The sequence below is a fragment of the Ktedonospora formicarum genome (assembly GCF_016587355.1).
In the GTDB taxonomy this organism is placed as follows: domain Bacteria; phylum Chloroflexota; class Ktedonobacteria; order Ktedonobacterales; family Ktedonobacteraceae; genus Ktedonobacter; species Ktedonobacter formicarum.
The window spans coordinates 2,240,172-2,355,514 of sequence record NZ_BNJF01000001.1 but is presented as its reverse complement, the minus strand read 5'-3'; the positions used below and the strand labels follow the sequence as shown (position 1 = coordinate 2,355,514).

Below are 115,343 nucleotides of genomic sequence, written 5' to 3'. Positions count from 1 at the left end.
GATTGGCTCCAGGTTGCGAAAACGCTGGTGGTCACGGCGAAGGATTGGAAGCGAGTACGCAAGGGAACCCCGGAATGGGTGAGCTGGCTCATCATTGTGGGGACGATACCAGCTGGTGTGCTGGGAATCTTGCTTGAGCATGTGCTAAAGCACGCTTTTGCTTCACCATTGATTGCTTCAACCTTTCTTGTTGTGAATGGTTCAGCTCTCTTCTTTGGTGAGGCTATGCGCCGCCGCTCTGAGGCTAAGCTGAAGGCATTGCCACCGCGCGAGCGCGAAGCCCACTTTCGCCGCCTGGACTCATTGACCTTCAAAGAGGCATTGCTGGTGGGAACTTCGCAAGCGCTGTCCTTGATTCCTGGCTTCTCGCGCTCAGGGATGACGATTGTTGGCGGGCTAATCGCGCGCCTGACACATGAGGATGCCGCGCGTTACTCCTTCCTGCTGGGCACGCCAATCATCCTGGCTGCTGCGGCCTTGGAGGTACCGCAGTTGCTCCACCTGCCGGGTTCAACGCTGTTGCTTGTGCTCTTTGGTGCCGTTCTCTCGGGGATAGCCGCCTTCTTGAGTACGAAGTTCCTGTTAAAATACTTTGAGACAGGTCGCCTGGATCCCTTTGCTTACTACTGTTGGGGAGCTGGTCTGATCTCGATAATTCTCTTTTTCACCGTCTTCTCTGGACGTGCGTAGAGAGAATTGAAGAGCGGTCGGAACCTCATCGCTTCCATGATAAGACTCCGACCGCTTTTTGTAAGGAAGAGCATTTTAGCTGCCAAAGACCGCGCCAGCGACTTTGCCGTAGCCACGTAAGAATTCGTCAGCCTGCATAGCTTTCTTTCCCTCAAGCTGGAGGCGCGCTATCTGGAGCAATCCAGAGCCAGTCACGACAACCATGATCTTTTGCCCATCATGGTCGCGTGTGAGCACGGTGCCAGGGGGGACCGGTCTTGAGGGTTGGGAATCAAGAGGATGAGCTGCCAGGATCTTAAGCAGTTTGCCCTGCCAGTGCGTGTAGGCGCTGGGCCAGGGCTGGTATGCACGTACCTGACGAGCTATGGCTCCAGATGAGCGCTCCCATTGGATGCCCCCGTCCTCTTTGGTGAGCATATGTGTATGAGTCGCATGCTCCTCATCCTGAATTTCGGGCGTGATCTGGCCCGCGATCCAGGGAGGAAGCACTTCGAGAAGGGCCTGCGCTCCAAGCTCTGATAGCCGGGTTGTCAGGGTGCCTGTGGTCTCGGCTTCTGTCAGGGTCAGTATACGCCGAAGCAAAACGGGGCCAGTGTCGATTCCGGCATCAAGTTGCATGATGGAGACGCCGCTCTCATGATCGCCCTGGAGGATGGCTTCAGCGATGGGATCTGGTCCACGATATTTGGGTAACAGTGATGCATGAATGTTCAAGGTCCCAAAGCGTGGCTGATCGAGTACGCTTTGTGGTAGAATCTGCCCAAAAGCGGCTACAATATAAAGGTCAGCCTGGTATGCAGCAAGAGCCTCGCTGTTTACAGCCTTTTTGAAGGACCCGGGCTGCCACACAGGCAGATTGTGTGCCAAAGCGCACTGTTTTACTGGAGAGTAGATGATGCCTCGTCCACGCCCGGCTGGTTTATCGGGACGTGTGATGACAGCCGCAATCTCGTAGCCTTCGCTCAGGAGGGCTCCCGGTGTGGAATGTTGGACGAGGGCCTCTAGTGCGGGGACCGCGAATTGTGGTGTCCCCATATAGATGATACGTAACAAGTCTCACCCCTCTACTACGACTTTGCCTGGTCGAGACCAGAATTGTGTGTATGTGTGTTTTATATGCTTGTTCAATGCAGCCTGGGCTAGATTATGTTGTATGCCTGGCTCCTTACTGCATGATGTGCTCAGGAAGACTCGCGTCTTATGGTAGCACATTCAGGCTATTTTAGCACTCTTTTATATTCCTGAGGTTATGCTATACTTGCATTTGACTCTTCATCTAACTTTGTCGTTTCGAGCGTGGGAGGAAAACGCCACCAATTTTTATGGAGCGACCAGTGAACAACGAGTATTCTCTCAATCTTACAGCTAGCCAAGCTGCGCAACCACATATGTCGCAAATGCCGCAGGCGCCAGCACAACAGCGGCAGCAACTAAGACTCTCTCGATTGCCTTTTGGTATCAATGCGACGATGCCACCTCCCACTGATCCCCAACGTTTTATGCAGCGTGTAGATGAAGTGACGACGCTTCAACGTATGCTTATGGATGCCCAGACCAGCACCGTAATCGTAACTGGCAATCCAGGTGCAGGCAAATCGACGTTGGCTGCCTTGCTTTTTCAGCGTTTGAGGCAGGCGCTAGAGGCAGGTCAGAAAGTGCCTTCTCGATTGATCTGGCTAGAGATTGGTCCCTATACAACTGTGCCCGATATGATCGCCGCTATATTGAATGGTATTGATGCTGGTGATCCAGGCTTCTTCCTGCTTAGACCGGAGCAGCAAATGCAACGTCTCTTTGAAGCCTTGCGAGACCCTGAGCGAGACTCCTTAATTGTGCTGGACCAATTTGAGGCCCTACTCTATCCTGATGATATTCAGCCTGGGGTGGCAGCTCGGGGCGCTCTTCCCCTTTTCTTGCAACTATTACAGCACGACCTTGGAGCCAGTCGCTTCCTGCTGACAAGTTATAGTTCGCCCTTTGATGAGTATGCCGAGAATACCCGTGTGCGTTCCTGTCTGGTTTCGCGGATCAGTATTCCCGAGGGTATCGCTCTGCTACAGAGACGCGGGGTAAATGGCTCACCAGAAGAACTTTCGCTAGTCTGGCAGCGCTGTAGCGGGCACGTCTTCGCCCTGGCGCTCTTCAGCGCGCTGCTGCAACTAAGCGGTGTTTCCTTAAGCTATTTTCTCAACTCCGACGATTATCAGCCGATGTGGGCTGGGGATGTAACCTCGCACCTTTGTGCTGCCGTCTATCACTTCCTCAATCCTATTCAATTGCAATTGATGCGTGCCCTTTGCCTCTATCATCAACCTGTGCCCTTGCCCGGCATTATGATGACGATTACTGGCGATGCAAATTTTGGGGGGCAGACCTTTACCGTCTTTGAGCATGAGCTAAGTGTGCTGGTGCAGTGCTCGCTCGTACACATGACGTATAATCATGAAGGTATGCGCCTTTTTATGTTGCATCCGCTGCTACGTCAGTATGGTCTAGAACATTATCTGGACACGCAGGAAAACTCTCCATCGAGTAGCACCAGCTCCACTGGTCTGCGGCTCGTACCGCGCTTTGATAGCCCCGCCGCGAACGCGGATGCCTTGCAGGCAGCCCTCTCACAGGCGCACATTCGCGCAGCTACCTATTATCAGCACCTGGCAAAAGAGACTATCCATTCCCGTGAGACGCTGAGCGATATTGAGCCATTTATTGCTGCTGCACGCCACTATTGCCTGGCTTTACGCTGGCAGCGCTCTTGTGATCTCATCTTTGCCGAGCATCTGCATGAGATGATGGTGCAACTTGGGGCCTGGAATACCTTGATTGGTTTGTATACAACCCTTCTCCCACCACTGGGTGTTATCTCGCGGAGCGATCAGGGATTGGTCGCGAGCTATATAGGTATGCTCTATGGTCGCCTTGGCGATTTCCAGCAGAGCCAGGGGGCTTTTGCTCAGGCACTAGAGATCCAGCAACAGGTTGGTGATCAGCAGGGCGCAATAGCGACTCTGGTTAACCAGGGGGAGATGTGGCGCTTACATGGGGAGTTGGAGCAGGCATACGCTTCATTTGAGCAGGCCCACGAGCTTAACGCCCAGGTGCAGGATCAGCAATTACAGTGCGCTATCTATCATAACCTTGGTCTACTCTATCACTCTGCCAAAGATTTCGAGCAGGCATGCAATTACTATGTCGATGCTTTGAAGTATGCTACTGATGATGCATCTCAGAGCAACAAAGGGATGATCTTGACGAATCTGGGGATGCTTCTCTATCAGCAGAAGCAGGTTCGCGAGGGGATTGCTATCCTGTTAGCGGCGCTTAGCCTGCGCCAGCGCTTGCATGATCCATCTGTGGTGGCGCTAGAGAAGTTCCTGGCAGCCATAGAGCGGAAATTGGGACCTGCGGACTACCAACGCTTGTGCCAGGAGGCGCTGGAACTGCAACAAGAAGTCTTCTCTCGTTTTACCTTACTCAATATCTGAGAGGTATATTCTTATACGAAAACCCACGCCGCTGTCGCGGCTAGCACTGGTGTGCTCAGGTTTTCAAATAAAGAGGTAACTGAGAAAATTTGACAAGGGTCATTTTGCTCGCTAAAGTAGGGGTAACCTTGCATTCAAGTTTAAGGTTATTGCGGATACCTGATCCATTCCTGCTTACTACACGAAAACCCACTCCACTGTTGTGGCTAGCGCGACCTTATACAAAAGCCTGAGTGCGCTGTGGTCCCGCATGAGGGTCAGCGCCAGTCGCCGTTGAAGCGACGTTGGTTTTTTGTAGTAATCTGAGCGCGCTCAGGTTTTCGAGAGGCACCTAGAGAAAGAGAGTATGTCGCGCTATGTCGTCTACTGCTGAGTCCGAGCCTCGCGCTAAGGCTGAGGTGGAAAAAGCTGTTCCCCTCAGTAGCAGCCAGAGAGTTCAGGATTGGTTTCTAATCGTGCTGGTATTTGTCTCCGGCGCCGTTTCCCTGGCGGTTGAGATCGCAGCCTCGCGTTTGCTGGCACCGTATTTTGGCACCTCGCTCTTCGTCTGGGCGAATGTCATTGGTTTGATTCTGCTTTACCTGACCGTTGGCTACTATGTGGGCGGTCGTTTCGCTGATCGTTTTCCGCGCCCCGCTGTTCTTTATAGCATGACTGCTATCGCAGCGCTATGTATTGGGGCTATTCCGCTCCTATCGCGTCCGATCCTGCAATGGGCTCTGACCTCTTTTTCCAGCTATTCTATCGGCGTCTTTTATGGCTCTCTGTTATCGGTCATCTTTCTCTTTGCCATCCCAACTATTCTTCTGGGTTGTGTCTCGCCTTTTGCTATTCGCTTACGCATTGAGCAGGTGGGAACTTCCGGGCGAATCGCTGGTGTGCTGTATGCTATCTCTACAGCAGGTAGCATCGTTGGCACTTTCTTGCCAACACTGGTCTTGATTCCAACGTATGGTACATACGCGACCTTCTTGATCTTCGCGGGTGCGTTATTGGTAGTCTCGTTGATAGGGCTACTTTTTTTCGTAGGAGGCAGGCTTGACCTGCCGAACCACCCTCGTACCCGCGCCTCGAAGAAGCGTTTCTTCTCGCTCCTGTTGATTCTGGTCTGGTTGTTGACAGCTCTGTTAGGTGTACATGGCCCTATCAAGCCACCAAGTGGCACCGGAGACGGTGGCAGGCTTCTTGAGGAACATGAATCGGCGTACAACTATATTCAGGTTGTGCAATCGGAAGGTGAGACACAGCTTGTGCTCAATGAGGGCCTGGGTATTCACTCAATCTATAACCCCAAAACCGTCCTAACCCAGGGCCCGTGGGACTATTTCATGGTCGCGCCGTACTTCAATAACCCTCCCTTTTCCTCATCTCAGGTGAAGCGGGTAGGGATTCTAGGTTTAGGAGCAGGTACTGTGGCGCGTGAGTTTACCGCCGCGTATGGGCCGATCCCTATTGATGGTGTGGAGATCGATCAGAAGATCGTTGATATGGGGCGTAAGTACTTCCATATGGACGAACCAAATTTGAATGTCGTGGTTCAGGATGGACGCTATTTCTTGCGTACGACGGAACAGAAATACGATCTTGTGGGGATCGATGCGTACCAGCAGCCATATATCCCCTTCCAGCTTGTCACGACCGAGTTCTTTCAGGAAGTACGCTCACACCTGACCTCGACGGGTGTTGCTGTGATTAATGTTGGGCGTACCAGCGACGACTATCGCATGGTCGACGCGATGGCGCAGAATATGAAGACGGTCTTTCCCAATGTCTATGTTGTTGACACACAGCGCTTCTCGAATAGCCTGATTATCGCAACCAATGAGAAGACGACGCTGGGAAACTTTATTACCAACACCAATTTACTGACGAACCCCCTCTTGCAGCAAGCGGCGCGTACGGCTCTGCTGTATGGAGATATGCGGGAGCAGCAGCAAGCTCACGTTTTCTTTACTGATGATCACTCGCCAGTCGAGCAGTTGATTGACCAGGTTATCTTTGGTGAGGTGAACCGCATCAAGAAGTAGAGACATAGATATTAGGAATGCGGAAGGGCCAACCCTTCCGCATTCCTTGTTTTTTTGGGTTAGCTCTTCGCGCGTCTCGCAGCCAGAAAGATCAGGGTGCTGCCTACAATGATGCACAGGCCATAGCCTGCGCCCATCGCGAAGGGCGGGAGACGGAAGCTGATGTGGTAGAGAGGTGTAAAGCCACTGCTCCCAACGAAGGCTCCAATAAAGCCAGTTGTTGTGTAGAGTCCTTGTACACGCGCGCGGAGTTTGCCGGGCGAGCTGGAAGCAATAAAAGAATCCATTGCGGGAATCATGAAGGCATATAGAATGCCGTGCAGGGCGAAGAGGGTGAGTACCTGATTGACGTTGTTCGCCAGCCCATATCCTATGTAGAGGGGAATTTGCCCCAGACCAAAAAGCAGAATCAGCCATTTCCGCGAGACTCTATCGGCGACTCTTCCGCCAATAGGCCCCAGCAGCGTATTGGGAATGGACCAGACTACATAGATCAAGCCAATGATTGCCATCGAGGCTCCCAGGTCGTTGTGCAGCCAGATGGGCATCAATGTTTGATCGAAGCCAAGATAGAGGTAGTCGCCAAAAGCGATGATGTAGGCACCAAGCAGTGGTAGCGCGAGCAAGTCCTTGAACGAGGTGCGTTCTCTCGATGTTGTAGGAAGTGAGGGACCTCCAGACTGTAATGCATTTGTGTTCTTCTTGAGGCTGGCACCAAGCCATATTAAGATAATCATGATCGCGAGCACGCGCGTAATGACCGCGCCACCAAAAGCCCAGGTTTCGCCTAATAGTCCGCCTAATCCAGGTCCTAACAGGAAGCCCGCATTAAAAAAGGCCGCGAAGATGCCGAAGGCTTGCCCCTGCTGATTCTCTGGAATGGCGTCAATGATCAATGCGCGAGTTGCAGGCATGAGCGCGGCACCAAACATTCCCTCTAGAAAGCGGAGCCCAATAAAGACATAGGGATCAGTCACCGGAATGTAGATGGCGGAGAGAATGCCCTGGGCTAGCAGGCTCAAGAGCATAATGCGTTTATGACCCCAGCGGTCAGCGAGCCAACCAGCAGGAAACTGAAAGATGAAGTTTGAGACGAGATAGGCTGTCGCCATCGCGTCGACTACCGCGAGGGAGGCACCATGCTCAGTCGCATATAGGATGCGCACAGGTGCGACCATACCGGTACCAGCGAAGTCAATGAATATCGCGAAAGAGACGGCTAGTAAAACGCGATTGCGCCAAATGGGTTTTGTCGATATGGGAGAGGTCAGACCGATGGCTTTCCCTGGTGTAGATCTTTCTTCAGCGCTGCTCTGCTCTTTGGTGTGCTCAATCCCCATAAAACCTGCTTTCAGATGTATCTATTAAGGTCTTAGACGAAAACTAACGTGCTGCTGTACCCCGCATGAGGGTTGTGGCTAGTGTTGGCACATTTAGGTTTTCGAGTAGGCGTAATACATTTTGTTGAGTATAAGGTATGGGTGCCTGCCTGGGCTATGGTCAAAAGGGCAGGTCTTAGCAGCCTTAAGCGGCTATAAGGCGGATGCATAGATGGATGATTATAGATTGCTTGCTTTTATTATAGCTGATGGGTTTGCGTAAGTGCGGGTGGTGTAGAGTGGGGATCGTCTTGTGTGTGTGGCTTGCCATGCATCGGCGTAAGCAAGCCTTCTGGGATGGCTTTTCTTGTGGAGCTACGGCTCGTTTGTAGAGGGAGACAGTCGCGTTATTTGTTCGGTATTGTGATATACTAGGTCTTATGCGAAAACCCATGCCACGCTTGTGGCTAGCGCTGTCACGCTCGGGTTTTTTCCATTGCCAGCGTCGCTATTCCTTGCCCAGAAAGGATTGATATATGAGTAGTGAACAGCTACCCCCAAATTACTATTTCCATAAGCTGCCCAATGGCATCGAACTAATCGGGCAATATATGCCCAGTCTGAGTTCGACGTCGCTCGGTTTTCAGCTTGACGCGGCTGTTGTCCATGAGCCGCAAGATAAACCTGGCCTGGCACACCTTTTTGAGTATATGCTTTTCCAGGGGACAAAGCAACATGACGCGCGCTCACTAAATGAGGCCTTTGAGTCACTTGGTGCGCGTAAGGGAGCCAGTACGGGCCTGGAAACGAGTCAGGTATGGGCACAGATTGTGCATACCAAGCTCGATGCTACGTTGGATCTGTTGCGTGAGGTGCTCTTACAGCCGACCTTCCCCCGCGCGGAACTCGATCAGATGCGCAATATTGTTCTGCAAGAGATTCGTCGCCGCGACGATGAGCCGATGAGCCGCATCTTTGAGCTGGTGCGGTCCAATTTCTACCAGGGTTCTCCTCTTGGTCGTCCTATGCTAGGTAGCGACGATAGCGTTCGAGCATTGCAGCGCCAGGACCTGCTCGACTTCTGGCAGGCCCGCTATCAGCCCAACAATGTGCTTTTTGCCATTGCTGGTAAGTTCGACTGGGATCATGTGGTGGAGAAGATCGAGGCGCTCTTTGGTTCCTGGCAGGGGAATGCGCAAGCGCTGGTGGTACCGAAGCCTCAGCCAACGAATATTGTGGCTCTGGAGCATCAGGAGGGCAAGCAAGAGCATATTGGGATGATGGTGCCCTTCCCTAACTATACAGATGCCGATTACTATGCGGGGCAGGTCATTGCTGAGGTTCTGGGTGGTGGCATGGCTTCTCGCCTCTTCGTGGAAGTACGTGAAAAACGCGGTCTGGTCTATGGTGTCTCGGCTGGCTTGGCAGGGAATAAGCAGATTGGTGTCTTGCGCGTGTATGCAGGTACGACGCCTGAGCAGGGACGCGAGTGCTTGCAGGTCATCGTTGATGAGTTGCGCAAATTAGAGCAGGATGGTATCACGGAAGATGAGCTTGATCGCGCTAAGGTGCAGTTGAAGAGCGAATTGGTCATGCGCGGCGAGGGGTCTGGTTCGCGTATGGGCGCGATTAGTCGCTCCTGGTGGTACGAGCGCAAGTTCAAGACTATCCAGGATGTGAAGGAAGCTATCGACAGCGTGTCTCAGGAGCAGGTGCTCAAGGTATTACGTGACTACTCCCCACTTCAGCCATTGACTGTGGCTGCTATAGGTCCGCTACAGCGCGAAGAACTAGTGGGCGATACGCTCGCTTTTTAAGATTTCTGAGTTGAGTATATGCGTCCTGGTCAGTCAGGGCGCATATACTTGCCATCCAACGTACTGATTGTCTGTGAGCAGAGAGAAAATGAGTTTTCCCCATGCCAAGATTACAGCGTCTTTTGTTGCTTGGTTCCAGTGGCTATCTTGGACGAACACTCGCTCCACTTTTATCAGAGCAATCATTTATACTTCTACCTTCACATCGTTCTAGGGCTCTCTATCCTGATTCGATCAAGTTCGATTTTTGGCGCGACGATATCATGCCTTTGTTGAGAGAGCATGAAGTCGATGTCGTTGTGGTGGCAGCGAATATGGCCTATGAAGCCGCTGATCCTGCCGTTGATAAACATGAATATCACTACCGAGTAAAGCAGTTTGTGCAGGCATGTCGCTCTTGTCGGGTGGCGTATATCTCAAGCGATGGTATTTTTGATGGGGATAAGGGATTGTATACTGAGAAAGACCAGTGTCATCCTGTGACGCCTTATGGTTATAATCTCCAGTTCTTTGAGGAGCGAGTGCGTGAGCTCTGCGCTGACTACTGTATTATTCGACCCAGTTATCTTTATGGTTATGCGGGTGGTGAATTGGATCATCGCCTGACACGCGTTCGTGCCGGTTTGCTGAGTGGCGAGAGCTTTGAATTCTTCGATGACATGTTTAAGAGTCCCCTGAATGTCAATCAGGCTGCGGAGATAATCTCGCTAATCACATGCTCAGAATTTCAAGATACAATGAATGTCGCTGGTAAGCGGATGAGCATTTGCCAATTTTATCGTGAAGCGATGCGGGTATTGGGTGTTCCCTGTGAGCGTCTGCATCCTACTCACAAGCCTGCCAATTCGCGCTTGCCACGTGATACCTCGCTTGACACACACATGATGGAGGGGTTGGGTATGCTACCACTGACAATCAATGAATCGCTGGCGCGGTATGCGCCCAGGAGTGTAGAGGAGGCATAGGAGCCTCCTCATCTTTAAGTCTAGCCTGTGTATGTGACACGGTAGATGATGCCTGACTGGTCGTCGCTGATATAGAGGGCGTTATCTGATCCTACGGCTACACCTGCCGGGCGACCGGAGGCGCTATTTCCTTTGAGCCAGCCTGTCGCGAAGTCCTGAACCGGGCCTGCGATCTCTCCTTTATCGTTGATAGGGACGAAGACGACCTTATAGCCGGTAGGAACGCTCCGGTTCCAGGAGCCATGAAAGGCGATATAGAGACCCTGGTAGCTCTGGGGGAAGTGTCCACTTCCCTGGCGAGTTCCTCGGTTGTAGAATGCCAATCCTAAGGGCGCTGAGTGGGCCTGCATCTTCACTAGGGGTTTGACGATACCATTGCATGAATTGGCATTCCCAAGATCGGGATCAATAATATCTCCGGCGTGACAATAGGGCCACCCATAGTTCTGATTATCCTCGATGTGATAGACCGTCTCGGGAGGTATATCATCTCCAAGCATGTCGCGTCCATTGTTTGTGGCCCAGATTTGCTGGTTCCAGGGATTGATTGCCAGCCCGACTGCGTTGCGTAGCCCCTTGGCGTAGAGTCGTCCACCACTACCATCCATATTGTAGCGCCAGATTGTGGCGCGCATCTGATCATCTTCAACACAGTTATTGCAGGTAGAGCCTATCGATACATAGAGGGCGTTGTCTGGTCCTACCAGGACTGTTCGTGTGATGTGGTTGCCGCCTGTTGGTAGGTTGGGGATGATGACCTTGCGTTCGGTGACCTTATAGTTCTTATCCAGGGTCAGGCGCGTGATGCGTGAGCCTTCGCCAATGTACAACTGGTTGCCCTGGAAATCGAGGCTGGTAGGATCATCCAGGCCACTCGCGATAACAATGCGTTGGCTAGCCTGCCCGTTGTGCTCGCGTTTGGGAAGGGCTATGATGCTCTTTGCCCCCGTTCGGCTACGAAGAGGGTGCCATCAGGGCTGAATGTTAGCATGCGCGGGATGGAGAGCCCTGTGTAGAACGGTTCAGCATGAAAGCCTGGCGGTAGTGTTAGAGACTCTGTCGCGGCGTTGACGCTAACATAGCGTGAGCCAGTCAGCAGCGAACTGACTGTGCGCCATTTGCTAGCCAATACTCCTCCCGCAACTAGCAGGAGAATCAAGATGACTATGAGTGCGATACGCCAGGGCGTCAGGGCTCGGCGCTTGTGGCCTGATTGCGAACGTTCTTCCGTGTTATCCATACAAATTCGCTCTATGCTCCTTCGCTCTTTTCTGTTTCACTATGCTCTGTGATGTTTCGTATTATATGTGGCTGAAGCTGTATCTGCAAGCTAATCTACATTTTCTATCTCTAGTGGCGTAACTGTTTGAAACTCATCAATATACCATACTGGTTTTGAGGCTTTATAGATGTTTACGTTCTCTATATAGAGAAGCGTTATCTCGCGTATAAGCATGAGGATAGAAGCAGAAGCCTGGCGGTGTTTCCTGCTTGACATGGGTGGAAAGGCATGCAACAATGTGGTTTCGACTTGCGGTTAATGGCTAAAGAACAGTAGGGATGAGCGCGTGATAGAGCCTGGCTTCTAAAGCATGTTTCAAAGAGAAGAGCAAGGCAAATAACATGATGAGTGACTATGACTACTATGATCCTACCAGAACGCTGATTTCATCCTGCCCAAACTGTGGGGCGCGTCCTCAAGCCCGTATCTGGTCGAATATTGCGATGCAGCCAGTAAGTGTGTATGCTACTAGCGCATCGATCATGGGTTGGGGTAAAGTGGCTTCTATGATTCATCCCCTGGTGTGTAGTCGCTGTGGGCTGGTACAGTTCTTTACAGATCCACGCAATTTCCAGGCGGATACAGATGGTGTAGTGAAGGAGGCTGAGGGGTAGCGAACTCGATAAGAGGTATGGCTCCTCAGTGGTGCATCATTACTATTAGCCCGGTCAATGTAGACTGAAAAGAGAGACCTGCAAAGAGGAGCAGTGAGAGATATGGCAGACGAACAGAGTCACGCAAAACAGACAGATGTGTACAAGCATTACGACCGCCGTTATTACGATCAGGTGATGGCGCGTATTGAGCATGAGCGTGTGCGCTTTATCAATCTTGAATTTATTGATGTCGTGGGCATGGCAAAATGCGTGACGATCCCGGTTGAGCAGTTTACTAACTGTCTCACGCATGGGAAATGGTTTGATGGCTCCTCGATAGAAGGCTTCGCGCGGGTAGCAGAGAGCGATATGTATCTCTTTCCAGATCTTTCGACGTTTGCGATTCTGCCTGATAAAATACGCTCATCTGCTTCTTCTGATCCGCATCGAGTGGAAGAGAGTGTTGGTGGCGATATTGTGGCACGCGTGATCTGCGATGTGCGCACGCCTGATGGAGAGAGCTTTGATGGTGATCCACGCGCGATCCTGCGCCAGACATTGGAACTGGCTCGCGAGATGGGGTATAACTACCGGGTCGCGCCTGAGTTAGAGTTCTTTTTGTTGCGTTTCGAGGAAGATGGCCCCAAGCCGCTTCCACATGATCGGCGTGGCTATTTCGACCTTTCGACCGACCTGGCTTCGATTGTACGTAGCCAGATGGTGTATGCGCTCCACAAAATGGATATCAATATTGAAGCCAGCCACCACGAAGTCGCTGATGGTCAGCACGAACTGGACTTTGAAATTGCCGATGCTCTGCAAATTGCGGATAGCCTGATGACCGCCAAGTATGTACTCAAAACTGTGGCGGCACAGCATAATCTCTATGCGACTTTCCTGCCCAAGCCCTTTTATGGTGTCAATGGCTCAGGCCTGCATATTCATCAACAGCTTATTAAGATTTCTACCGGGGCCAATGCCTTCCTCAATTCTCAGGCTGACTATGCGCTCTCTGAAGAGGGGCGCTGGTTCATCGCAGGCCAATTAGCGCATGCCTCCTCGATCTGTGCCATACTTGCGCCGCTGGTCAATTCTTATAAGCGCCTTGTGGGTGGTTATGAAGCGCCAGTTGTCATCAATTGGGGGAGGATTAATCGTCAGGCCTTGATTCGTGTGCCACGTTTGAGCAGTGATCCTAACAATTCGATGCGCATTGAATTGCGGTGCAGTGATCCAAGCTGTAATCCTTATCTCGCTCTGGCTGTCATGTTGCGCGCTGGTCTGGATGGGATTCAGCGCAAGCTCTCACTTCCGGCTGCAATGGACGAGAATCTCTTCCTACACGACGAGGGAGATCGTCTGCGCCCACGCGCACCGATGCTCCCGGCGACGCTCGGAGAGGCCCTGGCGGCCCTACGCGAAGACCCCCTGGTTCGTGATACGCTGGGTGATACCATTTATGAGGGCTTTCTGGATGCCAAGGGCATCGAATGGACTGAGTATCGTGAGCAGGTTCACCCCTGGGAGGTTCAGCGTTATCTCTCAGTATATTAATGCCTTCCAGGCACTCTGCTGATGTACTCAGGATCTTTAGAGAGCGATTCGAGAACCGTGGCATCTCTAGGTCGCTCTCTCTATCTTCATTCTGTTCTCATGTTGGCAAAGTGGAATTGCTGAATACCTGAAGAATGTTTTCGCGATAACAAGTGGGTAAAGACGGACTTTAACCTACGCTTTTATCGCATTAATTAGGACTTATGTGCTTCATTATCGCAGAGGAGTAGGCCTGTTCGTGACGATCTAGCATAGCGTCGAAAGAGAAACTTTGCTCAACATGCTGGCGGCAACGTGTGCGCTGAATGGTTGGCAGGTCGCGCACTCGTTGTACCGCTTGCTCAAGCGCGTTAGGGGAGATGAGATAGCCAGTCTCGCCATGCCGTATGACTTCGGCTGCTGCTCCACGCTCAAAAGCCAGTACGGGCGTACCCGTCGCCATAGCCTCTACCATTGTCAGTCCAAATGGCTCATCCCAGGTACTCGTGAAGAGCAGTCCACGTGTTTGACCCATGAGTTGCCAGAGTTTGTCCTGTGCGAGTGCCCCCAGATAGCGAGCGCGCTCGCCCATTTCTTGAAGCCTTGGGGCGATACGTTGCTCATAGTAGGCATTGTCATAGATACCACCAGCCAGGAGCAGAGGAATACCGGTGCGCTCGGCGATGTCGAGTGCGGCTTCGACGCCTTTCTCAGGTGTAATGCGTCCAGCGAAGAGAAGCGGCGCATCGGAATCAACCTCGGGAGCGAAAGGGATAGAGGCGATATCCAGGCCGTTATAGATAATATGGTCAAAAGGTGTGTGCGTCTCGTAGGTGCGCGCGCAAGCTTGTGAGACGGTAATGAGACGCAGAGGATGGCCTTGTTGGTGGAGTAGGCGCAGGCTCTCATTAATCTCAGGTGAGACGGCTGGTAGATGGATTGTATGCAGAATGGGAATTCGCGTCAAAATTGTACTCAGAGTAAAAGCAGGCCAATCGAAGGCATGAGCATGTAGCAGGTCGAACTCTTCTTGACGTTGACGTAGGCGTAGAAAGATCTCTAGGAAGACATTGGCCTGCGAGAAGAATCCATCATCGGCGGGGCGTTCACGCATAGGCCCGGCAAAGGTGGCCGGAATCACGCTCTCAGGCACCTCAAAGGTTTCTATCTCTACTCCTGGTACAGATGAGCCCTGGCGAGCGAACAGTGTGACCTTATGACCACGCTGGTTTAATCCTCGAGCCAGGTTTGCGACCAGGGCTTGAGCGCCGCCCAAGAAAGGCTCGGCGATGGGAGTGACAAGAGGGGCTAAGAGTGCTATGCGCATGTGGAACCTCGGTAGGATGCCTGATTATTCTCTGTTTCATGTAATGTTACGTCGTATAGGAGTCCCGCAAAGGCGGGTTCCAGGCGCTCCCAGAACTTGATGACCAGCATTTCGGTGGTGGGGATGACTTCTTCTAACCAGGGGACGTCATAGTTAAGGTGTTTATGGTCGACCAAGTCGATGACCTGCTCATTGACGATGCGCTTCATGTCCGTTAGATTGAGGACCATGCCTGTCTTCCGGTCAGGCTCCCCTCGCACGGTAACTTCAAGTATATAGTTGTGCCCATGCCCGTTGGGGTTGGCACATTTATCGTAAACGATATAGTTTTCTTCTTCGGAGAGATGGTTGCTCCACAGGCGATGGGATGCACTGAAGGTCACACGCCTTGTAAGATATACCATATACCTGTTTCCCCCCTTTGTTATCTGGCTCGCTGTCATTAGTAGATTTTACCTCTTTATGAGGAACGGTGGTGGGTTTGCGTTCTCTTCCAGGCGCTTCTAGCCATTTGTGAAGAGTTCGATGTTACTCCCGCTAAACATTCTCCCGCTCTCATCATCCGCCAGAAAGAGCAGGATCTTCGCTAATTCATCGGGAGTCATCCCGGCTCGCAGATGAGGAGCTGCCTGGTGTAACATCTCAGTGTCGATAGCTCCAGGGCTAACGGCGCAGACACGGATGTTATATGGTTTCCCTTCGACGGCGAGAATTTCCGTGAGTCCAGTAATTCCTGACTTAGAGACGTTGTACGCGCTCATTCCAGGGAACTTTTCGACGCCTTTGACGCCCGATAGGGAAGAGATGTTCACAATGACGCCATGTTGCTGTATCGCCATCATACGGAAAGCTTCACGACAGCAGAGGAAGGTTCCACGCAGATTGACCGCTAGAACGCGATCCCATGTCGAGCTATCCATCTCAATGAAGGGCTGTACTGCGACCATACCAGCGCAGTTCACCAGCACATCGACGCGTCCGAAGCGTTCGCTCGCCGCCTCAAAGAGATGTAAGACATCCTCTTCTAAGGCCACATCTCCAGTGATTGCGAGGGCCTCCCCCCCTGCTCTTGAATTTCACGTGCGCAGGATTCCACTGTCTCGCGTGTGCGACTGAAGAGAACAACACTGGCACCTTCGTGTGCGAATAATTGGGCGGTGGCACGTCCAACGCCACGTCCCGCGCCTGTAATAATGGCAACTGTATTTTGCATGCTCATAATAAAAATTATAACATTGTTAGTCGCTTGATTGATATGCTTATCCTCTGTCATTTCTTTTAGAGGTGCCAGAGGGCTCTTTATTCTTTTAGTACTACCCCAGTATCTGCTTGCTGGGCTGCTACGTATACAACATTGAAAAATGCGTATTTCTGATGTAGGCTACTCAAGAGTATGAAGCTAGATAGCATGGTATCCTTATTATATGGTCACATGTCTGATTGGGTGGATGAGGACGCTTATAAAAGCAGGCATACTTGTTAGAACATGTTGGTCTTGCTATAATGGCACAGATGAAACAAGGTTTTGGAACGTGAGCGCTGTTGACTGGTATCTATTTGATCATGTAAGATCGGGTCTCCTCTTGAGAGCGATGATATGTAGTTGATTTGCGGAACGACCTGCGCATGGGGGATTTATGAGCACAGGCACTGTATTGTCGGGTTCATTGAAAGATTTTGGGTTGGTGGAGGTCCTACAGGTTGTGGAGTTGGGCGCAATGACTGGCGCTATCCATCTCAAGCACAACCAAGGGCGTATGGGCATTCTTTATTTCAATGAGGGGAAGCTAGCCAACTGTAGTGAGTTTGATCCTAGCGCCCTCACACTCGGTGATGTGCTGCAACAGTTGGACATGACGACGTACCATCAAATAGAACAAGCCTTCGCGCAACAGTTGCAAGATCCCATTGGGAAGCGCATTGGTGAGCGCCTGTTACTCATGAATGCGATCACGGAGAAGCAACTGAAAGAAGCTCTTCGTACCAAAGTCATCTGGACCGCGCGCGAGTTGGGACTCTGGAACGATGGATCTTATGAGTTTATCGCGAGCCCAAATATTCAGAAGCTCTTACCACATGGCGAATCATCGTTGGAAATAGATGTGGTTCGTGCCACCATGGAGATGGTTCGTTATGGGGACGAATGGCAGGAGCTACGCAACTTCTTGCCACTGGGCATGCGTACCATTCTCCAGCTCTCGCCTGCCATCCCCTATACTATACGTTTTGATCTCCGCAGTCTGGAACTCTTTACCCATGTCAACCTCTATCGCCGCATCCGGCGGATAGCGACCGCGATCCGTCGCCCCGAGATGGATATCGCACGCGAACTAGGGCAGCTTGTACAGCAGAAATTCTTGCAGGCGGGTTATCAGCAGGATGCGACCCCTCGCGCCGTTGGTAGTAAGGTACGTTTGCCTGATCCCGCCGAAAAGCTGCGCTTAGAGAACTTTGCCTTATTAGATCTTATCAGCCGCATGGAGCAGGAGTGGGAGAAGCGTAAAACTCCGATGGAGCAGCTTGCCGCCCTGGTCGAGTTTGTCAACTGGACGATGGATGCTCTCGCTGAGACCTGTCGCGCGAATGGTATCGCGCTCGATGCGAATGCTCTCTTTCAGCTTATGCGCAATGAACAGGCAGATCATTTGGGCTCCTACCAGTTTCGCGTCGAGCAAAATCATATCGATGTCGAGGACTTTACGCGTCTCTGTTATGAGGTGATGAGCGGTAAGATGCAGCAGGCTGAAAGCTTCTATAATCAGGCCTCAATGCTCCTGCATCACTTGCTCTGTAGCATTTTCGAGATGATTAACGCGCGTGTTGCCAATCCGCGCGAGCGTATGGAGAACCAGGAAGTATGGGAGGCTATGTTTGAGCAATTCTCCCTCGTCGAGAGCGCCTAAAAGCCAAATAAAATTGTAATCTAGAGAAGTAAATAGGCTTTTTGCCTGCAATTGCAGGCAAAAAGCCTATTTACTTCTCTGTTGTTATCTGTTGGGTGGGTATGAGACGAAGACGCTCTTCACCTCACTAAATTCCTCTACTGCTGCGGTTCCAAGCTCACGGTGACCATTGCCGCTGCTCTTCATGCCACCAAACGGCAGGTGAATCTCAGAGCCAGTGGTACCTGCGTTGATATAGACCAGACCCGCTTCAATATCGCGGATGGCGCGGAAGGAGAGGCGTGAGCTCTCGGTAAAGATTGCTGTTGACAGTCCATATTCGGTGCCATTGGCAACGTCAATAGCCTCTTCATAACTTCCGACTGGCATAATGGCGACGAAGGGGCCAAAGACCTCCTCGCGCGCGATACGCATTTCTGGCTGCACCTCATTGAAGATGGTTGGCTGATAGAATGCTCCCTCACTATAGGCCCCATCCTTGAGTGCCTCGCCACCATAGATCAGCTTCGCACCCTCTTGTTGTCCGATTTCGGTATAGGTGTGAACGGCTGGCACGCGACCGGCATTGACCAGGGGACCCATCGCGATTTCCGGATCGAGACCATCACCGATGCGTAGGCGTTCTGCCGCCGCGACTAGTCGCTCGGTAAAAGCCTGCTGAACTGAGCGCTGAATGATGACACGACTGGTCGCGGTACAGCGCTGACCTGTGGTGCCGAAGGCTCCCAATGCTACGCTCTCTGCTGCCAGATCAAGGTCTGCGTCCTCAAGGACGATCACAGCGTTCTTACCGCCTAGCTCAAGCGCGCAACGGCGCAGATCGCGTCCGCATATCTCTGAGACCTGTTTCCCAACCTCAGTTGAACCTGTCAGTGAGATCATATTGATGCGCTTGTGGCTAGCAAGTGCAGAACCGAGAGTTCCACCAGAGCCAGTCACGACATTGAACACACCATCGGGGAGTCCTGCCTGTTGGAGCAGTTCGGCCAGTTTAAGCGTGAGCGCGGGTGTGTCGCTGGCGGGTTTGAGTACGACTGTATTACCTGCCAGCAGTGCGGGCAACGTTTTCCAGACAGGGATGGAGAGTGGGAAGTTCCAGGGGGTGATAATGCCTACAATACCCAGTGGATGACGTACCGTCATGCAAAATTTGTTAGGGAAGGCTGAAGGAATCGTTTCGCCTTCGGCACGGCGTCCCTCTCCGGCGACGAATTTGGCTACATCTATAGATACCTGAACTTCGCCCCTGGTCTCCTTGATGATCTTGCCCATCTCGCGTGTCATCAGAGTTGCCAGTTCTTCACGCTGCTGCTCGAAAAGGTGTGCCAGGCGTAGCAAGACTTCTCCACGCTCCGGTGCTGGCGTATTCGCCCAGCCTTTTCTGGCCTTTTCGGCGGCCTCAATGGCGTCTTCCAGATCCTCAATGGTGGATTTCTGGTAGCTGCCAATGATATCGCTGTTGCGCGCAGGATTAGTGCTGGTGAAGGTTTCTCCCCCTCGCGAGGCGCGCCACTGGCCCCCGATAAAGTTCTTGAAATCCTGTCCCTGCGTTGAAGATGTAGAAATAGAGGATGATAGTGACATTGATAGACACCCCTTGACGAAGTACCTGGTCGCCTTTGACCAGGACTAGCCTCACTCGCGATAGGCTCGCGTATGAAGCGCCTACTTTCCATTTGCCTGAGTGTAGTTAGCCGTCCCGTACAGGCTGCATTGGCAAATGCTCTTTTACATACGTTAGCGGAAGCACGCGTATGTGTGCTTGCCTGTCGTCATTATAGCAGCCTGTCGAGAGCAGCGTCGAGAGGTGAAGTTTCTTAACAAGGTAATGTAAGCAGAGGGTGAAGAGCTATAAGCTGTTCGTCGAGTTTTTTGACAACAGGCATGCTGCGCCAAGGTTCCAGCTTTTTATTAAGATCAATGAGTCTTTGGAGCACGCGAGCGGACTTGACCTGCTTAAGCATGTTGATGGCTTGCTCAATATGGCTGAGCGCCGCCTCAACCTCGCCCATTTGTAGGTAAGCCTCCGCTATATCAGTAAGCACGATAGTGCGATGCCGTGTCCTTGTGCCCTCCATTTGTTTAAATGCGCGTTCGAGTGCTTCCAGGGCAACTTTAGGCCGTTGTAATTTGAGATTGCACACTCCCTGATAGCCAAGGAGGATGCTATAGCTGAAACGTGTATGCGCGTTCTCGCTATTGTACGTGGAGTTACTATGGTCAAGGTAATATTCCGCCATATCCAGGGCTTGTAGGCTTCCCTGAGATTGATGCAGGTTTGCATATGCCTCTGCTTCGATGGATGAGAGCCAGGCCCTAGTAATAGGTGGGACATCACGCTTAGAGATGGCCTGAGCCTGTTGGAGCCAGGTAAGGGCATGCTCAGGGCGCTTTTCGTATATGGGGATGAAACAACGCCTTCCCAGGATGGCAGTCTGCATTACAGGATCTCCTGCGAATTGGGCCGCCTCAAGCCCTACCTGGTAATAGTGATTCGCCTGCTCATTCTCCTTCATATCGAAGAGGAGTTCGCCTGCGATTTGTGTGAAGTCAGCAGCAATTATCGCGAGACGAGCCCGTTTAGTGCTTGGAAGTGGAGATGAGAGCAATTGTGTGACTGCTTCCAGGCGTTGCAGAACGTATTGCAATAAGCTTTGCGAGAAGGTACCTGTCATACTTTGCAATACGCGCCAGCTGTCACGCGTTATAGCTTCAAGGTGGAATATCATATCTTCATCGATGCTGGATGGCTGGGTAAGTGCATGTGAGAGTCGCTCCCAGAGGGGGGGATAGAGAAAATTCGCAGGTGAGGTAGCAAGCGAGGTACCTGTCATTCCAAGGACTTGCAGGAAGTTACGCCGTGAGTGCTCCATATCACTGCTTTCCAGATTATGGGCTGCTAGCTCCTGCCCACGAACAAGTGTATGCGCTCGCACCTTGGCCAAATGGACTTCTGGTTCCTCTTTCCTTCGATATCGCTCTCGTGTATCGTTACATAGCCCGAGGATCTCCGAATTAACGCCAAAGTACAGACAAAGGAGGCGGCGTGATTCAGCATTGATGGGTTTGTTCTGCTCGGCGCGCATGATAGTTTGGGGGGCGATACCTGTCTCGATGGCGAGCCGCTTTTGCGTGAGATTGAGGCGCTGGCGCATAGCGCGCAAAGGATGGGTATATCGATCACTCATAATAAAATTCCCTCTCCACATGTCCAAATCAAACAATTGAATAACAAATTGATTACATTGTACAGATGTTGTATAGTGCATTTTAACATAAAAATATAGAAAGAGATGAAAATAGGAGAAAAGTATATATGAGGAAGATATATGCGTGCGGATGAAGAAGAGAGTATAGCAGGGCGTTTTATGAAACCTTGCTATACTCTCTTCTAGTGGATCTATACAGGTTTTCTGTAGTGATCTGTTCTTCTAAACTTGCGTTACTCTCAGGAGGAGCACATCTAGCGCCCTAATTTTCGAGATATCTATGCGGTCTCGATGGTTGGTCCGCCGGATGGTGTTTCGCTGGATGGCTGCTCACTGGTGGTATTAGTTGCTGTTGGCTCGTTATAGTCACCCTCTTGCGCGGGACGCTTGAATAGGTAATATGCCGAGTTCGAGGTCAGAGGTTGAAGGCTGACGAGTTCCCAGCTTTCCTTCCCTAACTCGTTCAGGTAGCGTCGCGCGAAGGCGCTGCGGCGCTCTTGAGGACCGATCAATGTCTCCTGCCCTTCGCACGAGATACGTCCTCGATAGTCGATATAAACAACTTTATATGCCCACTGGCTCATACCTGTCTCCTTTCGCTATCGGTCCCCACCAGACCGCACCTTACACAGATACATCCGATACCTGCGTGTATTTTGAACGGCGAATACAATACTGGGTTCCACAATGCAGTATTGTATGCCGTCGGTGCGGTTTCTGGTAGGCTTCCTCGCACAAGGAGAGTATAGCTTGAGATTGATTAAGACACACCGCTAATTTGACGGGTTTTTGAGCTCGTACAATTTACAGGCAGGCAACCTGTAGAAATGAACAGGGGAACATCGTCCTTTAAGTCTCCTGCTTCCTGACATCCCTTTATTATTGCAAGGGGCCAGACTGTAAGTGGTATGTGAATATCTTTAGTGGTGTTGGAGATCTCTCTTCTGTCCTGAGAAACAATAGCAAGGAAAAATGAGATGATCTCCACGAAGTGAGAGAGCTAACGAGAGTATTATTGCAGAGGAAGCTGGAAGGAGAAGGTCGCACCTGCTTGTTCGCTTGTGTCCTGATCCTCAAGCCAGAGTTTTCCACCGTGTGCCTCAATGATTGACTTGGTGATATAAAGCCCCAGCCCTGAGCCTTGACGAATGCCGCGTGTGGCCTCAAGCCGGCCAAAGGGACGGAAGAGCTGATGTATATCTTCCTGGGCGATACCTACTCCCTGGTTGTGAACGCTGGCTTTGACTGTTAGCGCTTGTTGTGGGGTCGCTTCCTGAGAATGTATGCGAAGTGTGATCTTGCTGCCTTCGTCGGAGTATTTGATGGCATTGTCAAGTAAATTTCCCAGGGCTTGTTGCAGGCGTCCCTCGTCCCAAACGCCACGTATCGGCTGCTCAGGCATGTCGAGTTCGAAGGTATGATATGGAGCTACAGGGCGCAATTGTTCCACTACTTCCTGTGCCAGGGCAACCATATCGCAGGGTTTGCAAATAAGGGTGAATTGATCAGAGGCCAGGCGTGAAGCGTCCAACTGGTCGTTGACGAGGCGAGCCAATCTCTGAGCCTGGCTAATAATAATGCTGGTATTGCGTTGCAGCGTTTTCTTGACTGAATCCGCAACTTTGTTCCTGGGCATAGAAATGCTACGATTAAGCATCTGTGCGTAATTAATGATGGGAGCAAGCGGACCACGCAGCTCATGTGCGATCATGGCTGTATACTGTTCCTTGCGCGCCAGTTGTTCTTTGAGCAGGAGATTATCTGTTGTAAGCTGGTCTACCTGCCTCTGTAATTCTTTTATTAACTCATCTTGTGTTTTCTCGTGCTGCACCTGCATACCCGGCTCTCCTCAGATTATGGCGTTCCCATCTCCTGGTATAGATTGTGTAATTTTAGTATACACCGAATAACCGTTGGACTCGCGCCAATGAGGCAAATTCGTAGGAATATTGGGTAGTGTTCTGGTACCTGTCGAAAAGTGCCTATGCCTCCTCGTCTCTCGGTGGTAGAATGCGTAATTCTACTAGCTCTTCCCAAGCCATCTCACTGAATTTACTGACATCGAGTGTAGGATCGGCGTGCGCGATCAAGTGATGAATGCGCTCAGCAATGCTGGCGCGCATATAGTGATCGCTGCTGAGTAGGAGATCGCCTACAGCGATCTCAATTTGTTGTCTTTGTATGGCGGCGAGTACCGATTCTTCCATAAATGGCCTCCTTCTTTATAGACGCTGCTCATGGTAATTTTTATAACGTTATTCTACAACAATCGGTTCTGCTGCCCTGATTCTGGTTGAAGATCCATTTCTATATGCATAAGGGAGGTCAAGGCGTAAAAAAAGCACCTTGCGGTGCTTATTGATGATGACTTTGTGTTTGATAATTCGTATTAAGATGCGGAGGGCCTGGCGGCTGTGCTCTCACTGGCGGCTGGTTTGGGGCTTTCAGCAGTACCTGTGCTCTTGCTCTCTGTTGCGCTCTCGCTGTTGTCCTTGCTCGTAGTAGATGCAGGTGCACTATCGCTCTTAGAATGATGGTCTGTCTTGTAGAAGCCAGAACCTTTAAAGATGACGCCCGCTGGATAGAGCACACGATGAATAGCTCCACCACACTCGGGACAAACTGTCAGGGGCTCATCAACCATTCGCTGCCATGTCTCAAAGCGATGGTGGCATGTCTGGCAGAGATACTCGTATGTCGGCATATACCAATTACCTCTCGTATTCCTTGGTCTTTTGTGGGTGCGAGGCATGCTCACAGGATTAATCTATGCATGTTCTCTGTGGCGGCACTGCTCTGCTAAAATATAGTAGCGCGATTCAGTGCCCTTGTCAATCGTTCTTCATGAGTGCTAGCACTCGCTAATGAGAACGACTGATGTATTTCTTTTATTCCACTCCTCTTCTCCAGACCTCTATCGGCTTATGAGGTCCGCACATAAGCCCAGCTGCTGAAGAAGAACTTATTTTTCGCTATTCTGGTTAGCGGAATTGCCAATGAACTCCTTGACCTTCTCGGCGCTATCCTTCGTCATGCCATCAATGGCGGCTAACTCCTCGACGCTGGCGGCACTAATCGCGCGGATCGAGCCAAAGTGTTTCATAAGTGCTTGCTTGCGCTTGGGACCAATGCCTGGAATCTCGTCGAGAAGCGACTTAAAGGTGCGATTGGAGCGAAGCTTGCGGTGATAGGTGATACCGAAACGATGCGCCTCATCACGAATGCGTTGCAAGAGATAGAGACCTTGTGAATTGCGTGGCAGAATGATTGGTTCTGCCGCGCCAGGGACATGGATCTCTTCAGCAGTTGCCAGCTTGGTATGAGAGCCCTCTTCTTTGGCGACACCGATGACTGGTAGTTCCAGATCCAGTTCGCGCATGACTTGCAGAGCGGCGTTGAGCTGACCCTTTCCGCCATCGATGATGACGAGGTCCGGCATTGCCCAGTCATGGTGTTGCCCTTCTTCCTTCTCTTCCTCGGTGCTCTCGCCACCCTCGCGCTGACTAACTTTGTCCACCACAGCGCTACTCTCCCTGTCAAGCGCGGCCTCTTGAAGTGTAGCCGCCTTACGGAAGCGTCGGCGTAGCACCTCCTGATGGCTAGCGACATCATTGGCTCCTTCGACGCTTTTAATCTTGAAGCGGCGATACTCGCTGTTCTTCGGCTTGCCATGCTCAAAGACCACCATCGCGCCTACTGAGTTCGATCCTTGTGTATTGGAAATGTCGTAGCATTCGATCCGTTGCGGTGGCGCGACGAGATTGAGGACTTCCTGTAATTCGTCCAGGGCCATCTGTGTTTTCTGGTTGTCTGTAAGCCATTTGATGCGTTGCTGCTCCAACACTTCTTTGGCGTTGTTGCGTACCATTTCGATGAGCCGAAGCTTCTCGCCGCGTTTCGGGGAGTTGATATTAACGGCTGTACCTCGCCCTGCTGCGGCGCTGGTATTGCGCCTCTTCTCTTTAAGCCAGTTCTGTAGCACCTCCTGATCATCTGGCTCAACTTCGACCAGAATCTCTGCTGGAATATGAGGCGAACTCTCGTAGAACTGTTGGAGGAATGAGCTCATGATTTCACCAGGGCTGCTATCGCGGGTTCCCTGAAGGATGAAATATTCTCGTCCAATGAGCTTGCCATTGCGGAAGAAGAAGACCTGGGCGCAGGTTTCGTCGTCGCCGCTGGCGAGCGCGATCACATCCTGATCATCCTGACCCTCGGTGTTAATAATACGTTGTTTCTCCAGCACGCGTTCGACCGCCTTAATGCGGTCACGGATGCGCGCGGCCTCTTCGAAGTTCAGCCCTTCCGCTGCCTCTTCCATGCGCCGTTGTAGATCCTTGAGTACCTCGTCATGCTTACCTTCAAGGAAGAGGATGACCTGCTGGATGATTTTGTCATACTCTTCACGATTGGCATAGCCAACACAAGGCGCGATACAGCGATGGATATAGTATTGTGTGCAGGGGCGGCTGAGGAGCTTCTGTTTCCAGCTAGCGGACGGCTCACCGTTGCGCGGTGGTGCCCAGGCACTGGCATCATAGCGACAGGTACGGAAGGCAAAGAGCTTATTTAAGAGATCCAGGGTCGCGTCAACCGCACCCGAGTTTGTATAGGGGCCGAAATAGCGGTTACCATCACGCTGAAAGCTGCGCACACGATAGACGCGGGGGAAATCTTCTGTAATGGCGACTTTGATATATGGATAGCTCTTGTCGTCGCGTAGCAAGACATTATACTTGGGGCGATACTGCTTGATATAGTTACTTTCAAGGACCAGTGCCTCTACCTCGTTGCGCACGACCAGGAACTCAATGTCTTCTATTTTCGCGACCATACTGCGATTCTTCGGGCTATGATCGGTTGATTCCTGGAAGTAGGAGCGCACGCGGTTAAAGAGCGAGATGGCTTTTCCTACATAGATAATGGTGCCCTCGCCGTCCTTCATCAAGTAGATACCCGGCTTATGTGGAAGTGAGTTCAGTACCGACTGGATTTTCTCGTTCATGAGCCACGCTGCTTTCGCCATGCTTTAAAATTATCTTCTATTGCGCCTCTCATTATACTCTGTAGGCTGGCTGCTGTCGACGTATATCCTTTCCTCTTGCGACAGATTTGCGACATTTATGTGATGACCCTAAGACAATCTTGAGCTATGCTTACTAGCGTCATCAAACACTCTCTTATTGAGAAGCACTGTAGAGACAGTTAAGCATATCAGCCTCCCAGCCTGACGCAATATATTATCTGCTAGGCGTGGTTGAGCATCGTAAAGCGAAAGGAAGACAAGACGTCTATGTCGCAAGTTGATATCGCGAGTATATCGCGACAGCCTCAAGTTGACACGTCACCCGTGAGCGAAATTGTTCTCCGTACACGCAATCTGACCAAGCAATATAAGCAACGTACCGTGGTAAATGACCTGAATCTGGATATTCGGCGTGGTGAGATTTATGGCTTCCTTGGTCCCAATGGCGCAGGAAAAACAACAACTATTCGTATGATCCTGGGGCTGATCACGCCTACATCAGGAAGTGTTGAGATCCTGGGTTCTGATATCCTCGCGCATAGAAGCGAGGTGCTGCCACGTGTAGGAGCATTGATTGAGACGCCCGCACTCTATCGCTATATGTCCGGGCGCGATAACTTGCTTGCCTTCAGTAAAGCTCTAGGTGGTGTTTCCTCTAAACGCATCGACGAGGTACTGGCTATTGTGAGTCTGACTGAGCGCCAGAGAGATAAAGTGCGCACCTACTCGCTTGGTATGCGTCAGAGGCTCGGTATTGCAGTCGCACTTCTGCAAGATCCAGATGTATTGATCCTGGATGAGCCTGCCAATGGACTCGACCCTGCCGGTATCGTCGAGATGCGTGACTTCTTGCATCGCCTGGCGGCTGAGGGCAAGACAATTTTGATGTCAAGTCACCTCCTCTCCGAAGTACAGCAGATTTGTAGCCGGGTCGCGATCATCAACTTCGGCAAATTGATAACTGAGACAACAGTGAAGGATCTGACTACGGGCAAGGGCGAGTTTACAGTGAAGGTTGAGCGAGCCGCCGAGGCTCTGGCGCTTCTCAAACGTCAGCCCTGGGGTCAGTCGGCGCGTCTGAATGAAGAGGGCGATATCGTGACTTCATCCCCGAATGGAAAGGGGCGTGAACTGAATGCCTTCCTGGCTCAAGCGGGCTATGTCGCCGACGAATTGTCATCGACCAGATACGACCTTGAAGAGACCTTCCTACGCCTGACAGAAGGCCATTCCGGTAACTAAGGTCTTACGCGAAGCTCCAGGCTCGATGATGGTAGTATGGGTTTCGCGGCAAGAGTAAGAGGAAAGAGAGATACATTACTGTGAGTACACTGATTGGCAATACGCAGGCATCTGGCGTAGTTTCCGCCAGGAGACCAAGTTTCTTTGGCCTGGTGCAAGGCGAATTAATTAAATTGTCGCGGCAATGGATGACCTGGATAATGGTACTCTGTCTTGTAGCCGGTACCGCTCTCCTACAAGTTATCATCGCGCGCTTTGGCTCAACACAGCATGATATACAAATACAATCACCGAACTTCTTTTACAGCGAAATGGATATGACCCTGCTCATTATGCGTGCCTTTGGCGGTATCTTTCTGATGATTCTGACCGCTTACCTCATCGGCATGGAATACCAGAATGGTACGGTGCGTATTATCCTGGCACGAGGTGTGGGGCGTGTCCAACTCTTGCTTGCCAAGTTCACTGCTTTGCTGGTAATTGCCATCGAGTTGTGTGTGCTAGGGGTTCTGTATAATGCCCTTCTAACGCTCATCACACTCTTCGCTTTGGGGGGGAACCTTGATATCATCTCCAAGATGTCATCCTCTGTATGGTCCAACATTGGTCTCTACCTTATATCGATGTTGATTAGTTTTGTAGTCACTATCCTGATGGCTATGACTGTGACTGCTCTGGGGCGCTCGCTGGCCTTTGGTATGAGCATTGCTCTGGCCTGGTTTGCCGTGGACAATATCGGCACTCTTTTCTTGCGTTTGGGATATATGTTTACAAAGCAGCAGTTCTTCCTGGATATCACAGCCTATTTGCTTGGGCCTGTGCTAAATGTACTACCCGCCAAGATGTTACCTCAGGATGTACGCGTCTCGCAGACCTTCTCGCCCTGGATCGATATTAGCGAAAGCAGGGCTTTGGTGACGATCCTGGTTTATGCTCTTGTTTTCGCGGTTGTCTCAATAGTCATTACCTGGAAACGTGACGTACACGAATAGGTCTTCTCATACCCCCTCTTCTGGTCCTGTTCCTTCGTGTACCTGGCGAGACCTCTCAAGGCGAGGTCTCGCCTTTTGTGTTTTCACTTATCCCCTAAACGCGCTATAATATCTGCTAATGAATAGCACAGTTCTTCTTTAGATTAAGGAAAGGGGCAGAGCGTGTCTCTGCCTATCTGGCTGCTAGCTCAATGAGTTGTATTGGAACTGCCGGACATGTCGATCACGGAAAATCGGCCCTGGTCCAGGCTTTGACGGGAATTGATCCCGACCGCCTCGCCGAAGAGAAGGCGCGAGGCATGACCATTGATCTGGGCTTTGCATGGCTGACACTGCCCCATGGGCGCGAAGTCAGTATCATTGATGTACCCGGCCACGAGGACTTCATTAAGAATATGCTCGCTGGCGTGGGGGGGATCGATGCAGCCTTGCTGGTTGTGGCTGCCGACGAAGGTATTATGCCTCAGACGCGCGAGCATCTGGCGATTCTGGATCTGTTGCGCGTGAGTCAAGGAGTCGTTGCTCTCACAAAGGCCGATCTCGTTGACGATGAATGGTTGGAACTGGTACGGGAAGAGATCGCGGAATTAATTCGTCCCACGACGCTTGCTCAAGCATCTATTCTGCCAGTTTCTGCGTATACAGGTAAAGGGCTACCGCAATTGCTTGCTGAGCTTGAACGCTTACTGGATTCTTCGGAGGAGCGCCAGGATATCGCGCGCCCACGCCTGCCAATTGATCGTGTATTTACACTGACAGGTTTCGGCACCGTTGTAACAGGGACGTTGCTGGATGGCAGCTTCCGTCTGGGGCAAGAGATTGAGATTCTACCGGGGAGGCAGAGGACGCGCATCCGTGGCTTACAAATGCATAAGCAGAGTATAGAGTCTACGGGACCGGGCCATCGGGTCGCCATAAATTTGCCTAACATTTCGCGCTCGGATCTGAAGCGTGGCGATGTTGTCACGTTGCCAGGACAGCTACGTTCGACGGTTCTGCTGGATGCGCGTATCTCGCTTCTGGCTGATGCTGAGCGCTCGCTGACCCATAATACTCAGGTTGAGTTCTATTGTGGCTCGCAGGAAATACCTGCTCGCGTGCGCTTGCTGGATACTGAAGAGTTGATGCCAGGAGAGAGCGCCTGGGTACAATTACGCTTTAGCCGACCTGCTGTAGCGGCACGTCGCGACGCCTTTGTGCTGCGTATTCCTTCCCCTAGCTTCACTATTGGCGGAGGAGAGGTGATCGACGTGCGTCCACGTTATCACCGTCGCTTCCAGAGGCCCATACTGGAAGCTCTTGAGCGCCTGCGTCATGGCCTTCCTGAGGAACTTGTGCTGGTGGCCCTGGACCGGCGTACGCATGCTTCCAATTCAGGCAATACCGGCGGCACTTCTCCAAAGGTTCGCCCAACTATCGAGGGCTATGATTTGGCAGAGGTAGCGAGGTTGGCGAATCTTGCCGAAGATGTGACAGGGCAGGTGCTCAAGTCGTTGTTATTAGAAGGAAGGGTACGTCACATCCGTGCGAAGGGGGCACCTGTCAGCGGAACTGATGATATCGGTGAAGAGAAGGCTGGCCTCTGGTTCGCGCGCTCGGCCTGGGATGCCTTTGTGGAGGAAAGTGTGCGCCTGGTCGCAAGCTATCACCGTCAGTATCCTTTGCGAGAGGGATTCTCAAAAGAAGAGTGGCGTTCGCGGTTGCATCTCACGCCTCGGCAGGCCACCGAATTGTTTGCCGTTCTAGTGGACGATGGCGTCATGGAGGCGGTCGCGCTATCAGAGGAGGCACTTCTTATAGAAGCGACGCGTCGCTCTACAGGTTTGATTCGCCTGCCTGGTTTTCAACCCACGTTTACGCCTGAGCAGCGTCGTCAGGTTGATGCACTTGAGCAAGCTTTTCGGCGCCAGCCTTATGGACCACCTGTTCGCGCAGAAGCAGAGAAGATTGCCGAACCTGAAGTCATCGCGGCTCTGATTGGGCAAGGGACTTTGGTCAAACTGGGGGAAGATGTGCTCTTTCTCCGTACGACCTACGATGAGGCTGTTAGCAGGCTGACTGCCTATTTACGTGCGCATGGCACAATGACCGCTGCCGAGGCGCGCGATGCGTTAGGCACAAGCCGAAAATACGTTCTGCCTCTGCTGGAGCACCTGGATCTGATGCGTGTCACGAAGCGCGTTGGCGATGTACGTCAACTCGCTTCCGAGCCGAAGCAGAGCATCTCATAGTGAGGAACTTGTTTATCTCCTGAAGCGGCTTGTAGAGCCGATTGAATTGGTGGAGAAGGGGCGTTTATCAAACGATATATCCTAGTTTTGGCAAGAGTGTTCCATTCTGTCGCAGAATAGGTTACAATAAGTTGCACGATTTACTTGTGTGTGACCTGTCCCGCTAGACGGGTGACACGACTATTGCCTGTACAGTGCGGAGAACTATGCAAATCGAAGTTTTGGGTGAGCGCTACCAACTACAAGAGTCTATAGGGCGTGGCGGCATGGCTACGATCTACCGCGGACGCGATTTGCACATGGAACGCGATGTCGCAATTAAAGTGCTACGAGAGGTGTATAGCACCGATCCCAAGTTCGTGACGCGGTTCCAGCGCGAGGCTAAGGCAGCTTCATCCCTACAGCATCCTAATATCGTACAGGTCTACGATTATGGTCAGAGTGATGGCAACTATTTTATCGTAATGGAGCTGATCGAGGGGACTGATCTGCGTCGCTACTTGCGTTCGCGAGGGGTGTTGGCTGTAGATCGTGCGATCATAATTGCCCATGACGTTGCTCTTGGCCTGGGTGCCGCTCATCGCCGTCAAATCGTCCATCGTGACGTAAAACCTCAGAATGTGCTGGTTGGACGTGATGGCTCAATCAAGCTCACCGATTTTGGTATTGCCAGCGTCTACAAAGACATTAATGCCGAACGTCTGACTACTACTGGCATGACGTTGGGCACGGTGCAATACTATGCGCCGGAGCAAGCTCAGGGCGAGATTGTCAGTCCCGCCGCCGATGTCTATGCTCTGGGCATCGTTATGTATGAAATGCTGACTGGTCGCACGCCTTTTGATGGCGATACACCCGTGGCGGTTGCGATGCAGCATATTCAGGATGTACCAACTCCTCCAAGCCATTTCAATCCGAACATTCCTCCAGCCCTGGAGGATGTAATTTTGCGTTGCCTGGAGAAGATTCCCGAGATGCGCTTCCGCGATGGAAGTTCGCTCGCGCGTGCCCTTGAAATGCTGGGTCAAGAGGAGATTGGCTTGCCGCGAGGTGTGACACCTGGTGGCGTAATCACGCCTCCTTCCGGTTCTAGTGGTTACAATCCCGCGATTTCCTCTCCTCAGATGGGCGTTTCGGCTCCCTATGGTCAGATAAGTTCGCCTAATCAGCAGATGACCCCACCTGTCCATAGTGATCAGATGTATGTACCAGGTCCTGCCGCCGATCCAAGGATGGTTGCGGAGCAGGGAACTGTTCCTTATACCGCGACGACGAGTAGTGGTTCTACACGGCCTTTCCAGCGCGATGAGCTATCGCGCACAGGTGTTCATCCCAACGCGCAGAATGATTCCCGAGCAGCCGGTGTCGTTACTGTTCTTATTGTCCTGGCCGCCTTGCTATTATTAGGTTTTAGTCTCTTTCTTGCCGCCGAACTCGGAGTTATTCATGTCCCGGGCATTACGCCTACCGCTACATCGACGCCATCTTCCGCTATGGTGACCGTTCCCGACTTCTCAAATATGACGTTTGAGGAGGCCAAGGCCCTTGCCGAGCGGAATCATCTGGAAGTCAAGATTCTCAAAGGTCCAGAAGATGGTATCGTCTCGCACCAGTCGCCGGATGCTAATACCAAGGTTGCGGCGAATACGACAATTGGGTTGGAAATGAAGACCAAGCCGCGTAACCATAAGATCCCCACTGATCTTATCAATAAGCCATTGGCAACGGTGCAGAAGCGTTTGAAAGATGCTGGGTTCTCCATTTCGCAGCTCAATATTATTGACGCAGGTATCAATAGTGCGTATGGTCCCAATACCGTCATCCGCCTGGATCCCGGTGAAGGACAGGTGGTTGAGGATGGGGGCACGATCACTCTCTATGTGCAGAACTACAACGTGAATCCAACACCAACGCCGACGACACCGCCAGCGAAACCATCACCGTCGCCATCGCCATCGCCGACACCGTCACCGACGCCATCGCCGACACCGTCACCGACACCGTCACCGACGCCATCGCCGACCGCTCCTTCTCAGACCAATGGTCCGGGGACAACTGGTAGCAATGATAGCAACAACAGCATAGATCAACAAATCAACCCACAATCGTTGTTACCATAGATAGACTTCTTAAGCACTTCGGATGCTTAAGGAGTCTAGAAGAGTATGATGCGAGAAGCAAACGTTACTCTCGCATCATACCTTTCTTTATTTTGTATTTGTTTCGCGTTCTCTCCTGTCTCCTGCTTGTTTCGCTCTTCATGTCTCATAACATGCCATGTCCTATATGATATACTGGTAGTAGAGTTGTTTGAGACTGAACACGAAACAAGACTTTATTCTCAACAATTTTAAGTTGCATCTTGTTGAGACTATAGTTCGCTTTTGCTGCTATAGTCGGTAGCCGGTTTGTGTTGGTTTGTGTGTCGGTTTGTGTATTTATTATGCGACCAGGCACAACAGGGATGCGGGTCTGTGCTGTAGATCCCGACTCGGTGAGCCTCCGTTGCGCTGCGCTGCTCGTGAGTCTAACAGATAGTCTCTCTGTTCTGCGGCCTTGTTCGATGTCGAACACCAACCACTTCCCTCTCGCTTGTTATTCTGAATTCAGAGGATTTTCTGCTTATGATGAAACTTGACGGCGCCATATCGCCAGAGAATACGCTATTTGTATTGCTTTGTTTCGAGGGGCCCGATGTCTACTCTACAGCTGGTGGCTTAGGGACACGGATCTCTGAGCTTGGCGATGCTCTGGCAACTCAAGGGTATACCACGCACCTCATTTATATTGGCGATCCACAGAAGCCCGCTATTGAGTATCGTAATGATGGGCGCCTGGTGCTCAAGCGCTGGTCCCAGTGGGTGAGTCAGTATTATCCTAATGGTGTCTATGATGGTGAGGAGCAGAAGCTTTACGATTATAACGAAAGTGTTCCCTATCATATTTACAATGACATCGTGCGTCCGGCGGATGCTGAGGGCAAGACTGTGGTGATTATGGGTGAGGACTGGCATACTGCTGAGGCAATGAGTCGCACATCCGATCTACTGCACTGGTTCGGCCTGCGCCAGAAAACATTAATGCTCTGGAACCTCAATAGTTTAATGTCGTTGCACCGCATCGATTGGCCGCGCCTGAACTTCGTGACGACGCTCTGTACCGTCAGTAAGTATATGAAGCATAAGATGTGGCAGTACAACGTCAATCCCCTGGTTATCCCCAACGGCATTCCCGCTCGCTACTTGCAACCCGTAGATCAGGATGCCGTGACGCGCCTACGTGCGGTGGCACGCCAGAACGACCCGCGTCGCTTCTTCCTCTTTAAGATTGGACGCTTCGATCCTGATAAGCGTTGGATGATGGCGATTGAGGCTGCCGCGCGCCTGAAAGCAAGTGGTCACCCTGTGACGCTTTTTGTGCGTGGTGGTATTGAGCCACATGGAGCGGATGTTTTGCGCCACGCTTATCATCGCGGCCTGGTCATTCGCGACGTAGAGGCCAAACGCCCCAATCTGCAACAGTGTATTGACCTGATCGAGCAGGCTGGACCCGCTGATATCTATAACTTGCGCTTCTTCCTGCCCGAGGAGTTTGTACGTGTGGCCTATGCTGCCGCTGATGCGACGCTTGCCAATAGCGGGCATGAGCCTTTTGGACTTGTCGCGCTTGAAGTCATGGCTGCTCAGGGCATTGCTGTGACTGGCTCTACAGGTGAGGATTATGCAATCTCCTTTGAGAATGCGATTGTAACTGAGACGGAGGATCCCGATGAGATCGTTGGCTACCTCCTGTACATGCAGCGCCATCCAGAGGAGCAAGAGCGTATACGCCAGGGTGGATATCGCACTTCAGCCCAGTTTGTGTGGGATCGCGTGATCGCGAATCTGATTAGCAAATTGGAGTTCCTGGCTCGCAAGCAGAATATTCCTCTTGCGCCAACACAGGCTCACTCTAATTCATATGCGGAATATTCCGCTCCAACCGCCGTCGAAGTACCGGTCTCACAGCCGGAAGAGAAAGTCGCTGAGAAACCTGGCGTCTAGTTTGGGAGGACCGGTCTTATGGTCGCAGATGTAGCGCTCTATACCATAGTCCATCAGCCTCGCCGCTTGAAACTTCCTGCGCAACCAATTCCGCGTGGGGCGTCTCTCGATGATATCGCTCATTGCCTCTTCGATGAGGCCCTTAATGAGCGCTATTTCCGGCAGGTTGCTCAGAGCTGTTATTATCCAGCTACGAAGATGTTTCTGGACCTGGCAAGGCGTGGCTTGCGGCTCTCTATTGGCTTCTCGTTCTCCCTGCTTCAGCAGGTGCAGACCTGGGAACCCGAATTGTTAGACCTCTTTCGTGAACTGGTTGCGGAGGAGCGTGTGGAACTGTTGGGGGTGGAGCCATACCAGAGCTTGCTTTTCCTGTTTGATCTTCCGGCCTTTGAGGCCAATATGCGCAAGATGGCCGACGATATGGCAGAACTCTTCGGCAAGCGCCCGCGTATCGTGGGTACGACCGAACTAGGGATGTCAGCGCCGCTCTATAACGCGCTGGATGCTGCAGGTTTCCAGGGCGTGTTAATGGATAGTCAGCCACACTTGCTTGGGTGGCGTGAGAGTACATACCTGTATCACTATGGTGATGATGGTCCCTATGTGCGCCCGCTGGCTACCAGGCGCCAGCGTTCGAAGGAGGAACGCTCACTAACGGCTCCTCTGATCTATACTCGTCATCGCCGTTTAAGTGATGATATTAGCTCACGCTTTACCGATTTACACTGGTCCGATTTTCCGCTCTACGCGACAACCTATGCTTCCTGGATTGCTAATACGCCAGGCGATCAGGTTGTGCTAGGCTGGGATTTTGAGACCTTTGGTGAGCGGCATAGCGCAGGTAGCGGTATCTTCGATTTTATGCGTGCGCTTCCTGGTGAGCTAGAGAATCTGGGCGTTCGCACGCATACCTTAAGTGAACTGGGGACGCGACCAGAGGTATCGTCGTATTACTTGCCTCTACCGATTACACCCGCGCTGCAAGGTGGAACGTTTGATCCTGATGCTTCGTCGGATTATCTGGCTACTGCTTCTCAGCGGCATCTGTTGCGCTCTATGAATGATGTCTATAATACTGCTAGGTTGACCGAGCAACCCGTCTTTATCGAGATGGCGCGCTGGTTAACGCAGGTTGATCACTTGCGCTATGCGTATCCGCATGTAGCTAGCTCACCATTTATACCTCGCGAATGGTGGCGATTAGGGCCATCTGGTGTAGTCTATGAGCAGCAGCAGGCATATGATAATGTTCTGCGAGCCATGGAGCCATACTTGCCTGCTCGCGCGCTTCGGCGCTTGAAGCCGCGTGTATCCCGGCGCTCGACAGACGTGAGTGCTGATGAGCCTATCACCGAGCCTCAGGCTGTTTCCTTCTCAACACGTCGTCGGAAGAAGGTGTCTGCCTCTTCCTGACGCATCTAGACCGAAAAGTGGACTCTACTCATTGGGTTCACTTTTCAGTTGTACATGGCCTGCCACCCGCGTTGGTTCGTCTGGATTGAATACTCAGAGTCCATGCCTCTTATTCCTCGAAGTGCTTGAGTATCACAGGATATGCCTGAGTAATTATGTTGATAATATATATCATGCATGCCTGCTTTTGCATCTTTATATGGATAGTGAGTGGTTAAAATTGTCGCGCTTAACCACATTACTTTTCACCCATTCCCCCCGGAAGATTGACGAGCGCATCGTCATCGTATAGACTCATTGCCAGTGGGTAGTTTTTTGTAGTTTGGTAATGAGGTAGGTTATGTCGCAGTTTCGTTCGCTCCCGTCATTTCGCACTGAACCTGAGGCCTCTGTTGGTTCACAGTCCAGTGTTCTGGCGAGTGAGAGATCTGTTCAGACCAGTTCGCTTCTTCCTCCCACTACAGCATCCATAGCCGAGGACAGTGACGCCAACGCGCAGGCAGTCTCAACATTAAACATTACCACCTCTCCTCAACCTTCAGGCCCTTTATCTGCCGATTCTACGTCCTCTACCACTGGCTCTTTAAGGCGTATGCCTAACCAGCCTCTTTATGACATAGAGACGACTCAATCGTTGGTCCTTGCTCTCCAGGCTTCACTTGACCAGCAGACAGCAAGCAATAGACGTATTGTTATCCCCGGAAGTCGTAAGAAGAAGGCTGCTTCCCGTACAACCACTCAGCTAGCAGCCGAGCGTGACACTGATTCGCTTGAACGTGTGCGCACGATTAATCCACGAGTCCGCTATGCTGTTGTCTTTGGCATTATGTTTGCGATGATGTTGACCTCATTGCTGACATTAACTCCTCTAGGTCATGGGCAAACGGATAGCTCCTTTAGCGGTGTTATTGGAAGCATGATAGAGGCGCAGAACTTTGGTTGGAGTATTGTTGGACATAAGGACACCACGCCGAAATCCACAAAGACCGCTGTGCCCTCAGGGGTCCCAGAGTTCCTCTCAACGAGTGAGTATGTGCAGATCGCGCGTGACGCTGCCATAAAGTATGGGATTAATCCCGATTACTTTGTGCGTCAAATTTATTCGGAGAGTAGCTTCAATCCTAATGCAGTCTCGCCTTCAGGTGCGGTTGGTATTGCTCAATTTATGCCGAGTACTGCCGCAGGTCTGGGGATTAATCCCTGGGATCCGGTGCAGGCGCTCTATGGGTCGGCTAAGTATATGTCTAGCTTGCAAGCGCAGTGGGGCGGAGACTATGCCAAGGCTCTGGCTTCCTACAATGCTGGTTCGGGTGTTGTGCAGAACGCTATCAATCAGGGTGGAGCGAACTGGATGAATTTCTTGCCCGCCGAGACGCGTAATTATTTGACGAAGATCATGGGTATTTAAACCAATCCAGATTTGCTATAAATAAAATAAGGTGGTACGTAACATACGCACAAGGATTCTTGCGCGTGCTACGTACCACCTTTTAGCTTGAAAAAGTTAGAAGCATCTCTTCTCCGCCAAATTGGCATCATAAAGTCTTGCATATAACGTAACGTCACCCCATATACTCCTGATTGAAAGGAGGAAGCACTTGGATCAACGTTTCTATCATACGGGCGAATTTGCTCGTATGGCCTCTGTCTCGTTGCGTACGTTGCGCTTTTACGATCAGGTTGGGCTGCTTACGCCCACCGCACATACTGAGGCTGGTCATCGCCTTTATACCGATGACGACCTCTTACGTTTGCAACGGATTCTAGCACTCAAGTTTCTAGGTTTCTCGCTAGAGGAAATCAAGTATTGTCTGCATGTTGGCCCATACGACCTGCGTGAGTCGCTGGCCCAACAGCATAGCATGCTGCTGGATAAGCAATATCAGTTAGAGATGGTTATTCGGACCCTCGAAGAAACTCGGAAATTGCTTGTTGCCAATGAACAAGATTGGCCTGCTATTCTTCACGTGATCCAGGTGATGCAAATGCAACAGAACAATGATTGGCGGAAGAAGCATTTTACTGATGAACAATTACGCCAGATGGAGGCGCTTTCCAAGGCATCTTATACTGAGGAACAGCGGCAGAAGCTGGCTGAAAGTGCGCGCCACTTTACCGAGGATGACCAGATACGTGCTTCCCAACGTTGGAGTGAGCTTGGCGCTGAACTCAAGCGCTTGATCGCCAATGGAGCTGATCCAGCAGGTACTGAAGCTCAGGCGTTGGCTGGGCAATGGCAAGCTATGCTTGATTCCTTTACTGGAGGTAACCCTGATATTACGCAAGGGTTGAAGAACTATTATCGTAACCTAGGCCAGATGCCAGAGTCGGCACGCCCGATGCCTATGCCCTATTCCAGCGAGGAGTGGGCTTTTATCAGCCAGATGCTTACTACCTATCAGCAACGGTATACATCCTGATGCTACCTTCTGGTAGGCAGTGTTCCCTTGGATAAAAGTGAAGGATGTTCGGAAATAGAACATCCTTCACTTTTATCCATATCAGGGCTCATGACTTGTAGTGACAGTTGGTATATGATTTTGGCATGCTGGGTTGAGAAGCTCCAATAGATCCATAGAAGATGCTATAATGAACTACCATGTCTATGTTAAGTAGCGCCCTTTATGTGGGTGCATGGAGCGACAGGAAGGCCGTATGTCAAACGTTCGTACTCGTGTGCGGAACAATATCCTCTGGATCATCCTCGATAGCCCCCCTCATAATGCTTTGAATGTTTTGTTGCTAAACCAGCTCGCCGCGAGCTTACAGAAGGCCGTATTGCAAGCCCCAAAATTGGTTGTGCTTAGTAGTACGGGTGAGGATGCGTTCTGTTCCGGTTTCGAGCTTCCTCCAGATGGCCCAGCTTTACAGGAGTTGCATGAGGCCGCACATACCGTCGATGTCGTCTTTACGAAACTTCATCAGCATGGTATTCCTTCGGTGGCTTTGATCAAAGGATGTACATATGGCCCTGGCTGCGAACTGGCTTCGCTCTGTGATACATTGATCGCACGCAATGACGCTTCGTTCCGTATGCCTGCTGAGAATGCCCGCCTTTTTCCTTCTGCTAGCACACAACGTCTGCCAGCCCTCCTGGGTCCACAAGGCTTCGAAGATCTTATGAGGCATGGTGATACCATTGATGCCACGACTGCTCTTGACCGGGGACTTGTCCATCAGGTCCTCCCATTCGCCCACTTTCTTCAGGAGTCTGAGGAACTTCTTGTGATGCTCTCAATCGTGGGCCTGACCTCTTAAGGTCAGAGGTCCACACATATATCGGCTATTGTCTATGCGAATGAGAGTGGTGTATAGAGCCAGGAGCATGCCGTAGCCTTTGATTATCCATGTGGCGCTGAGGCATGACCTCTTCTGAACCATCCAATTGGAAAGATATCATATTTACGCGCACTTCCTGAGAAAGCGCGTGAAGTTTGCGAGACATGGAGAGCACATCGCTTACGAAGAGATGCCCTGCGTGTAGCAATTCCTCTTGTTCCTCTGCCGAGAGCGAATGCAACGCGCCCTGCGCCTTGTCTAGTGCCTGCACAGCTTTCAGCGCCTGGTTAAGTTCCTTCTCCATCTCAAGGAATCGCTGGCTGCGCTCCCATTGAGTATGCTGGAGATCTTTATACATGTTTTGTGTCTGGAGTTCTAGCATACGTAAATCATGCGTGAGCATCGCGGCTCGGCTATTGCTGATAGGCGAAGGAGCTGAAGTGTTACGATTGCCACCATCGTGTGCTAGAACCTGTTGTAAGCGGTCTATAACCTGAATGATTTGCTCGTTTGAGGTCTGGATCGCCTGAAGGCGCTTTTGATGATTCTCATCTGATAAATTATGTACATGTTCATAGAGACGCTTTATTTTGTTTACTGCCTCGCTAGCTTGTGGCGAGAGTGGCTTCTCTTCCCCTTTGCGTGTGGGGATCTGTTGAGCGGGATCAAAGGAGTTCAATATAGTCACAAAATGTTCTGCGCGCTCAACCTCGTAGCGTGAGGCCGCGTCAAGTTGTTCTGTCATGGTTTGGACGCGCAGAACAAAGCGTCTGAAGCGACCAACTGTGAAGTTGAAGGCGCTTGCCAGTAGGCCGATAGGATCGTTGTTGACTGAGGCATTGATACGTAAGTCGCCAGCATTCACGACGCGCATATTGGTGAATAGATGCTCAGCGGCATTGGTTAACGCGTCACGCTGGAGACGTGTCTCAGTGAACAGGTCGGAGATTGCGTTCAACATGGCGTTGGTTGATGCAGAGACACTTCCAATCTCGTCGCGACCTACGACTTCCACGCGAGCTAGCATATCTCCACGTTCGACTGCCTGTGTCACATGTAGTAAGCGCTTTAGCCGTCGTACAATGGTTCCTGAAATGAACCAGCCTACCAAAGAGATCGCGATAAAGGCCAGTAACGAGCCTACAATCGTTGTGATCAGTTGTTGCTGCTCCTCGACAGCTGAGGCGATGTTGATAGAGTCTGAGAGCTTCTGATTAAGGTGAATGAGGGCGCGTAGGGCGCTGATGGCATCTCCATTTGTTGGTTCTGCTTGCACACGCGAGAATGTCTGGGCTTCTGCTATATTTCCCGCTTTGACACTCGTAATGATTTGCTCAAGGGATATGCGATAGACTTGCCATGTGCGCTGAGCACTGGCGGCCATAGTCTCCTGCTGTTGAACCTGCTCTCCTTTGTTGGCTTCTTCTAGTAATGCCACCTGCGAGGAATGATTACTGACCAGATCCTGACTTACATACGTTTTTAGAGTTGTTTCATAGCGATCTATCAGACCCAGGAGGGCGGTTTCATCTTGTTTGATTGTCTCTTCCGAAGGCTGGGGGGCGTTGGCGTCTTCTATAAGCGCTCCTGCCTCAGTGTTCATCAATTGCAGGAAATTTGCCCCTGTCGTCAGCGAGGTATTTGTGCGTAAGAGGTCCTGATAGAACTCAGATTGGCGGCTCAATGACTGCGAACGCTGTACACCAATCAGACTGGCGACCAGAGTAGCGATCAGGGCCGCCAGGAGGAAGCCTATTGTGAGGCGTTGCCCAATTGGCATATCCAGGATCAGTGTTCGTCCACCACGGAAGGTTGGGCGAATACGTAGAGATGTTTGCCCTCCTTGTGGGGCATTCCCGGTTGATAATTGACCGGATGAGTTACTTGACCTTGGAGTTTGCGTATGGGCCTGTGTGCGAGTGAGGCTCATAGCCCACCTTTCCTTCCATCATAAGCGCCTAAGAAAAATTAAGTAACCATATTTTAGATATGGCACTGACGAGTAGCTTACACCTTACTCGTTAACATTGCGTTATGAGAAGTTTAAGAAAGTCGCAATTACCAATATATGTGATCAGGATGAGGCTATGTTTTCACGCCATCGTCGGGTAGGTTTGAAGCGCCATTGTGCAAGTAGAATGCCGGCAAGAATAAGCAGCACTCCAAGCCATTGCAACAATTCGATATCCTCGCGTAGAACAAAGGTAGACATAAGGATGACAACTGGCAACTCGATTGAGCCAAGGATGGTCGTGAGACCCGCTCCAATGATTGGCACTCCCCTGGCAAAGAGGAAGGGAGGGATGATGACGCCAAAACAACCTAGGAGCAGCGCCCAGAACCAGAGTCCTCGCGTTAGTGAACCGTTAACCAGGAAGTGAGGTGGAAAGATGAATAGCGTGACGATGAGAGCCCCTGTCATGATTAGTGTGCTACGTAATGTTGGTTGTACCTGTGGCTCGACACGCTCATTTATTACAATATTGCCTGTATAGCTGGCTGCCGCTAGTAGACCCAGACAAATCCCCTTGAGGTCTAACGATGATGAGAGAAGCGTCTGATAGTTTGCTGCGAGCAATGTTCCCACCAGGACGCTCACCAGGGCGAGCCAGCGATTCGGTGTCGGTGCCTGGCGGTGGATCAGCCAGTCGACAAGCATCCCCATCCAGACAAATTGAAAGAGGAGCACTACTCCCAGCGAGGCAGAAACTGTCTGTAGAGCAAGGTAATAAAAGATCCCTGTCAGTCCTGAAAAGCTTCCACTCGCGATGAGTTTGCCTATGGTTTTCCATGTGAGCTTGCGTAGATGGCCTAGCGAGGGGATGCTCAGCAGCCAGAGACCCACGCAGCCTAATAAAACTTGTGAGCCGGTGATTTCTCCGGCGGAGAAGCCAGCCTCGTAGCCCAGCTTGACAAAGGTGGAGAGAACGCCAAAGGATGCCGCACCAAGCAGCACTAGAAGAGATGCGATCAGTTTGTTCAAAAGAAATAAACCTCCTGCGATACGTCTACCTCACCAATCAGACGGCAATCCTGGCACGGTTCGCGCATATGCGCGTCGTGAGCACTGGAATGTGTCTCTCAATCATAGAGGCATACTTATGCCTGCTAGCTGGATTGAGCCGATACCGCCGGTAGTTGTCTACCCGTATTAGTTGGTGAAGTCCGTAGCAGAAGGTGTACTCCGTAGCAGAAGGTGTACTTTGAAAATCTACGACTTGCATTGCTCAATGGGGAGCACCGAAGAGCTGTCGCGCGAGCTTCGCGACTCTTCTCCCATTCGCTAGTCTCGAATAGCTATGTGCCTTGCTCACTGGCGAAGGTTGCGGCATATCGCACGCTTTGCATATCGAAATCATCGAATCAGATACATATTGTAGTCTGTGGATATAGAACTGTCAATAAGCTTGTGTTATAGGTTCCGCACTTCCAGTTCTGTGTATGAGGGAAGAGGCCTGCGAAGTGTATCTCGAGATAAAAGTGTAGGGTGAAATGCTGTGCGCAACATTTCACCCTACACTTTTATCCTTGTTGTTATAGGTGCGAGACATTACTCGTTTTGCATACTGTTGATGGGGACATAGCCTAAATTCTGAGCCTTCTGTTGCACCTGATCTGTCAACATGAATTGCAAGAAGGCTTCGAGGGTGGCATCATCTCCACCGAGCGTATACATATGTTCGTAGCTCCAGAAATTATAGCTACCCGAGGCGATATTTTGCTCTGTGGCTTTTTGCCCATTGAGCGCGAGCGTGTGAACATCCTGTGTGACATAGGAGGCTGCAAGGTATCCAATCGCGCCTGGCGTGTGCGCTACCATATCACGTACTTCGGTTGAAGAGTCTGTTTTGAGTAGCGTACCCTTCTCGTCACGTCCCCCGAGGATATATTTGCGGAATGTGGCGCGTGTACCCGAATTGCTTGGCCTGACGATTGGTGTGATCTTCAGATCTGGCCCTCCAACCTGACTCCAGTTGTTAATCTTGCCTGTTGAGAAGATATCAATGATCTGTTGGAGCGTAAGTGAGGAGATTGTTACCCCATTATTGGCGACCATAACAAAGGGAGTAACACAAACGATATGATCCGTCAGATTGGGGTCGGGATAGATCGCGGGGTTGGCGTAAATATCGGAGTTGCCTATCTCGGCTTTTTGTGTTGTTACAGCATCGAGTCCGTGTCCGCTTCCACCTCCGCTCACCTCTATCTTCGTCCCTGGATGTTGTTGCTCGAAGAGTTTACCCGCCTCCTGGGCAAGAGGCAGAAGAGCTGTTGATCCGGTGACGCGTACTGTGCCCTTAAGGGGCTGCTCATTGATCTGGGGTCCGCTACAACCGGCAAGCATGAGGATGCATAGCAGCATGAGACAAGTTAGGGTTCCATACTGACTTACTGGCTGTCGACGATCTATCGTATCTTCTCTCTGTTTCATGGTTAGCATCTCACTCGTGAATCTGTGCTGGGATAGTATGTGGTTTCTATTATCTTCCTGTTTCTTTAAGCAAGCGTTAATGCAATGTAATGCTTTGATATTAGGAACTTTTGGTCTCCTTCTGGCGTTCTCTCTGTGAAATATCGTGGATGTGGGGAAGGGGAGGTTTAGATCCTCCATAGCCTGACAGAGAGAAGGTTTGTAAATTATTCGGAACACCTCGCCGACGCTGAGATGTATCCGAAAAGGAGTGTGCATAACTATGTCCACGCATCCAAAAGGAAAGCGGCATTACGCTGTAGTCGCTAAGAGCAGCGAGCAACAGCCTCACATCAGGGATCGTAAGCCATTTTTTATGACTATCCTGCTCATGTTTGCGTTGCTACTCTTCCTGTCTGCCTGTGGTGCTGGTGGCACTAGCAGCGACGGTACGGGAAGTAGTGGAGCTGGCGATGGAGTAACAAAGACTGTCAAGGGCTTTGGTGCGGAGCATGGTTGTCCAACTGATACTGTTCTTGAGAAGCGCTCTACTAACCCTGCGGTAACGATCAAGCAGGCACAACAGCATAGCACAGTGAGCGCCAAGAAGGGCGATGTCATTGAGATCCAGCTTCCCTTTGGGAGTCGTTGGACAGGGCCTACAAAGTCGCAGGGGCCTTTGCAACTCGATCTAACGCCTGGCATAGCGGACCAGTCAGCCAATGTCTGTGTGTGGCGCTTTACCGCACAAGGAACAGGTACAACTAATCTGGAATTTGCCAAACGGGCGTTGTGCAATACAAAAGGGCAGTCATGTGCCATGTATGTGATGCGCTATGATTTCACAATAAATATAAAGTAGAGATACCTTCTTACTCCATATTGTGATTGGGGCGACCCTTATATGGGTCGCTCTCTTTTTGTTCTCGCATTGGTTGAGATGCGTCAGGATATTCTCTCCTGGGTTCTGAAGACTAATGAGACTCATATTATGGGCTCTCTGACATTATGATATTGATGCTTTGTCCCTTGACAAGAAGCAGGTCCCGGTATATCGTAGCAGCATTCCAGCGTGCATCCGTGATGCCACTGTACTTGCTAGCATTTGACGCCCGTGTCGCATTTGTGCGAACAGGCTGTTGCGTGATTTAAGCGTCAATTGGGTTTGGAAAAGGAGTGTTTTATGGATAGTTCGCTTCATCTCACGGTAGCTTCTCGCACCGATACCGGACGTAAACGCTCGCTCAACGAAGATAATTTGCTCGCTATTGTGCCTGAAGATCCTACTGCCTTATGTGAGCGGGGTGCTCTCTTGATTGTTGCCGATGGTCTGGGAGGACACGCGCGCGGCGAGGTTGCAAGCGATATGGTTATCAATGCAGTCAACAAATTCTACTATGCGGATCAAGATCATGAAGAAGATATTGCTCAGTCGCTAAAGCTGGCGATATCGCAAGCTAACATTGAGCTCTTCAAGCGTGCTGTACAGGAGGGCAACGATATGGGTACAACCTGTGTCGCTTGTGTTGTCCAGGGCGAGCAGGCGTACTTTGCGAATGTTGGCGATAGTCGCGCATATATTGTGCGTGATGGCTCTGCGCGCCAGGTAACACAAGATCATTCCTGGGTTGCTGAGCAGGTTCGAGTTGGATTGATTACAGAGGCTCAGGCACGTGTGCATCCACAGCGCAACGTGATCTTACGCAGCCTGGGAATTGACCCCGGTGTTGGGATTGATTTGTTCACTGAGCAATTGCAGGATGGCGATACACTTTTACTTTGCTCAGATGGCCTCTCTGGTATGGTGGAAGATGCTAAAATAGCTGAGATTATCGCGGCGTATGAGCCCGCCGAAAGTGTCGATAAACTGATAGAGCAGGCAAACGCCGAAGGTGGGTTGGATAACATAACGGCCATTGTGGCACGTGTTTCACGTGGCGATGCTAACCAGGAGATGAGCGACACTCGTGTTTAAATGGCAGTATGGTGCTGCTATCTCTTCCCTTATTTAGATGCCACCTGGATCGCTCATAATATGAGTGATCCAGGTGGCATCTTATATTTCTGGCTCAAATATATACCTTCTACTATTCGCGAGATTGCGGGAAGCGAGTGCGCGTGAGTTGTGGTATGCTGATGCTAGTATGAATGGAATGGATAAGGATTATAGAATGTCTCAGGCTATCTATTTTGACTGTTTCTCTGGTATCAGTGGCGATATGACTCTTGGCGCACTTCTGGATTTGGGGCTATCGCTCGACAGCCTGCACGCCGAGTTGCGGAAATTAAATGTCTCGGGATGGAATATTACCTCCCAGCGCGAGGTGCGGGGTTATATCTCGGGTACACGCGCGCTGGTTGATGCGCCGGAACAGGAGCAGCATCGCCATCTATCAGATGTGCGTGCTATCATCAATGGAAGTGGCCTGTCGGAGCGCGTGAAGCGCCAGAGCCTTCAAGTTTTCACTCTCCTGGCGGAAGCTGAGGGACAGGTACATGGCTACTCGCCTGAGGAAGTCCATTTTCATGAGGTGGGAGCGCTTGACGCTATTGTGGATATTGTGGGTGTTGTAGTGGGTCTTGAACTGCTTGGCGTGGAGCAGGTCTTCTCAGGGCCACTTCCCCTTGGGACTGGTTGGACACGTGCTGCACATGGCTGGCTTCCGTTGCCCGCGCCCGCTGTGCTCAATCTTTTGGCCTCCGCAGGTGCTCCCACGACAACCGATATGACGCCTGCCGAACTGGTGACTCCAACTGGCGCTGCTCTTCTGGCGACCCTGGCCGAGTTCCGCCGTCCTCCCTTACGCCTGGCACGTGTCGGCTATGGTCTGGGCAAGCGCGAACTCGAACGTCCCAATGTCCTGCGCTGCTGGCTCGGCACTCCACTCGAAGACTTGCACTCAGATGGGAATCATAAGCATACACACGAGCATTGAGCGAGTGTTATTGAATATTCTGTTATAATAGCAACGGCAATGCTCCCTGTATTTGAAGTAGTACAGTATCTATGTGCTAGAGTTTGATAGATCTATCGTTGGAGTTTCCATGCCAGCCAGAAATGAAGTCAACCGGAGCAAGAAAGCGAAAGCAAGCATGCCACAGCTGCATGTGGGATTGATTGGCAATCCTGTGGCACACTCATTTTCGCCGCGTTTTCAGCAGCCAGCGCTAGATGCTCTTGGTATTCCAGCGCGTTATGAACTGTGGCGCACTCCTCCTGAGCAGCTTCTTGTGCGCATTCGCTCGCTCTGTCAGCCGAATTGCCTGGGGGCTAACGTTACTATTCCCTATAAAGAGGAGGTTCTTCCCCTACTGGATAAGGTTGATCCCCTGGCGGCACAGATTGGGGCGGTTAACACCATCGTTAATAAGGACGACTACCTGCATGGCTACAATACTGATGCGCCTGGTTTGTTGCGAGCGTTGCATGAGCATGGTCTAGGCAGTAGACAGTCAGATGAAAGCATCTCGCTAAAAGGGCATACGGCGGTCCTGCTGGGCGCGGGAGGAGCCGCGCGTGGCGCGGCCTTTGCGCTGGCAAGCTCAGGAGTAGAACGCCTGGTCATTTTAAATCGGCATCTGGAGCGCGCGCAGTTGCTAGCAGCTGAGATTCAGAAGAGCTACGATTGTCCAGTATTTAGCCTGAGTGACCCTAACTTTCTGATCCCGCATTCCTCGTCTATCATTATTAACGCAACCTCCGTTGGGCTACATGAGGATGTTAGTCCTTTGCCCGTCGATGTACTGGCTCGCTTTGATAGTGATACGTTTGTCTATGACATGATCTACAACCCAATTCAAACGCACCTCTTGCTCCAGGCGCGCACTATGGATCTGCGCGCGGCTAATGGCCTCTCTATGCTATTACATCAGGGAGCGCTCTCCTTTGAGCTCTGGCTAAATCGTCCTGCACCGCTGGAAATCATGCGCGCGGCCTTGATTCCCTGACAGTTCTATGCCTTCCTTTCGAAACTATGTTGTACAATGAGGGACAGTTGAAAGGAGGATGCCTCTAGTGAAACTTGTCAGCTTTGCAACCAGTCAGATACCAGAACCGCACCTGGGCATCGTGCGTGACAATGAAGTCCTTGATGTCGATCTGGCGGGACGCGCCTTGCAGCTTGATGTTCCAGATCAGATGCTCGATCTTATCGAGAGCTATGAGCGCTATCAGCCTGCGCTTCAGGTAATACTTAGTCGGGCAGGAAGCCGCCGTTTTAGCGAGGTTCAGGCTTTCAGCGAGGTTGGTGCGGCACACGCCTTGAGCGAGGTCCGGTTAGCTGCTCCCATTCCCAGGCCGCGCAAGAATATCTTCTGCCTTGCTGTCAACTATAGCGAGCATGCCAAGGAAACCGGAAACCTGCGCGAGCATCAGGGGCAGGAACCGGAGATTCCTGTCTTTTTTACCAAAGCTCCTACCAGTGTGAATGGCCCTTATGGAGAGATCGAGATTGATCCACAGGTCTCTAGCGAGATCGATTGGGAAGTTGAGCTGGGGGTTATCATTGGGAAGAAGGGAAAGAATATCTCCGAGTCTGATGCGCTTTCGTATGTCTTTGGCTATACCGTCATCAATGATGTGACCGCGCGCGATTTACAGAAGCAGCATAAGCAGTTCTTTAAAGGCAAGAGCCTTGATGGAAGTGCCCCGATGGGACCCTGGATTATCACCGCCGACGAGATCTCCGATCCCCACAACCTTGAATTACGTCTGCGCGTGAATGGCGAGACAAAGCAAGAGGGGAACACAGGGTCAATGATATTTAATATTAATCAGGCTCTGGCGGTCCTCTCACGGGGCATGACCCTGGAACCAGGCGATATCCTCGCGACCGGGACGCCCAGCGGGGTTGGCTTCTCGCGCACGCCTCCTCAGTTCCTCGCGCCCGGCGATCTTATGGAGGCAGAGGTCGAGGGTATTGGTGTGTTGCGTAATCCTATCGTCCAGGTTGGTTCATAGCCTGTTAGCGTTATTTGGTAGCTATCTGGCAACACCTCAGTGTTGCCCCATAAAATTGTAAGGAGCATGATCTTTCTGACACCAGCCAGAAAGATCATGCTCCTTAACGTTATCTATCAGCTATGAGCGTGCCTCTTCGCGTAGCCAGGAGGGAACGGCCCCCCAGAGGTTGAGAGCGGTTTCGCGTGTATGCCAGAGGCGTGGAGGGGTTGTCACATCGCGGTCGAAATACTGGCGCAGGCCTGCGGAAAGTTCGATATGGATACCGTCATTATCGGGGAAGTGCAGGAAGAGGTCATCACCTACACCATGCCGTCCGGGACCCCAGAGAATACGTATTTGTTGATGGCTCAGGTAATCTGCCCAGAGGAGCAATTCGTTGCCATCGGCAATCGTGAAGCCGATATTCTCGATGCCGGTTGGGCCCTCGATGAGGACAAGGCTATGATGATCGCTATTGCAGCGTAGCCAGGCTCGCTCTCGCAGAAGCCAATCGGAGATATCGAAACCAAGCGATTCCGTATAGAACTCGACCATGGCTTCGAGATTGCGTGTTCGTAAAGAGACATGTTGAAGAGCATAGGGCCGCTGAAGTGAGCGGCGCGTCTTACGATTACTCGTGTTTGCTGTATAGAGCTCATCGGGCGCGACAGCGATTTCCACGCGATTGCCGTCGGGATCTGTGAGCCAGAGGGAGTCACCCAGGTCAGGCGCGCCATCGCGCGGCTCAAAGGCAAGCTCCACGCCAGACATTTGCAAGCGCACAGCCATGGCAGCCAGTTCCGCGTCTGTATCGACCACGAACGAAAGATGATGGAGAGGCGACTGTGGAGTAGTAGAATGACGGCTATTCGTTGGTTGTGTTCGCGTATCATTGAAGATGCTCAGGCAGTGCATCTCCTCGTTCAATGAAAGAAAGAGCGTGCTTTCTTCCTCTTCTAGATGCTGTTCGAGCGAGCCTTCAGCATGCGTATAGAGATCAAGACCTAGCACACGATGATAGAAACGCGCCTGGGCCTGGATATCATTGGTCCAGAGTCCAACATGGGCCAGGCGCTTAACCTTTACCTTCTGAATTTGCTGATTGCTCACAAAGTGGCCCTCCTCAGTTCCTTGCCAATACAGCTTTACGTTATGCCATTCCCTATCTTACCTGTCGCCCGGAGGAGGGTCAACGGGTTTACCCGAAGGTAATAGTATCTACTGTGGCAAGCTGAGAAATGCCTGGCTATTTATGCCCTAGGTGGCTATCGGTGGTGCGAAGAAAATGGCGAACGTCTGAAGACGAGAGATTGATCGTCTCCATAACGCGCACTGTTGGTGCCTCAGACCGTGGCAGTGGTGTTTCGGGGAATTCGTCGTCCACAATCGCGCTATAAGTGCGAATATCCTCGCGTAGATAGGCTTTGAGGGTTTTGGCATCAACATAATGTTCTCGTTTTTCTCTCACCAATAGCCAGGTAAGCGAGAGGGCTGTTAGAAGCCAGAATATACTTAGCCCAAAGAGCAGTGACCAGGGATGGGGCACAAAGGTCGCGAGGAATGCTCCCAATGCGAGAAGCGAGAGCGTTGATAGAAGCGCAAGAAGCGCTACCAGTGCCCGCCGCCAGCGTACGCGAGCAGATGTATCGTGGCTTGCTTGCCATAATCCCAGAGTAATCAGTAAGCGGCGCTGCTGCGCAGCGCTATCGGTCGAAACGCTATAACGTGCGGTTTTCGGCCAGAGGGCCTGACTGACACTTGGTGAACAACGAGGCACGACCGCGTGCCTTTTCCAGATGGCATATTTTCTGCTCATTACACTCAAAATCTAGTATCCTCACAGAAACAGAGCACTTTTACAAGACTAAGCATATTGCTCTAAACATAGAGCAATGCATACTAAAATTAAAAATATCGTAAAGAGCCGCTATGTCAATAGTGTAATATATTCTCTGCTCATGAAAGGTATTAAAATAAAGCTACCAATCATTAGAGGCGTGGCACCACGACAGAGGTGAGAATTCACGCGCTCATATTTTCGAAGAGGAGAAACTAGAGATAAACGGCAAGGAAGTGCCGGCATATGAGCCGACTACTTCAGTCACCGGAGTTGCACGCCTTACCCTATCCTCGCCATCTCAGCTTGGTTATGGAGCATCCCCACCACAAGAATGCTTTTTGAAAAGCCAGCCCCTCTATACCCAACATCACATCACCACATCCACCACTGGCATAAAGGCTAGAAGAGTCTTATTCTCCACGAGTTCGCAGGCACACAAACCCCACCACATCCACTACTTTGCCTGAAATAAAGGCCCCTCCCGGAGAGCTTGCCTCTGCTGGCTTAGTCGCTGGCATTCCTATCCCACACATCTTCATATCAGTGCGCCTATAAAGACATCAGATATACGTCCCTACCATCACACTGACCGCACCCACGTACGAAGCTGAAATGAACTCCTCATCACCACTACATCCACATCCATTGGAATCGGGCTTGCGGGTGATGTTTATACACATTAACCCGCGACAGGTGTGCTCTTACACCGGCACTTCGTTACCGTACACCGCTACCTTTACACTTCGCGTGTACCTTTCGCGGTTAGATCGAGCATTTGTTTACCACATCGTTTTAAGATGCTTTATTCCCCCCACCATCACTATCTAGTAAAGATCGTTACTTCTTGTTGACGATGGTATTGTACCATGAATAGCTCCTCTGGAGGGTTATGAATGGATGAAGATTCAGTTAAGGACTATTAATTTTATTATGAAGTTCTCAACCATACACATGAATAATTTGCCTATAAATATATTTAAATTACATGTCTTATTTATATTATTGTGTATTAATTGCCGTTTAGTCATGGCCTGGCTACGTTTCAAGGAATGATTGAAGTGTTTAATTGGCTAAATATGGATGAGTTTATACTGCTTTCGCAAAAATTCAAGTGGCATTAAATCTTTAATGTAGGGTGATGGTATCTTTGCGCATATGGGGAAGAGGCTCATATCTGTATAGACAATACAGATATGAGCCTCTTCCCCATAAATAAATAGCCTTTAATAGTCGTGGTTGGTCGATTCATCCTCGTCGTCATGGAGGAAAACTTTGCCATGAAGTACATTGGTGGAGGGCGTATACGAAGGTGGGTCCCATTCGAAGCCAACTTTCTGGCGTCTGATGGGTACATTCGCGAGCAACTTATCGAAGCCCTCCTCGCGAGAGAGGGTTACCTGCATCTGCTGTTCATCTACTTCCAGGCGACGTGAAAGTACATTTGCCAACTCTTCCTTAATCAGTTCAAGTACTTCTGGATTGAGTTTTAAGCGGTCGTGGACCAGGACGACCTTGAGTCGCTCCTTAGCAATTTCACCTGGTGTCTGTTTCTTACGACCAACCATGAACTCGAAGACACCCATAAATCAACTCCCTCTAGGATGATTGAGAACGCACGCCCTTCTCGCCTGATATGGGATCAAGGCCCATTAAGCGGCGTAAGCGTTCGAGCAAGGAGGGCGATTCCGCTATCTCGTCGAGTGGTACCTCCTGGCCCAGAATACGCTGGGAGGCGTTCAAGAAGGAGCGACCCGCGCGAGAACGTTTCTCGTAGACGGCTGGCTCACCTTTATTTGTAGCTATTATGATCGCTTCGTCTTCGGGGATAATACCTAAAAGGTCGATACCGAGTACCTCTAACACGTCAGCCACATCCATCATATCGCCACGTCTTACCATCTCAGGGCGTAGGCGATTAAGAATCAGGCGTGGTTCAGGCTTACCTGCCGCCTCTACCAGCCCAATGATGCGGTCCGCGTCACGCACCGAGGCCATCTCTGGGTTTGCTACGATGATGACTTCATCAGCTCCCACGATAGCGTTACGGAAACCTTGCTCAATGCCAGCAGGCGAGTCGATGACTACGAAGTCGAACTCCTGACGCAATTGCTGGCAGAGTTGCTCCATTTGCACACTGTTCACGGCATTTTTATCGCGCGTTTGCGCAGCAGGAAGGAGATAGAGCTCAGGAAGACGCTTATCCTTGATGAGTGCTTGCCGTAGGCGGCACTGGCCTTCCACTACATCCACCAGATCATAGACAATACGGTTCTCCAGGCCCAGTACAGCATCCAGGTTGCGCAAACCGATGTCGGAGTCAACCACGGCAACCTTCTTACCTTGCATTGCCAGTGCCGTGCCCAGATTAGCGGTAGTAGTGGTCTTACCCACACCGCCTTTTCCTGAAGTAATCGTAATCACCCTGCTGTCCATGCTTACTCTCCCGCTGATGAACTTGTGTGTCTGCTATGGCGGCACGAACATTGTCTTGCTCTGGTATCTCATGCCCGTCCGCATCGCTATCTAGTATACCACGAACTGTTGTGCCTCCCAAGTTTCACTTGATGGATGCTGGCTAGCTAGATAGTACTGCTAGCGTAGGTCCGGTCCAAGTGGATTGTCTGTGTAAGCGCGTTACTTTGGGCTGCTCTGTCTTCCTATCTGCGAGGAGGTCGTCCATTGAGCCAGGTTTCGACAACGATTTGCCCATCGCGAATCATAGCGACTTCGGGACTGGGTTGAGCTTCAAAACCCTCTGGAGGGCGTGAGAGTAGGTGCGCGATTCGTAGCTGAACAGGAGAGAGATAGAGCGAGCAGACCAAGGCTTGTTCGTTGTCGGGATAGCCAGCATGTACCATGCCTTTAAGCATACCCCAGACCATGATGTCACCTCCTGCGACGATTTCTGCACCTGGATTGACGTCGCCAAGAATAACAATATGACTATGGTGGCTGATGGCCTGTCCTGAACGTACTGTGCGTCGAATGAAGAGCGTTTCGTCGGTATCGCGTGTGTCCCGTTGTTTCTCAGGAGATGATGGTGCGCTTTCCTGCTTACCCGGAGAAGGGGGGGGATACTTTGTGGGGGCCTGGAGTCGGTGTCCAAACTCAACTGGCGAGTGATAGCCGCCCTTGTGACGATAGAGGTGGTGCGCACAGGTGTTTCGGGAGGCGTGAGCGCGATTGTGCGTGCCTCACGGCGAGGTTCTACACTCTTCTCAAGAGCCGCCACAGACATTTGATAGTGTGCTAGTAGCCGCTCTAGCTGGAGGCGCTCGCTTACGCGTAGTTTGCGTTGGCTGGTATCTACCGTCAGCGATGCTCCTCGAAAAAAGGTCGGGGCCTCGGCCAGACGCTCAGCGAGCGCGTTGAGCAAATCGCCAAAGGGGGTTTCTGGTTCAAGCGTCAGGAGCAGGCCACTACGTGTTCCTTTGATAGCGATGTTCGCAGACACTAATCGTTTCTCCTCCCTGTGCTGCCCATAAGGGCGGTCTTGAACTTTCGACGCTTCTCGACGCGACTTTTCCTCCATAAACCCTCGATCCCTATGTACTATGTAATGACATGAGGCATCTTGCCTCCATCAGAATGCATGCAATGCAATATCGACACACTCTGAACTACATACATTATTATAAGCTTGTCCGTAATGAAACGCAATAGAACATGCCGGTTGCGTAGAGTTCTCCTGTTTTTCCGTCTCAGCCTGCCATCTACCCATAAGCCTGCTGCTATCCGTACTAGAAAAATCTGACGAATCGCTGGTGTTGAGGCGCGACATCTACTCAATGCATGGTACATTAGTAGTAACAAATGTATAAAACATCGTCGTTCTACAACATCTTAAAGGGAGGAGGTGCTTGCTGTCCCCTGGCAGTCGATAGGTGTCAGCAAGCGCGTACATTTATGGCTGCATTTACGGATTTCCCTATGCCTAACGAGCGTATCATAAAGTGTGGCGATACTACTGTTGCTGTGATGCCTGAGATCAATCTTGTCTCATACTTTCAGGTTGGTCCCTGGCAGATTCTCTACCGTGCCTCAGAAACTGGCAATGTGAAGCGCTGGGGTCTGCCACTGATGATCCCCAACTTTGCGCGCCTTCAGGATGGCATCTTTCAAGATAAACATACAACGCTCCCCATTCATGGTTTTGGGCGTAACCTATCCTGGACTGTGCTTGAGCATAAAGAGGATACTATTAGTCTGCAATTAGTGAGCAGCGAAGCTACGCGTGCGAACTATCCTTACGAGTTTACCTTTACCTGTGAGCTTGTTGCGGGCGATGGCACACTGACCTATACACTGACGATGGAGAATCGAAGTGATGAAGTGATGCCAATTGCCCCTGGTTTCCATCCCTACTTCGCGCTAGCACAGGACGATAAGGCTCGCCTGATAGCGGATGGTCCCGAAGGTTTTTCTGTTGATGCCTTTCGCTGGGATACCAATCCGCCTGACAATTATTATCCCTTCGCGCATAGCGCTAGATTCCAGTTCCCCCAACACGGCACACTCACTATTGAGGAACTTGCCAGCAACGACCATTATTCACTCAAGGAGATGCAAGTCTGGTCTGAGCCAGTAACCGCCCCGGATCATGAGTTTATCTGCCTTGAGCCCATAGTTGCTCACTGGGATGGTTTGAACCGTCCTCAGGATAGGATTGAGATTGCTCCCCAGGAGGAGCATCGCATTATTCTTCGCTTGCATGCTCAACCCCTTGTACGATAGTTGATAGCCCTTTTGCGTGGTTGATTTGAGGCCTTTGATTGCAGGTAGGTAGGCTGGTACGATGTACATGCCTACCTACGATACCTCTCTATTACATTGAAAGCCTACAAATGATGAGATGCTGAGTTGTTATCCACCACTCCTACTCGATTGTGTCAGTTGTGTCAGGGGTCGATAGAGAAATATGAAGTGTGAGTAGGGTTTTATTTGCAACGAATTCGCGCTACCCATCGTAGAGATTGATAGGCGAAGCCAACTCAGGATGCGAAAATGTGCGTGGTCCAGGTCTGAGTATTCGACTGGTAGCTACAACGTTTATGCGTGCATTTCCCATACCATTACGATATAATAAGGGATGCCATACGATGGCCCACACATATCCTACTTTACTAAGTTCTTATTACGAACACCAACATCTCCGTTGTGATTGGCGCTACTGAGTCAGGTGTTCGTAACGGCTTTACATACTTTGGGGTTGATATATGTCTGAGGCCCAGAAAGCAGGTAACATCAATGGATAAACAGCCGGGGAATAGATTCTGGCTTCAAAATAACAATGACAGGCAGCCGATGCGCCCTGGTTCAGGGGGGCCATCTAACAATAATGGGCAGAACCCCCAACCTCGACCATCGAACAGGCTCAATACCTGGTTGCTGGTCCTTGTGATTGTTATGCTGGGCCTGGCTCTCTTCAATTTCTTTAATAATGCTAGCCAGAATAATGCTAGCTCTTCCAATACCCAGGAATTAACGTATAACGATTTCTATCAGCAAATCCAAGCTAAAAATATTAAATCAGCAACTCTGGTAGGACAAAGTGATATTACTGGTACTCTGCGCAATCCTATTAACAAGAAGACGCAGTTCCACGTGTATCAGCTTCCCAATGGTGATACACAGCTCGCTCAGACCTTGATTCAGAGCGGCGCGACCGTGAAATATCAGCCGCCAGCCGATAATTCATTCTGGTTGAATGTGCTGATCGCGGCTATCCCCTGGCTCTTCCTTCTCGGGTTTATCTTCTTCGTCAGTCGGCGTGCCTCACAAGGACAGCAGGGCATCTTTAGTTTTGGTAAGAGCCGTGCCAAGTTGATCCTTGAGGACCGTCCTAGCACAACCTTCGCGGATGTTGCTGGCGTTGATGAGTCGAAGTATGAGCTTCAGGAGGTCGTGGAGTTTCTGAAGACACCTCAGAAGTTTCAGCGTCTGGGTGGAAAGATCCCGCGTGGTGTGCTGCTGGTAGGCCCTCCCGGAACAGGTAAGACGCTGCTGGCGCGTGCCGTTGCTGGTGAGGCTGGCGTACCTTTCTTCTCTATGAGTGGTTCTGAGTTTGTTGAGGTGCTTGTAGGTGTTGGTGCTAGCCGCGTTCGTGATCTGTTTGAGCAGGCCAAGAAGGCGTCACCTAGTATTATCTTCATCGATGAAATCGATGCCGTTGGTCGCCAGCGTGGATCGAGTATCAATACGAATGATGAGCGTGAACAAACCCTCAATCAACTGCTTGTCGAGATGGATGGTTTTGATTCCCGTCAGGCTGTAGTCGTGGTTGCTGCGACTAACCGCCCTGATGGTCTAGATCAGGCTCTGCTGCGCCCTGGTCGCTTCGACCGCCGCGTGACAGTGGACCGTCCCGACTGGAATGGTCGCTTGGCGATTCTGAAGATTCATAGTCGTAATGTGCCTTTGTCGCCTGATATTGATCTGATGGCGGTTGCGCGTAGCACAACTGGTATGGTTGGCGCTGACCTAGCGAATCTTGTCAACGAAGCCGCCTTGCTGGCAGCACGCCGCAACCAGGATTTTGTCACGCAAAATTGTTTTGATGAGGCCCTGGATAAAATCTTGCTGGGTGCTGAGCGACCTCTAGTGTTAAGTGATGCCGACCTTGATGTCACAGCCTATCATGAAGGTGGACATGCTCTGGCTGGTCTGGTTACTGAGGGTTGTGATCCTGTCACTAAAGTGACGATTGTTCCGCGTGGGCAGGCATTGGGTGTGACTATGTCTACTCCGCTTGATGATCGTTACAACTATTCGCGTGAATACCTGTTGGCCCAGATCACCTATGCTCTTGGTGGTCGCGCCGCTGAGCAGGTTGTCTTTGACCGTATCACGACAGGGGCGGAGAATGATTTGCAGCGAGTGACTCAGATCGCGCGCCAGATGGTGGCACGTTGGGGCATGAGCGAGCGTCTAGGTACTGTCTCGTTTAGTGAGCGCCAGAGCCCCTTCGCAGGTGGCGATACGTCCAATCCAACCGATTATAGCGAGGATACCGCGCAGATCATCGATGAGGAGGTTTCGCGTATTATCAGTGAGCGCTATGAGCATACGCTGAACATTATGCGCACTTATCGCCCTGCTCTCAACAGTATCGCGAAGGACCTGCGTACGCTTGAGACTATTGATGCGAAGCACCTTCAGACCATTATGGAGAGTACTGGCGCACCCATAGCGTCGACTCAACTTCACCCAAGCCCACAGCAGACGCCGGTGACTGAGGCTCCACCACCTCCTGCGCCGTTGCCACAGTCGCCTGAGATCCAGTAAATTTGGAATGATGTAAGAGGAAAAGAGAGGATGGAGGTGGCGAATATCTCGCTACCTCCATCCTCTCTTTTTTCTAGAGTGCAACTTCGTCTGACGGCTTCTGTGCGTGTGGGGCGAAGAAGTCACGCATTGCTGGATTTTCGTGCATGAGGTTTGTGATCATCTCAGGGGAGAGGGCCATAAATGTGCCATGGGCTTGTGCTAGGATCACGTTTTCATCTTCGGCCAGGGTAACATAGCCTGAGGCCTGTGCCATACGTCCGCGCTGCATCTCCAGCTTTGCGCGTACCCGTAGAAGTGGTCCATAAGGGACATAACGCTTGTAGCGGATATCCAGACGGCCAGTCATGGTCCAGGCGGGCACGTCTGCAAGCATCGTGGTCCGGTTCAGGGCCTCGTCAAGAATGGTCGCTACAATCCCACCATGAATAACACCTGGGAAGCCCTGGTGTTCGGCCTGGGGACGAAAATCAGAGACAATAGTATCATTTTCAAGTTGGAAGACTAGCTTGAGACCATAGGGGTTCCGTTGCCCACAAGCGAAGCACAGTTGGTAATCTGTGGTGTCGTTCAGTTCCATTCCATAATCCTGATAAAGAGTATGTATACAAGCAGCCAATTAGTTTGAGTAGTTATGCTGAGTCTATCATAGTTGCTATAGTTGGGCAAACGAACTCATGCATCTGTTGTATAGATATTAAGAGCCGCATTGAATAAACCAACGGTGTCTACCCTGGCGTGCTTTCTCTGTAGATAGTTTGAGAGAGGAGCATAATAACGGGAGGAGGGGTTACTATCTTCCGCATAGACACGTGCTTATACACAGGACTCAAAACTATGTGAGCAAGCCTCCTCTTGCGCATAACGATGCTAATAGGCTATTCTTCGATGGAGAAGCTTATATAAATTCTGGCGGCTTCAAACTTTTGAAGTTGCGTAAAATAACTTAAAGGGTATTCATTTGAATAGGAGGTATGCCATGACAGTTACTGACCATACCCAGGATATTTCACCTGATGAAGAGAAGAAGCAGCGCAAAAAGCTTGCGAAGCGCGAGGCCAGACTGATGCTCCAGGTTGAAGAGGCCAGGAAAGATGTCAAGAAGTCTGAGCAGAAGGCGGCTAAAGCCCAGAAGCGCCTGGAGGAGTATAAGCAAGCTCTTTATAATTTGGAGCTACAACTACGTCAGATTAGGGAGAAACAGGGTGGTGCTGTTGAAGAGATAGCCGGGACGTCAGATCTAGACAGTGATGAAATATCTGCTCCTACCTCATCTACCGCAGTTCCTGAAGAATTAAGTGGTGTGCCTGTTAGTACCCCCTTGAACAGGAGCAAGCTGCAATACAGGCAGTTGTCGTAGAGCAGGCAGATACCTTCACTGAGGAGACTTCAGGCGATAAGAATGCAGTCCCTCTGGAGGTTGAGGCTGCTACTGAGGCATCCTCAGTAGAGTCCCAGCCAGCGGAACCATCGTCAGCGAATATGTCGGAGAAGCCAGAGAGTGAAACACCTAAATCAAGGCGTAGCCGAACTCCAAGACGTAGCCGAACTCCGAAGGAAGATGCGAGTCAGAACAATTGAGCTGTGAGGCTTATTCTCGATTATCCCCTGCATGTAGGTGCCTGACCCACGTTCGGTACCTACATTATTAACTGATCATATGCATGCATTAAGCTTGCCAGCTATTGTTTAGGTGGTATGCTGATTTGTTGAGAAGCCTCAAGAATGCCTTTGCGCTTAAAGCGCAGATAGAGCCAGAGCGTTAAGGTTAGCAAGACTAGGCTGATTATGTATGCACCCAGGACGTCGGAAGCCCAGTGGTCGCCGAGATAGATGCGTGAGGGACCAACGAGAATGATAAAAAGGGTGGGAATCACTAGCAACAGGTAATGCCACCAGCGGTCCCGCTTGAAGAGAATTAGCCCGAAGGAGAGGAGTAGCCCCCAAAAGGCCATATAGCTCATGACATGCCCGCTGGGGAAGCTCTTTCCTCCTGCTACCTGAATGATCTCTACCAGACTCGCGGCAGGGCGTGGGCGATTGATCCAGAGTTTTAGCCCCACGTTCAAAAGTGAACTGACCAGACTCAGCCCAATGATAAAAACCGCTTCCAAGCGTAGGTTGACGATCCAGAACGCCAGTGCCGCCACGATCACAACGAGTGTCGAGAGCATAAAGTTACTACCAATATAGCTCACCGCAAGCATTATCGTGTCGAGCAAGGGTGTGCGATGTTCTTGAAATTCGCGCGTAATCAGTACGTCGAGCCCGATTACTGCATTAAAGCGCACGTAGACTGCCAGCAGGCCGAAGAGCATAAACAATAACGCGTCTATGCCAATTAAGATGCCTGTCTTACGTAAAGCATTCCACCAGGGTGAACGCGATTCCGCGACTTCCTGTCGTGCTTGCTGAACGGCTGCGGACATATGCTCTTGCTTCGCAACGCTATTCCTCTTATGTTTAAACCTCTCTGTCATGGCACCTATCCTCTAATTCCTGGTTTGAACAGTTTATCATCAGTTGTGGTGAAATTGTCGAAGAATACTACTATCACGAATGTGCTAACCTCTTCGTTGAAGGCATTTCCCAAATTCGCCTTGCCTTCCTTTGGGGCCGTATGGGGCCGCAAGCTCTTTCCTCTGTGTCTCGGAGGCATGATATTCGCGCGTAGTAGTGCGAATTGGAAAGCCTTGCATCCTTGTTGACTGCATATTGACTTGGAAGGTCTGGAATCGCTACAGTTAACAGTGGAAAGTGAGGAATTATTTATTATGCCAGATATCAAAGTACGACCAGCCAGGCCCGAGGATCGTGAGCCTGTGCTGGCTTTTTGTGCGCATACATGGGACGATGGTGATTATATTGAGCATGTCTGGGACGAGTGGCTTGGTAACCCTGCAGGCCAGTTAATAGTAGCGACTGTCGATGAGCAACCTGCTGCCCTGGTTCATATAGAGATGCTTACATCAGATGAAGCCTGGTTGGAGGGATTACGCGTCGCACCCGAGTTTCGCCGCCAGGGATTGGCCCGTGAGGTAAATCAGGCCGCGCTAGCTGAAGCCATGAGACGTGGCGCAACCTATGTGCGCATGGCGATATCGCATGTGAATGAGCGCTCACAACAGATTAGCGAGAGTGCTCATTTTCGTCGTGTAGGGGCGTTTCTTCCGTTCAGCATCCAGCCAGATATTGAGCAGGTCACACGCCTGAGTGGAATTGATAAGCCACGCTTGGCGACCATTGAGGACCTGGATGACATCATTAATTTTATGAATGCCTCCAATGTCTTCCCGATTGTCGGTGGACTATATTATGTTCGCTTCCGCGCCTATGCCATTTCCGCTGAATTGCTGGAGGAAAAGATCAAGGCGCAGCAGGTCTATCTTCTCCATCGCTGGGAGCGGCTGGATGGTCTGGCAATTGTTGAGACGCGTGAGCAGCCTTCACCTCATCTCTCGGTCGGCTATATCGATGGCACTGCCATTGAGCCTATTAGCTTGCTTGCTAACGATATCATGCAACGCGCTTTGGAGTTGGAGTTTGACAAGGTAAGAATTTATGTGCCCGATCTTGTAATTATGCGTGATGCCTTTGCAGGTATTGGCAGTGAGGAGGCTATTTCTGAGAATAGTGAAGTCTACTATATTTATGAGCGAGGGCTTTTCTAAGCTTTTCTCAGAGTATTGCGAAGGGCGCGCCCAACATGGACGCGCCCTTCTGTGTAGTTGTGTTTAGATTGCCGGGTTGAGTACGGCATCTATATTCTTCAATCCCTGGTAGCGCACCAGCCAGCAGCCATAGTTCAGGCCGCCGCCTACTGCGGGAAGGGCCATCCATTCTCCGGGATGCAAGCGGTTATTGCGTAACAATTCTACCAGGGCTGTGCCGATGCTAGCATTGGAGAGATTGCCATAGTAGCGGAAGTTGTCGACCAATTTATCCATTGTTGACTCGGGCCAACCATAATCGTGAATGAGGAGTTCTCCTAGGCGGCGCGTGATGCGCGAGTTTGCCTGGTGAGGCACGATATGCGTGAGCTCATCGTAAGGAAGTTGTGCATGACGCATCAAGGCATCCACGCTTTCTGCCATAGAGCGTGGGGCTTCGCGGAAGACTTCCTTCCCATTCATCTTGGTATAGCCAACATGGTATTGTGAAAGAAGTTGACTAAGTTCCTTTCCTTTCCCTTCTCGGAAAAGCTGACGAATCTTGATATCAACCTCGGCCATCTCCACAGTGTCTTTACGTAGTGGCGTCTGGTAGAAGAGGCTGGCGGCCTGACGTGCATCTGAGCCATTGATTACATAAGTATCCTCATCGCCGCGCTCTAACACATAAGCCGTTGCGCCTTCACCAAAAAGTGAGCTTGTTTTCCAATCCAGCACATTCATAATGTTGGGGAGGAGGCCTTCTGACATCACCAGTAGGACGCGCTTCGCTGAGCGAGCCGCGAGGATTTCAGCGCAGACCTGGAAGGCTTCTGCCTGGCAGGCGCAGGCACCTTTGAGCATAGTCGCGCGGACAGTGGGTATGCCCAGGCGTGCCGCGACCAAACCTACTGTTGTTGGAAAGCCATCGTTATCAGAGGATGAGGCACCGATAACAGTATCAATCGCCGATGCTTCGAGGTCAGCGCTAGCGAGAGCTCGTTGTGCAGCCACGACTCCCATATCGGCGAGCGTCTCCTCTGCGGGAGCGTTGGGGTCATCGATTAAGCCAGGGGCGTCCTCGCCCGCCATCGTGCGGCAGAGTTGTAGTGTGCTCGCACGTACATGTCTGGTACTCAATCCGGTAACGCGTTCAAGATCTTCGGCCTTGCGGGGGTCACCGAGGCAGGTCGAAATATAAGCGAAGAATTCGTTTGTGATAATACCATTAGGCGAATAATTGCCTAAGCCAACGAGACGAACCCTGGATTTCGTGTAGGCCTGTGGCACAATATATGTATATTGCGGCCACTGACCCTCAGGGGAAAGTGCCATTAAAATAAACCTCCGTGTCGAGGATGTATCCATAGTTTCCGTAAGTATAACATATAGTCCTCTTACCTGCGTAGAATCACAGCCAGGGGTACTTCTTAAAGGGGCTAAGGGCTGTGTGACATGTTGATGAATGAAGGCTCTTGATCCTTTCTTCTTCCAATCCGATTACGCCATTGCATTCATGGTATGCTCCAGAACTCCGCTTGAATTAGTACGCCACGCGGTTGTTTGCTTCTATTTATTGCGTCGCAGGGTTACAGGTTTTATAATGATTTCTGTGTATACTCAGCGAAAGGATAGCTCACACAGGCTTATGGAACCAGATCAACGTCGGATGGTGCATACGATTACCGATCGTTTCTCAATGGCAAACACATATCTGATTGAAGATGAACGCCTGGTCGTGGTTGATCCTGGCTCTGATCTCAATGTGCGGCTGCTCCATAATTACATTCGGCAGTTTCTGGGGCGCTCGCCCCAGGACATTGATCTGGTTGTTCTCACGCATCTGCACACCAACCACACTCCAGGGGTAATGGCTCTCAAAGCCTTCTGCTCAGCCCCTGTGGCCGCCTCTGCTCTTGCGAGGCGAGCGGCTCCTAAGATAGAGGCAAAGGGGGGCATGCTCCCACGTATCAGTCATTTCGCGGGGCGTATGCTGCCTGATGCGTTCCAATATCTGGAAGTATTTTCATCGACCTATGCTGAACAAATGCGCCTGGTTGATCTATGGCTGGAAGATGTCAATGGATTGCCAGAGCATCCGGATTGGCGAATAATTGCTAGCCCAGGCTATACCCCCGGAAGCCTTTGCCTCTATAACCCCTTCTCACAAGAGCTGATTTGTGGAGATACGTTCATTACGAGCGAGGGGGAAGTTCCACATTTGCATGCAGGTGCCAGGCGATATCTATTTCGTGAGACTCTTCATTTGCTACGCAGTTTAGATGTACGTTATCTCTATCCCGGTCATGGTCGTCCAATTCTCGCGAGATCTCCTCTCCAACGCTATGGAGTTGAATGGTGAGTGCCAGGCTATTTCTGACGGCTAGGGAGATTGATGGGGGCTGGACCTATACCACTGATGGGAGCGCTGTAGAGGCGGGGTGTAATTAGATGGGCCAGAGGAAGGGTGTGAGTCATAGGCATCGGAATGTATTCCAGGTGAATATTGCCGATGGAGACCAGGTCACCCCCCGCAAGAGGCGCGGACCAGTGAGATACTCGTCATTGACCCGTGTCCCATTGCGGCTACTGAGGTCCTGGACATAATCTCCATTTGTCTGACGTAAGAATTGAGCATGGCGTCGTGAGATAGAGGCATCTCTAATGATGATATCGCTTTCAACACCGCGTCCAACTGCGAGTACTGCCCGATCCAGTAGGAAGCTACGCCCTGCCATCTCTCCATCGCGAATGGTAAAAGCACCGCCATTGTTAGGAGTGGCCTCGGTGGACATCGGCCACTGTCTCTGTACCTCAGCGGTGTCCTTCCAATCCTCTGTTATCTCCTCATCAAAGAAGGCTGGTCGCTCTGCCAAAGGGCGGGTCTCCGGTAGATCGCGGCTACTGCCAGTTGTGCTGCCTGAAGCCAGTTCGCTGTCGAGTCGCCATTGATGATAGGCCAGTGGGTCGCTCTCTTCTGAGATGCTTGTTTGTTGTTCGGCCAGGACGAAGATGAAGCGATGTGAGCCAACTTCCAGTAGATCATCATTCTCTAGTAGGGTAAAGCGCTTCACTGGGCGACCGTTGACGAGAATTCCATTCATGCTCTCGCAATCGGTAAAATAGATTTGCCCATTATGCCAGGTGAGTTCCGCATGGTGACGCGAAGCCATATCATCATCCAACCAGATATCACAGTTTTCATCACGACCGATGGTCATGATTGCCCGTTTGAGTGCTAGGCGCTGACCATGGAAGCTACCGTTGCGGTACTCTAGCCAGCCCCAGGGCGTTTCATCACCAAAGACGGTGGGGACTGGAACTCCCGGTTGGTAACGAGGTGGCTCTGACAGAGATCCATTTGCGATGGAAGGCGAGGTGCCAGCGAGCAAAGGTTCTGTTAAGCGTTCTGGTGTGCCAGCATTTGGTTTTGCCAGTCCGAGGAAGAGGGCGCTGGCAGCCACTGGTGCCAACCAGCCACAGACGGCCGCATATGCCAGGACAATAACCTCTTCAGAGAAGGAGAGTGTCGTACGGAAAAGCTTATAATACCAGAAGAAGGCAGGAAGCAGTAGTAGCGCAGTAGTTAGACAAATCGCGCTGATTGTTGCAAGCTGGCGTCGTGTACCACGCTTGAGAAGACGTGCATAGAGGATATTGCCCACCAGGAGTAACAGGCAGCAGGCAACTCCTCCATAGCTTCCTATATAAAACCAGATTGGGAAATTTGCTGTATTCGTTTGGTTGGCTCCCTCATGTCGCCAGCATCTCTTCGCGGCTTGTTTCTCAGCGAGTCAGCATTTGTGCTTTCTTCGTGGATCGTTCCAGAAAAATGATATCATCTCCTTTCACTACAGACAAAACAGTAGGACTTGTGGGTGGCGAAAAAAAGCGTAAAAGGGGCGTGCAACTTCTGATCTTCTCAGTATTCAAGCGAATTATGGGGTGAGGGTGCGTGAGAGGCGATCTTATTGGTTAGATGAATAGAGCTAAATGCCCAAAAGAACTATCGGTCATGACTATTTATGGCACACATTGTATCATTATGTTACTACCTCATATTCATCCCGTTCAAGAAGGTGAGTGCGTGAAACCTCATAAGTAATAGAGGGTGGTACATCAGTACATCCTTGCATAGTAATGTTGGCCTGTAGTGTAGGAGGATTTAGAGACGTGAAAATCATGGTAGCGGACGATGACCGCGACATGGTAGATATGCTGAGCTACTGGCTCAAGGGGCATGGATACGATGTGATACGTGCCTTTGACGGAGAGCAAGCCATCAAGCGTTGGCGTGAATCGCTTCCCGATCTGGTGATTCTGGATATTCAGATGCCAAAACTCGATGGTTTTGAGGTTTGCCGTCAGATGCGTAATGAGACGAACTCGATGGTGCTTATCTTAACCGCGCATGACCGTGAGGATGACGAGGTGCGTGGCCTGGAATTAGGGGCTGACGACTATTTGCGCAAACCTTTCAGCCCTCGGCAACTGCTGGCACGCATTAAGGCAATCATGAGACGTGCGGGGAATGTGCGAGGTGCCTCGGGTACTTCTACGGTAACTGTGGGGCCTGTTACCCTTGATGCTATGCGTCATGAGGTCACACGCGATGGCGTGAAGGTGCGTCTCACGCCAACAGAGAGCCGTTTACTGCACCTGCTGATTACCAATACTGGTCAGGTATTGACCACGGATATGATCATTGAGCGTGTTTGGGGATATGATGAAACTGGCGATTCAGGCCTGGTAAAAACGCATATTCGCCACCTACGCCAGAAAGTCGAACCTCAACCTAACAGTCCATGCTTTATAATGACTGTGCCAGGTGTCGGTTATACATTTACCGCGCCTGTCGTTATTGAATCCTGATACAGACTCTCCTGGCTTATAGAGCGTTCGCGGCGGCTACCCAACCATGTCGCGTCAGTGGTTGAGTAGTCGCTCAGTAGATGTGGCGATGAGATGCTGCTTCTTAACCAGCTACAGGCAATCTTAACCACTCCGTAACAGAACAGTGAGCACCCCCTTCATCTTTCGCTGTTATACTACGTTGTGTATAACAGCATATGTATTTATGCCTCTAAAAGAATTTATATATTGATAGAAGAGTTCGATGGCAAGCAGGCTTACAAAGAGTAAAATACGTTCAGAACAAGAATACGGGGAATACCCTTTAGTCAGGCAATCCGCAAAGTATGCGCGTGCTCGAATGACACCTGATCGTTGGTCAGAAGACGAGCAATGTACTTGCCTGCCTCTGTCGCTTGAAGTTTCATCCAGTGCTTCCCTTTCCACACAAGAGCCACAAAGTCTGACCGAATTTGTCAGATTGCCAAACGCGTTAAGGCAGAAACTTTGCGCGAGCCTGGATACTTTTCTCATGCAAGTTTCGCCCTTTAGCCTTTTTGTCTTTCATGTTGTGCAGGCTGAACGCCTGGTGGCACGTGGACCGAAAGGGGAACGCGAGGAAATCCGCTATCTGCACCCTTCTTCTGGTTTTATGCATCAACTTGAGGATAAAGTCCAACCTGCTTTGCGTAAGGAGGATCACTTGTTTACGCAGGGCGAGGGAAGTGCGATCTTATTTCTGCCTGGGGTTGAGCAGAGAGGGGCTTATAGCATCCTGGAACGTATCTATGCCCAGGTCGATCTTTTAGAAGCGGAGACGGTCATCCCACCGCTCAAGAATGAGACGCATATTCTTATTGGGTGCGGCTCTTATCCAGCGCAAGGTGAGACACGTGAGTCTCTATTACGACAGGCCGAGCAGAGCGCGCGCTGTGTTAGTTTGCGCCCTCGCATTGTGACTCCTTCCTTGCATACTATGGTGCCATCCACGTATTCAACCAGGCAAGTACCAATTCGGCGTGTCAACGTTCCAGTCCAGGGCGGTACACCACCTACCACACCTTTTCTCCGATTACCAGCTACATTGCCACAACGGCTGACGCGTTTCATTCCACATTCTCTAGCACATGAGCTACATTGTGTGCCAGTAGGTAAAGATCAGAGAGTATTGACGGTTGCTATGGTTGATCCCCAGAATCGTGAGCACATTGACTATTTAACTCAACTCACCCATATGACGATCTTTCCCGTTGCCTGCACGCAGGAGGAACTTGACATGCTACTAGCCACAAAGTGGTAGTAGGAGTTACAAAGACATTGGAAAAGGATATAATCAAGAAAAGGGAGACGGAAAATACCTGGTAGTAAGATTTCAGCACCGCTAGCAAGCCGCTTCGGATGAATGAATATCTCACCTTATCAGCATTAAAATTAACCAGATCGCAACTTTTCCTTAACACAGATTTACATCAACATTGGCTACTATAGTATGCGTTGAGACAATTTATGTAACGCGAATTTATCGTCTCCCCAATTACATCGTTAGTATCAAGTGCATTTATTTAAAAGTTTTTTAAGGAGAGAATCCCACCATGGTAGTTCAGATGATTCAGGATGATACGCTCTTAACTTTCAAAGAAGCGATGGATTACCTGCGCGTGAGCCGCTCAACGCTTTATCGCCTTATGTGGTCTGGGCAGCTTACCGGCCATAAAGTTGGGAGCACCTGGCGCTTCTATCGTGAAGATCTGCGCGCCTGTGTTGGGCGTGAAGTATCCTCAACTCCCCTGGCGAACGTGTAAGAGCGAGACCTCTTAAAGTTCGGTTGATCGATAGTTGTCTAGTTCGCATTTTAGTACATCTTTTTTGGCCTTTTGCTAAATTTATTCAAAAGCGACATGCCCTTCTTCGAAGAGAAGGGCATGTCGCTTTTACTTGTATCTAACTAAAGTTCAAGTCATATTTGGTTATAGTCCACGATTTTGTATTTTGTACCAATCTTTTCAATGGTTACCTTGACAGCGTATTTAAGTTTAGATCGGGTCACATCCAAGGTTAAGCTCAGACTAGAGAGTCCTTCCTGGTCGGGTTGGGCCTCAACCTGATTGGTACGTGTTGTGAAAGAGAATACCTGACCATACTGTGTATCACGCGTTTTTGCTTGTGCGACAAATTGATCTAAAGTCAGACCACTGAGTTTGCCCTGTGGTTCGATGTAGCTATAAGCATCTTCATAATGACGGCTTTGAATGGCTGTATAATAATCATTCACGGTTGTCAGAGAGTCCGTTGTTTGGGAAACGAGAGGACCCATGAAGGTTGAAGCCGCCCAGGTGCAAAGCCCGCAACTTACAAGGGCGATAACACCAAAGATTGAGAGAGAGAACCAAACCCACTTGTTTGACCGGCGCCTCCTCACCGGCGCAAGCGGCGGAACACCTGGCTGCATAGGTGGTATCTGGGGTCTCGCATATGGTGAAGCTGGAAGCGGTCCAGGTACGGCTGGCTCCCATCGCGTGGTGGATGGAGATATGGGTGGGCCAAGTGGTTTATCTGGTGTAGGCCCAGGCTGATCTGGCATATTAAGATAATACGAAGGCGGGGGTGGATAGACCAACCCCTGGCGAATATCCTCTTCGGATGGGTCTTGAGTGTGTGAAGGAGTCTCTAACATGATCTCCGGTATAGGTCCATACTGTTCTGAAGCCGCGAGTGTACTTTCGTGTGGCTTCTCGCTATTGGGTGCAGGCTCAACGCTCCTCGGACCATCCTCTGATGGGTCAGGGGTGGTGTGGGAAGGTGGAGTTGAGTACTCATACCAGGGTTGAGATGGCTGTTCAGGCTCTCTCTTTGCATCGTCATCAGGGGTCTGTTGCATATTAACAACTCTTATCCAAATCCAAAATTGCAATATTGTCCTTTGTCTTTTCTCTATTTGTCTGAGAGAAGAGGCAAAGGATTTTTCTTATTTAATAGAAGAATTTAGTGCTGTTCGAACTGCCCTTCCAGATCTCGACGCACATGGATTTCAGCTTCAGCACGTGACACACGGTTTTCGCGTGCATATGCAAGCAGGCGTGGGACATAGCAGGCAGCCAGAATCTCACGTTGCTGTGCCAAGTTAAGCATAGGACGTAATTTCAATTTTGTATAGGGGTAAAAGTCTTTATCTTGTAATGACGTTGCCAGAAGATGAGCCAGGTCAGCTATGGCTCGGCAGGTGGTAGGGTTATCGAAGAAGTGTGATTGGGTACTAGAGACCACGAATACGCCTGCGACCCTTCCTCCACGCATTACGGGAGCAGCGCAAGAGCTAGCCTCATGCTCGTCCACCTCAACGAGCATACGCCCTGCCTCGTCCAGGCTATCCCAGCGCATCATGCGTTGCTGTGTCACCACAGCTCCGGCCAGGGTCGTACTACCTAGAAAGATACGGGTCTCAGACATAGCAGGCCAGGGAGAAGTTCCACGTGTCATCGTTTCGTAGAGTGAATGAATGTGGTCATCCTCTTCGCAAGGGGGCATCAAAGAAGCGTAGGCTGTAGATATTCCTGTATGCTCAATATCAAGGTGCAGGATTGCATAATCGAAGATGGTCTGAGCCACCTGCCAGAGGCAGTTCGCGGGATCAGCGGTGGTCGCGATAAGCTCATGAACCCGGCGATAGATCTCGATTCGGATTTCAGGCACAGAGGCGAGAATAGCCATATCAAGTATGCCAGGAAATGTTTTGTTTGTTGCCTGTATGATTGCCTGGCGGTGTTCCAGCATTACGTCTGGAAGAGCGCGTAGATATGAATTACGTGGTACCGAGGTGCCATTCATCCAGCGGTAAATTGTATTTTCAGCGACATCCATTTCGTGTGCGATGCGCCCAATCTCAGCCCGATTACGGTGGAGGATGGAGCGCAAGGTACTACTGAAAGGTGATAGTGTCTTGATATCAGCACTATCTACCAGGGGCTCATCAACTATTGTCTTGGAGGTTGTGTCGCCATTGTGGTGATCTATGTAAGATTGCCTTGTTTTGTGTTTAAACCCCTGCTCATTCATGTGATGCCGCTTTATTCTGGTGGGGGCGCGTTGTTGTTCTGTCTGGCGCTCTTTTTGCATATGAAATATCCTTGACCCTCTAGAGGCAATATGCTCCATGCGCACTTTTCCGCTCGTATTATAACATATGTTGGAGGGTTTTATTGTTAGATTTTTATAAAGAAATGCAATATTCTGCTATTTTGTAGACATGTCATTATTTTCCATTTTTCTGCGCTTATATATAAGTATGCCAGATAGCAACCATATAAGTAAAGAGGATACATCTAAACATACCTGAGTTTCTTTACAACCTAAATACATGTATTCATAATTTTTTGCTAGAATTTGTTTTTGTGTTTCTCTCATTGATTACAAAATACACATTAATCCAATACAATGTTATACATGTATTGATTTTTTGTATACTAATATGTTAATATTACTGCTGTTAATGCTCACGCTATGAGGGTTTTTGTTGGACGGAAGGATAAGGTTAAGTGTCAATGGCGGTTAACGAGCTTATTCACGCAAATGACTATGGATTGCCATTAAATTCGTTTGTATGGCTAGAGACGCATCATCAGAGTAAGGCGGATGATCGTATTAAGATGATCAAGCAAATGGCTCTGCCTTGGGAAGGCTTTATTGTTGATGTGGGCTGTGGTCCTGGTCTTTGGTCTCCGCTACTGGCTCAGGAAATTGGGCCGAAGGGGCACATTCTGGGGATCGATATCTCTGAAGAGTCATTGAATATTGCAAACCAACGAAGCCAGGGAACTTGGTATCAAGATCAGGTTGAGTATCAACAGGCGCCGCTGGATTCACTGCCCATTGAGCAATCCTCGGCTGACGTTATTTTTAGCGCGAATGTGAGTCAATATCTAGCCAAGCCTGTAGAGGCGTTTGCGGCTATGGGGCCCTATCTTAAGCCTGGGGGACGTCTCATCGTTAAGGATATTGATTTTGGAGAGATGAGCTTTGGTGGGGTCGATCCTGAACTTCAAAAAGCTGTCTTCCTAGCGCGTAGGCGATGGGAGAAAAGGCGTGTTCAGTGTGGGTATCAATATGAAGATAGTTGGGTCGGCTCAAAGTTGAAGCGCTACATGTGTGACGCTGGTTATAGCAATGTTGTGGTCTATAAGTATCCCATTTATCGACGTGCACCTCTCGCGCCAGAATATCGCACTTATCTACAGGGGATTGCGGAGTGGTTCATTTGTGAAGAGGCCCCATATCTCTCTATCGAGCATAGGGAGCGTTGGAGAAGTGTCTTCTTCTCACTTAGAAATTGTATACTCGATTGTTCTGACTTTTTTTGTCGAGAGGTTGAGTATATGGTGAGTGGTGTTTGGAATGCTCAAGCACAGCCATGTATAAATAACCTCCTGGCAGGACATACGCAAGACCGATACTCTGGTCTATCTCAAGATTCAGAGATGCTCGCATCATCTTTGGCTTGATAGCCTCTATAAGCAGTCTGTGCTAGCCCCCAAGGGCCCTGGTTGATTGAACACGATGGAGCGTTTTCTCCCTTTGGTTTATTGGTAATGGGGGAAAACGCTCCATTTTAATGTGCATTGACAAAGCGCTGTGACAACTGCGGATTTCTAGTGACAACTGCCTAGCTTATCAGCGATCATAGCAATAGCGACGTCGCCAACTAATGACTGGAGCTGGTTATGTAACTGACCCATGTTTTCCATACGAGCTGTAATAAAATCATGTTGCGACATGCCATAAGATATACCAGATAAACCCCGTTGTGCTGCTTCATATTCGGCACTTATCTGCGACAATAAGCGCGCTACTTCGCTGCGTTGTTCCTGCGCTTTTAACATACTTAGCTCCTCCACAGTATCTCATCAGATGGGTGGACTATATCCCGGCTCTCCCCTTGTGTTAGGATCTCTACATATGTGCATACAATGTTTTTTCTTTGTATGTACAACATCTTATCGCACGTTACTAGTATGCATGAAAATGCATGTACTTGTCTAGTGTTTCAGGGATATATATATCATGTACACAAGAAATCTTTATATGTTTTTTACATATATCTACGTATTATGTCAACATTGTCGTTGCAAATGGGAAAAATTTTATCAGATATATTGACGCAGGTAAAAGACAAAAATGAACATGTGCGAACAAGCATGAAGTGGCTTGGGAAAGTCTATCGTGTTGGTCATTGAATATGTTGGTGAGTGCAAACAGAAGTTAAATAAACGCAAAATAGTTGCCGTGGCTTTAATGGGGACGCGTTTTCAAAATACGTCAAATTATGTAAGGACTGAAGTACTACATTGTCGTGTCTGTGGAACCATGTAGAAGAAGTGCAACACTTGTTAATACATATAAAGACTGATGGGGACGTGCCTCATTAAAATTTGCAACCGCTGGGCATTTTTCCATGTGTCCTGTAAAGGGCGCCTGGAGGCTGAGGAAACTGTGAGGAGGTCTTATGGAGGGACAAACATTGAAAGTTTGATTGAAATATTGGAATGCACTTACATTTTTCATTACTCTTGTGTTATACTGTTTTCATTGTAAGCCTGCTACTGGAGAACAATGGAGTACACTTATAAAGGTGTGGTAGCGGGTAGAAGCCACGTCGAACTCCCATCGGACATGGATTGCGCATAGAAGGGCGTAGATGTTTTTGGTCTCGCTGTTCCTTTTGCGTCTTCTGGTTTGCGATGCGACGCGGCACCAAGCAAAAGCTTCATAAATCTATGAAGAAGGGTAACAGGCGTGCCTTAGATGAAAGCGAGCGCTAAGCCGCTCAGGTTTTAAAAGGCTTTGGCAAAGTAGCTGCCTGTTACGAAGCGAAAGGAGTAGCCCTTCATGGCTCGTGTACAATTTGAGAACATTTACAAGCGTTTTGGTAAGGTAGAAGTTGTTCATGATGTCAGCTTTGATATCAAGGACAAAGAGTTCATGGTGCTGGTTGGCCCCTCTGGCTGTGGTAAGAGTACCTGCTTGCGTATGGTGGCGGGACTTGAAGAGCCCAGCGAGGGTCAGATTTACATTGGCGACCGCATGGTGAACGGCGTTGATCCAAAGGATCGCGACATCGCGATGGTCTTCCAAAACTACGCCCTCTACCCCCACATGACAGTATTTGATAACATGGCCTTCGGCCTTAAGTTGCGCCACTTCCCTAAGGCGCAAATTCAGAAGCGCGTAGAAGAAGCAGCCGCGACGCTCGGTCTGGAGAATCTGCTCAAGCGCAAGCCGAAAGAACTGTCCGGTGGTCAGCGCCAGCGCGTTGCTCTGGGTCGCGCCATTGTCCGCGAAGCGCAGGTCTTCCTGATGGACGAGCCTCTCTCGAACCTGGATGCCAAACTGCGCGTTGAGACTCGCGCGAACATCATCAAACTGCATCAGAGCATTCAGACCACAACTATTTATGTTACCCATGACCAGGTTGAGGCCATGACGATGGGTGACCGCATCGCTGTTCTAAACGGTGGTGTTATCCAGCAGCTGGGCACTCCTCAAGAGCTCTATGATCGCCCTTCGAATATGTTCGTTGCTGGCTTTATCGGTACCCCTGGTATGAACTTCTTCCCCGGCGCGAAGGTGGTTGCCGAGGGTGATACCACGAAGATCGTGCTCGACGGTATGGGCCAGGTTGAGGTTCCCGCCGATTACGCCAAGATCGCGCGCGATGCGGCAGGCAAGGAACTGACCTTCGGTATCCGCCCATCACACCTCGAAGATGCGGCCCTGGTTGGTGAAGATAGCCAGCGTTCCAGCATCGACGGTACGGTTGATGTGGTTGAGAACCTGGGTAACGAGCTCCAGGTCTACCTGACCGCTGGCGGTAAGAATATTATCGCGACTCTCGATTCCCGCTCCCGCGTTGTCGCTGGCAACAAGGTGAAGCTGTATGTCGAGAATGATCGCATGCACCTCTTCGATACCGCGACCGGCGAAGCATTCTTCTAGGCTTCAGTATCCAGACAATACAAATTAAGCGCCACCCACTACTCTGTGTAGTGGGTGGCGCTTAATTTGTGATCTCTGAGAAGCCTTAATGGGCATATGGAAGTGGATTTGAAGACCAGGGTTGGCGAAAGCTTGATGGAGGATTCGCTATAAGGTTTAATCCTCATAGTGCGTCCTCCATATGATAGATGCTGAGTTTTAGTTGCGGAGTGGTTTGCCAGTCATCAGGATTGCTTGCATGCGGTCCTGAGTCTTCTCCATGCCGCACAGGCTGAGGAAGGCTTCGCGCTCCAGGTCGAGAACTTGTTGCTCGCTCAGAGGCGCGAGTGGTGAGCAGTTGCCGCCTGTAAGCACACGTGCGAGATGGCGTGCGACCACGGCGTCATGCTCGCTGACTTTGCCAGTGAGCAACAGATTGTCTACCTGCTGTTCCAGGACGAGGCGCGCGCCAGGGCCAGGAAGGAGCATGTCCTGTGGTTTGGCTGGCTGCCATTGCCCATTAGCCTGGGCCTCGGCGAGCTTGATAGCGTCGGCTTTGGCGTCGCGTAGGAGCACGGCACGATTGACGCTCAGACGGTCTGTCTTGCGTAGGAAGCGTAACTCCTGGGCCTCGACCGCGCTGGTTGAGACGGTTGCCAGGGCAATAGTCTCGAAGGCCTTACGTGAAGGGGTGAAGGGGCCACCAGTCTTACCAGCCTTTTGGTGCTCGATGTCGGCACCCTGGCGCAATAGAAGCTCTTTGCAGCCTCCACCCGCTGGGATGACGCCCACTCCTACCTCGACGAGGCCGATATAGGACTCCGCCAACGCGCGTGTATGGTTGCAATGCATAATGATCTCACAACCACCACCAAGGGCACGACCAGTTGGAGCGGCTACAACTGGAATCGGGCTGTACTTGAGGCGCTGATTGGCTTGCTGGAGACCATTAATGGCGTTTTCAATCATGGCCCAGGCACCCTGCCTGGCGCCCATGAGAACGAGGAAGAGGTTTGCTCCAGCCGAGAAATCAGCCGCATCATTCCCCACGACCAGCGCGCGGAACTGTTTTGGTCCTTCCTCGACGGCGTAATGAATCATCTCGATGATGCCCTCATCAATCGAGTTCATCTTGGTATGGAATTCAAGACAGGCCACGCCGTCTCCCATGTCAATAAGCGTTGCTGACTCGTTCTTATGCACGGTTCGATTGGCTGACTTGAGTGCGGGAAGGGTGATGTTACCTGTGGGAACTGGGACTGGTTTGTAGATATTCTTCGTGAAATCAAAGTACTGGCGTTGACCTGCGCTATCAATATAGAAGGTTCCCTGTCCTTGCTCCCGTACGCGGCGTACCAGTTCGGGCAATTCTCGTCCCTCAAAGGTCTTCTCAAGAGTGGAGGGATTTTTGAGGAGCAGATCCCATACTTCGAAACTTCCCAGGTCGAAGTTAAAGCCCCAGCGCATAGCCTCGTCGACGGCAACGATATTGGAAGCAATATTGGGAGCCAGGGTCGCGGCATAGATTAGAGAGTCAGCGGTTGTCTCGCGCGCGAGCACGGAGGCGCGATCATCGCCATTGAGGATGGTCAAGATACGCTGATCTGGATCATCATAGTTGCGCGCGGCACCGATGGAGGGGTAGCGTACTTTCTCACTGGCGCTATACTCTAGCGTCTTCAGATTGAGAGCCAGGATGGTTGAGGGGCTACCAGGCTGCTTGACACGTTTATAGAAGCCCTGCCCGCTCTTCTCGCCCAGGCGTCCTTCGCTGACCATCTGGTGTACGACTTCAGGTACTTTGAAGGTCTCACGCCAGGGATCTTCAGGAGCATTCTGATAGAGGTTATCGGCGACATGGACCAGAGTATCGAGCCCTGAGAGGTCAGCGGTGCGGAAGACCGCGGACTTGGGGCGCCCCATCGAGGGGCCAAGTATGGTATCCACCTCGCCAACGGTATAGCCCTCATCTATGGCACGCTGGATGGTGGAGAGGAAGCCATACACACCTATGCGGTTGGCGATGAAGTTTGGCGTATCCTTACAAATGACGACTCCCTTGCCTAGCACTTCAGTACCAAACTGGCGCATAAATGGGAGCAGAGCCGGATTGGTGTCGGCTGTTGGCACAAGTTCAAGCAGTGGCATATAGCGTACCGGATTGAAGAAGTGGGTGATCAGGAAGTTCGCACGGAAACTAGGGCCGCGTCCCTCAATCAGCATATGAGCGGGTAGGCCAGAGGTATTTGAGCTGATGATGGTCTGTGGAGTGAGAATCTTCTCCAGGCGATCATAGAGCGCTTGTTTGATATCCAGGCGCTCCACAACGGCTTCAATGATCCAATCGACCTCCGCGAGAGCCTGCAAATTGTCCTCAATATTTCCAATGGTCACAAGTTGAGCGCTTCGCTTGGTATAGAAGGCGGCAGGCTTGGACTTGAGCGCTTTTTCCAGGCCAGTGCGTGCGACAACGTCTCGATCCTTCGTTTCGTCGGGAGGAACGATGTCGAGGAGCAGGCTGGGAATGCCGACGTTGGCAAGGTGGGCGGCGATGGCTGCGCCCATTACGCCAGCACCGATCACGCCCACTTTGCGAATCTGGTATTGCGTAGTAGTCATAGCTATGAGATCCTCTCGATCACGGTGGCTACGCCCTGTCCACCACCTACGCAGAGCGTGGCAATGCCCAATGTCTTGTCCAGAGTTTGCAGGTCATTGACGAGTGTGGCAATCAAGCGAGCACCACTACAGCCCAGAGGGTGTCCAAGCGCGATAGCGCCTCCATGCGGGTTGAGCTTCTCTTCGTCTAATCCAAGCTCTCGTACAACTGCTAGGCTTTGGGCGGCGAAGGCTTCGTTGAGCTCAATCACATCGATATCGCTTAGCTGAAGGTTCGTGCGTTCCAGGGCTTTACGAACAGCAGAGACAGGGCCAATGCCCATAATATCGGGGCGCACGCCAGAGACAGCCATTGTGCGCACACGTGCCAGGGGCGTAATGCCAAGCTCGCGCGCTTTTTCCGCCGACATCAGGACCACAGCGGACGCGCCATCATTCAGAGGACTGGAATTGCCAGCAGTGACGCTGCCACCTTTAATAAAGGCTGGTTCCAGGCTCGCGAGGCGCTCAAGGGAGGTGTCGCGGCGTGGCCCTTCATCAATTTCCATGACGCGCCCGTCTGGCAGGGGAACTGGCACGATCTCGCGCTTGAAAATACCCTTGTCAGTCGCGGCGATGGCGCGCTGGTGGCTCCTAAAAGCGAAAGCGTCTTGCGCTTCGCGGCTGATGTCGTGCAGGCGTGCCAGATTCTCTGCGGTCAGGCCCATGGGGATATAGCTTGAATGGGCATATTCAAGCTCGCAAGGTGGGAGATAGGATTCAGATTTCTCCCCCTCGCGAAGTTGGATGAGGCGGGGGTTAAAGCTAGGATTAAAGCCACCCATCGGTACGCGAGACATATTCTCAACTCCACCCGCGATGATGGCATCTCCCAGGCCAAGCATGATGCTCTGTGCGGCCATGTTGACTGCCTGCAAACTGGAGGCACAGAAGCGGTTTACCGTAACGCCGCCAGCGGTTTCAGGTAGTCCCGCCAGCGCCCCAACAAGGCGAGCCAGGTTCATACCCTGTTCTCCTTCAGGGAAGGCACAGCCAAGAATGACATCTTCGATGAGTGAGCGATCCAGATTGGGAACTCGCTCGACAGCGGCCTGTACCGCCAGGGCGGCCAGGTCATCGGCGCGCACATCTTTGAGTACGCCTTTATTCGCTCGTCCGATCGGAGTACGGACTGCACTGACGATTACAGCTTCAGCCATTAGTTTGCTCCTTCTGAAAGGTCTCTCAAGAGAGTGTGTATCAACATTGATATTTTGTAGTGTAATCAGTCTCCAGGTATCAAATCACTGACATCAGGTGTTTGTGTTCTTGGGGCTTCTTCGCGCACGATACCCTGGGTTTTGCCAATCAGCACAGGCTTGCCGTTCTGGTTAATACATGTAACACTTGAGTCCATGAGCAGGCGACCTGCCGTGCAGGAGAGATTAGTAATTGTTACCTCGCAACGGATAGTATCGCCAACATAGACTGGTCGCAGGAACTCAAAATTCATGGTACGCGCGATATAGTTCATTTCACCTCCCAGTTTGGTTGGAAGGGTTGCGGTGAGCAGGCCATGCACCATGATGCGTCCTCTGTTATCAGGGAGCAGGTGATGTGCTCCCTGGTCACCAGAGAGATGAGAAAAGTTGCGCACATCTTCTAGTGTAAAGGTGCGCTCCCAGGATTTCTTATCACCAATCTGCATAGTAAGCTCCAATTCCTAGTTCACATGTCTGCCGCCATAGGCGACAGGCAAGAGAATGGAAAAGTTTTCGATATCATGTCCAGGCTGATCCCGCTTCCCTGAGTCAAAAGCGAAACATCATAGTTGCGTTGAGAGGCGGAAATCTCGCTTTAGCACAAAGGTTGTTGCTTTTCCCACTTTGTCATGAAGTCTGGCAGGGAAAGGGAAAGGACGTGAGGGGGAGCATTCGTCCCCCCACATCCCATACAACCAGGAGCTAAGTAGGGTGTCTATTAGGAGTACAGGGGATATCCTTGTTTCTCAACAACGATGTTGGCTATCTCACGCTGAATGGCGACGCCGTTTAATGTGTAATCTCCAACATAAGCGCGAACACGTTCCAAAATTTTATTTACACGGTTCTCGTCAATGTATGACATGAGAAGTTGATCCAGGTTGGCGCGGATACGTGTGAAGGCCAGCCAGGTGGCTAATTGCGCCAGTTTGATATGTGTTGTGCTATCTGCATCGCCACGGCGTACGGCCTGAATGGCGCGAGCTTGCGCGCTATCAATGGCGTAGAGGTCGATAAGCAGGTTCGCAAGGTATTCAATGAACTCTTCTTCTTGCTCCAGGGCCTGCATATATTTCATGGCGACATTGACTGCCGCGTAAATGGTGGCGTCTTTGGCTCGCTCTAGCGCATTCACAGCTTCACGTAACTCAGCAGGGATATCCTCGCCTGCGCTATTGAGTGGCTGGTTGGTCTTGATGCGCTCCTCAACAGGCGGGAAGGCGGTCATTAAATTGACCTGCCCCTTCAGGGCGCGGCGGAAGAGCGTTCCCGATGCTACCAGGCGATTGATCTCGTTGGTGCCTTCGAAGATGCGCTGGATGCGCGCATCACGATATGCCTTCTCGATGGGATATTCTTTCATAAACCCATAGCCACCGAAGATTTGCACACCTTCATCAACGACCAAGGCCAGGACCTCGCTCCCGTGAACCTTCGCCAGTGAAGCCTCGATAGCGTAATCTTCAACAGCTTTAAAAATAGCCTCAGTATTCTCGCCAGCACTATGCTGTGCGTTAGCAATATTGGCAGCGGTGCGGAAGACTTCGCTCTCGGCGGCATAGGTTTCGGCGGCCATGCGCGCCAATTTTTTCTTAATCATGCCAAATTCATGCAGGAATTTGTTAAATGCTTTGCGCTCAGCTGTATAGGTCGCGGCGAGGTTAAGAGCGTTGCGCGCTCCACCAACTGTTCCCGCTCCTAGCTTGAGGCGACCGATATTGAGGATATTGAAAGCAATCTTATAGCCTTTGTTCAGCTCGCCGAGCAGATTGTCGACAGGTACTTTGACATCCTGTAGGATAAGCTGGCGTGTCGAGGAGCCCTTGATGCCCATTTTGTTCTCCTCTGGGCCAGTCGTAACGCCGGGCCATGTGGCCTCGACAATAAAGGCGGAAGGGCGCTCATTGCCGATACGCGCGAAGACCACGAAGACATCGGCGAAGCCTGCGTTCGAGATCCATTGTTTGGTGCCATTGAGGATATAGAACTTGCCATCCTCAGAAAGTTCGGCGCGTGTGCTCAGACCCATCGCGTCCGAGCCGACGCCCGGTTCGGTCAGGGCATAGGCCGCGATCCATTCGCCGGTTGCCAGTTTGGGGAGATAGGCTTGCTTCTGTTCTTCGGTACCATAATAGACGATGGGGAGCGTACCGATAGTTGTATGTGCCCCATAGGCTACGCTGAATGAGGCTTCCTTCTGCTGCGCGGCGACCAGCACGCTTGTCAGTAATCCAAGTTCCGCACCACCGTAGGCCTCGGGAATCTCAATCATCAGAAGACCTTGCTCACCAGCTTTCTTAAGGAGAGAGGGCATGATCCCTTTTTCCTGGCTCTCGATGGCATCAAGGTTGGGGAGGACTTCTCGCTCCACAAAGGTTTTGCTGGATTCCTCGAACATGCGCTGGTCTTCGTCTCGTTGCTCCGGGGTAAATATCTTGTTCGCACTCTCGCTTACATGAGTAGTTAAGAATGCGGTTCCCGCTTCAGTTGGTTTGAGTGTCGTAGACATAGATGTGCTTATCTCCTTTGGCTATAAAATGTATGATGCATCTCTGCGATTGTCTTCTTTGACCAAGTATTCGTGCTCTACGAAAACCACTATCACGGCTGTGACCAGCGCTGGCCCTCATATGGTGGCATGGAGCGCTCTGATTTTCGTAGAAGGAGTTATGCCTGTTTTTCTATGCGTAGTTCACGGCGCAAAACCTTGCCTACAAGTGACTTGGGCAAGCTCTCACGAAATTCAACAACCTTGGGTACTTTATAGGCGGCCATCTCCTTCTTACAAAAGGCGATGATTTCATTACGAGTTGTTTCTGATGGCTCGAAGCCTGGCTTAAGGACGACGAATGCTCCAACCGTCTCACCACGATATTCGTGAGGAACACCAATTACGGCTGCCTCCGCGACTGATGGATGCTGATAGAGGATCTCTTCTACTTCGCGTGGGTAGACGTTGAAACCACTGGCAAGGATCAGATCCTTGGCGCGGTCGACAACATAGAAGAAGCCATCGGTGTCCATTTTGCCGATGTCTCCAGTTCGCATCCAGCCATCGTGAAAAATGGCTTTGGTCTCATCTTCACGTTCCCAGTAGCCCTGCATGATATTTGGACCCTTCACCACAAGTTCGCCTATCTCGCCAGCAGGGAGTAGCTCGCCAGTGGCAGGGCTGAGAATAGCAGCGACGACATTGGGCAAGGGGAGGCCGATACTTCCATTGCGGCAGGCCTCGGTAAGTGGATTGCAATGTGTAACCGGAGCGGCTTCGCTCAGGCCATAGCCTTCGACAAGTTTCCCGCCTGTCGCTGCCTCAAAGTCGGCCTGCACTTTAGCGGGTAGAGGTGCGGCCCCACTGATACATGACTTGATTGAGTTTAAATGGTGTTTGTTCTTGCCCACCGCGCGCAGGATGGCAATATACATTGTTGGGATACCTGGTAAGAGGGTTGGATGAGTGCGTCGAATAGTATCCACAACCTCTTCTACCTTGAAACGTGGGACCAGAATCATTGTAGCCGCTATTAAGATAGAGAGGTTCATGCCAACTGTCAGCCCATAAGCATGGAAGAAAGGCGCTACGCAGAGAGTTACTTCCTTAGCTTCGCGAGCCTTTGGTGTCCAGTGGCGCGTTTGTAGCGCGTTGGCGTATAGATTGCGGTGCGTGAGCATGGCCCCCTTTGAGAGTCCGGTTGTGCCACCTGTGTATTGTAGGACAGCCAGGTCATCTCCTTTTGCCGGTGACGGGAGATGAAAGATCTCAATTCCCCCTCCGCTTGAGCGTGACTCTAACATAGTTTGCATATCATGTAGGGTTGGATCGTCGCGCCGCTCCTTCTCTGTAAGCGGAGGAATTGATTTTTGTGCCTTCCGTTGACTGAGTGGGTAGAGTGTACGTAGGACTGGTGGTAGATATACGGCTGGATTCGTCAAGATGATATGTTCGAGCGCTGTATCCTTGCGTGCCTCACGCATGACAGGATAGTAGTCATCTAACATGATCATGACGCGTGCTCCGGAATCTGCCATCTGGTGGTGCATTTCATGCGCGGTATAGAGAGGATTAGTTGGAACCACTACCGCGCCCGCGCGTAGCGTGCCAAAGAAAGCTATAAGGAACTGAGGAATATTTGGTAGTGCGATTGCGACTCGGTCTCCTGGGGCAATGCCCAGCCGTTGCAGGCCGATTGCGAAGCGATTTGCCAGGCTGGATAACTGAGCATAGGTCATCTTGGCGCCAAAGTAGCTGGTAGCGTATGCGCCTGGATGACTGCTTGCTGTTGTGTCGAGCAACGATACCAGGGAGCGATCCGGAATATCAAGAAGATCGGGAACTCCCTCTTCATAGGAGCGCAACCAGGGGCGCGTCTGAAGAAGTTCTTCACGTCTATCGTCGACAGAAGTAAGTGTGCGTGGTTGCGCTGGAGTGTTGTTGTTCAATGATGGGTCAGACATTCTGTATAAGCTCCTCTCCATAGGGGTACTCTATGAGTATCCATAGCGACCACACTGTCGCAATAGCAAGCAACAACAGCCCATTTCTTTTATTATATGGCGCATATCTTGTAATAGCTATGTTGCCAGCTAACATAATTTGCGAGATAATGATATGTAGCTAACGAAAAAGGCGGTCGCACCTGGACTGCATCTTAATGAGTAGAAAAAAGTCATAAGAGGGCAGAGGAATGAAGTCAGGTCAGTCAATGGAGTTCCCACAACTGATTGCGCAATTTCGCCACAAGCGGGGCATGTCGCAGGGCCAGCTTGCTCAGGCAACGCGCCTCTCCCGTACATATATCTATCACCTGGAAACTGGTCAGAGAGCTAATCCATCGCCTCATGTTGTCCAATTGCTGGCGAAGGCTTTTGAACTGATGGGTGATGAGAAGCAAGAGCTGTATGGGGCGTATACGCGCCTGACAGGGCACTATATTACGCAAGATTCTGACGAGAGCACATTGTTGGATCTGGGTGATTTGGCAAGCCTGCTTGTTCATAACACATCTTATCCCGCGCACGCACTTAGCAAGCTCTGGTATCTGCATTCCTGGAACGAAGCCTCGCTCCAACTTTTTGAGATCTTTGATGAGCGTGCCTTCCAGAAGGATCTGCACTTGCTGCGAGATTTCGTGTTTGATCCACAGATGCGTCAGCGCTTGCATGGCTGGGAGAATCTGGCACGCCGGTTGGTCAGCGACTTTCAATATAATGCAAGCACCAGCACGCATCTCCCCGAATATAAAGCGTTACGCAAAGAATTGCGCTCGCTCTCAGAGTATCGGCGTATCGCCAATTCTATCTACTCGCAGGGGAAGCCTGCTCCCTCGTTTGTATTTCAGGTGCAGCATAGCACGCTGGGGAGGTTGACTTTGCGTACAGCGACAACTGTGTTTAGCGGGATGACCAGCTATTCGATGGTAAGTTATGTGCCTGGAGATCAGCAGACTTTGCGCATCTATCGTGAGCAAGGGTGGCAACCGGAATAAGTCGATGGAATAAGCGTTGTTCAAGAGACTATGTTTAGAGAGGAAGACGCAACATGCCAACCATGAGCATCCAGAACGCAGACCTCTTCTATAAAGAGCAGGGAAGTGGCTCACCTATTTTACTTATCCATTCCACCGGCGCGAATGCCGATATGTGGGGGAGTGCCTTTGAGAGCCTGGCAACGCGCAATCGTGTCATCGCCTATGATCGTCGAGGCTTCAGCCGTTCTGCGCAGCTATCTTTGGGTGATCTGCACCAGCATGCCGAGGATGTTGCTGCGCTTCTGCGACATCTCCATGCTACGCCTGCTACGCTTGTTGGAAGCGATACGGGAGGTGTTATCGCCCTCGATGTTGCTGTTCACCATCCCGAACTGGTTGCCGCAGTTGTGCTTTGCGAGGTAAACCTGCATTTGCGTAAACAACAGGCGATCAGTGGCTTCTTTGAGCGCGCTCGCCTGCGCTATCTGAATAGGGCTAAGGGGGCGCGTGCAGCGGCTGAAGCTTATTATATGCATACACTTGAGGAGAAATCGGGTGAGAGCGGCTTTGAGCGGCTTGCGAAGGAGTGGCGTGAGGCGCTGCTTGCTAATGCTGAAGCCAGCCTGCGCGAGATCGAGGCGGGAACTGGCGAGCACCTGACAACGCAGCAGATTGCGGGTATCAGCCAGCCAGTGACCTGTCTGGTCAGTACTCGTAGCCATCCATTTTACAGAGAGGTCGCGCAGCAACTCGCCCGCGAGTTACCGAAGATGCGGAGCAAGATTGTGACGGCTACGGGACACTATATGCATCTGGATCAGCCCAGTCAGTTTGTGCATGAGATCGCGGAGGCTTTGCCAGGCCAGTTCAAGCGTGCTGATATAGATAGCTATGAGCAACGCGCTCGTCAGAACCATCGCTCCGTGAAGGCTTCTTCTGTGCCGAAGCCACGCTAGCTATGGGCGAAGATTCCAGGGTCGCAATTTCGCATAGGTTAAGAGGGCGGACAGGTGGTATACTTTAGGGTATGCTTTGACAAGTATACCCTAGCGCCGCCAGAGCGGCGGCTAGCTACGTTCAGGTACATGTGCAATATGCATGCCATATGTGGCTAACGGTGACGAAGGAGTTACCAGGAACGGCGACTTCCTCTTATCCGTGACTATTTATAAGGGGGAAAACGAACTATGCAGATTGGACTTCAGCTTTATACTGTGCGTGATCAGACGGCGCAGGATTTTAAAGGAACAATCAGAGAAGTAGCACGGATCGGCTATCAAGGTGTCGAGTTCGCAGGCTATGGTGGCCTCTCCGCAGAAGAGCTAAACGAACTCCTGAAGGAGACCGGCCTCAAGGCCCTGGGTAGCCATGTCAGCTATCAGGCTTTACAGGCTGACAGCGCGAAGGAGATCGAGTACTGTCGCCAGATTGGTTGCCCTTATCTGGTCATTCCCTACATGTCGCTGGAAGAGTTGAATGATGTCGAACTGCTACGCACATTCATCGCGAACGTGAACGAGTATAGTAAGCAGTGTAAGGATGCAGGCATTACTCTCTGCTACCATAATCACAGCCATGAGTTTGAAAAGCTGAATGGTTCACACCTGCTGGACCTCATAGCTGAGGGGACCGATGCCTCACTCGTCAAGCTAGAAGTTGATACCTATTGGGTAACGTATGCGGGTCTTGACCCGGTTGCTTATCTGCGCCAGTATACAGGTCGTGTGCCCTTGATTCACCTCAAGGATATGACGACTGAGCGCACCTTCACCGAGGTTGGTGACGGCACAATCGATATTGCCAGTATTGTCTCGACTGGTAACGAGATTGGTGTAGAGTGGGGTATTGTCGAGAATGATGCTCCAGCCATTCCATCGTTGGACAGTGCCCGCCGCTCATTCGCCAACTTACAGAAGTTAGCGGTATAATAGGCGATAGAAATACTATATGTTGTCTGCGGAGAGAGGGGAAAAGAGGGTTGTAAGACCTGATAGGAGCAATCGCTCCTCCCCCCTCTGGTGAAGATGAGAGTAGGATAACGCATATACGCGGTAAGCTTGGTGTGGTAGGAGAGAACGGTTGTATGGAGATCGACAAGGTACGGCAAAAGAAAGCTCGCGAATACGCACGTAAACGGCGACAGGTCACATTCCTCGACATGGGCATTGTGGCGCTAAGCCTAGTCATTATCCTGCTCACAGGCTGGGATAAGGGCATACGTGATCTTGTTCGCGAAAGTACACAGGTTGGTTGGCTAGCCCACTACCTCCCCTTCCTTCAGTGGCAGCCCTTGGCAGGCTGGTACCCTTGGCAGACCTTATTGTACTTTCTGTTGCTGATAATTGGGTATCAGCTTATTACTATGCCTGCGCAGGTGTATGGTGGATTTGTCCTGCCGAGGCGCTATGGCATCTCGATCCAGACCTTAAGCGCGTGGCTGAGTGATCTGGGGAAGAACTTCGTACTTAGCCTGGCTCTGGAGGCAGTCGCGGTCTCGCTTGTCTATGCCTTACTGGCCGTACAGCCGCAATGGTGGTGGCTCTGGACGGCTCTGGTGATGCTTTTCTTCTCAGTTGTAATGGCGAATCTCGCTCCTGTACTTATCTTTCCTCTTTTCTATAAGTTTAAGCCACTCCCAGAAGGTGAATTGACTGAGCGGCTGATGAAGCTTGCCGCGAGTGCTGACACGCGTGTTCAGGGCGTCTTCACCATGCAGATGAGTCATAAGACCACGGCGACCAATGCCGTTCTGATGGGCTTAGGGAATACTCGCCGCATCGTGCTTGGTGACACCATGACGGACAGATATTCCGAGGATGAGATAGAGGTTGTACTGGCGCATGAGCTAGGCCATCACGTCCATCGTGATATATGGAAGATGATTTTTAGTCAGGCTGTCCTGACGCTGGGTGGGTTGGGACTTGCCAACCTGGCTCTCCACCAGGCGGTCGAAGGGCAGGGGCGCTACCAGGCTCTCACGGACCCGGCAACGCTGCCCTTTCTCCTGCTACTCACGGCCTTTTTTAGTCTGATAGTTATGCCCATCGGTAACGTTTATAGCCGCCATATGGAATTTCAGGCCGATGAGTACGCGCTTCAGATCACACAGAAAATAGATGCCTTCAAGAGCGCGATGCGGCGGCTCGCCAACCAGAATCTTGCCGATATTTCGCCCTCACCACTGATCGAGTTTCTCTTCCATTCACATCCCTCGGTCAGGCGTAGATTACAACACGCGGATGACTTCGCGGAGAGGCGCTACTCCTCGCTCAAGGCATCCCTTAACATGCCCAGGAGGGTCGCTGTCTCATCAACCGAGCCGCCCGGCATGGTCAATAATGGTTCATCCACACCCAGATCGGCCCACTGATCGAGGCGGGAAACTACCTCGCGTGGCGTTCCAACGATGGAGACGGCGTCGAGCATGCGCGGGCTTACCGCTTCGATAGCCGTCTTCATCCCCTTCTGCCAGCCTGCGATCACCGCTTGTACATCCTCCTCATAACCATTCCGCGAGAGCATCTGTGCATAGTAGACGCCCATCTTGCCAATGTAGTATGCCAGAGGAGAGGCGGCAGCGGCACGCGCGGCCCGAATTTGTTGCTCGCTGGCTCCTTCTGGTAGGAGCGCGGTCGTAATGTAGGGTGCGATGGCTACACTGTGGGGTCGGCGACCAGCCTGAACCGAGCTTGTATCAAGTTGGGTGCGCATCTCCTCCAAGCGATTGGCGGGCCAGTAGACCGGGAGTATACCGTCGGCGATCTCGCCCGTCTGGAGAACGTTCTTTGGTCCCATGGCTGCTATATAGATCGGGATATCGGAGCGTAGAGGGGTGAAGCGTAGTTTAAACCCGCGCTCAAGTTGGAAGAACTCGCCATTGTAGACGAGCTTGTCGCCTCGCAGGATCATGCGAATTATGTCAACATATTCGCGGGTGCGCTTGAGTGGCTTCTCAAACTTAACACCATGCCAATCCTCAATCACGTTCGCGCCTGAAGGTCCAAGCCCCAGCAGAACGCGCCCGCCAGAGCGCTCGTCAAGGGTCGCAGCGGTGCTGGCGATTAGCGCGGGAGTGCGCGAGTAGATATTGGCGATGCCCGCTCCTACCTTGATACGCTTTGTCGCGCGCAAGAGATCACCCATAGAGGTAAAGAGTTCATAACCCCAGGATTCGCCCAGCCAGACCGAGCCGAAGCCTAGCTCGTCGGCGATCCGTACTTTCTCAACAATATCGTTCCAGGCTCCTGGGAAGTTAGGAGAGTCGGCCACAATGCCGATACGCGAGCGGTACGCTCTCCGAGATGTCGCTGAAGTGAGTTGGTCAGACATAGCTCGCACGTCTATCCTTTCACAATAGGGAAATAATTCGTATAAAAGTTGAGCAATTGTGTGTATCTACTGTGCATAGTACCATATTGGCGAGAAGGAAGAATGGGCTTGTCTTCGTGCTGAACGAAGGTCGGCGAGCATGGTATACTTTGGTAAGCGAGCAAGCGCGACCGTTGTTATGAGGGAGAAAATACATCGCTATGAACTATGTTCAAGAGCTTCGCGCCCTGGTGGGGACGAGACCGTTGATTTTGCCGGGCGCAGTCGTCATCGTCCTCAATAATGTGGGAGAAGTACTCTTGCAGGAGCGTAGGGAACCAGAGGGGACGTGGGGTTTGCCGGGAGGATTGATGGAACTGGGCGAATCATGGGAAGAGAACGCTCGACGTGAGGTGCGCGAAGAGACGGGTCTGGAGGTTCAGGGCCTGACTCTACAAGAAGTCTTTTCGGGTCAAGAGTGCTATTTCAGGTGCTCGAATGGCGACGAGGCCTTTGCTCTGACAGCCGTTTTTATCGCGGAGACCTATCAGGGGGAGCTACGTATGGACGTGCTTGAGGGCGTGGCGCTTCGCTTCTTTAACATAGAGCACCTTCCTGCCAGGATGCTTGTGACGCATAGGCGAGCTGTAGAGCATTACCGCGATGAAAGGGCTCAGCGTAGGGGCAATATGTAGTATCACCAGGGAAGGAGAGCAAACTATGATACGCGGAGAGAAGATTATTCTGCGTGCGATTATGCGGGATGATTTGAGCCAGCTAGAGATCTGGCACCAGGACCCTGAGTTTTTGGGTCAATTTAATAACTTTGGTCTGCGAGGGCAGGGAGGCATGACATGCTCTTTTGAGGAGGATGGCATGCTTAGTGATCGCTCAGGGCATCTTGTAGTGACCACTTTAGAGGGAACACTGGTGGGGGATGTCGATTATCACAAGGTTGGCTATGGACCCAATGAGGGCAGCAAGCCCTATATGATCGGGATTGGCCTGCATCCTGATCATCAGGGGAAGGGATATGGTACCGAAGCTCAACGCTTGCTGGCTGCCTATCTTTTCGCTACCTATCCTATTATGCGTGTTGAAGCCATGACGGATATCACCAACCTTGCGGAACAGAAATCGCTGGAGAAAGCAGGATTTACACGCGAATGTGTTCTGCGTAAGGCGCAATGGCGAGCCGGAGCCCACCATGATCAGGTACTCTATAGCAAGCTGCGTGGCGAATAAGAGCGTAAGATTAGCCAGGGAAGGAGAGCGATATGTTACGAGGGAACGCGGTCATTCTGCGTCCGGTGAGGCGGGAAGACCTGGAAACGCTAGAAAACTGGGAGCATGATCCCTATGTTGTGGGTGAGTTCAATAGTTTCGGCCTGAGAGGGCATGGTGGGTGGGAGCGTATCTTCGCCGAGAATGGCTTGCTGAGCGACCAGCTTGGGCGTCTTGTTGTGACTACCTTGGATGGAGTGTTGATTGGGCGCGTGAGCTTCCATCCAGTCAGAAATGGTCCTGGCGAGGGCAGCAAAGCCTACATGATCGGGATTGGCTTGCATCCTGATCACCAGGGAAAGGGGTATGGTGTCGAGGCTCAACGTCTGCTGACGGATTATCTCTTTGCCACCTATTCTATTATGCGTGTCCAGACTATCACGGATATCACCAACAGGCCGGAGCAGCGAGCTCTGGAGAAGGCGGGCTTTACTCGCGAAGGGGTCATACGCAAGGCACAGTGGCGAAATGGCGACTGGCACGACCAGGTGCTTTTTAGTCGCCTACGCGGCGAGTAAGGCCCGATAGCAGGAGTGTCGTGTGCGCTAGAAAACTCTAGAGCATACGACACCGATGAAGAATATGGCGCTAATCAGGACTATCACGACCAGAAGCGGCGTTAGGGTTGCCAGGAGCGCGCGCCTGATGCTCAGGTTATGCACTGCGCGCATCATAATGACGTAGAGCACCAGGCTATACAGATCGAGCAGCCAGGTCAGGCGGTCTCCAAACAAAGGAATACGGGCCAGGAAGAAGGAGAGTACCGCTACGGGAATGTAGATCAGCAGCGTCAGGTAGCTCTGCTGGATGAAGGTTCCACTTCCACCGAGCATACGTGCTGTGCGATAAGAGATGTATTCGCCGAGAAAGAAACCACCAATGGTAAAGATCGCGCTCAACGAGTAGAGGATGGGTGTGCCCAGGCTGAAGCGACCTTGCGAGAAGACCAGTGTCAGAGCGGTGAAGAAGGCCAGTATTAGAACCTGAAACCAGACCAGTTGTTCGCTGGCGTTGGTTTTTTCGTCTCTGAAGACAGCCAGTCCTGGATTCGTTAACACGCGCCGATAGCGCCTGAGCAATACTCCCAGGAGATAAGATGGTGACGTATTGGAAGGGTTCGGTGATGGTGCTGCTTCAGGAGATGGAGTAGACATAGGCGGAGGTAACTCCCTTCAATAGAGATATACTTATTTGTAATACATAAGTTTATTTGCCTTTTATACGTAGAAGTGTCCTTGCAGGTTAAATCTGGTACTTCTTGGTGCTTACGCGTTTCGCAGGAGGTAAAGGGTCCCACAGGTGGCGAGGAAGTTCAAACACTTAGGTAAAAAACATCATCTAGCAGCGTGTTATCTTTGGAAGGGATGAGAGGGGTAGTTTGAATGGGAACTAATAAGCATAGCCCGTTGTTTTAAAGTGTAGAAAGCATCTTAGCGAATCCATTCATTCAGATAATGAGGAGTATACGTAATGGCACAGTTAGAGAAAGCCACCTTTGGCGCAGGTTGTTTCTGGGGTGTAGAAGAGACCTTCCGTAATGTGAAGGGTGTTGCTGATACCGCCGTTGGCTATGAGGGCGGAATGCTGGATAATCCGACCTATCGCGACGTTTGCACTGACCAGACGGGGCATGCAGAAGTTGTTCAGGTCGAGTATGATCCTGAGCAGGTTTCCTATGATCAGTTGTTGCAGGTCTTCTGGGAGAACCACAATCCTACAACTTTGAATCGTCAGGGACCGGATGTGGGGACGCAATATCGCTCGGTTGTCTTCTATCATACACCTGAACAGAAGGCCGAAGCCGAGGCTTCCAAGGAACAGCAGCAGGCTTCGGGTCGCTTCAAGCGCCCCATTGTGACACAGATCGTACCGGCGGAGCCATTCTATCGCGCGGAAGAGTATCATCAGCTCTACTTGAAAAAGCGCGGTCTCTCGCACTGCCACATTGATTAGCAGCCAACGTGGCCCGCTTACCAGAAATCAGGGGTGTATGGCTGGCAAATGCCAGCCATACACCCCCTGATTTATTTTGCGCCAGGTGAGTATGGGATGTGGTAGGATGAAGAGAGGCATTGCAATGTTATAGTTTGAGCAAGAATAGAGGTAATGCGTTATGGTTATGCAGCCACGCCTGGCGGCAACAGTGATGTTGATACGTGATATCGAGCCTTCGCGTCAGCAGGGGATTGAGATATTTATGGTGCGGCGCGTCGTGCAGAGTGAGTTTATGCCAGATATTTATGTCTTTCCTGGTGGCTCTGCCTCTGCTATGGACAAAGAGGCGGAGGAGGATGAGAAATTAAGTGTGCCTTTTGAGACAGATGGAGGCGTCGGCGTGCGGGTGGCGGCGATTCGTGAACTGTTTGAGGAGGGAAACGTCCTACTGGCATATCAGGATGGGCGGCAAGTGCTTGCCGTAAGTGATGAGGATGTGCCGCGCTATGCTGAGTACCGGCGCAGGCTCAACGCGCGTGAGGCGAGCATCGCGGAGATCGCGCGAGCCGAAGGTCTGACGTTAGCGTGCGACCGACTAACATACTTTGCGCACTGGATAACACCGGAGCAGCTACCCAGACGCTTTGATACCTATTTCTTTCTCGCTGTTGCCCCTTCCGAGCAAGAGGCATTGTATGATCAGCTAGAGACAAGTGAAGGGCTCTGGATACAGCCTGCTGAGGCTCTAAGGCGCTTTGAGCAGGGAGATTTTCCTATAGCTTTTCCCACCTTTCACCAGTTGCGTGACCTCGCGCTCTACTCCTCAGTGGAGGAGGTGCTCAAAGCGAGCGGGACGCGTGCTGTGCTCACTCATGAGCCGATCTGGCTGGAAAAAGAGGGTGGACCCTTCGTCTATCTATCAGAAGATCCAGACTTCCTCTGGAAGCTGTAGGAAGGAGATACGGCGATGGCACAGGAGGCATATACGGTGGTGCTGGCCCCAATCCATCGATAATGACGGGACCGGGTACCAATACGATCATCCTGGGTGGTGGTTCTGCAGGTGCGATTGTGATTGATCCAGCCGTTGACGATGCGGCGTACATGGAGCGTGTGATGCGGGAAGGTGAGGTACGGGGAGGTATTCGACATATTCTGATTACGCATGGGCATGGCGATCATATCGGTGGGGCGGATGAGTTGCGGCGACGAAGTGGTGCGTCTGTGTTCGCTTTCAGTCGTGAGGGAGTGCCACTTGCCGATAGAGAGATTGCCGATGGCGAGACATGGGAACTGGAGGGAGGGGAAAGGCTACACGCGCTCCATACACCGGGGCATCGCTTTGATCACCTCTGTTTCCTGCTTGAGCGCGAGCGTATTCTCTTTGCAGGGGATGTGGTGGCAGGTGTAGGGACGGTGGTCATTATCCCGCCTGAAGGTGAGATGCTGACCTACCTGAAGACGCTAAAACGCTTGCGAGAACTGGATATTACGCGGATTGTCCCTGCGCACGGCTCCACCATCAACGATCCTCGCGCTAAGCTGAATGAGTACATTGCGCACCGTCTCGAACGGGAGCGCAAGGTCAAGCAATCCATGCTTAGCTCTGCTTCTCCCATGACTATCCCTGAGTTGGTTCCACTGGTCTATGATGATACTGATCCAGCGCTGCATCCCATCGCCGCGCGCTCACTGGAGGCGCACCTGATCAAGCTTGAACGTGAGGGTGTGGCACGTGTCGATGACCAGGGGCGCTGGGAGCTGATTGGCCCTATTCATACAGCTTAACGTCTGAATAACAGCCCAAGAGCGCTTATACCCGCGATGCCCAGGCAGAACCAGCCCGGCGCGGCCAGTTGTAAGCTTGTGAGGTAAACACCTGCTGCCAGGGAGGTGCCGAAAAAGAAACTCCAGGTCAGGCCACCAAAGCTACCACCATTGCTGAGTGTGGCTCCGTTATTACCGCGCCGGGCCCTGCGACCGCTACCGGGCAGATTCGCCAGGCGTACTTCGATTTGCCCTGCCTCAATCTTCCCAACCAGTCTATCGATAGCCGCTGGGAGTCGGAGCAAGACCTGCCCCGCGCCCACAGCTTCTTTGAGCACGTCTTGCGCTATCTTGCCGATGCCCTCAGCGTTCAGATCGAGGAACTTACGTGCATAAGGAGTCGCGACATCTACGAAATTGAAGGTTGGGGCCAGACCCGTTGAGACACCAACCAACGTACTAACGGCACGCCCGGCGAAGGCGAACTGTGAGGGAATGCGGAAGGGCTGCCCGTAGAGCAGATTATCCAGGTCGTGGGCTACGTTGGATACCTCAAGCTCGCGAGCTTGCCCTAACGTCATTCCATAGTAATTCTCAAGGAGTAAGCTCAAACCTTGCTCAATCGATGCCATATTGGCTCCCTCACCGATAAAACCCAGCCTATGCAGAGCGTCAGCCATTTTCTTTGCATCACTAAGAACCAGGGCTAGGAAGAGATCACGCAGACCGCGCTTGATGGGACTGGTCAGTGTGCCAACCATACCGAAGTCGATAAAGGCTATGACTGGATTGTCCGGTGCTGAACCCTTTCTGACGAAGATATTGCCGGGATGTGGGTCAGCATGAAAGAAGCCTTCTTCAAAGAATTGATGGAAGTAAGCTTTAACGGTGCGATTTGCCGTCTCCAGGCGCGAGTAGCCAGCGGTATCTAAAGCCTTATAGTCGTTGATTTTGATACCATCGATCCATTCGATGACCAGCACGTGGCGCGAGATGTATTCTTCGTGGATAGTCGGAATGTAGATAGTTGGGTCATCTTTGAACATCTCGCGGAAGCGCTTCGCATTTGTCGCCTCAGTTATGTAGTCTATCTCTTCATAGACGGTGCGACGGAACTCGCGATAAAGACCATTGAGGTCGATAAAGTCGCTCTTGACGAAGCGCTTTACGACCCAGATCACAAACTTGAGCGTGCTCAGATCCATGCTAACGAGTTGGGCGATATGTGGGCGCTGGACCTTGACCGCGACCGTTTCACCTGTGCTGGCGAGCGTCGCGCGATGGACCTGACCGAGGGAGGCTGCGGCGGTACACTCACGCTCAAACGAGCTAAAGATCTCTGTGAGTGGTTTGCCATACTCCTTTTCGATGACCGCTGTGACGTGCTCAAAGGGAGCTGGTGGTACCTCGTCCTGAAGGTCTGCCAGTACCGAAAGGGCTTGCTCTGGTAGCATGTCGGCGCGGGCACTGAGGAATTGTCCGAGCTTGATCATCAGGACACCGAGCCGAAGCGCGGTCTCACGGAAAGCGCGGAGGACTTTGAGCAGGACCTCTATGTTGGGCTGGACCTCGTAGTTACCTCGCTGGCGAGCTTTCACTACGCGCTGGCGCTCGCGATAAATAACCCATAGGGTCCACAACAGGAGGCGTGATACTCGCAAGAAGCGAACTATTTGAGCGAATCTATTTATACCTCGTGGTTCTATGCGCATAGCATAATGGGCCTTTCTTCCCAAAGGGGTCTGGAACTGCCAGGGTCAGAGGCTCCTCAGTGCTCAAGTGCTTCGCATTGGTCAGGGGATATGCGAGCCATTGCGGGCGGTGAGGTGCCCTCAATTGTTATGGTTCTTTCTTTCTATCTATATACAGTACGGCAGAGTGACGGATATGTTCAAGATATGAGTGGGTTTATCCATTGGTCATTGGAGAGATATTGTTCAGCTATATCTAAGCTCTGTGATATACTATGTGATAACCAGGAAGCAGTTACATCGACAAATGCTCGTCTGTCTGATCGTAACTCTGGGCCACGTCGAATGTCTGGTGGTGATAGGTGGTGTGGGGAGGCTATATTTCTTCTATTGTTCTACCTATTGTATACAGAGGAGATGCTACCTTGACACATTGTACAAGAGCACAAGCTGTAGATCTGGGCAATGGCTACAGCCTCTTTTTTATGCATGGACACGGGCATGCCAGCCTGCCAAGTCCCACCTCACGCAGCTTTGAATTGCCAGGAGATACTCTGCATTTCGCTCCTGATCGCCCTGGTGACGTCAAGCATGTCAAGTTGGAGATCGCATTGGACTTTGAGCGCGAGAGCGTGAGTGGCACCGTGTACACGACCTTTACAGCTCTGTATGAAGAAGTGACAAGTGTCGCTTTTGATGCGATTGAGTTGGCGATAGACAAAATAACTATCGCCGATGGCGCGGAACTCAAATATAGCCTCGGCGAGAAGAAGTTGTATGTTGAGCTGGATCGCCCATACAAGAATGGCGAGGAATTTACCGTCGCCATTACCTATCATGCTACACCGCGTATCGGTTTGCACTTTGTAAAGCCTGCTCCAGAAGATTCCGAGCGTCCGGTACATGCCTATACCTTTGGTCAGCCTCAGTATCACTCCTACTGGTTCCCCTGCCATGACTCGCCCAATGACCGTGCCACCACCGAGTTTGTTGTGACAGTGCCCGCGCAATATATTACCGTCGCCAACGGTAATCTGCTAGAGGTCATCGACAATGGTGAAACGAAAACCCATCATTGGCTACATAATGTTCCCCATGCGGCATACCTCGTCTCACTTGTTGTGGGTGAGTTCGCGGTAATTAAGGACGAATACAAGGGCAAGGCTGTCTCATACTATGTACGCAAGGATCGGGCCGAGGATGCCCGCCTGTACATGGGGAAGACGCCAGATATGATGCGCTTCTACTCAGAGTACACAGGCGTTGAGTATCCCTATGACAACTATGACCAGACGGTCGTTGAGATCTACACGGGCGCGATGGAGCATACCACCGCAACCACTCATAGCTTTGCCCTTCTCTTTGACCAGAAGGCTAACCTCGACATGGCTCCGCGCTTTGTCTCTGTTACGGCTCACGAATTGGCGCACCAGTGGTTTGGTGACCTTGTGACCTGCCGCGACTGGCCTAATGCCTGGCTGAACGAAGGTTTCGCGACCTACTTCGAGAACATGTGGACTGGTAGCGACCAGGGTGAGGACTATTTCAAGTGGTCGATGATTCAAGAGAAGAAGGGCTATATGGCGCAGGACCGCTCCTATCGCCGCCCTGTTGTCTATCACAAATACAATAATCAGGGCTTTGAGCTCTTCGATACCCATATCTATAACAAGGGTGCGTGGGTACTGCACATGCTGCGCAGCCAGCTTGGGGACGCAGCGTTCCGACGCGGCATTAAGTCCTACATTGAGCGTAATCGCACCCGTGAGGTCATCACAGCCGACCTTGAGCGCGCGCTTGAGGAATCGAGCGGGCGTAGCCTAGCGCACTTCTTCCAACAGTGGATCTATAGCGGTGGCTATCCCGAGTTCGAGGTAAACTACACCTGGGACAACCAGCGCAAACTGGCGAAGGTCAAGGTCAAGCAGACCCAGAAGATTGACGAACTGACTCCCTGCTTCAAGGTTCCGGTCGAGATCGCCTTTACTGTGCCAACCTCAAACGAGGGTGATACGCGTGTCGTGCCGCTACACGTGACACTTGGCGAAGATGAGCAGGTTGAGGAAAGCTTTTATCTGCCACTAGAGCGCGAACCGCTAATGGTGCGCTTTGATCCTAACGGTACCATCCTTAAGACTCTGCGTTTTGAGCGCCCAACGGGGCTGCTCGTCTACCAGCTTGAGCATGATTCTGATGTCCTGGGACGTATCGAGGCCGCCGAGTCCCTGGCGGATCGCCGTGAGCCTGAGGCATTGAAAGCGCTAATCCATGCTCTCAATAACGATACGTTCTGGGGCGTGCGTACGGCAACAGCCGAGTCTATTGCCAAGCATGGGAGCACACAGGCTCAGGATGCGTTGCTCACTGCCCTGAATGAGCTTGATACGAAGGAGTATTCACGCGTACGCTCCGCCATTGCTACCGCGCTGGGTGAATTCCAGTCTCCGGAGAAGACCGAACTGGCGAAGCGTTCTGCCGAGGCCCTGCGCTCCATTGTAGAGCAGGGTGATGTTAGCTACATGGTTGAAAGTGCCGCGTCCAGCGCGCTTGGTAAAACGCGTGTTGAGGGCAGCACTGATGCCTTGATCAAGGCCCTGGAGCGCCCCTCCTGGCTCTACATTGTGCAGGGGAGCATCTTCTCCGGACTGGCCAAGACCGGCGATGAGCGTGTGGTTGACCTCCTTATCTCGTATGCTAGCGATGATAGCAAGTACATCACGCTACGCCGTGGAGCGCTTGCGGCCCTTAGCACCATTCATGCGAATCGCCATTTATATAGTGAGGCTGCCTTGCAGCGAGCACTTGCTGCCCTCAAGCAGGCAGTCGAGCATGACACCTGGGGCCCATCACGTGCTACCGCGGCTCGAGCACTGCTTGAGTTCGGCGATAAGAGCGCGTTACCTGCGTTGGAGAGTGCCTCTTCTCATGAGCTTGATGATGGCGTGCAGCGTTCCATGCGTTGGGCCGCGCATAGTCTGCGCACCAGTGACAAGGGAGAAGAGCAGGTCAGTCAGTTGCGCAAGGATCTCGAAGAGATGCGTGCTGAGAACCGCAAGCTTCAGGATCAGTTAGCGGCCCTCGAAGCCCGCCTTCAGTAGGGAGAATTTATAAACAAAGAGAGTGATACATGCATCTTTGTGCATGTATCACTCTCTTTGTTTTGGGGAAAGCATATTTAGCCATCTGAGGGGCCAGGTTGCCAGTTTGTGGTGTGTGCCCAATCGTAGGCTGCCTCAATAACGATGTCGCAGAGAGGATCTTTGATGTCATAGTAGAAGTCTACGTCATCAGGATGCCGCTGTGAGAGAGCTTGCTTTATCTGCGCATAGGCTGCGCTCGCTACCGGGTGGGCGCGTAGATAATCGCGGAAGAGGATTGGATAGCGTTGGTTGGGGCGACCTTGAGCGCGGACATGCAGGTTCGTTGGTCGCTGAGTGGTGGGATGCCGAAAGACAATCTTCTGCCAATCTGTCTCGGCTCCCTGGTAGTTTGGTGGCACATGGTCGCCGGTAATCCTCTCGATCCATGTGTAGCCGAGCGACGAGAGAATGTCTATAAGTTGCGCTGTATGCGTGAAATCCTGTACTGTTACCTGCACATCGATGATATCTTTTGCCGCCAGCCCTGGCACAGACGTCGAGCCGATGTGATCGATTCGCAGGGCCAGGTTTCCCAGCGCCGCGCGCAACTGTTGAGCGATCGTAGCGAACTCTTGGGGCCAGGCTGTGTTGTAGGAGATGATATTAAGCATGAGCACCTCGAAAAAGCGCATGGATGAATAAAGATGTTTAGTGAAAATGGGAAGAGTATCCCGGTGGATTATGATAGCACAACAAGACCGAACCCCAGGGCAAAGAGCGAAAAACAGGAATGCGATTGCTTGTTGCCCTGAGGGTATATAAGTTAGCTGTCAATCGTCCAGGACAGCCAGATCGATCTGATTGAGGTGCTCAGGGTCAGCAACAACGTTGATCTCGCTGATTTTCCCATCAGCGAGTGTAAGGTTGAGGACGAGGAACAGGTGACCATGATGAGCCACGATGACTCCCACAGCCCCGTTAACAAGAGCAGGGCGTGCTCCTTGGGCGCGTCCCGCGAACTCTCTGGCAACGGCCTGGGCACCATGAATCTCTTTTGCTGCACCAGCAGGCAAGGATACAGAGTCGTGTCTGAACACAACATTTGGGTCGAGTACTGAGAGAAGCGCGTTGAAGTCGCCATCGCGTGAGGCGGCGAGGAAGGCATCGACTGCTTCGCGCTGATATGCGAGATCGGCGTCGGAAGATGTGGGTTTGCCTTGCACTCGACGCCGCGCGCGGCTCGCGAGTTGGCGGGTCGCGGTTGGCGTGCGTTCTACAATGGGAGCAATCTCTTCGAAGGGCATGGCAAATATGTCATGTAAGACGAACGCTAGGCGCTCGGCTGGATTTAAGGTGTTGAGGACTACGAGCAGCGCGAGGCCAACAGAGTCTGCCATGAGAGTTTCTTGCTCGGGATCAATTCCTCCCTCATTGCCCCTACCTGAAGCGGATTCAGTCGTATCCAGTGGCTCCTCGCGCCGCGAGTTGCGTGAGCGCAGCATATCGAGGCAGATTCGCGCGGTCACTGTTGTTAGCCATCCACCCAGGTTGTCGACATAGCTTGTGTCAGAGCGACTGAGACGGAGCCAGGACTCCTGGACGGCGTCGTCTGCCTCCGCGAGCGAGCCAAGCATACGATAGGCCACCGCTTGTAGATGGGTGCGGTTGGCCTCAAACTGTTCCGCCAGCCATTCGTGTTCGTTCATGGGTTCTCTTCCTTTGTGCGTTGTGTGTTCTCAATAGGATTGACGAGTAGAATCTGGTCATTGTGACAGAAATTCTACTCGTCACATTTTTTCGTTGTGCTCCGTCAATGTGGTGATGCGGGAAACTCAACTGACATATGAGCATCTTGATGCAACTTTATCAAAGTATGTGTCACACAGTAATTTGGAGGAGATAAAATATGCAACCACGAATGAAAAATCCAGCCATGCTTCTTCCTGATGCCATGAGTTCTATATTATCACTACTTAAGGCTACGCAAAAAGGAGGTGTACCCCAGATTACGCTAGAACTTGTCCACCTGCGCGCAAGTCAGATCAACGGGTGTAGTGCCTGTGTGGTTTCGGGTTCGCATAACGCCAAGAAGGCGGGTGAAACCGATGAACGGCTCTTCGCGGTGGCAGCCTGGAGAGAGACCCCCTACTTTACCGATGCCGAACGAGCTGCTCTTGCTCTAGCTGAGGCTGTCACTCGGCTCAGTGATCGGACCGATCCAGTGCCCGACGAGATTTGGGATGAGGCTGCTCAGTATTATGATGAGCGAGGGCTTGCGGCTTTGGTCCTCATGATTGCTACAACAAACCTCTTTAATCGTTTGAATGCTACCACCAGACAGGTTGCAGGTGCTAGTTGGTAGTGTGAGCTAAAAACTAGTCTTTATAGCTAGAGAGGAGATATGCTCAACCAGGGCATACCTCCTCTCTGTAGTGTTGTGCTAGCTGGCGACGGGAACACGGCGTAGGTAATTGACCAAAGCTACGGCATAATAGCCGAAAAAGCAAAGTGCGTAAATGAGACAGGTGATGCCCAGTGCTGACCAGATAATCTGCCCCACCTGTATATTGACTTGTATCAGGCGGATCAGGTCAATTGTCGCTACGCTACTATGCAGAGCCGCAAAGAGGACTGGTAGCATGAATATGAGCAGGAATTCGGTGGCGATAATATGTATGCCTTCACTCTTGCGCAGGCCGAGGCGCGTAAGGGCACGAAATTGTCGGCGATCTTCGTCCTGTTGCGTGAAGAGCTTAAAGTAGATTGAGGTGCCAGCCGCGAAGAGAAAGAGGACACTAACAAAGCAACCTGCGAAGAGCAAGGCTGAGAGAATTTGTAATCGCGCGACCGCACTTTGAGCTGATATGATACCTGAATTCTCGTCGCCTACCTCCTGCTCAAGTAGCGCGAGAGCCTGAATCAGTTGCTTTTGCCCATTGACATTGAAGCTGTAGACTTGCCAGCGCAACTTAGCCGGAGTTGTGCGTTCGAGGCTAGCAAAAACCTGATCATTGATCACAAGAGTCTGATCCGGCAGCTCTCCAAAGCGATTGAGCGTCTGCATCTTGTCCTGCGTTGCCTGAAGCGTGAGCGCGACACTACCTACATTCAGCGTAGCTCGGTGATCGGCGGGTAGAGAGAATGGGTTGTAAGAGACATAGCCTAGTAGTTCCGGCTCCTGATAGTAGTGGGCCTGCTGAGGACTGAGCGGCAAGGCGATAGGTAACTTTGTATCAGGGTGGCGCGCGAGAATGGCTGAACGTAGTTTCGCGAAATCGCTGCTTGCGAATACGCTCACAGGAGAACCATTCAGTGTGCCTTGTAGCAAGGTAAAGGTTAATTCCTGTTGTGGCGTGATACCCTGCTGGTTCAATTGGAGATCTATGCGTGATATGTTGAGTCTAGGTGTGTCCGCGCTAGTCAGTAGTTGAATATCGTAGGGATTCTGCTGTTCCTGACCAATGCGCATAATTTGAAGAAAACCAAAGACTGAGCCCATACCAATGAGCACCGTTGCGCTTAGAATCGTCACCATCGAGAGCATCCGCGAGTGGTCGCGCAGGCGATAGATCAGGCGTGAGGTAATGAGCAGGCTGATCCCATGAAGAGGTAATTTACGCAGGCGACCTAGCATCATGACCATGATCTGTCCATAGAGCAGGAAGGTTCCGATCATCGTTAGGATCACGATTGGGAAAGCTGAGAAGAGGAAGCTGGTGCCAGTGAAGATGATGCCCAATGCATAGCCAGTACCCAGACAGAGTAGGCCGAGGATGACTTTCACCAGCGATGCTCTAGGCGCGACTTGCTGCACACGCGCGCCTAAAAGGAGCATCCGTGGTGTCTGGCGTGTCACACGCCAGGCTGTTAGAAGCGCTTCAACCAGGAAGACTGGGCCGAAGAAGAGCGCCGTGACCAGCAAAGGAATGGGTGAGAATGTGAAGGGTATGGTTTCTGTCAGCCCCAAAACAGAACCCATTGCCAGGAGGAATGGCGGTGTTCCTAATGTTCCCAGTAGCAAGCCGAGCACGATGGCTGTCAGGGCGATGCAGACGCTCTCCATAAAGATCAGGCGTCCAATCTGGCGTGGGGTCATGCCCAATGTCATGAGCAGACCTAACTCTTTGTTGCGCGTGCGCATGAGCGCTGAATGGAAGTAAAAGATAAAGAAGATGGCGAACCAGGCCACAATAAAGACACAGATGCCCGCGATGACCGCGACCAGGCTCAGACCTGTTAGTTGGTAGACTGCTGGATTAAAGAGGAAACAGAAGAAGAGGCAGAAGACCGCAACCGAGAGTCCACTTGAGAGCAGGTAGCCAATATAGCGGCGCATATTGCGAATGATATTCTTGAAGGCGATGCTACGCCACTCCATGTTTTTCCTCCAATCGTGCCAGCAGGGCCAGAATTTCCTGAAAGAATTGTTGCTGATCACTCGTACGCCGCATCTCGTTGTAGACATAGCCATCCTTAATGCTGATAACGCGCTGGCTATAGCTTGCCGAGAGTGGATCATGTGTGACCATCAAGATTGTCGCGCCGAGATCCTTATTGAGGCGTTGAAATAGCTCTAGCAGGGCGCGAGCTGAGGCTGAGTCAAGGTTGCCAGTAGGCTCGTCAGCGAGCAAGAGACTGGGATTGTGTACGACGGCGCGAGCCACCGCCGCGCGTTGTTGCTGACCGCCCGAAACCTCATAGGGATAGCGCTGCATAAAGTCGGCAATACCCAGGAATCCCATAACCTCCTTCACGCGTTGACGGATTTCTGGCCCGGTCTTGCCATCCAGGCTCAGAGGCAGGCCCACGTTCTCACCCAATGTTAGAGTGTCGAGGAGGTTGTAGTCCTGAAAGACGAAACCCAGGTTGCGGCGGCGAAAGAGCGCAAGCTGGTTAGGGTGTAGGGTCGTCATATTCTCACCCTGGACCCATAGCTCGCCGCTACTCGGTTTGTCTAAACCCGCGAGAAGGTTCAGCAACGTACTCTTACCACTGCCTGAGGGTCCCATAATGCTCACGAACTCGCCATGCTCGACAGTGAGGTCGATGCCGCTCAAGGCCAGAGCCATGATCTGTTTGCGCCTGTTGGTATAGGCCTTGGCGAGTTGGTGTACCCGAAGTACCTGAGATGGTGTGTGCTGTATATTTTGGGTGGGTGATGTTCCCGACTGCGTGAAGGTGGATTGAGCGTCATGCATGAATGATGGTCCCTTTCTGCTTGGCTTCACAGTAGTGGTTTTGAGAGAGAGTTTAGCTGGTGAATGTCGCCAACATATCATGTATGTGTCGCAAAAGTGTCTCAGGGGCGTGAGCTTTGCCTGGGCGGTATTTTAAAGTGGCGGAAGCGTGGAAGCTTACTAACCTAGCAAGCTTCGCCAGGCGGTGATTAGCCCACGCAACCAGCTATAGCTCAGCAGGGGAAGGACGACGATAAAGAGAGGATTGTAGCGCCAGGCTGCGTGTAGGTTCCCGTTGATGGCACACGAAGCCGCGCGCGTCATTCCGCAGCCGGGACAGCGGCGTTTGAAGAGCAGGCGCGAGAGGCAGAAAGGGGGATGGGCCTCAATCCAGGTAGTAGGTATAAGGCTGAAGAGGACGGGAAGGAGAATATAGCATCCTACCTTCCCTACTCTGACGACTGTTCCTTTATGCATAGGTGGTCTAATTGTTTCTGACCAGGGGCTGACCATTCGCGTCGTTAAAGCTTCCTGTAAGAATCAGGATGAAATCGACGAGCGTCCAGATGCCGCATCCCCCAAATGTGAGAAGCATAGCGACCCCTGTCCCAATCTTGCCGACGTAGAAACGATGTACACCCAACCAGCCTACGAAGATGCAGAGTAGGAGCGTTATCAGCCAGTCTTTCCCCTGCTGTGGATAGCCTTGTTGGAAAGGAGGCTGTTGATAACCTTGTTGAAAGGGTGGTTGCTGATAACCTTGTTGGAAGGGAGCAGATTGCTGTGGATAGCCCTGCTGTGAGTAGCCTTGTTGAAAGGGAGGCTGCTGGTTAGGTTGGTATGGCGGTTGATTTGGTGGTTGATATCCCATGTTTATATGAGTCCCTTCGTGGTCCTGTAGTATGCAATGACTGCATAGAGACAAACGCGAAACTACCACTCTCTTTTGAGAGTCGATAAGGCTCCCGCCGCCACTATAATGGAGCAAGCATCTCGTTGTCAAGTGTAGCACTCACAACGATGTAGTCAGCTTAAAAAGCTTGCTTTGTAGCATATGGCACTAAGAATTTTTCTTATTCTTGAGCTACATATAAGCGCGATTCGGCGTGCCTCGTTGGCGACCTCGCCGCAATGCTTCGCTGTTTGCGGGCAAGCATGGGCGATTAGAAATGTGGGCACGTCTCTTTGTATCTCGCCTGTGAGTGTGACTGGTGGGCCTGAGAAGTCAGGCGATAACATAATTTTTTTGCTCCTTCGCATTTATATGAATCTTCTCAATGATGTTATCATTATTTGTGATTGCTTTAACCTGAAGAAATAAGGCTATGGTATACTTTAGCGGAAACCCGTAGTTCGCTTCCAACTTTCGTACAGTAAGAAACGTAGTTACCTCCAGAAGAGCAATTTTATTCACCAAAGATCTCTGTAATTGATAGATTTTGATAAGATAACGTTTTGCTGGCCGCAGTGTTCGGTTGGAGGATTTTTGTAAGATGGATGCTCGTTTCTATAACTCAGAGGATATCGATATTGAACGCCTCGCCTCAGACCTTGTAAACGCATATATGTCTCAGGGATATCAGGCCCAACATATTGGCAACCGCGATCAGACAATGGTGCAGATCAAGAAAGGCGGCGATTTTGAGGCCATCATCGGCATGCAGGCTGCGCTTTCAGTGACGCTCCAACGGACCACTGGCGGTGTCCTGGCAATGATTGGTCAGCAGAAGTGGATCGACAAGGCGGCTGTAGGGGCCGTGGGTATTGTCGCCCTACCAATTCTCTGGCCTCTGGCCTTGACGGCTGGCGTAGGTGCACTGCGTCAGGCGAGTCTGAGCAACCAGGTTCTCAATATGACGGATGGCCTGGTACGTCAGCAACGCCCAGGAATTATGCCAGGACCTATACCATATCACCTCTTGCCTCCGTCAATGCAGCCGATCCAACCGCCTGCTAATAATCAGGTTCCAGTCTATGTGCCGCAGAACCGGGATGTGCCGAAGCAGCCGATGATGCCGCCACCCGTACCGATGCCTGCTGGCGGTGGCTTTCGTTGTCAGCACTGTAATACACCCTATGAGCCGGGCGATACTTTCTGTTCAGGCTGTGGTCGCTCGCTTACCCCGCCAAAGCTGTACTGCTCACGCTGTAACTCAGAAGTGAAGGATGGGGCCGCCTTCTGTCCTAAGTGTGGCGCATCTACCTTCCACACCATCTCAGGGCAGGCGGCGACCCAGACCTCGCCTCCCATGCCCGCGCAACCCAAGGTAACATACACGCCGGCGCCTCAGCCACGGCCTACACCGCCGCCAACGCCAGTGTACACACCGCCCACACCGCCGCCAACGCCAGTGTACACACCGCCCACACCGCCACCAACGCCAGTGTATACGCCGCCTTCACAGCAGCCAACATATACGCCACCTGCGCCCCAGCCGAGTGTCGTGGAATCGACGGTCTTACCTGGTCAGCAGCAGCCGCCCAAGCCTTCTGTGCCAGAGTATGTGCCTCCAACGCCGCAGAATCCGGCAGTCGTGCCGCAACCTAAGGTAACCTATACTCAGAGTACCGAGAAGAAAGAGCCAGCCGCGCCACCTAAGAAGCCAGAGGTTCAGTATTACGTACCCTCGAATCCGCAAGATCAGGTTTCCCCTGCTCCGGCGCAACCACAGGTGACGTATACGCCGAGCACAGAGAAGAAAGAGCCAGCCGCTCCACCTCAGCCTAAGAAAGAGGAGGTCTACTACACGCCTCCCGCACACTTGCAGCAGCAGGTGGATCAGGCCAAACAGGCTCAGGGCAATAAAGCGCATCTTGTCGAGCCTGCTCAGCGCCCGGCACCCCCGCGTGGTGCCGCTCAGGAACAGGCTGCTAAAGCAGATGTGGCCTGGGGGGCATTGGTCTTCGCTGATGGTTCACAGATGCAATTGAAGGGTGAGCGGTCCGTAGTAGGGCGCTATGATCACGACCTTGGCGGTATTCGTCCCGATATTGATCTGAGTAGTAAGGATGGTGCGGACACCATTTCGCGTATCCATGCCGCCTTTGAGCATAGTGGTGACGCTTATATGCTGACTGATCTCAATAGCACCAATGCTACGCGTGTGAATGGGAAGCGTCTTGAGCCGGATCAGGATACACCGCTTAACGATGGCGACTCGCTTGCCTTCGGTAAGGTGACTTGCACGTTCAAACGCCTCTAACATAAGTATCGCTTCCAGGTCTGTGTATTGAGTGCGATAAATTGTGGCGCGCCACAATTTATCGCACTCAATCTTACTCGAAGGTCCCGTGTCGTGCGCCGAAGTGAGAACTAGAAGATCTTTCATGCATTTTGATTACTCTTGACATTGTGCCTCGTACTCGTTAGACTAGTAGTCACTAGAAATGTATTGCTGCATAGAGAAGATGTACAACTGAATATTCGGCTATGAACAGGAAGAGTAAGCGCCTGCGCCGCCAGAGAGAAGGGATCACCGGCTGAGAGTCCCTTTCGGAGAGAAGAAACGCTGAACGTCGCCTGGGAGCCTGGAAGCATTTCCCTAAAAGGAAAGTCTGTACGGTGTGCCCGTTATCGCACGAATAAGGATCAACCTGATCGGTTGATTGAATAAAGGTGGTACCACGAGCGCATGTCCTTTCTCGTCCTTTCGCGAGAAGGGCTTTTTTATTGCCGAAAAATATAATGTAATTCCTTATACGGAAACCTGAGTGCGCCAGCACTAGCTGCCGCTCAGGCAGCGTTGGTTTTCGCATAAGACCTTAAGCATTTGAAATTGAGGAAGTACAATGGCTGAGCAGGAGAATACTACTCTTACAATGTCCACTCCTTCCGCTGCTGACCTGCCCAAGGCATATGAACCCCAGGCGGTCGAGGCGAAGTGGTATCGTTTCTGGGAAGAGGGCGGCTACTTCAAACCACGTCCCAACCCTAACCGCGACCCCTTTGTCATCAGCATGCCTCCGCCTAATGTGACTGGCGCGCTTCATCTGGGACACGGTATCACCTCTACCGTTGAGGATATCCTTATTCGCTACCATCGTATGCTGGGTGTCGAGACACTTTGGGTGCCTGGAGAAGATCATGCCGGGATCGCTACCCAGACTGTTGTTGAGCGCCTGCTTGCTAAAGAGGGCACAGATCGCCACAAAATCGGTCGTGAAGCCTTCCTTGAGCGTGTCTGGCAGTGGGTGCATCAATACAAGGGCCGTATTCAAGATCAGCATCGTCGTCTCGGCGCTTCTTGTGACTGGTCACGCGAGCGCTTCACCCTCGATGAGGGCCTCTCGCAGGCTGTGCGCGAGGTCTTTGTTAGCCTCTACGAGGAGGGGCTAATCTATCGAGGCGAGCGCATCATCAACTGGTGCCCCCGCTGTATGAGCGCACTCTCCGACCTCGAAGTCAATCATGTGGATACACCGGGAAAGCTGACCTATGTTCGTTATCCGCTCAAGCCCCTGGATGGCGAAAGCGAGACGCGCTATATCAGCGTTGCGACTACGCGTCCCGAAACTATTCTGGGTGATACCGCCATCGCTGTGAATCCACTGGACCCGCGCTATAAAGATCTGGTTGGTCGCCTGGCAATCGTGCCCGTGATGAATCGTGAGATTCCCATTGTCGCGGACGAAGCCGTGGACCTCACCTTTGGCACTGGCGCGGTAAAAGTCACGCCCGCGCATGACCCTACTGATTTCGAGATTGGCCTGCGTCATAAGTTGCCCGCCATTCAGGTCATTGGCTTTGATGCCAATATGACCAACGAAGCGGGACCCTATGCCGGGCAGGATCGCTATGAGGCGCGCAAGAATCTGGTCGCGGATCTTGAGAAACTGGGTTTTGTTATCAAAATAGAGGATTACACGGTGCCGCTGGGGCATTGTCAGCGCTGTGATACCGTTGTCGAGCCTCTCATCTCCAAGCAATGGTTTGTTAAGATGAAGCCTCTGGCAACGCCTGCCATTGGAGCCGTCAAGCATGGCTTGATTCGCATTGTGCCCGAGCGCTTCAATAAAACCTATATGGACTGGTTGGAGAACATTCATGACTGGTGTATCTCGCGTCAGCTCTGGTGGGGTCATCGCATCCCTGTCTGGTACTGCGATACCTGTGGGCAGATGACAGTCAGCCGCGAAGATGTTACGGCTTGCCAGCACTGCCATAGCACTGCCGTGCGCCAGGATGAAGATGTGCTCGATACCTGGTTTAGTTCCTGGCTCTGGCCTTTCAGCACGTTGGGCTGGCCCGAGGATACCGCCGATCTGCGCCGCTACTATCCAACGGCGGTCATGGAAACAGGCTATGACATCATCTTTTTCTGGGTCGCGCGTATGGTGATGGCGGGTATCCACTTCATGGGTACCGTTCCCTTCAGCACCATTTACCTGCACGGTCTGGTACGCGATGCTAAGGGCGAGAAGATGAGCAAGTCGAAGAACAACGTCATTGACCCACTTGAGGTCATGGACAAGTTCGGTACTGATGCTCTGCGCTTCACGCTGGCGACGAGCAGTACGCCCGGCAACGATATGAAGTTAATCGAAGATCGCATCATCGGCAACCGCAACTTCGCGAACAAGATCTGGAATGCCTCGCGCTTTGTGCTCATGACCACAGCTGAGATTGGTGGCGGCGTTCCCGATGTCAGCCAGGTTCGACCACACACATTGGCCGACCGCTGGATTCTGCATCGCCTGACGACCTTGACGCAAAACGTGACGCGCCTGATTAACGACTTCCAGCTTGGTGAGGCTGGTCGCCAGATCAATGACTTCTTCTGGTCTGACTACTGTGACTGGTATGTCGAAGTTGCCAAGGTGCAGATGCAGGGCGATGAGCAGGCACGCCGCTCCACGACTGCTATCCTGCGTGCCGTACTTGACCAGAGCTTACGCCTGCTTCACCCCTTCATGCCTTTTGTCACTGAGGAGGTGTGGCAGCATCTCTATCGCCTCACCGAGGCCGATCAGAAGAAGTGGCCCGCGAGCGCCCTGATAATCGCTCCCTGGCCGATGGCACAGGAACAGTTTGTTGACGAGGAGTCCGACCAGAAGTTCAGCCTCTTACAGGAAGTCATCACACGCATCCGCGATGCGCGAAATCAGATGAATGTTGAGAATGCGCGCCGCATTCCTGTTATTATGGCCGTTGGTGATCGTGTTGCAATGTTTGAGGAACAGGCTCCATTAATCCAGTTCCTCGCGCGCACGGAGCAGCCCCAACTCCATGCCGCTCTCGCCAGCAAAGTCGAGCAGGCCATGGGCCTGCTGGCGGGCAACATCGAGATCTACCTACCGCTAGCAGGAATGGTTGATATTGCCAAAGAGCTTGAGCGTATCGATAAGGAGATCGCTCAGGCACAACAGGAGCTTCAACGCTTGCAAGGCAAATTGGCGAACCAGAACTTCGTCACGCGTGCTAATCCCGAAGTGGTCGCTAAAGAGCGCGACAAACTCACTGCTCAGGAGGAGCGTGTCGCCAAGCTAGAGGCCCGTCGTGCCCAACTCGCTGGTTAAGCTCTAGTCTTAAGAAGGGATATACTGGAGAGCATTCGAATGCCTTCCAGTATATCCCTTTTGTGTTCACCCCGCGCCAAAATCGGGCTTGATTTTATTTCATTGAGCAGGTATAATTTATAATATAACTCTACAGTTTTTTGCTAGAAATGAGATGCCATTTTATGAAGACCACGCTCGCAGGAGCGCGGTGGACGTGCGACCTCTAATATTCGCTCGGAGTATCCTTGCTTCATCAATTTCACACCTCCACCTGCGCTCCTCTACATACACCCGTTCTATCGCTTTTTTATGCAGCCTTTTATTCTTCCAGGTTAGTTCTTGTATGACCAGTAACATAGCCGCTCCCTATCCTTTTTGGGGATTGGTTGGCATACCTGGAGAGAGTTGTGTTGGTGCCTTCTGCTACCATATACATTTGAAAAGCTGCCAAAGTTTCTTGTCAACATAAAGAAGAGGTCTTCAATTGCGAAAACGTATGTCGCGCGCAACATCTGCATCTAAAAAAAGGCCCGCACATCTGGATGAGGCGGACATTCTTGATATCTATGATGGGGAAGACGCTGAGGATTTCCGTGCTAGCGGACGCGGTAAGAGCGCGAAGCCACTCTACAATACTGCTGAAGAGGTTTTTAAGTGTCGGCATTGTCGCCGCTTTGTCTGCCCCTTGCCTAGCGGCGGACATCACCGCAATCACTGTCCCTTCTGTCTCTATTCTCGCCACGTCGACGATCGCCAGTCGGGAGACCGTCTGAGCACCTGCGGCGCGTCCATGCAACCCATTGGGCGCTTCCAGCGTCCGGGGGAGAGGATGTCATTGTACATCGCTGCCTGGGTTGTGACTTTGAGCGCTTTAATCGCATTGCTGCCGACGATGACTATGATCTGGTGCTAGAGTTGCCCCTGATGGAGCCGCGCACGGGTCGGGAACTCAAGGCGAAGCAGTTTGATACCTGGCTGGAAGAGCAGTCGGAGCAAGAGGCCGACGAGCAAGATATCTCTGAGTTTGATTAGACTCTAAACCAGCCGTAAATGCAAGCAGGGGAGATGAACGCGATTGTGTTCATTCCCCCCTCTTGTGCGTGCTAGTCTGCGCTGATCTCTTCTGGTATCATCTGAGTGAATTGTTCATTATAAAGGCGTGCATAGAGTCCATTCAGCTGGAGTAGCTCTTCATGCGTGCCTCGCTCAACAATCTGCCCCTTGTTCACTACCAGGATTATGTCCGCCGCCAGGATGGTTGAGAGACGGTGCGCTATAGCCAGCGTCGTGCGTCCTTTCATCAGTGGGTCTAGTGCGGCCTGGATCAGGCGTTCAGAGTGTGTATCAAGTGCGCTGGTTGCCTCATCCAGAATTAGGATACGTGGATTTTTCAGGATGACACGCGCTATGGCGATACGCTGTTTCTCGCCGCCCGAGAGCTTATAACCCCGCTCACCGACAACCGTATCATAGCCCTCGTCCAGGTCCATGATACGCTCATGGATGGCCGCTGCCTTCGCCGCCGCGATAATCTCCTCTTCTGTCGCGTCTTCTCGTGCATAAGTCAGGTTATCACGAATGGAGGCATGAAAGAGATAGGTTTCCTGGGTGACCATGCCAATCATATCGCTGAGGGATGACAGCGATATGTCCTTCACATCATGCCCGTCAATCCTGACCGCGCCATTATCGACTTCATACAGACGTGGCACGATATAGGTCATCGTGGTTTTACCCGCGCCACTGGGGCCAACCAGTGCCGCCAATTGTCCAGGCTGAATCGAGAACGAGACATCCCTCAAAGCTGGAGGTAGATTCTCCTCTACTGTCTCCTCCTTTGGCTTCTCCTCCTCTTCCGCCTTGCCAGCAAGGGCGCTAAATGCGTCGCGCTTATACGAGAATGTTACATGCTCGAATTCTACCTTGCCCTGGACCGTCTCTGGCTCGATCTTAAGCGCATTCGGCTTGTCCTTGACATCGATTGGCATATCCAGATACTCAAAGATGCGGTCGAAGAGTGCCAGTGCTCCTTGAATTTCGACCTGAAGGCTAAGCATCTGACCAATGGGGAAGAAGATGCGGCTCTGAAGCGTCGTGAATGTGACGATACCACCCAGCGTCATATATCCACCCAGGATGGGCGCGTGCTTGATGATCTGCGCGCCGGCGATCAGGTAGACGACAGCCGGAATGATGGAGAAGAAGGTGCCAATGAACATGAAAAACCAGCGACCAATCAACTGTTGGCGCACCTCCAGGTTCGCCAGATTCTGGTTCTCCTTCTCGAACTGCTCGCGTGCGTACTCCTGTCGCCCAAAGGTCTTCATCAGCAGGACCCCACTGACTGAGAGCGTCTCCTGCATCATGGCTGTCAGTGAGGCCAGGCTCTTCTGTGTCTCCTTGCTTGTCTGGCGACGCACATTACCAACTTTATAGGTGAACCAGAGGAAGAGTGGAAGTAGTCCCAGTGAGACCAGAGTGAGCAAGGGGCTGACGATAAACATGGCGATAACGGTGCTCAATGCCGTTGAGACATTAGAGACCACGCTTGTTGCTGTATTTGTTACCACTCCCTGCACGCCACCCACATCATTCGAGAGACGTGACTGGATTTCACCTGTGCGCGTACTGGTAAAGAAACGCAATGACATGCTTTGCAGGTGGGTATAGAGCTTGTTGCGGAAGTCACGCATCACGCTCTGCCCGATCTTATTATTTAGATAGGATTGCCCTACGCCGATAAAGCCTGTGATAATCGGCGTGATAAACATAATGATGACATAAATGATGAGGAGATTGAGGTTCCCTTTGCCAATAGCGTCATCAAAGATGCGTTGGATGAGCAGAGGATTAACCAGACCGAGTACGGTAGTCGTAATAATAGCAAGTAGCACTAGCAAGACTTGTAGCCTGTAGGGTTTGAAAGCCTCTACAACACGCCGGATTGTGCGTGCGTCCGTCTTGCGACCACGTTTTTTCTGCTCCTCAATGTATTCCGCCATACCCTTTCCACGCCCTCCATGCATTCTGTGTACTCCCATATGATACTCTCCACGGGTTTTCTGCCAGGAAGGCATATCTTACCTTCCATGTGCCTGCTGTGTCTTTCGTGATGTTTAATTTATTCCTTTTAGATTCCTAGATGTTAGTGTAGCAGATTGTTGGGTATTGCACACCGGTCAACCAAACGGTTTCAGCCTGTCAAAAAGGACAGGCATGAATAACACCAGATATGAATTTCGCCTTACGTTTTCTGCTTGAGTTAGATAGAGAGAAGCCCGGAGCACTAGCTCTGACGCTCCGGGCTTCGTATGGGTTCTTCACTCGCCTAGTGTATGGTGGGCCTGCTCAACACTACTCCTACAACGAGGCCAGCGATGAAGGCAACCAGAATCAAAATGACGACAGCCTGTGTTCCTAGTGTTAGCTCTGGCATAGGTTCCTCCATTTGCCTGTTCCTCCTTATGCGAAAATCTGAGCGTGCTGGCGTTGATTTTCGCATAAGATCTTAGCAGTGTGTAGCGATATCCAAGATACATGCCTTTTCCAGAAGACGACCTACAGAAGTTTGCTTCTTCTACTACAAGAGACGTAATCGTAGCTCAATCCGCAAAACATTCAGATGATCCATTGGCTAAAGATGTAAGATCATGCTACCAGATGAGCGTGCCGTTGGATGAACTCGCTGCGTAGGCGCTTATAGGCAATACTGAGCAGGGAACTATGGCGCGTTTTCTCGACTGGCTTTGTGGGAAGTAACCCTCTGTATGCTTTGAGATCAATGTGGACGGTGCCCAATGCCCTCTCCAGTGAGGGCAACTGTGTATCTCCATTCCCAGGCTGATGCGCCAGGTCTATGAGGATTGCCGTGCGCTGCTTCGTGGGAAATGTCGCGATTAACTGCGCAACCGTAACCAGTACGGTCTGTGTAAAAAGAGCTTCAAATGTGGCCTCAATCGGGTCATCTGCATTATATTTAGTTGCCCTCTCGAATGTATAGTCATCATCGGGGAGTGGCTGTAAGCGTCGCTCCTTACGCCTCAAATCTCGACAGTAGTTACGAGCGATAGTGCGGCAGAAGGCTTCCATATTTTGGATCTTGCCATCGGCGGCAGTGGGCATCTGTCGGTAAATACGGATAACTGTTTCCTGTAATACATCTTCTATCAAGTCATTCTCCTGCCCATGCCATGAAGGCACAGCGTAGAGGTAGACAAACAACGTTACAGAAGGCCGAAGAAGTTCATACAAAGCAATCCATGTTTGCTCATGCCCAAGAGCAAGTTCCGTCATAGATGGAAAGGTTGTCTGTGTCCTCATACCAGTTATCCTCCTACAGTTTTTTGATCCTTCCTGGTCATGCGAGATTTTTTGAACAATCAGCGATAGTTGTTCTAAAACAACGTTGTTTTTTAGATAATACAAACAATTGCGTATATTGTCTGTAATCAAGTTAAGAAAACTTGTAAATAAAGAGGAGGTGGATGAAGGTTTTATAATGAAGATTGTAAGTAACTTTAACACTTGTGTCAATGAGTTTTATAGCAAATAAGGTAATATTTTTGAGATAACAACTTTTTTGTAGGAAATAAGTATTTTACGTAGGATAGGTGTGGGTTTGGTGTTGAAAAGTTTAGCATGTGAGAGTACAATTTAGTTTAAAGAATAGGAGCAATTGTTTTTTTATTTTCTGGCAAAGAAAACATCAAATAGAGTGAAGATAATGTATATTTCCTGTTTGAGGAGGATCATCTTTGAGCAGGCGTTCATCAGCACATTAAAGTAGCGCGAGCAATTTTTAAGAACTGAGGCAGTTATGGAAGACTACAACCGGCAGCGTATCCAACTCCACCTGCGGAACGAAGAAGTTCAAGCACGCGTTCTTGATAATATCAAGCGTAGTCGCGCTGAAGCGACGGTGACTATTGGGCGCGCAGCCCAGCTATTCGGCTTTAGCGAGAGCAAACTGCGCGACCTTGAGGCCGCCCAGTTGTTGAGTCCCACTCGATCTAAGGATCATCGTGGTCAGCGTCAGTATCCCTTAAGCGAACTGGCGAAACTCGCGGTCATTCGTGAGTTGCTCGATGCGCGCTTTACTCCCTCTGATATTCCCAGTGATATTGATCTACTTTGGGAGATTAGCCTTCCAAATAAAAAGCATGTTCTGCCATCTGACCAGGAAGGGGTCGAGGAGGAGATTGCCACACTGTCTATTGATCAGCGCCTTGGACGTGAGAAGGCGCTCCTCTTCTGGCGCTACTATGCCGCTCAGGCCTTACGTATGTCGCTGACGTTGATCAGCGAGTTTTTGCCGGGCATGCCTATTGGTCTGATTCTCCCCCTGCGTTATGATCCAATCGAAGCCGGTGTGCACGATCCCGAAGACCTGCCCATGCTGGGAGAGTCGATTGTTGGTTGGCTGGATCACAGTGGAACTGTGCATACAATGTTTACTCCGCGCCCGTCGTTTCAATACGCTACCGATTATTGTATCTATCCGCTTACTACTATGCGCAATGAGCGCCCCCTCGCAGAGCCTCAAGATCATACTCTGATTGTGCTTGACAGACCTGATAAGCGTTCTCGTCTTCTTTCGTTGCAGTCCGCTTATGTGCGCCTTATTCGTCGCATGCTTCAACCTGTCTATGAAGAGGTTGGGATGATGCACGAATGCTTTGGTCCCGGCTTACATGATTTCCGCGAGGTGGCTATAGATTTCCTTACAGTTCATTATTATCAGGATAGCATTCTGGAAGGTCTGACTGATATCGTAGTGCGTATGGGCGGAATACGTGAGGATGGTCAACGGCGTTGGAAGTTTAGCTTGATTGCCCTGCCTGATACAAGCAATCCAGACCAGCCCTTATTGGAGCGGAGCCTGGTTTCATATGCTCAGAGCAAAGAATGCCCCTATGTTATTAGTGAGTCAACCTTTTCGCCACAGAAATCGAAG

At 51.4% G+C, this 115,343-nt stretch carries 92 protein-coding genes and 2 pseudogenes (2 of these 94 cut by a window edge); 48 read left to right on the top strand and 46 right to left on the bottom strand.

Annotated elements, in window-relative coordinates; all coding sequences use genetic code 11:
* Positions 1–690, top strand: partial view of an undecaprenyl-diphosphate phosphatase gene (locus tag K3T82_RS10100; protein WP_220193347.1) — the 3' portion only. Its footprint begins 222 nt before the window's first position; the window shows 690 of its 912 coding nt (coding positions 223–912); its start codon lies off the left edge, out of view; its stop codon occupies positions 688–690.
* A gap of 75 nt (positions 691–765) precedes the next feature.
* Here the strand turns inward: K3T82_RS10100 and fmt are convergent, their stop codons facing one another.
* Positions 766–1,743 (bottom strand): methionyl-tRNA formyltransferase, encoded by a 978-nt coding sequence (fmt, locus tag K3T82_RS10095; RefSeq protein ID WP_220193346.1) that lies wholly within the window; start codon positions 1,741–1,743, stop codon positions 766–768.
* A gap of 281 nt (positions 1,744–2,024) precedes the next feature.
* Between fmt and K3T82_RS10090 the strand changes: the two genes are divergently transcribed.
* Both K3T82_RS10090 and K3T82_RS10085 read left to right on the top strand, forming a co-directional pair.
* Positions 2,025–4,175 (top strand): tetratricopeptide repeat protein, encoded by a 2,151-nt coding sequence (locus K3T82_RS10090; RefSeq protein WP_220193345.1) that lies wholly within the window; start codon positions 2,025–2,027, stop codon positions 4,173–4,175.
* Between the two features lie 356 nt (positions 4,176–4,531).
* A complete protein-coding gene (locus K3T82_RS10085; RefSeq protein ID WP_220193344.1) occupies positions 4,532–6,202 on the top strand; it encodes a spermidine synthase in 1,671 nt (556 codons plus the stop codon).
* Positions 6,203–6,261: 59 nt separating this feature from the next.
* Here K3T82_RS10085 and K3T82_RS10080 read toward each other — a convergent pair whose 3' ends face one another.
* Positions 6,262–7,542: an MFS transporter gene (locus K3T82_RS10080; protein ID WP_220193343.1), complete on the bottom strand. Its 1,281-nt coding sequence runs from the start codon at positions 7,540–7,542 to the stop codon at positions 6,262–6,264.
* A gap of 515 nt (positions 7,543–8,057) precedes the next feature.
* Here K3T82_RS10080 and K3T82_RS10075 point away from each other — a divergent pair.
* A complete protein-coding gene (locus K3T82_RS10075; RefSeq protein WP_220193342.1) occupies positions 8,058–9,338 on the top strand; it encodes a M16 family metallopeptidase in 1,281 nt (426 codons plus the stop codon).
* Positions 9,339–9,439: 101 nt separating this feature from the next.
* Complete coding sequence (locus K3T82_RS10070; protein ID WP_220193341.1) at positions 9,440–10,303, top strand: sugar nucleotide-binding protein; 864 nt, start codon at positions 9,440–9,442, stop codon at positions 10,301–10,303.
* 20 nt (positions 10,304–10,323) lie between these two features.
* On the opposite strand, the gene K3T82_RS10065 is transcribed toward K3T82_RS10070, so the two are convergent.
* Together K3T82_RS10065 and K3T82_RS10060 are read right to left on the bottom strand one after the other, a co-directional pair.
* The gene (locus K3T82_RS10065; RefSeq protein WP_220193340.1) at positions 10,324–11,133 is read right to left on the bottom strand and encodes a PQQ-dependent sugar dehydrogenase; all 810 of its coding nucleotides are present in this window, start codon (positions 11,131–11,133) and stop codon (positions 10,324–10,326) included.
* A gap of 98 nt (positions 11,134–11,231) precedes the next feature.
* Positions 11,232–11,543: a hypothetical protein gene (locus tag K3T82_RS10060; protein WP_220193339.1), complete on the bottom strand. Its 312-nt coding sequence runs from the start codon at positions 11,541–11,543 to the stop codon at positions 11,232–11,234.
* Positions 11,544–11,926: 383 nt separating this feature from the next.
* On the opposite strand from K3T82_RS10060, the gene K3T82_RS10055 reads away from it, so the two are divergent.
* Together K3T82_RS10055 and glnA are read left to right on the top strand one after the other, a co-directional pair.
* Entirely contained in the window at positions 11,927–12,199 is a 273-nt protein-coding gene (locus K3T82_RS10055) for a hypothetical protein (RefSeq protein ID WP_220193338.1), read from the top strand.
* A gap of 102 nt (positions 12,200–12,301) precedes the next feature.
* Positions 12,302–13,735 (top strand): type I glutamate--ammonia ligase, encoded by a 1,434-nt coding sequence (gene glnA, locus K3T82_RS10050; RefSeq protein WP_220193337.1) that lies wholly within the window; start codon positions 12,302–12,304, stop codon positions 13,733–13,735.
* A 190-nt stretch (positions 13,736–13,925) separates the two neighbouring features.
* On the opposite strand, the gene K3T82_RS10045 is transcribed toward glnA, so the two are convergent.
* The 3 genes and pseudogenes from K3T82_RS10045 to K3T82_RS10035 all read right to left on the bottom strand — a co-directional run bounded on the left by K3T82_RS10045 (position 13,926) and on the right by K3T82_RS10035 (position 16,254).
* Entirely contained in the window at positions 13,926–15,041 is a 1,116-nt protein-coding gene (locus K3T82_RS10045) for a glycosyltransferase family 4 protein (protein WP_220193336.1), read from the bottom strand.
* The gene (locus K3T82_RS10040) at positions 15,032–15,445 is read right to left on the bottom strand and encodes a 6-carboxytetrahydropterin synthase (RefSeq protein ID WP_220193335.1); all 414 of its coding nucleotides are present in this window, start codon (positions 15,443–15,445) and stop codon (positions 15,032–15,034) included. Before K3T82_RS10040 ends, K3T82_RS10045 begins: the two co-directional genes overlap by 10 nt.
* Positions 15,446–15,544: 99 nt before the next feature.
* A pseudogene (locus tag K3T82_RS10035) lies at positions 15,545–16,254 on the bottom strand (SDR family NAD(P)-dependent oxidoreductase).
* Positions 16,255–16,678: 424 nt separating this feature from the next.
* Between K3T82_RS10035 and K3T82_RS10025 the strand changes: the two are divergent.
* Complete coding sequence (locus K3T82_RS10025) at positions 16,679–17,944, top strand: DUF4388 domain-containing protein (RefSeq protein ID WP_220193332.1); 1,266 nt, start codon at positions 16,679–16,681, stop codon at positions 17,942–17,944.
* A gap of 84 nt (positions 17,945–18,028) precedes the next feature.
* On the opposite strand, the gene K3T82_RS10020 is transcribed toward K3T82_RS10025, so the two are convergent.
* From K3T82_RS10020 to uvrC, 7 genes are all read right to left on the bottom strand, one after another.
* Entirely contained in the window at positions 18,029–19,528 is a 1,500-nt protein-coding gene (locus tag K3T82_RS10020; RefSeq protein ID WP_220193331.1) for an aldehyde dehydrogenase family protein, read from the bottom strand.
* A 233-nt stretch (positions 19,529–19,761) separates the two neighbouring features.
* Positions 19,762–21,132 carry an NsdA family TPR-like regulatory protein gene (locus tag K3T82_RS10015; protein ID WP_220193330.1) on the bottom strand — a complete coding sequence of 457 codons (1,371 nt, stop codon included), beginning with the start codon at positions 21,130–21,132 and terminating at the stop codon, positions 19,762–19,764.
* A gap of 299 nt (positions 21,133–21,431) precedes the next feature.
* Positions 21,432–21,737, bottom strand: coding sequence for a DUF4177 domain-containing protein (locus K3T82_RS10010; RefSeq protein ID WP_220193329.1), 306 nt, complete (start codon positions 21,735–21,737; stop codon positions 21,432–21,434).
* 428 nt (positions 21,738–22,165) lie between these two features.
* A complete protein-coding gene (locus K3T82_RS10005) occupies positions 22,166–22,990 on the bottom strand; it encodes a sensor histidine kinase (RefSeq protein WP_220193328.1) in 825 nt (274 codons plus the stop codon).
* Between the two features lie 145 nt (positions 22,991–23,135).
* Complete coding sequence (locus K3T82_RS10000; protein ID WP_220193327.1) at positions 23,136–23,360, bottom strand: hypothetical protein; 225 nt, start codon at positions 23,358–23,360, stop codon at positions 23,136–23,138.
* A gap of 182 nt (positions 23,361–23,542) precedes the next feature.
* Positions 23,543–23,857, bottom strand: coding sequence for an FmdB family zinc ribbon protein (locus tag K3T82_RS09995; RefSeq protein ID WP_220193326.1), 315 nt, complete (start codon positions 23,855–23,857; stop codon positions 23,543–23,545).
* A gap of 258 nt (positions 23,858–24,115) precedes the next feature.
* A complete protein-coding gene (uvrC, locus tag K3T82_RS09990) occupies positions 24,116–26,158 on the bottom strand; it encodes an excinuclease ABC subunit UvrC (protein WP_220193325.1) in 2,043 nt (680 codons plus the stop codon).
* A gap of 288 nt (positions 26,159–26,446) precedes the next feature.
* On the opposite strand from uvrC, the gene K3T82_RS09985 reads away from it, so the two are divergent.
* From K3T82_RS09985 to K3T82_RS09945, 9 genes are all read left to right on the top strand, one after another.
* On the top strand, positions 26,447–27,421 hold the full coding sequence (locus K3T82_RS09985; RefSeq protein ID WP_220193324.1) for an ABC transporter ATP-binding protein: 975 nt from the start codon (positions 26,447–26,449) through the stop codon (positions 27,419–27,421).
* Between the two features lie 80 nt (positions 27,422–27,501).
* Positions 27,502–28,413: an ABC transporter permease gene (locus K3T82_RS09980; RefSeq protein ID WP_220193323.1), complete on the top strand. Its 912-nt coding sequence runs from the start codon at positions 27,502–27,504 to the stop codon at positions 28,411–28,413.
* 191 nt (positions 28,414–28,604) lie between these two features.
* A complete protein-coding gene (selB, locus tag K3T82_RS09975; protein WP_220193322.1) occupies positions 28,605–30,644 on the top strand; it encodes a selenocysteine-specific translation elongation factor in 2,040 nt (679 codons plus the stop codon).
* Positions 30,645–30,850: 206 nt separating this feature from the next.
* Entirely contained in the window at positions 30,851–32,764 is a 1,914-nt protein-coding gene (gene pknB / locus K3T82_RS09970) for a Stk1 family PASTA domain-containing Ser/Thr kinase (protein ID WP_220193321.1), read from the top strand.
* A 504-nt stretch (positions 32,765–33,268) separates the two neighbouring features.
* Positions 33,269–34,687, top strand: a complete 1,419-nt coding sequence (locus K3T82_RS09965; protein ID WP_220193320.1) for a glycosyltransferase family 4 protein — start codon at positions 33,269–33,271, stop codon at positions 34,685–34,687.
* An 18-nt stretch (positions 34,688–34,705) separates the two neighbouring features.
* Positions 34,706–36,100: a glycoside hydrolase family 57 protein gene (locus K3T82_RS09960; RefSeq protein WP_220193319.1), complete on the top strand. Its 1,395-nt coding sequence runs from the start codon at positions 34,706–34,708 to the stop codon at positions 36,098–36,100.
* Between the two features lie 340 nt (positions 36,101–36,440).
* Positions 36,441–37,508, top strand: coding sequence for a lytic transglycosylase domain-containing protein (locus K3T82_RS09955; protein WP_220193318.1), 1,068 nt, complete (start codon positions 36,441–36,443; stop codon positions 37,506–37,508).
* Between the two features lie 190 nt (positions 37,509–37,698).
* Positions 37,699–38,520 (top strand): MerR family transcriptional regulator, encoded by an 822-nt coding sequence (locus tag K3T82_RS09950; protein WP_220193317.1) that lies wholly within the window; start codon positions 37,699–37,701, stop codon positions 38,518–38,520.
* 235 nt (positions 38,521–38,755) lie between these two features.
* A complete protein-coding gene (locus K3T82_RS09945) occupies positions 38,756–39,358 on the top strand; it encodes an enoyl-CoA hydratase/isomerase family protein (protein WP_220193316.1) in 603 nt (200 codons plus the stop codon).
* Between the two features lie 25 nt (positions 39,359–39,383).
* Here K3T82_RS09945 and K3T82_RS09940 read toward each other — a convergent pair whose 3' ends face one another.
* From K3T82_RS09940 to K3T82_RS09930, 3 genes are all read right to left on the bottom strand, one after another.
* Positions 39,384–41,309: an MCP four helix bundle domain-containing protein gene (locus K3T82_RS09940; protein WP_220193315.1), complete on the bottom strand. Its 1,926-nt coding sequence runs from the start codon at positions 41,307–41,309 to the stop codon at positions 39,384–39,386.
* Positions 41,310–41,453: 144 nt separating this feature from the next.
* Positions 41,454–42,362, bottom strand: coding sequence for an EamA family transporter (locus K3T82_RS09935; protein ID WP_220193314.1), 909 nt, complete (start codon positions 42,360–42,362; stop codon positions 41,454–41,456).
* Positions 42,363–42,929: 567 nt separating this feature from the next.
* Positions 42,930–43,811 (bottom strand): phosphate ABC transporter substrate-binding protein, encoded by an 882-nt coding sequence (locus K3T82_RS09930; protein WP_220193313.1) that lies wholly within the window; start codon positions 43,809–43,811, stop codon positions 42,930–42,932.
* Positions 43,812–44,073: 262 nt separating this feature from the next.
* On the opposite strand from K3T82_RS09930, the gene K3T82_RS09925 reads away from it, so the two are divergent.
* The 5 genes from K3T82_RS09925 to K3T82_RS09905 all read left to right on the top strand — a co-directional run bounded on the left by K3T82_RS09925 (position 44,074) and on the right by K3T82_RS09905 (position 48,750).
* Positions 44,074–44,652, top strand: a complete 579-nt coding sequence (locus tag K3T82_RS09925) for a protease inhibitor I42 family protein (RefSeq protein WP_220193312.1) — start codon at positions 44,074–44,076, stop codon at positions 44,650–44,652.
* A gap of 321 nt (positions 44,653–44,973) precedes the next feature.
* Positions 44,974–45,765, top strand: a complete 792-nt coding sequence (locus K3T82_RS09920) for a Stp1/IreP family PP2C-type Ser/Thr phosphatase (RefSeq protein ID WP_220193311.1) — start codon at positions 44,974–44,976, stop codon at positions 45,763–45,765.
* A gap of 196 nt (positions 45,766–45,961) precedes the next feature.
* Positions 45,962–46,726 (top strand): nickel pincer cofactor biosynthesis protein LarC, encoded by a 765-nt coding sequence (gene larC, locus K3T82_RS09915; protein ID WP_220193310.1) that lies wholly within the window; start codon positions 45,962–45,964, stop codon positions 46,724–46,726.
* Positions 46,727–46,883: 157 nt separating this feature from the next.
* Complete coding sequence (gene aroE / locus K3T82_RS09910) at positions 46,884–47,738, top strand: shikimate dehydrogenase (protein WP_220193309.1); 855 nt, start codon at positions 46,884–46,886, stop codon at positions 47,736–47,738.
* Positions 47,739–47,805: 67 nt separating this feature from the next.
* On the top strand, positions 47,806–48,750 hold the full coding sequence (locus tag K3T82_RS09905) for a fumarylacetoacetate hydrolase family protein (protein WP_220193308.1): 945 nt from the start codon (positions 47,806–47,808) through the stop codon (positions 48,748–48,750).
* Positions 48,751–48,870: 120 nt separating this feature from the next.
* Here the strand turns inward: K3T82_RS09905 and K3T82_RS09900 are convergent, their stop codons facing one another.
* From K3T82_RS09900 to K3T82_RS49840, 6 genes and pseudogenes are all read right to left on the bottom strand, one after another.
* Entirely contained in the window at positions 48,871–49,842 is a 972-nt protein-coding gene (locus K3T82_RS09900) for a VOC family protein (RefSeq protein WP_220193307.1), read from the bottom strand.
* A gap of 136 nt (positions 49,843–49,978) precedes the next feature.
* Positions 49,979–50,557: a hypothetical protein gene (locus K3T82_RS09895; RefSeq protein ID WP_220193306.1), complete on the bottom strand. Its 579-nt coding sequence runs from the start codon at positions 50,555–50,557 to the stop codon at positions 49,979–49,981.
* A 1,238-nt stretch (positions 50,558–51,795) separates the two neighbouring features.
* Positions 51,796–52,155, bottom strand: a complete 360-nt coding sequence (gene minE, locus K3T82_RS09890; protein WP_220193305.1) for a cell division topological specificity factor MinE — start codon at positions 52,153–52,155, stop codon at positions 51,796–51,798.
* A gap of 13 nt (positions 52,156–52,168) precedes the next feature.
* A complete protein-coding gene (gene minD / locus K3T82_RS09885) occupies positions 52,169–53,005 on the bottom strand; it encodes a septum site-determining protein MinD (protein ID WP_220193304.1) in 837 nt (278 codons plus the stop codon).
* Between the two features lie 224 nt (positions 53,006–53,229).
* Positions 53,230–53,505 carry a septum site-determining protein MinC gene (locus K3T82_RS49845; RefSeq protein ID WP_420799299.1) on the bottom strand — a complete coding sequence of 92 codons (276 nt, stop codon included), beginning with the start codon at positions 53,503–53,505 and terminating at the stop codon, positions 53,230–53,232.
* A gap of 311 nt (positions 53,506–53,816) precedes the next feature.
* Positions 53,817–54,104: pseudogene (locus K3T82_RS49840) on the bottom strand (hypothetical protein); the annotation flags it as partial.
* Positions 54,105–54,478: 374 nt separating this feature from the next.
* On the opposite strand from K3T82_RS49840, the gene K3T82_RS09875 reads away from it, so the two are divergent.
* Both K3T82_RS09875 and ftsH read left to right on the top strand, forming a co-directional pair.
* The gene (locus K3T82_RS09875) at positions 54,479–55,306 is read left to right on the top strand and encodes an aldose epimerase family protein (protein WP_220193303.1); all 828 of its coding nucleotides are present in this window, start codon (positions 54,479–54,481) and stop codon (positions 55,304–55,306) included.
* Positions 55,307–55,876: 570 nt separating this feature from the next.
* Entirely contained in the window at positions 55,877–57,856 is a 1,980-nt protein-coding gene (gene ftsH, locus K3T82_RS09870; protein ID WP_420799298.1) for an ATP-dependent zinc metalloprotease FtsH, read from the top strand.
* A 73-nt stretch (positions 57,857–57,929) separates the two neighbouring features.
* On the opposite strand, the gene K3T82_RS09865 is transcribed toward ftsH, so the two are convergent.
* Entirely contained in the window at positions 57,930–58,436 is a 507-nt protein-coding gene (locus tag K3T82_RS09865; protein WP_220193301.1) for a PaaI family thioesterase, read from the bottom strand.
* A gap of 399 nt (positions 58,437–58,835) precedes the next feature.
* Between K3T82_RS09865 and K3T82_RS09860 the strand changes: the two genes are divergently transcribed.
* On the top strand, positions 58,836–59,216 hold the full coding sequence (locus K3T82_RS09860; RefSeq protein ID WP_220193300.1) for a hypothetical protein: 381 nt from the start codon (positions 58,836–58,838) through the stop codon (positions 59,214–59,216).
* Positions 59,217–59,538: 322 nt separating this feature from the next.
* On the opposite strand, the gene K3T82_RS09855 is transcribed toward K3T82_RS09860, so the two are convergent.
* Positions 59,539–60,336: a phosphatase PAP2 family protein gene (locus K3T82_RS09855; protein ID WP_220193299.1), complete on the bottom strand. Its 798-nt coding sequence runs from the start codon at positions 60,334–60,336 to the stop codon at positions 59,539–59,541.
* Positions 60,337–60,630: 294 nt separating this feature from the next.
* Between K3T82_RS09855 and K3T82_RS09850 the strand changes: the two genes are divergently transcribed.
* Positions 60,631–61,527 (top strand): GNAT family N-acetyltransferase, encoded by an 897-nt coding sequence (locus K3T82_RS09850; RefSeq protein WP_220193298.1) that lies wholly within the window; start codon positions 60,631–60,633, stop codon positions 61,525–61,527.
* Positions 61,528–61,590: 63 nt separating this feature from the next.
* Here K3T82_RS09850 and K3T82_RS09845 read toward each other — a convergent pair whose 3' ends face one another.
* The gene (locus K3T82_RS09845) at positions 61,591–62,841 is read right to left on the bottom strand and encodes a 3-oxoacyl-ACP synthase III family protein (protein ID WP_220193297.1); all 1,251 of its coding nucleotides are present in this window, start codon (positions 62,839–62,841) and stop codon (positions 61,591–61,593) included.
* 313 nt (positions 62,842–63,154) lie between these two features.
* Between K3T82_RS09845 and K3T82_RS09840 the strand changes: the two genes are divergently transcribed.
* The gene (locus K3T82_RS09840) at positions 63,155–63,868 is read left to right on the top strand and encodes an MBL fold metallo-hydrolase (RefSeq protein WP_220193296.1); all 714 of its coding nucleotides are present in this window, start codon (positions 63,155–63,157) and stop codon (positions 63,866–63,868) included.
* A 112-nt stretch (positions 63,869–63,980) separates the two neighbouring features.
* Here K3T82_RS09840 and K3T82_RS09835 read toward each other — a convergent pair whose 3' ends face one another.
* Positions 63,981–65,171 (bottom strand): FHA domain-containing protein, encoded by a 1,191-nt coding sequence (locus tag K3T82_RS09835; RefSeq protein WP_220193295.1) that lies wholly within the window; start codon positions 65,169–65,171, stop codon positions 63,981–63,983.
* Between the two features lie 517 nt (positions 65,172–65,688).
* Here K3T82_RS09835 and K3T82_RS09830 point away from each other — a divergent pair.
* From K3T82_RS09830 to K3T82_RS09820, 3 genes are all read left to right on the top strand, one after another.
* Positions 65,689–66,378, top strand: a complete 690-nt coding sequence (locus K3T82_RS09830; RefSeq protein WP_236031275.1) for a response regulator transcription factor — start codon at positions 65,689–65,691, stop codon at positions 66,376–66,378.
* A 511-nt stretch (positions 66,379–66,889) separates the two neighbouring features.
* The gene (locus K3T82_RS09825; RefSeq protein WP_220193293.1) at positions 66,890–67,657 is read left to right on the top strand and encodes a GspE/PulE/PilB domain-containing protein; all 768 of its coding nucleotides are present in this window, start codon (positions 66,890–66,892) and stop codon (positions 67,655–67,657) included.
* Between the two features lie 292 nt (positions 67,658–67,949).
* On the top strand, positions 67,950–68,159 hold the full coding sequence (locus tag K3T82_RS09820) for a helix-turn-helix domain-containing protein (RefSeq protein ID WP_220193292.1): 210 nt from the start codon (positions 67,950–67,952) through the stop codon (positions 68,157–68,159).
* Positions 68,160–68,314: 155 nt separating this feature from the next.
* Here the strand turns inward: K3T82_RS09820 and K3T82_RS09815 are convergent, their stop codons facing one another.
* Together K3T82_RS09815 and K3T82_RS09810 are read right to left on the bottom strand one after the other, a co-directional pair.
* A complete protein-coding gene (locus tag K3T82_RS09815; protein ID WP_220193291.1) occupies positions 68,315–69,235 on the bottom strand; it encodes a hypothetical protein in 921 nt (306 codons plus the stop codon).
* 104 nt (positions 69,236–69,339) lie between these two features.
* Positions 69,340–70,470, bottom strand: coding sequence for a GAF domain-containing protein (locus K3T82_RS09810; RefSeq protein ID WP_220193290.1), 1,131 nt, complete (start codon positions 70,468–70,470; stop codon positions 69,340–69,342).
* Positions 70,471–70,895: 425 nt separating this feature from the next.
* Here K3T82_RS09810 and K3T82_RS09805 point away from each other — a divergent pair, with 425 nt between their 5' ends.
* Complete coding sequence (locus tag K3T82_RS09805) at positions 70,896–71,852, top strand: methyltransferase domain-containing protein (RefSeq protein WP_236031273.1); 957 nt, start codon at positions 70,896–70,898, stop codon at positions 71,850–71,852.
* A gap of 147 nt (positions 71,853–71,999) precedes the next feature.
* On the opposite strand, the gene K3T82_RS09800 is transcribed toward K3T82_RS09805, so the two are convergent.
* A complete protein-coding gene (locus K3T82_RS09800) occupies positions 72,000–72,230 on the bottom strand; it encodes a hypothetical protein (protein WP_220193288.1) in 231 nt (76 codons plus the stop codon).
* A 1,006-nt stretch (positions 72,231–73,236) separates the two neighbouring features.
* Here K3T82_RS09800 and K3T82_RS09795 point away from each other — a divergent pair.
* On the top strand, positions 73,237–74,343 hold the full coding sequence (locus K3T82_RS09795; protein WP_220193287.1) for an ABC transporter ATP-binding protein: 1,107 nt from the start codon (positions 73,237–73,239) through the stop codon (positions 74,341–74,343).
* Positions 74,344–74,541: 198 nt separating this feature from the next.
* Here the strand turns inward: K3T82_RS09795 and K3T82_RS09790 are convergent, their stop codons facing one another.
* The 5 genes from K3T82_RS09790 to K3T82_RS09770 form a co-directional block, all read right to left on the bottom strand.
* The gene (locus K3T82_RS09790; protein ID WP_220193286.1) at positions 74,542–76,941 is read right to left on the bottom strand and encodes a 3-hydroxyacyl-CoA dehydrogenase/enoyl-CoA hydratase family protein; all 2,400 of its coding nucleotides are present in this window, start codon (positions 76,939–76,941) and stop codon (positions 74,542–74,544) included.
* A gap of 2 nt (positions 76,942–76,943) precedes the next feature.
* Positions 76,944–78,140 (bottom strand): thiolase family protein, encoded by a 1,197-nt coding sequence (locus K3T82_RS09785; protein ID WP_220193285.1) that lies wholly within the window; start codon positions 78,138–78,140, stop codon positions 76,944–76,946.
* A 65-nt stretch (positions 78,141–78,205) separates the two neighbouring features.
* On the bottom strand, positions 78,206–78,628 hold the full coding sequence (locus K3T82_RS09780) for a hotdog domain-containing protein (RefSeq protein ID WP_220193284.1): 423 nt from the start codon (positions 78,626–78,628) through the stop codon (positions 78,206–78,208).
* A gap of 272 nt (positions 78,629–78,900) precedes the next feature.
* The gene (locus K3T82_RS09775; protein ID WP_220193283.1) at positions 78,901–80,691 is read right to left on the bottom strand and encodes an acyl-CoA dehydrogenase family protein; all 1,791 of its coding nucleotides are present in this window, start codon (positions 80,689–80,691) and stop codon (positions 78,901–78,903) included.
* 158 nt (positions 80,692–80,849) lie between these two features.
* Positions 80,850–82,637 carry a long-chain-fatty-acid--CoA ligase gene (locus K3T82_RS09770; RefSeq protein ID WP_220193282.1) on the bottom strand — a complete coding sequence of 596 codons (1,788 nt, stop codon included), beginning with the start codon at positions 82,635–82,637 and terminating at the stop codon, positions 80,850–80,852.
* A gap of 230 nt (positions 82,638–82,867) precedes the next feature.
* Here K3T82_RS09770 and K3T82_RS09765 point away from each other — a divergent pair, with 230 nt between their 5' ends.
* The 4 genes from K3T82_RS09765 to K3T82_RS09750 all read left to right on the top strand — a co-directional run bounded on the left by K3T82_RS09765 (position 82,868) and on the right by K3T82_RS09750 (position 87,020).
* Positions 82,868–83,668: an MmyB family transcriptional regulator gene (locus K3T82_RS09765; RefSeq protein ID WP_220193281.1), complete on the top strand. Its 801-nt coding sequence runs from the start codon at positions 82,868–82,870 to the stop codon at positions 83,666–83,668.
* Positions 83,669–83,721: 53 nt separating this feature from the next.
* The gene (locus tag K3T82_RS09760) at positions 83,722–84,606 is read left to right on the top strand and encodes an alpha/beta fold hydrolase (RefSeq protein WP_220193280.1); all 885 of its coding nucleotides are present in this window, start codon (positions 83,722–83,724) and stop codon (positions 84,604–84,606) included.
* Positions 84,607–84,837: 231 nt separating this feature from the next.
* The gene (locus K3T82_RS09755; RefSeq protein WP_220193279.1) at positions 84,838–85,578 is read left to right on the top strand and encodes a sugar phosphate isomerase/epimerase family protein; all 741 of its coding nucleotides are present in this window, start codon (positions 84,838–84,840) and stop codon (positions 85,576–85,578) included.
* A gap of 155 nt (positions 85,579–85,733) precedes the next feature.
* Positions 85,734–87,020 (top strand): M48 family metallopeptidase, encoded by a 1,287-nt coding sequence (locus K3T82_RS09750; protein WP_220193278.1) that lies wholly within the window; start codon positions 85,734–85,736, stop codon positions 87,018–87,020.
* On the opposite strand, the gene K3T82_RS09745 is transcribed toward K3T82_RS09750, so the two are convergent.
* On the bottom strand, positions 86,909–87,979 hold the full coding sequence (locus K3T82_RS09745) for an LLM class flavin-dependent oxidoreductase (RefSeq protein WP_220193277.1): 1,071 nt from the start codon (positions 87,977–87,979) through the stop codon (positions 86,909–86,911). The two genes, K3T82_RS09750 and K3T82_RS09745, sit on opposite strands and share 112 nt — an antisense overlap.
* A 200-nt stretch (positions 87,980–88,179) precedes the next feature.
* Between K3T82_RS09745 and K3T82_RS09740 the strand changes: the two genes are divergently transcribed.
* Genes K3T82_RS09740 through K3T82_RS09730 form a run of 3 tightly spaced genes read left to right on the top strand, consistent with a single transcriptional unit; the run spans position 88,180 to position 89,760 of the window.
* Positions 88,180–88,653 (top strand): NUDIX hydrolase, encoded by a 474-nt coding sequence (locus K3T82_RS09740; RefSeq protein ID WP_220193276.1) that lies wholly within the window; start codon positions 88,180–88,182, stop codon positions 88,651–88,653.
* A gap of 25 nt (positions 88,654–88,678) precedes the next feature.
* Positions 88,679–89,203 carry a GNAT family N-acetyltransferase gene (locus K3T82_RS09735; RefSeq protein WP_220193275.1) on the top strand — a complete coding sequence of 175 codons (525 nt, stop codon included), beginning with the start codon at positions 88,679–88,681 and terminating at the stop codon, positions 89,201–89,203.
* 32 nt (positions 89,204–89,235) lie between these two features.
* The gene (locus K3T82_RS09730; RefSeq protein WP_220193274.1) at positions 89,236–89,760 is read left to right on the top strand and encodes a GNAT family N-acetyltransferase; all 525 of its coding nucleotides are present in this window, start codon (positions 89,236–89,238) and stop codon (positions 89,758–89,760) included.
* A 27-nt stretch (positions 89,761–89,787) separates the two neighbouring features.
* Here the strand turns inward: K3T82_RS09730 and K3T82_RS09725 are convergent, their stop codons facing one another.
* A complete protein-coding gene (locus K3T82_RS09725; protein WP_220193273.1) occupies positions 89,788–90,396 on the bottom strand; it encodes a YIP1 family protein in 609 nt (202 codons plus the stop codon).
* Positions 90,397–90,712: 316 nt separating this feature from the next.
* Between K3T82_RS09725 and msrA the strand changes: the two genes are divergently transcribed.
* The 3 genes from msrA to K3T82_RS09710 all read left to right on the top strand — a co-directional run bounded on the left by msrA (position 90,713) and on the right by K3T82_RS09710 (position 92,965).
* A complete protein-coding gene (gene msrA / locus K3T82_RS09720; protein WP_220193272.1) occupies positions 90,713–91,195 on the top strand; it encodes a peptide-methionine (S)-S-oxide reductase MsrA in 483 nt (160 codons plus the stop codon).
* Between the two features lie 160 nt (positions 91,196–91,355).
* Positions 91,356–92,129 (top strand): NUDIX hydrolase, encoded by a 774-nt coding sequence (locus K3T82_RS09715; protein ID WP_220193271.1) that lies wholly within the window; start codon positions 91,356–91,358, stop codon positions 92,127–92,129.
* 62 nt (positions 92,130–92,191) lie between these two features.
* On the top strand, positions 92,192–92,965 hold the full coding sequence (locus K3T82_RS09710) for an MBL fold metallo-hydrolase (protein ID WP_220193270.1): 774 nt from the start codon (positions 92,192–92,194) through the stop codon (positions 92,963–92,965).
* Here the strand turns inward: K3T82_RS09710 and K3T82_RS09705 are convergent.
* The gene (locus K3T82_RS09705) at positions 92,962–94,656 is read right to left on the bottom strand and encodes an ABC1 kinase family protein (RefSeq protein WP_220193269.1); all 1,695 of its coding nucleotides are present in this window, start codon (positions 94,654–94,656) and stop codon (positions 92,962–92,964) included. The genes K3T82_RS09710 and K3T82_RS09705 overlap by 4 nt on opposite strands.
* A gap of 404 nt (positions 94,657–95,060) precedes the next feature.
* On the opposite strand from K3T82_RS09705, the gene K3T82_RS09700 reads away from it, so the two are divergent.
* On the top strand, positions 95,061–97,733 hold the full coding sequence (locus tag K3T82_RS09700; protein ID WP_220193268.1) for a M1 family metallopeptidase: 2,673 nt from the start codon (positions 95,061–95,063) through the stop codon (positions 97,731–97,733).
* A gap of 77 nt (positions 97,734–97,810) precedes the next feature.
* Here the strand turns inward: K3T82_RS09700 and K3T82_RS09695 are convergent, their stop codons facing one another.
* The gene (locus K3T82_RS09695) at positions 97,811–98,386 is read right to left on the bottom strand and encodes a GrpB family protein (RefSeq protein ID WP_220193267.1); all 576 of its coding nucleotides are present in this window, start codon (positions 98,384–98,386) and stop codon (positions 97,811–97,813) included.
* Between the two features lie 159 nt (positions 98,387–98,545).
* Positions 98,546–99,421, bottom strand: a complete 876-nt coding sequence (locus tag K3T82_RS09690) for a sigma-70 family RNA polymerase sigma factor (protein ID WP_220193266.1) — start codon at positions 99,419–99,421, stop codon at positions 98,546–98,548.
* 200 nt (positions 99,422–99,621) lie between these two features.
* Between K3T82_RS09690 and K3T82_RS09685 the strand changes: the two genes are divergently transcribed.
* Complete coding sequence (locus K3T82_RS09685; protein WP_220193265.1) at positions 99,622–100,077, top strand: carboxymuconolactone decarboxylase family protein; 456 nt, start codon at positions 99,622–99,624, stop codon at positions 100,075–100,077.
* Between the two features lie 78 nt (positions 100,078–100,155).
* On the opposite strand, the gene K3T82_RS09680 is transcribed toward K3T82_RS09685, so the two are convergent.
* The 4 genes from K3T82_RS09680 to K3T82_RS09665 all read right to left on the bottom strand — a co-directional run bounded on the left by K3T82_RS09680 (position 100,156) and on the right by K3T82_RS09665 (position 103,763).
* Positions 100,156–102,093, bottom strand: a complete 1,938-nt coding sequence (locus tag K3T82_RS09680; RefSeq protein ID WP_220193264.1) for an FtsX-like permease family protein — start codon at positions 102,091–102,093, stop codon at positions 100,156–100,158.
* Entirely contained in the window at positions 102,080–102,784 is a 705-nt protein-coding gene (locus K3T82_RS09675) for an ABC transporter ATP-binding protein (protein ID WP_236031271.1), read from the bottom strand. Before K3T82_RS09675 ends, K3T82_RS09680 begins: the two co-directional genes overlap by 14 nt.
* Positions 102,785–103,072: 288 nt before the next feature.
* Positions 103,073–103,369 carry a DUF2752 domain-containing protein gene (locus K3T82_RS09670; protein ID WP_220193262.1) on the bottom strand — a complete coding sequence of 99 codons (297 nt, stop codon included), beginning with the start codon at positions 103,367–103,369 and terminating at the stop codon, positions 103,073–103,075.
* Positions 103,370–103,376: 7 nt separating this feature from the next.
* Positions 103,377–103,763 (bottom strand): TM2 domain-containing protein, encoded by a 387-nt coding sequence (locus tag K3T82_RS09665; protein ID WP_220193261.1) that lies wholly within the window; start codon positions 103,761–103,763, stop codon positions 103,377–103,379.
* A 622-nt stretch (positions 103,764–104,385) separates the two neighbouring features.
* Here K3T82_RS09665 and K3T82_RS09660 point away from each other — a divergent pair.
* From K3T82_RS09660 to K3T82_RS09650, 3 genes are all read left to right on the top strand, one after another.
* On the top strand, positions 104,386–106,095 hold the full coding sequence (locus K3T82_RS09660) for an FHA domain-containing protein (protein ID WP_220193260.1): 1,710 nt from the start codon (positions 104,386–104,388) through the stop codon (positions 106,093–106,095).
* Between the two features lie 586 nt (positions 106,096–106,681).
* The gene (locus K3T82_RS09655; RefSeq protein WP_236031080.1) at positions 106,682–109,408 is read left to right on the top strand and encodes a valine--tRNA ligase; all 2,727 of its coding nucleotides are present in this window, start codon (positions 106,682–106,684) and stop codon (positions 109,406–109,408) included.
* Positions 109,409–109,874: 466 nt separating this feature from the next.
* The gene (locus tag K3T82_RS09650; RefSeq protein ID WP_220193259.1) at positions 109,875–110,303 is read left to right on the top strand and encodes an RNHCP domain-containing protein; all 429 of its coding nucleotides are present in this window, start codon (positions 109,875–109,877) and stop codon (positions 110,301–110,303) included.
* A gap of 190 nt (positions 110,304–110,493) precedes the next feature.
* Here the strand turns inward: K3T82_RS09650 and K3T82_RS09645 are convergent, their stop codons facing one another.
* Both K3T82_RS09645 and K3T82_RS09640 read right to left on the bottom strand, forming a co-directional pair.
* Positions 110,494–112,431 carry an ABC transporter ATP-binding protein gene (locus K3T82_RS09645; protein ID WP_220193258.1) on the bottom strand — a complete coding sequence of 646 codons (1,938 nt, stop codon included), beginning with the start codon at positions 112,429–112,431 and terminating at the stop codon, positions 110,494–110,496.
* Positions 112,432–113,038: 607 nt separating this feature from the next.
* On the bottom strand, positions 113,039–113,710 hold the full coding sequence (locus K3T82_RS09640; RefSeq protein ID WP_220193257.1) for an RNA polymerase sigma factor: 672 nt from the start codon (positions 113,708–113,710) through the stop codon (positions 113,039–113,041).
* A 496-nt stretch (positions 113,711–114,206) separates the two neighbouring features.
* On the opposite strand from K3T82_RS09640, the gene K3T82_RS09635 reads away from it, so the two are divergent.
* A protein-coding gene (locus K3T82_RS09635) for a MerR family transcriptional regulator (protein ID WP_220193256.1) crosses the window boundary here: on the top strand, positions 114,207–115,343 show its 5' portion. The gene runs 1,014 nt beyond the window's last position; 1,137 of the gene's 2,151 nt are visible here — the first part of the coding sequence; its start codon is at positions 114,207–114,209; the stop codon falls past the right edge of the window.

What these genes read in the sequence shown, in the direction of transcription:
- K3T82_RS09875 (WP_220193303.1), top strand. Translation starts at nt 54,479, where the DNA reads ATGGCTGCATTTACGGATTTCCCTATGCCTAACGAGCGTATCATAAAG.
- pknB (WP_220193321.1), top strand. Translation starts at nt 30,851, where the DNA reads ATGCAAATCGAAGTTTTGGGTGAGCGCTACCAACTACAAGAGTCTATA.
- K3T82_RS10020 (WP_220193331.1), bottom strand. Translation starts at nt 19,528, where the DNA reads ATGTCACTATCATCCTCTATTTCTACATCTTCAACGCAGGGACAGGAT.
- K3T82_RS09830 (WP_236031275.1), top strand. Translation starts at nt 65,689, where the DNA reads ATGGTAGCGGACGATGACCGCGACATGGTAGATATGCTGAGCTACTGG.
- K3T82_RS10000 (WP_220193327.1), bottom strand. Translation starts at nt 23,360, where the DNA reads ATGGAAGAATCGGTACTCGCCGCCATACAAAGACAACAAATTGAGATC.
- K3T82_RS09695 (WP_220193267.1), bottom strand. Translation starts at nt 98,386, where the DNA reads ATGCTTAATATCATCTCCTACAACACAGCCTGGCCCCAAGAGTTCGCT.
- K3T82_RS09850 (WP_220193298.1), top strand. Translation starts at nt 60,631, where the DNA reads ATGCCAGATATCAAAGTACGACCAGCCAGGCCCGAGGATCGTGAGCCT.
- K3T82_RS09790 (WP_220193286.1), bottom strand. Translation starts at nt 76,941, where the DNA reads ATGACTACTACGCAATACCAGATTCGCAAAGTGGGCGTGATCGGTGCT.
- K3T82_RS09965 (WP_220193320.1), top strand. Translation starts at nt 33,269, where the DNA reads ATGATGAAACTTGACGGCGCCATATCGCCAGAGAATACGCTATTTGTA.
- K3T82_RS09955 (WP_220193318.1), top strand. Translation starts at nt 36,441, where the DNA reads ATGTCGCAGTTTCGTTCGCTCCCGTCATTTCGCACTGAACCTGAGGCC.
- K3T82_RS09730 (WP_220193274.1), top strand. Translation starts at nt 89,236, where the DNA reads ATGTTACGAGGGAACGCGGTCATTCTGCGTCCGGTGAGGCGGGAAGAC.
- K3T82_RS09810 (WP_220193290.1), bottom strand. Translation starts at nt 70,470, where the DNA reads ATGCAAAAAGAGCGCCAGACAGAACAACAACGCGCCCCCACCAGAATA.
- K3T82_RS10025 (WP_220193332.1), top strand. Translation starts at nt 16,679, where the DNA reads ATGAGCACAGGCACTGTATTGTCGGGTTCATTGAAAGATTTTGGGTTG.
- K3T82_RS09775 (WP_220193283.1), bottom strand. Translation starts at nt 80,691, where the DNA reads ATGTCTACGACACTCAAACCAACTGAAGCGGGAACCGCATTCTTAACT.
- K3T82_RS10075 (WP_220193342.1), top strand. Translation starts at nt 8,058, where the DNA reads ATGAGTAGTGAACAGCTACCCCCAAATTACTATTTCCATAAGCTGCCC.
- K3T82_RS09820 (WP_220193292.1), top strand. Translation starts at nt 67,950, where the DNA reads ATGGTAGTTCAGATGATTCAGGATGATACGCTCTTAACTTTCAAAGAA.
- K3T82_RS09705 (WP_220193269.1), bottom strand. Translation starts at nt 94,656, where the DNA reads ATGCGCATAGAACCACGAGGTATAAATAGATTCGCTCAAATAGTTCGC.
- selB (WP_220193322.1), top strand. Translation starts at nt 28,605, where the DNA reads ATGAGTTGTATTGGAACTGCCGGACATGTCGATCACGGAAAATCGGCC.
- K3T82_RS09745 (WP_220193277.1), bottom strand. Translation starts at nt 87,979, where the DNA reads ATGTCTGACCAACTCACTTCAGCGACATCTCGGAGAGCGTACCGCTCG.
- K3T82_RS10080 (WP_220193343.1), bottom strand. Translation starts at nt 7,542, where the DNA reads ATGGGGATTGAGCACACCAAAGAGCAGAGCAGCGCTGAAGAAAGATCT.
- glnA (WP_220193337.1), top strand. Translation starts at nt 12,302, where the DNA reads ATGGCAGACGAACAGAGTCACGCAAAACAGACAGATGTGTACAAGCAT.
- K3T82_RS09755 (WP_220193279.1), top strand. Translation starts at nt 84,838, where the DNA reads ATGCAGATTGGACTTCAGCTTTATACTGTGCGTGATCAGACGGCGCAG.
- K3T82_RS09860 (WP_220193300.1), top strand. Translation starts at nt 58,836, where the DNA reads ATGACAGTTACTGACCATACCCAGGATATTTCACCTGATGAAGAGAAG.
- K3T82_RS09685 (WP_220193265.1), top strand. Translation starts at nt 99,622, where the DNA reads ATGCAACCACGAATGAAAAATCCAGCCATGCTTCTTCCTGATGCCATG.
- aroE (WP_220193309.1), top strand. Translation starts at nt 46,884, where the DNA reads ATGCCACAGCTGCATGTGGGATTGATTGGCAATCCTGTGGCACACTCA.
- K3T82_RS09760 (WP_220193280.1), top strand. Translation starts at nt 83,722, where the DNA reads ATGCCAACCATGAGCATCCAGAACGCAGACCTCTTCTATAAAGAGCAG.
- K3T82_RS09815 (WP_220193291.1), bottom strand. Translation starts at nt 69,235, where the DNA reads ATGCAACAGACCCCTGATGACGATGCAAAGAGAGAGCCTGAACAGCCA.
- K3T82_RS10015 (WP_220193330.1), bottom strand. Translation starts at nt 21,132, where the DNA reads ATGAGTGATCGATATACCCATCCTTTGCGCGCTATGCGCCAGCGCCTC.
- larC (WP_220193310.1), top strand. Translation starts at nt 45,962, where the DNA reads ATGTCTCAGGCTATCTATTTTGACTGTTTCTCTGGTATCAGTGGCGAT.
- K3T82_RS09690 (WP_220193266.1), bottom strand. Translation starts at nt 99,421, where the DNA reads ATGAACGAACACGAATGGCTGGCGGAACAGTTTGAGGCCAACCGCACC.
- K3T82_RS09765 (WP_220193281.1), top strand. Translation starts at nt 82,868, where the DNA reads ATGAAGTCAGGTCAGTCAATGGAGTTCCCACAACTGATTGCGCAATTT.
- K3T82_RS10070 (WP_220193341.1), top strand. Translation starts at nt 9,440, where the DNA reads ATGCCAAGATTACAGCGTCTTTTGTTGCTTGGTTCCAGTGGCTATCTT.
- K3T82_RS10085 (WP_220193344.1), top strand. Translation starts at nt 4,532, where the DNA reads ATGTCGTCTACTGCTGAGTCCGAGCCTCGCGCTAAGGCTGAGGTGGAA.
- K3T82_RS09735 (WP_220193275.1), top strand. Translation starts at nt 88,679, where the DNA reads ATGATACGCGGAGAGAAGATTATTCTGCGTGCGATTATGCGGGATGAT.
- K3T82_RS09780 (WP_220193284.1), bottom strand. Translation starts at nt 78,628, where the DNA reads ATGCAGATTGGTGATAAGAAATCCTGGGAGCGCACCTTTACACTAGAA.
- K3T82_RS09645 (WP_220193258.1), bottom strand. Translation starts at nt 112,431, where the DNA reads ATGGGAGTACACAGAATGCATGGAGGGCGTGGAAAGGGTATGGCGGAA.
- K3T82_RS10040 (WP_220193335.1), bottom strand. Translation starts at nt 15,445, where the DNA reads ATGGTATATCTTACAAGGCGTGTGACCTTCAGTGCATCCCATCGCCTG.
- K3T82_RS09865 (WP_220193301.1), bottom strand. Translation starts at nt 58,436, where the DNA reads ATGGAACTGAACGACACCACAGATTACCAACTGTGCTTCGCTTGTGGG.
- K3T82_RS10010 (WP_220193329.1), bottom strand. Translation starts at nt 21,737, where the DNA reads ATGAGCCAGTGGGCATATAAAGTTGTTTATATCGACTATCGAGGACGT.
- K3T82_RS09920 (WP_220193311.1), top strand. Translation starts at nt 44,974, where the DNA reads ATGGATAGTTCGCTTCATCTCACGGTAGCTTCTCGCACCGATACCGGA.
- msrA (WP_220193272.1), top strand. Translation starts at nt 90,713, where the DNA reads ATGGCACAGTTAGAGAAAGCCACCTTTGGCGCAGGTTGTTTCTGGGGT.
- K3T82_RS09855 (WP_220193299.1), bottom strand. Translation starts at nt 60,336, where the DNA reads ATGACAGAGAGGTTTAAACATAAGAGGAATAGCGTTGCGAAGCAAGAG.
- K3T82_RS09640 (WP_220193257.1), bottom strand. Translation starts at nt 113,710, where the DNA reads ATGAGGACACAGACAACCTTTCCATCTATGACGGAACTTGCTCTTGGG.
- K3T82_RS09660 (WP_220193260.1), top strand. Translation starts at nt 104,386, where the DNA reads ATGGATGCTCGTTTCTATAACTCAGAGGATATCGATATTGAACGCCTC.
- K3T82_RS09805 (WP_236031273.1), top strand. Translation starts at nt 70,896, where the DNA reads ATGGCGGTTAACGAGCTTATTCACGCAAATGACTATGGATTGCCATTA.
- K3T82_RS09845 (WP_220193297.1), bottom strand. Translation starts at nt 62,841, where the DNA reads ATGGCACTTTCCCCTGAGGGTCAGTGGCCGCAATATACATATATTGTG.
- K3T82_RS09960 (WP_220193319.1), top strand. Translation starts at nt 34,706, where the DNA reads ATGGTCGCAGATGTAGCGCTCTATACCATAGTCCATCAGCCTCGCCGC.
- minE (WP_220193305.1), bottom strand. Translation starts at nt 52,155, where the DNA reads ATGGGTGTCTTCGAGTTCATGGTTGGTCGTAAGAAACAGACACCAGGT.
- K3T82_RS09715 (WP_220193271.1), top strand. Translation starts at nt 91,356, where the DNA reads ATGGTTATGCAGCCACGCCTGGCGGCAACAGTGATGTTGATACGTGAT.
- K3T82_RS09995 (WP_220193326.1), bottom strand. Translation starts at nt 23,857, where the DNA reads ATGCCGACATACGAGTATCTCTGCCAGACATGCCACCATCGCTTTGAG.
- K3T82_RS09985 (WP_220193324.1), top strand. Translation starts at nt 26,447, where the DNA reads ATGTCGCAAGTTGATATCGCGAGTATATCGCGACAGCCTCAAGTTGAC.
- K3T82_RS09750 (WP_220193278.1), top strand. Translation starts at nt 85,734, where the DNA reads ATGGAGATCGACAAGGTACGGCAAAAGAAAGCTCGCGAATACGCACGT.
- K3T82_RS09825 (WP_220193293.1), top strand. Translation starts at nt 66,890, where the DNA reads ATGCAAGTTTCGCCCTTTAGCCTTTTTGTCTTTCATGTTGTGCAGGCT.
- K3T82_RS09655 (WP_236031080.1), top strand. Translation starts at nt 106,682, where the DNA reads ATGGCTGAGCAGGAGAATACTACTCTTACAATGTCCACTCCTTCCGCT.
- K3T82_RS09930 (WP_220193313.1), bottom strand. Translation starts at nt 43,811, where the DNA reads ATGAAACAGAGAGAAGATACGATAGATCGTCGACAGCCAGTAAGTCAG.
- K3T82_RS09770 (WP_220193282.1), bottom strand. Translation starts at nt 82,637, where the DNA reads ATGTCTGACCCATCATTGAACAACAACACTCCAGCGCAACCACGCACA.
- K3T82_RS09740 (WP_220193276.1), top strand. Translation starts at nt 88,180, where the DNA reads ATGAACTATGTTCAAGAGCTTCGCGCCCTGGTGGGGACGAGACCGTTG.
- K3T82_RS09665 (WP_220193261.1), bottom strand. Translation starts at nt 103,763, where the DNA reads ATGGGATATCAACCACCAAATCAACCGCCATACCAACCTAACCAGCAG.
- K3T82_RS10005 (WP_220193328.1), bottom strand. Translation starts at nt 22,990, where the DNA reads ATGCAGGTGCAGCACGAGAAAACACAAGATGAGTTAATAAAAGAATTA.
- K3T82_RS09940 (WP_220193315.1), bottom strand. Translation starts at nt 41,309, where the DNA reads ATGAGCCTCACTCGCACACAGGCCCATACGCAAACTCCAAGGTCAAGT.
- K3T82_RS09675 (WP_236031271.1), bottom strand. Translation starts at nt 102,784, where the DNA reads ATGGCTCTGGCCTTGAGCGGCATCGACCTCACTGTCGAGCATGGCGAG.
- K3T82_RS09710 (WP_220193270.1), top strand. Translation starts at nt 92,192, where the DNA reads ATGACGGGACCGGGTACCAATACGATCATCCTGGGTGGTGGTTCTGCA.
- K3T82_RS09840 (WP_220193296.1), top strand. Translation starts at nt 63,155, where the DNA reads ATGGAACCAGATCAACGTCGGATGGTGCATACGATTACCGATCGTTTC.
- uvrC (WP_220193325.1), bottom strand. Translation starts at nt 26,158, where the DNA reads ATGAACGAGAAAATCCAGTCGGTACTGAACTCACTTCCACATAAGCCG.
- K3T82_RS09945 (WP_220193316.1), top strand. Translation starts at nt 38,756, where the DNA reads ATGTCAAACGTTCGTACTCGTGTGCGGAACAATATCCTCTGGATCATC.
- K3T82_RS09795 (WP_220193287.1), top strand. Translation starts at nt 73,237, where the DNA reads ATGGCTCGTGTACAATTTGAGAACATTTACAAGCGTTTTGGTAAGGTA.
- K3T82_RS09725 (WP_220193273.1), bottom strand. Translation starts at nt 90,396, where the DNA reads ATGTCTACTCCATCTCCTGAAGCAGCACCATCACCGAACCCTTCCAAT.
- K3T82_RS10045 (WP_220193336.1), bottom strand. Translation starts at nt 15,041, where the DNA reads ATGCGCATAGCACTCTTAGCCCCTCTTGTCACTCCCATCGCCGAGCCT.
- K3T82_RS09680 (WP_220193264.1), bottom strand. Translation starts at nt 102,093, where the DNA reads ATGGAGTGGCGTAGCATCGCCTTCAAGAATATCATTCGCAATATGCGC.
- K3T82_RS09670 (WP_220193262.1), bottom strand. Translation starts at nt 103,369, where the DNA reads ATGCATAAAGGAACAGTCGTCAGAGTAGGGAAGGTAGGATGCTATATT.
- K3T82_RS10060 (WP_220193339.1), bottom strand. Translation starts at nt 11,543, where the DNA reads ATGGATAACACGGAAGAACGTTCGCAATCAGGCCACAAGCGCCGAGCC.
- K3T82_RS09925 (WP_220193312.1), top strand. Translation starts at nt 44,074, where the DNA reads ATGTCCACGCATCCAAAAGGAAAGCGGCATTACGCTGTAGTCGCTAAG.
- ftsH (WP_420799298.1), top strand. Translation starts at nt 55,877, where the DNA reads ATGCGCCCTGGTTCAGGGGGGCCATCTAACAATAATGGGCAGAACCCC.
- K3T82_RS10055 (WP_220193338.1), top strand. Translation starts at nt 11,927, where the DNA reads ATGATGAGTGACTATGACTACTATGATCCTACCAGAACGCTGATTTCA.
- K3T82_RS09785 (WP_220193285.1), bottom strand. Translation starts at nt 78,140, where the DNA reads ATGGCTGAAGCTGTAATCGTCAGTGCAGTCCGTACTCCGATCGGACGA.
- minD (WP_220193304.1), bottom strand. Translation starts at nt 53,005, where the DNA reads ATGGACAGCAGGGTGATTACGATTACTTCAGGAAAAGGCGGTGTGGGT.
- K3T82_RS09800 (WP_220193288.1), bottom strand. Translation starts at nt 72,230, where the DNA reads ATGTTAAAAGCGCAGGAACAACGCAGCGAAGTAGCGCGCTTATTGTCG.